A 111,247-nucleotide genomic window follows, 5' to 3' on the forward strand; every position below is an offset into this window, starting at 1 on the left:
CTTGATGAGGGCGGGGGGCGCCTGCTTCTTCGCGATGCGAAGGCCTTGTTCAACCGCACTGCGATACTCCTGGGGCAGTACTTCCCACTGGCGGGTCTTCTTGTTCCACATGCCGGTCTCGTTGCCATCCGGGGATTGGTAGAGCAGGGCGATGCGGCCGACGCGCAGGAACTCGTAGGTCTTCTCGTCCCCATCCTTGTCCAGGCTCGCCTTGTAGGCTTCGATGGTGCGGCTGAAGCCCTCCTCGATCTGGTAGGCCTCGAGGATCTTGCGGTACTTCTCGGAGATGGTGACGTCGGCCCGGTTCATGAGATCGGTCAGGGCCGCCACGCGGTCCTCACGCTCCACCTTCTGGAACGGCAGGTCCAGGGAGACGAACTGCTCGAGGGAGTCGATCATCTTGAGCATCAGGGGCACCACTTCGGTGCTGGTCTGGTCGATCTGGGCGATCTGCTTTTGCATGGAGGCGAGTTCGGCGCTCTGGGAGTCGACCATCTTGCCCACTTGCTCGTTGTAGGCGCGCAGGCTGTCCACCTGGCGCAGGGCGGCCTTGTACTGGGCCAGGGCAGACTCGGCAGACTCGGCGTAGCTGTCGATCTTCTGCTGGGAAACTTTGGATGCATTGTCGGTGGCGGCTTGAGCGTCCACAGCCTGACCGGCGGTGGCGGCACTCAGATTGAAGCTGGTCAGCAAGGCAGCCGAAATCAGGCTGCCGAGGAGCGCTTTCTTCATTGTAATTGTCCTTGTCTTCATAGGATTACCCTATCTCCGTAACTTCCTTGGGACCTTGGGCAAAGCCGGCCCGAACGGGCCGGCTTGTGGTTTGCTGGTGGATTAGAACTTCTGGCTGTAGTCGAGGTAGTAGATGCGACCGTCGATGCTGTAGAGCTCGTCGTCATAGGTGAAGCCATCGCTCTCGAGGGACGGGCCCACGTTGAACATGTTCTTCACGCCGACCTGGATCTTGCCGTTCCAGGGCGCTTCCACACCGACGTTCAGGTTCCAGGTGGTCTGGGACGCGATGTGGCCCACTTCCTCACCGGTATCGGCGATGTAGTCCTGGCTCTGGGAGTCGATGTAGTTCGCGCTCAGGTAGGTATCCATGTTCCACCATTGGGGAACGTTGATACCCACACCGGAGCTGAAGCGCATCTGGGGCAGACCGTTCTGGCCGATCTTGTCGATGACGGGACCACCGGCGTACAGACCTTCCTTGTATTTCAGGATGTAGGTACCGCCCAGGTCATAACGCACGGTGGCGTAGTTCAGGTCGTAGGTGTAATCCACCTTCAGGTCGAGGCCGGAGGTCTCGAGGGTCCCCAGGTTGACCATGGGAGCGATGGCGCTACCGATCTTGCCCTGGCTGTTGCGGGTGATGCTGCTGGAGCTGCCGCTGTTCAGTTCGTCATAGATGAGAGACTGCAGGGAGTTCAGCTGGATCACGTCCTCGATCTTGATGGTGTAGTAGTCCAGGGAGAGGTTCAGGTCATCCACCGGGCTGTAGGCCACCCCGAAGTTCCAGGTGTCCGCGGTCTCTTCCTTCAGATCCTCGTTGGAGGTACGGGTGGTGGTGTACTGGCGGTTCGGGCAGTTTGCCGCGGAGATGCCGTTGGCCTCGCAGTAGACGTAATCCTTCGCCCAGTCGGCGGACTCGGAATCAGCCGAGTAGAGATCGCTCAGGCTGGGGGCGCGGAACGAACGGGACCAGGAGGTGCGCAGCATCAGGTTGTCCAGCGGCTGGTAACGCAGGCTCGCCTTGGGGGAGAAGGCGCTGCCGAAGTCGCTGTACTTGTCGAAGCGACCGGCCACGTTCAGCTCGATCTGCTCGGTGATGGGCACCAGGGACTCGATGTAGGCGGCAGTCACGTCACGCACGCCACCGGAGGAGTTGCCTGCGGAGCCGATGATGTTGCCTGCTTCGGACTGGGCGTCGTACTTGTCGGCATAGACCCAGTCGTTGTACTCGGCACCGGCGTACCAGCTGACCGGACCGGCCGGCAGTTCACCCATGTCCCACTGGACACCGGCGTACCACTGGTAGAAGTCCATGGTGGCGCGGCGGCTGGTGTCGGCGGCCATGGAGGCCGTGCTCTGGGGGTCGAACTCACCACCGACGAACTTGCCGTCGGCGATCGCCTGCTGGGCGGCGGACTTCAGCACGTAACCGGTGCCGTTCTCCTTGTTGTCGGTCTTGGAGTACATGTAGCCGGCGTTCCACTGCATGTCGCCGACGCTTTCGGTGGCGATGGTGCCTTCGAAGCCGAGGTTCATGCTGCCGGTGGTGTCGGTGACATAGTTGTCACGGGGACCGACGTTGCTGAAGCGGTAGTAGGCGTAGGCAGCCTCACCCAGACCCTGGGTGGCGGCGGCATCCAGGCCGTTGTCGGTGAAGAACTGGGCGTTCTTCGGGTTGGCCGGGTCAATGGTGAAGGCGCCGGCGGCCGGGGCGAAGCGACCGAAACTCTCGACCCGGGAGCCGATGATCTGCGGCACGAAGTCCACGTTGTCGTTGATGTGGTAGCGACCGTTTACGTACAGGGTGTCACGGCTGCGGGAGGCCGTGGTGGCCGCGACCTGGCCGTAGTTGAAGTTACAGCCGCCCTCGAAGCCGACGAAGGGCTCCTTGCATGAGCCGTCGGCATTGGTGGCGCCGGCCAGGGGGCCGTATTTCCAGATGGGGTCGCCGTTGGCGTCAAGACCCGTGATCCCCTCCACGTTGCGGCCGTAGGGGCTGGGGGAGTCGTTGCCTTGCTTGGCAAGATAGTCCCGATCGCGACTGTAGATGACGTCCTTCTTGTCGTGCTCGTAGACCGCCATCAGGGAGCCCTTCTCGCCGGCCACCCCTGCCACGATGGAGCCGCTCTTCTCGTCGCCGCCCTCTTCGCTCGGGGAGCCAATGCGGCCCTGGAAGTCCAGCCCTTCGTAGCCCTCTTTGAGCACCACGTTGATCACGCCACCAATGGCGTCGGAACCGTAGATGGCGGAGCCGCCGTCCAGGTTGACCTCGACCCGCTCAACGGCGGCCATGGGGATGGTGTTGAGGTTGATGGAGGTGCCGCCCATGGTGGGGGAACCCGCTACCCGCTTGCCGTTCAGCAGAACCAGGGTACGCTCGGAACCCAGGCCGCGCAGGCCGACGGTGGATTGGGACTGGAAGGAGCTGCCGGAGGCAGGGGAGACGCCGCCAAAGGAGTTGTAGGAGGCTTGCTTGAGGTAATCGGCGACGGTCTGCTGACCGGATTGCTCGATTTTCGCCTTGGTCACGGAGACGACCGGGGTGGAGCCTTCCACATCGACCCGGGAGATCCGGGAGCCGGTGACCTTGATTTTTTGCAGTTTTTCTACGTTCTGGCCCTCTTCGGCCAGGACAGGGGTGGCCACAACTGCCGCGCTCGCCAAGGCAAACGCTACGGCAGCAGAGAGTCTGCTTTTCCTAAGCATCGCTAGTATCCTTCCTGATTGTTTATTGTTTGCTTCCATTACCGCCCTCGTTGGAGCGGTGCGTAAGGCTTATCAAGGTTTGGTGATGGACGTCAAATGGAGCGGCGGGGATGGGGGCTGCAGGGGGAATTAGATGGGAATATGCACTTGATGGAATATTTTTGGCGTTTTATTCCGTAAATGCCGCGTCAACTTATGTAAAGATGTTGTTAAGTTCGATTTTTACAATTTTATTGATTATTTTTGAACTTATCGATAAGTCGCTTGTCACTCCGGTACCGATATCGAAAAAACGATTTTTTGCAGTATTTTCATCTGCTTTTATGGCGAGAGCGTTTTCCGGGGAACGGAGGGTGGGGGCGGCTATCCCTCTTCTTTTATAGGTAAATGAGAAAATAACCCGACTTATCCTTAACTTGTTGATTTTGTTCTGCTTGATATGGATTAAAACACCTGTGTAATTAATTTTTTAATAATTAAAATCGAGTTGGACGGGTAGGCGTAGCAGTTTTTTATATTGAAGTTGGGTTTTTTGGAAAAAATCATCCGCGGGATATGCTGCGGGGGGACATTCCCGGTCGCAGACAGAGTTCTACTTGATTTTTGTTGCAGAGCTTTTACAGTGACCGAGCCGGATTGTCTGTCAATGCCAGTCAATTCAGTGAGTAATGCCAGGTAAGGATAGGCCCGTCACCGGATGTGACTGGCCATAAAAGAACAACAAGGACGAGGTTCCACCATGCTGTCGTATTTCCTACGTCGGATGCTTTTGATCATCCCGACGTTTCTCGGTATCACCCTGCTCGTCTTCACCATCACCCGCTTCGTGCCGGGCGGCCCGGTCGAGCGCATGCTGCTGCAGGCGCAGGTCTCGCAAAACGAGTCCGGCCGCTCCAGTGGCAGCAAGGGGGCGCAGGCACTCTCCGACGAACAGATTGAAGAGCTCAAGGCGTTCTACGGTCTCGACAAGCCCATGCTGGTCGCCTACTGGGACTGGTTGCAGAAGCTGGCGGTGCTGGATCTCGGGGAGTCGACCCGTTATTACGAGCCGGTGTGGGATCTCATCAAGGAGAGGTTGTCGGTGACCGCCTTCTTCGGGCTCGCCACCTTTCTGCTGAGTTATGCCGTCTCCATCCCGCTCGGGGTGGCCAAGGCGCTCAGGCACAACAGCCGCTTCGATTCCCTGAGCTCCATGCTCATCTACATGGCCTATGCGCTGCCCGCCTACGTGGTGGGGATCTTCCTCATCACCGTCTTTGCGTTCCATCTGGAGTGGTTGCCCATGGGGGGCTTCCCGGGGGACGAGTTTGACGGGATGGAGAGCAGCTGGGATCAGATCCGCACCGTCTTCGCCCACGCGCTGCTGCCGCTCATCGCCTACGCCATCGGGGATTTCGCCATCCTCACCATGACCATGAAGAACAGCCTGATGGAGAACCTGTCGGCGGATTATGTGCGCACCGCCGTGGCCAAGGGGTTGCCGTTTCGCAAGGCGGTGACCGATCACGCCATGCGCAACAGCCTGATCCCCATCGCGAGTCACTTAGGGTCGGTGCTCACCGTCTTCTTCGGGGGCTCCTTCCTCATCGAGACCATCTTCAACATCGACGGCATCGGCCTGCTCGGTTATGAGGCCATTGTCGAGCGGGATTACCCCACCGTCATGGGCATTCTGGCCATCACCTCCATGCTGATGCTGGTGGGCAACATTGTCTCCGACATCTGCGTTGCCCTGGTCGATCCTCGCGTGCGGTTTGGAGAGTGAGCATGAACCTGAATCCGGTAACTCTGAAAAAACTCAAGCGCTTCAAGTCGATAAAGCGCGGCTACTACTCCTTTGTCATCTTTTCGCTCCTGGTGGTCATCTCTCTGCTGGCAGAACTGCTGGTCAACAGCCGGGCCCTGGCGGTGAGTTATCAGGGGGAGCTCTATTTCCCCACCTATGGGGACGTGATCCCGGGCCAGCACTTCGGGCTCGACTACGAGTACGAGACCAACTACCGCCAGCTCAAGAGCCAATTTGCGAAGGAAGATAAGGGGGATTGGGTGTTGCTGCCCCTGGTCCCCTGGAACCCCTATGAGCAGGACTTCAAGGAGGAAGCCTATCCGCCCTATGCCCCGAGCCTGGCGGAGCGCCACTTCCTCGGCACCGACACCAGCGGTCGCGATGTATTGGCACGGCTGGTCTACGGCTTTCGCATCGCCATCGGCTTTGCCTTCATCGCGCTGGTGGCGAGCTATGTCATCGGGGTCAGCATCGGCTGCATGATGGGGTTCCTCGGCGGTCGGTTCGATCTCCTGATGCAGCGTTTCATCGAGATCTGGTCCCAGGTGCCCTTCCTCTACGTCATCATGATCCTGGTCTCCCTGGCCAAGCCGAACTTCGGCCTGTTCGTCGGTATCAACGTGCTGTTCGGCTGGATGGGGATCACCTGGTACATGCGCACCCTCACCTACAAGGAGCGGGCGCGGGACTACGTGATGGCGGCGCGGGCCCAGGGGGCGAGCACCCGGCGCATCATCTTCAACCACATTCTGCCCAATACCCTGATGATGATCGTCACCCTGGCCCCGTTTGCCGTGGTGGGCAACATCTCCACCCTGACGGCGCTGGACTACCTGGGTTTTGGCCTGGCGCCGCCGACCCCGAGCTGGGGGGAGTTGCTCTCCCAGGGGATCAACAACCTCGACGCCATCTGGATCGTGAGTTCGGTGGTGGCGGCGGTGAGCCTGGTGCTCATCATGGTCTCCTTCATCGGGGAGGCCATCCGGGAGGCGTTCGATCCGCGCAAATTTACCCGTTATCAGTGAGCGATGGTGCCTTGCCAGGGCACATCGACAGGACCCTTAATGAAGACGCCCCCAGTGCAGGGGCATGACCAGGAAGTCAAACATGAACAATAAAATCAAATGGACAGGTGCTCTCTTTCTGCTGGTGAACGGATCCTGGGTGTGGGCGGCCAGCCTGCCCGCGGATCTGACGTGGGAGACCAACGACACCGACCCCGTGTTCGCCTCTCCCAAGGCGCTGCCCGGCGGCAACCTCAATCTCTTCGTCGACAGCTTCCCGCTGACGTTTCGCACAGTGGGGCCGGATTCCAACGGCTCGTTCCGTTCCTTCATCCTCGACAACCAGATGAGGCTCATCAGCTTCCATCCCAACACGGGCAACCCCATTCCGGCCCTGGCGAATGCCTGGGCCATCGCGCCGGACAGCCAGACCGTCTATTTCAAACTCGACCCGCGCGCCAAGTGGTCCGACGGCAAGCAGGTCACCGCCGATGACTACACCTTCGGCTACGAGATGATGCGCTCCAAGGACATCAAGGGCCCCTGGTTCAACAACTACTACACCACCGAGGTGGTGGCGGTGGAGAAGATTGACGACCACACCATTCTGGTCAAGGCGGGCAGCCGCAAGGCCAAGCTCGATCTCCTCAACACCACCGAACTGTGGCCCCAGCCAAAGCACTACTACAAGATGGGCCCGAACTGGGTGAAGCAGTACAACTGGGCCGTGGTACCCACCACGGGCCCCTACGTGATGAGCGACGTAAAAAAGGGCAAGTCCGTCACCTTCAGCAAGCAGAAGGAGTGGTGGGCAAAAGACGATCGCTACAACCAGCACAGGTTCAACCTCGACACCATCAAGGTGCAGGTGATCCGCGACCACAACATCGCGTTCCGCCACTTCCTCAAGGGGGAGTTGGACACCTTCGAGATGATCCTGCCCAACTGGTGGCATGAGAAGGCGGTCACACCGGAGTACAAGCAGGGATACGTGCAGAAGGTGATGGCCATGACCGACACCAAGCAGGGGGGGCAGGGGGTTCACCTCAACGTGGCCAATCCCAAGCTGGCGGATCTCAACGTGCGGCTCGGCATCCAGCACGCCTTCAACATCGACAAGATGATAGAGACGGTGCTGCATGGAGACTATGACCGCGCTACCACCTTCGGGTCTGGCTTCGGGGCCTTCACCGACATCGCGCTGCCAGAGCGGGCCTACGACATCGCCAAGGCACGGGAGTACTTCGCCAAGGGCGGCTACGGCAAGCAGGGACCGGACGGCATCCTGCAAAACGACAAGGGAGGGCGGCTCACCCTGGCCCTCACCTACACCAGCCAGGAGCACTCCAAGCGGCTGACCGTGCTCAAGGAAGAGGCCAAGAAGGCGGGCCTGGATCTGGAGCTCAATCTGGTGGATGGCGCCACCGGCTTCAAGGTGATGCTGGAGAAGAAACACGAGGCGGCCTGGCTTGGCTGGGGGGGCGGCGGTCTCTATCCGCAATACTGGGAGTCCTTCCACTCCGACAACGCCAACAAGCCCCAGACCAACAACCTGTTCAACGTGGCTGACAAAGAGCTCGACAGCCTGATCGACGCCTACAACGTCGAGTTCGACATGGACAAGCGGGCCGCGCTTTCCCACCAGATCCAGCAGCGGATCTATGATCTCGCCATCTTCGTGCCCGGGGTTCAGCTCAACTACGTGCGAGCCAGCAGCTGGCGCTATGTGATGCTGCCGGAGGTGCCCGCCACCCGCAACACCCCGGATCTGCTCTACTGGCCCATGGATGGCTACCCCCACAGCAGTGGCGGCCTGCTCTGGATCGATCCCAAGGTGAAGGAGGAGACCCAGAAGGCCAAGGCTGACGGCAAGGCGCTGGCCCCCATCACCCTGATCGACAAGACCTATGCACATCATTGATGTGGCCCAGAAGGGAGCAGCAGTCATGCCCAACACACAGGTCACCGCCCCCGGCACCAGCGATCATGAGGGGCAGTCTCTGTCCCCCATCCTCGAGGTGCGGGATCTCGAGGTGGAGTTCGCCGTCGACGACGGCAAGATCAAGGTGCTCGACGGGGTCAGCTTCCAGGTCGCCCCGGGCAAGACCCTGGGGATAGTCGGCGAGTCCGGCTGCGGCAAGAGCGTCACCTCGCTGGCCATCATGGGGTTGCTGCCAAGGCCCCACGGTCAGGTGGTGGCGGGCTCCATCCGCTTTCAGGGGGAGGAGCTGCTCAATCTGCCGCCGGAGCAGATGTACAAGGTGCGTGGCAACCGTATCTCCATGATCTTTCAGGAGCCCATGACGGCCCTCAACCCGGTGCAGACGGTCGGCGATCAGCTGATGGAGGTGTTTCGCCTCCACCGCCCCGATTACAGCAAGGCCCAGCGCCGTGACGCCGCCATCGCCATGTTGAAGAAGGTGGGGATCCCCGAGCCTGCCCAGCGTTTCGCGGCTTATCCCCACAATCTCTCCGGCGGCATGCGCCAGCGGGTGATGATCGCCATGGCGCTGGCCTGCGAACCGGCCCTGCTCATCTGCGACGAGCCGACCACGGCGCTCGATGTGACCATCCAGGCCCAGATCCTGGATCTGATGAAGGAGCTGCAAGCCCAGACCGGCATGGCCATCATCTTCATCACTCACGATCTCGGGGTGGTGGCGGAGCTGTGCGACGAGGTGGTGGTGATGTATGCCGGGCGTGCGGTGGAGCGGGCCGATATCTATGAACTGTTTGACCACCCGCGACATCCCTATACTCATGGTCTGATGGCCTCGATCCCGCGTCTGGAAGATGTGCCAAAGAGCCTGCTCAAGACCATCAAGGGTCAGGTGCCCGCCCTGCACGAGATGCCGGCAGGGTGTCGTTTCTCCAACCGCTGCCCCCATGCCACGCCCCTTTGCGTGGAGACCATACCGGTGACCGAGCAGTTGAGCGAACACCACGGGGTGGCCTGCCACCACTGGAAGGAGGTGAGCCTATGAACGGTCTAGTGTGGGGACGGGGTGTCGCAGGGCAGCCAGGCGGCGGGAAGGCGACCAGGTCGTCTGCTGCCATGAATCGTCGGGGATGGAAGTCATGACCAGCTTGTTGTCGGTAAGCAATTTAAAGCAGCATTTCAAGATGGGTGGCGGTTTCTTGCGCAAGCAATACACCGTCTACGCGGTGGATGGCATCAGCTTTGATCTCAGGCAGGGGGAGACCCTTGGCCTGGTGGGGGAGTCGGGATGCGGCAAGTCCACCCTGGGGCGTTCGTTGCTCAAGCTGTTCGAGCCGAGCGCCGGCTCCATCACCTTCGAGGGGCGTGACATCACCCACCTCTCGCCCAAGGAGATGCGATCCCTGCGTCAGGAGATGCAGATCGTGTTCCAGGATCCCGCAGAATCCCTCAACAGCCGCCACACGGTTGGGCAGATCCTGGAGGAGCCTTTCATCATCCACGGTAAGGGCAACGCCGAACAGCGCCGGACATGGGTGCAGGAGCTGCTGGAGAAAGTCGGCTTGCCCGGCAGCGCGGTGGATCGCTACCCCCATGAGTTCTCTGGCGGCCAGCGCCAGCGCATCGGCATCGCTCGCGCCATCGCCCTCAAGCCCAAGCTGCTGGTGTGTGACGAGGCGGTGTCGGCGCTCGACGTGTCGGTGCAGTCCCAGATCGTGAACCTGCTGCTCAATCTGCAGCGGGAGATGAACCTCGCCATCATCTTCATCGCCCATGACCTGTCGGTGGTCAAGCACATCTCGGACAGGATTGCGGTGATGTATCTGGGCCGGATCGTCGAGCTGGCCGAGGCCCAGGCACTCTACCTGGCACCACGCCATCCCTATACCCAGGCCCTCATCTCCGCCATTCCGGTGCCGGATCCACGGCGGCGCAGCCAGCGCATCCTGCTGACGGGGGATGTACCGTCCCCCATCTCGCCGCCGAGTGGCTGCCACTTTCACCAGCGCTGCCCCCATGCAACGGATCTGTGCCGCACCCGCTCGCCCGCCCTTGAGGCGTGCGGCGGGCAGGGGCATCAGGTGGCCTGCCACTTCCCCTTACCCGTGCAGGAGGCGGTGCCGTTGGGAAAGGCGATATGATGCCGGCGCCCGCCACGTCGCGACCGGCATCGCTGCAAGGTGGCACCGAGAAGGCGCAATAGAGGCGGAAACGGGATAAAAAAATGGGGCCTGCGGGCCCCATCTTCATGGTTGGAGTTCAGGTTTGGCCGTGGGAATTCTGGCCCGGGCAGGACAGCGCCCCGATGGGGGTGGCTGCTGTGTGGATTGCTGAGTTGTTTTGTAGTTTTATTACGTTGCTAATTTCAACTTCCGGACAGGCGATATCAGGCGCCATAACGGAAGTAGTAATTGCGGGTTGCAGGCGCATAAGTGTCTTTCTCTTCAGCACCTTTCTTGCTGGTTGCACCCTTCAGGTGGAACAGCACTGCCAGATTCTCGAACATATGATGACCTCGTTTCTCTGTGGTTCATGGGTTGTGTGACCTTGGTCACGTTCTGATCCTAGGGGCATATGTGAGCTGGATCAACTTTTTGTGTTGTAAATTTACATAAATCATGGAAAGGGTTTTCAAATGCAGACCTGTTTATGGATACGGTTTCAAGCCAGTGCCACGCGTGGAATCGGGGATATGAGAGAGGTGGCCGAGGAGGGAGCACAAAAAAGATGCCCCGCACGGGGCGGGGCATCGGTATGGTCGTGAGCTGGCTTACTTGGCCGGGATATGTTCCAGCACGTGAACCAGCAGTTGCCAGAAACGCTCGACCGCCGGGATGTGTACCTTCTCCCCCGGTGCGTGGGCGCCACGGATGGTCGGGCCGAAGGAGACCATGTCCCAGTCCGGGTAGGCGCTCTTGAACAGACCGCACTCGAGGCCTGCATGGATCACCATGACGTTCGGCATCTCGCCAAACAGGGTCTGGTAGCTGTTGCGTACCAGCGCCATGACCGGTGAGTCAACGTTCGGTGCCCAGCCCGGGTAGGCGCCTGTGAACTCGCAGCTGGCGCCGGCCAGGGTGAACAGGGAGCGGGTCATCTGCTCGATGTTCTCGCGACCGGAATCGATGAGGGAGCGGATCAGGCACTGCACATAGACTTCCCCCTCGAGTGTCTTGATGACACCCAGGTTGGTGGAGGTCTCGGTCACGCCCGGGATGGCGTCGCTCATGCGCATCACCCCGTTCGGGCAGGCCATCAGGGCATCCAGCAGGCGGCTTTGCAGGGACTCGCTCATGAGCTGGGCCGGTTTCTCCCGGGCGGTGAGCAGCACGGTGAGGTTGGCCTCGGTGGCGGCCAGCTCGCTTTGATAGATGCCGGCGTAGCGGTCCACCAGGGCCTTGAAGTCAGCCACGCTGGCGGCGGGCACCAGCAGGCTGGCACGGGCCTCGCGGGGGATGGCGTTGCGCAGGGTGCCGCCGCTGAGATCGCCAAGGCGCACCCCCAGCGGTTCGGCGGCCTTGAGCAGACGGACCAGCAGCTTGTTGGCGTTGCCGCGGCCGCGATGGATGTCGACCCCGGAGTGGCCGCCGCGCAGGCCCTTGACCTGCAGCTCGAAACCTTCACCCTCGGTGGCAGCGACCAGCTCCAGGGGGAAGCGGATATTGGCATCGACCCCGCCGGCGCAGCCCATGTAGACCTCGCCATCCTCTTCGGAGTCGGTATTGAGCAGGATCTCGCCCTCCAGCCAGCCCGCTTCCAGACCGAAGGCGCCGGTCATGCCGGTCTCCTCGTCGGTGGTCAGCAGCACTTCCAGCGGGCCGTGCTTGATGGTCTTGTCGGCCAGCACGGCCAGGCAACCCGCCATGCCCATGCCGTTGTCGGCACCCAGGGTGGTACCACGGGCGGTGACCCATTCGCCATCGATGTAGGCATCGATGGGATCGGTGGTGAAGTCGTGCTGGGTGTCGGCGTTGGCCTGGGGCACCATGTCGATGTGGGCTTGCAGCACCACGGCCTTGCGGTTTTCCATCCCCGGCGTGGCCGGTTTCTTGATGATGATGTTGCCGACGGCATCTTGCTTGACCGCCAGGCCTTCTCCCTGGGCCCACGCCACGATCCAGGCGCTCAGCTGGGCTTCGTGCTTGGAGGGGTGGGGGATGGAGCAGATCTGCTCGAAGAATTGCCAAATCAACTTGGGAGACAGAGAACTGAGCTGTGCCACGTCGGGACTCCTTACCAGCATGGAAAATGTCGGGCCCCACTCTGCGGGCCGGGGAAGAGGATAACGATAATACAGTCAATCACGCAAAAATGTGAGCGATCAGCGCAAATGACGCTCTGCTTGTGCTGGGAAAGGGAGCATGGATGGCGAACTTCACTGCCTGCCTTATTCGTGTCAGCACAACATCAGTTATGTGATGTTGGTCACAAAAATATTGTCTTTTTGGCGCCGGGTGGTAAATTAGCCGCCGTGGCCAGCCCACTTGTCAGGATGACAATCAATGCCTCCAGGGAACCGAAGCAAAGCAAGTGCGCCTCCATGGAACCGAGTGTCAGTTCAAGGATGTGAACCCGCATTAAGGTACGTAACTTGTTAAGCAATCAGGAGTTTATGATGTCAGGCAGCAATTCAACCTATTGGTTTGCCCAATCTCTCTATACCCAGGGCTTCAACTACCCGAATCCCTACGCCACCCGCCGTTAAGGCTCGCAGGCGTCACAGGTAACAGCAGCAGGTGTGTGAGGATCCTCTCCTCCCCCTGCTATTCTTTTGCCCGAATGTCATGGAATGTGTGTCAAACGGCTAACCTGTCGGTGTCGCCGGAGCCCTCCCAAAAGGGCGACAGTGCGGGAGATGGCGGACATTTCCTGTTTTTCGCATACGTTTGCCGCTCAATTTATCCATAAAGAGTGCTATCATACCGGCCCAACAGCCGGCCCGAGATCGGGAGTCCACCCGAGATGGCCGCCAGCTACACCCCATCCCTGTTCGCATTGCATCCGTTTTTGCCGCCGAGGCGTCAGCCCCGAGGCCGAAAAAGTGCAAGCAAAATTCGGGAAACGGGGTGCCAGAATTGACCTGAACCCGTCTCTTTGCCGGGTTCTCGCCTCATAAGTGATTGCTTTATAACTCGTTGAGATCGATAGCATGCCAAAAAAGTTCTATGCTCTTTGGTGCGCTGGTTTATTGGTTATTTTATTTGATGTAAATCAACAGTTTATTGTTGTTCGCTGAGGTGATGATGGTCTCGGTGGCGGCAAAGTGGCGGCAGGGGATTTGATGATCGAGAGTGGCGGCAGAGCGTAGATCCGTTGCGCTTTCCATCAGATTTCTCGAGTCACCTCAATGAAGAAGACAGGAAGATATTGTTTTCCTGTCTTCTTACACCTCAATCCCACCACCTTTTAGATCAATACGTTATCTGCCTGGGTAGTCAAAGCATTGCTTTTGTCTATTTTGGCCTGCTCTTCTTGGGCTTTGAAATCGTTGTATGTATCTTTATCAAAGAGGGACATACTTTCGATTTCTTTGGCTGGTATCACTACTCGGAATGAGTTTATTGATAGTGTGTTTGGGCCCATTGGGATGCCTGAAAGCAAGCCGCGTTTAGAGTAATGATCGTGGTAGTTGGTTGTAAGATGCAGGGTCAACTCATCTTTATCCCTGAACCCGCTCATGATTGGGAGGAGTTCAATGTATTCAACAGACCCGTTCTCTAAGGCCGGCATGGTTAAAACACCAATGTAAACCTTACGGCTAGATAGCGTGACCACGAGTGGGAAGCGGGTGGAGGCTGCGTAAACTAGTAGACTTTCTTCTGGGCTGTGGCGGACGTTCTGGCTCAACCAGTTAGCCCTAGTTATTGGGTCATTAAAGCGGTAGCGACTGAGCATACCACAGGCACCTGCAATCGCTGTTGATACCGCGATCCAAGCAAAGGTCTTCAATACCTCATAGTTAATCAAGGCCTTTTCGACAGGCACTAGCTTCTCAATATCTTGTTTAACAAACCCTAATGTATTGGCAATCCACCTTAGTAGGCCAAAGTAGCTCATCCCAGATGTCACAAACCATCCTGCGACTAGGAATACTCCACCCCAAGATGCCACATAAAAATAAGCGTCCCATCCATTGGAACGCTTATATCTATATCGAGTTTTTGGAGACCTGCTTGCGAAGATGTACCCACAAATTAAGGCGATAGCAATGTAAATCGGGGCCATTTAATTCGCATGACTCCTTGACCTAGGCGGTTCAGTAGAGATGTCCTTGAATCCTTTGATCAGATCAACCAAATCTTGCTGAACGTCCGGGTTTTCCATGTTCATGGATACTACGCCATCTTTAGATACGATGACTTTAGTGTTGTTGGCTGCGATGACCTTAGCAAGGTTGTCAACCGGAGCCCTATCTAAGCGTAATAAATAGTATTTGATGAAATCTGACATGATCCAACCCTCCTCTGCACATTCCACAGCTTTCAGACCTAGTGGTTAGTGCTCCCTGCTGTAGGTACATACAGGGGCTCTATCGGTGTCTTTGCACCGTTCTTGTGCACAACATATAGTGGTCACTTTATAAGTATTGCACTATATGTAGTTTGATATGCGTTTTTAGAGGCACAAAACCCCACTTTTAAGCGGGGCTTGGCGAAAGTGGTTACTCACAGCGTCTGTTGATAACCTGTATATAACTTTATTTGTTATCTTGAGTATATCCCTTACCCCTAGAAATAATCAAGGCAGCCCGATGTAACTTTGAACAACCACAGATCAAAAATGAGAGGTAGATTGGTTAACTTGACTGAACCGAAAGGGCCTCAAATGGAGTTATTTTGCGTGCCTTTTCTCTATGATGCAGGATGAATGACCTTGTTACTCCGGTAGTTCTTCAAGCTTCACTTCGAGTTGGATGCGGTTGGTGTAGCCCTGGTTGGTGAGGTCGTGCACCACCTGGGTGAGCAGCCAGTCGGCCTCGTCAATCTGGGGCTTGAACCCTCTGACGGTGGTGGGTTGCTCCGGGTAGAGTTCAGGGCGCCCCATCGCCAGGGTGATCTGGAAGTCGGCCACGCCGCGTTGCAACTTCTCCCATTCAGCCCGGGCTGCCCGCATGGCATTAGCCTGGCTGGCATAGACATGCCGCAGCTCTTTGACGTTCTCGCTGCTACCGACCAGCAGTTCGTTCTCTTGCTTGTTGACCATGACACCCGGAGGCAATGGCCGTTCCGGCGATGGCTTGCTCTTCTTCTTGCGCTTCACTTCGACTCGCTTCTTTTCCGCCTCCTTGTTGTCTTGCCAGTAGGCGGTCACGCCGGTGTAGGCATCCCGGTCGGCAACCGAGAAGCGGTGTTGATCTCCATCCCGACGGGTGATGGTGATGGCCGGCAGAGGCTGACCGCTGACGGTGGTTCCCTGGCCTGCTTTGATAAACAGCAGGCGGCCATTCTTGACGGTGGCGATGCCATCGCACTGACCAGCCAGGCGGGTGAGGAAGGCGAGATCGCTCTCGTTGGCCTGGTCGATGTGGTCGATCAGCTGGCCCTTGAGTGAGTCACCCACGCAGGGAGTGAGCTGGTAGCGGGCGGCGACCTGGCTGACGATGCCGCTGACGGTGGTCTGGTGCCAACTTTGCTCACGCAGCTTGTTCATGCCGCCGCGCAGGTCGGCTGACTTGCCCCGTATGGTGAGCACATCCGGGGCCCCGCCGTGCTCCACCTCGTCGATTTTGTAGGTGCCCTTGTCGACCAAGGCCTGGCCTTGCCAGCCAATGAGGGCGCGCAGGGTAGCGCCCCGGCGTGGCATATCGAGCTGGCCGTCGCTGTCATCGAGGGTGATCTCGATGGTGTCGGCGGTGAAGCCCCGGTTATCGGTGATGGTCATCGACATCAGGCGCGGCCTGATGGCGGCCGAGATGTCTTTGCCATCGACCAGCACCTGGTAAGCCGGTACCGGGTGGCCTTGGCGCAAGGTGTCGAGCGGATTGGTCAGCCCCAAATTTTCGGCCAATCGCGTGCCGAACTGGTCGAAAGCCCCCATCAGAGAAGCCCCCCGAGCTTGTTGCCGATACTGCCGACCAGCTTGCCCAGGCCCAGGCGGCCAAAGAGGTTGCCCGCGGTGCGGCCCAGCAGGGTTTGGACAAGGGATCTGTCGTTGTCATCGACCCGCTTGAGCTTGATGGTGAACTCGATTTTACGGGCGGTGCCATCGCTGAAAAACTCGCTGCGGGTGGTGCTGATGCCCTCGATCACGAATGACCCACGCATGACGCCATCGCCCTGGATCAGGGGGAAAGCCTGACCGCTGTCAGCCATATTGTTGAGCAAGTCGAGGGAGACGGGGCCGCCGGTCACTTCGGGCAGCAGCACCCCGCTCAGGGTGGTGGTTTCATCATCTGGGCCGAGGAACTGATAGGCAGGACGAGCACCGATCCGGTTATTGCCCGGATGGCGCCATGCCCGTTCGTCTTGTTGTGAGAGGGGGGCGAGGGTCGAGCGCATAAACACGAACCAGCCCAGGGTCATCATCATGGCTGTTGCTCCTTAGTTGCGATCGCTGTAACCAGCACGCCCAAGCGTTTTGTTCGCACGCTCTTGCTCTCTGATCTTGTCTAAGGCTATCGAGGCTACTCGCGATTCATCCATCCCAGGAGCTGCGTTAACGGTGAGGTTGTAGAACGGCTGACTGTTGATGGTTGTGCTGGCTCTGGGCTTTATTTGTGGCTTTTCTACAATGCGGGGTCCAGTCCCATAGGTGTAAGCCGAGGAAAGTGCCGGGGTTCCAAAGTTGCCATTCAGATAGCCTGGAGTGTTGGCTGTTGGGATCTCGAACTTCGGGATCTTCTTGGTTTCGAGGATGCCGAGCGATTCGAGCAGCCATTCGATCCCTTTCAGGAAAGCCTTGAGCGGGGTGAGGGCCAGGTTGAAGGCTTCGCCCAGGATGCGGCCGACGAACTGGCCGGCACTGCCGAACCCTTCCAGCGTCTCTTTCGAGAACTGGAGTGGTTCGAGCAGGTCGCCAAACCAGCCCGATAGCGCTTTAACCCCGGTACCGATGCCATCAATCAGCGGGGCGAACGGCTTGAAGGCTTCAAAGACGGGGGCGAGCCCTGCCATGATGCCCTGCCATAGCCCGCTGAAAAATGCGCTGATGGGTTGCCAAAACTTGATGATGGCCACGCCCAAGATTGCGAGCCCGGCCAGTGGCGCCAAGATGGCGGTGATGGCCCCCAGCATGCCGCCAAAGGTGACGCCCAGCACCCCAAGGGTCAACTTCATGATAGCCATGGGGCCAAGCAGGGCAGCAACGGCCAGCGACAGACCGCCGAAGGCGATGGTCACTGCGGAGAGAATGCCGCCGACCTTCATCAGGGTGTTGGAGAGTTCCGGGTTTTTCTTCGCCCAGTCACCGAGGCGCTCGGACAGTTCGGCGATCCATTCTGTGATGGCCTTGATCTCGGGGGCGATAGCTTCGCCAAAGTTGACCATGGCGTTGGTAAAGGTGCCGGTGGCGGCATCCCACAGGCTGCCCAGGGTGCCAAGCTGGGCGTTGACCCGCTCTTGCAGGGCGGCTTGGTCGGCCATCTTCTTCTGGGTTGCGCGATAGCCATCCATCCCTTTGCTGATGATCAGCTCCAGCACCTGCAGGGTTTCAGCATCGTCGCCGTAGATGCCCTTCAGGACTTGCAGGCGGCGCTCGGTGTTCAATCCCTTCAGCTTGGCGAGCTGGGCAAACATGTTCTCCATCCCTGCGAATTCACCCTTGCCGTCGGTGAAATTCAGCTTCAACCCGGTGCCTTTCGTGGCCTTGGCAATCTTGCCGGTGTTCATGCTCATCTGGAAAACTTTGCGGTAGGCGTTCCCTGATGACTCGCCCGCCATGCCAGCCTGATCGGCCATGATGACCAACGGGGCCAGTACCTTGGCGGCCTCGAGCCCTGACTTGCGCAAGATTCCCATGGCCGGGGTGAGTTTGGTGAAGGCGCCCAGCATGTTGCCGCTGTCAACGCCGAGGTAGAACGAGCGCTGGATGGTATCCATCAGCCCCATCATGTCTTGCTCTGCGGTGCCGGTGGCATCCTGCAGTTTGGCCGCAAACAGCGCTGCTTGGTCGAACGGCATTTTCAGCTGCACACCGAGGTAGGCAGTCGCCTCCCCCAGGCCACCCAGGATGGATTTTGCGCTCATCCCCTGCTGGATCAGCGTGCTCATCATGTTCTGGAAGTCCGCCGTGGTGCCCGGCAGTTTGTTGCCGAGCTTGGTGGCCAGATCGCTGATGGCTTGGAACTCCTGCCGCACCTGGCCGCCCTTGCCCATCATGGAGACCTTGAGGTCTACGACCGATGTTTCAGCTCTGGCGAACTCGATCACCGGCTTGAGGGTGGTCAAGCCCATGGCAGTGCCGGTCGCCAGGGCTGTGGCGCCGTGGCCGGCAATCTGGCCGCGCAGTTCTTGGGTCTGGCGATAGCTGGCCTTGACCTGGTTGAGGCGCTTTTGCTGGTCGGCCAGTTGGCCCAGCTTGGCGCGCTGCTGGTCGAGCTGGGTATTGGCGGAAGCCAGATCGGTCTTGAGGCGGCGCTGGTGTTCGCCGAGCTGCTTGGTGTTGATGCCTGCCTCGCCCATGGCCCGTTTCAGGCTGCCGTGACGGGCGACCATTTCCCGCTCTTGTTGGGAGAGGTCGCGCACCTTCTGTTTGGCCTGCTCCATGGCGCGGGTCATGGCCTTGGTTGGTTGCTCGACCCGGGCAAGTTGCTGGGCCATCTGCTGGGCATCGCGCTGGGCTGCTGTGAGCTGGGCGCGGGTAGCGCCAATTTGGCTTCCCAGGGTGCGATAGCCGTCAATCTGGCCGCTCTGGGATTCCAGTTCCTTGATGCGCTTTTTCGTCTCGGCGAGGTCTTTGGCGGTGATGCGGCTCTGGCCGCTGACTGCTTTGAGGGGGGCGGTGATCTTGTCGACCGCCCCGAGCAGGATTTGCAGTTTGAGAGGGTTCATTGTTCTTCGGCCCCGTTGATGCGGTTGTGAGTCTCAACGAGGCGTTGGTGCCAGCCCATCAGCTCGCTGATGTCCATGGCCGCCATCTCGGACGGCGGCCAGTGGGCGATGATGGCGATCTCGGCCATCAGATCGTCTATGCAGTGAGGTAGGCCTCCTGCTGCGAGCCCATCAAAAAACCGACCACCACGACCCCGGCTTTGAGCAGGTCAGCCGGGTCCATATCGTTCACTTCCTTTTCGGTCAGGTCGGTGATGCGGGGCAGCAGTTTGATGAGGGTATCCACGTTCATCTGCACGATGTCCATGGTGTTGAGCCCGCGCAGGTGGCCCGCCTTCTTAGGGCTGCGGATGATCAGGCTGTTGAGGGTGTTCTCGCCGCGCTGGATCGGGGTGTCGAGGGTGATTTCTTTCTGTTCCATGGTGCTTGTTCCTGTTGTGGATGCGGTGAGGGCGGCACTTTCTGATGGGATAAAGGCCGCCCGTTGGGTTGTTGGGGGGGGTTAGAGGCCGATGGCTTTGCGGTGTTCGGCCATGCGGTCGACGCCGTCGGGGCCAATCTCGACCATGTTGATCAGGTCAATCTCGTGCATCACCCGGCCGTTGATGGTCTCTTTGTAGTAGGTGTTGACCATGCTGACCTTGGCCTGGGTGTTGTCGCCTGCCTTGAGGGTGCCGCGGTCGAGCTCTTTGAAGCGACCACGACAGACGATCTCGACGGCGACCACTTCGCCGGTGTCATCACGCTGGACTGATCCGGCAAAGCGCAGGCTGGTGCCGTCGGCTTTGGGCTCACCCATGCAATTCAGCAGGGGTTCGCCGTAGCCGCCGAAGGTGAACGAGACATCGAGGGCGCTGTCATCCAGCCCCATGTCGATGTTGACGGCACCCCCCATACCGCCGCCGCGATAGGCTTCAAACTTGCGGGACAGCTTGGCCGGGGTGAAATCTTCCGCTTCACCGACCCAGTTATCGCCATTGAGGAAGACGTTCAGGCGTTTGAGTTTGCGTGGCAGTGCCATGGTGGCTCCTTATGCTGCGGCTGCGACGCGGGCGCCGAAGTCGATGAGGTAGGTGTCGGTGATGCGCTGGATAAAGCCGAGGTCTTCGAGCGGCGGCACCGGGGTGTAGTTGTAATCGATGCGCAGCTTGCCGGCCTTGAGGGTGTCTTTGTCGTTGAGCTCCTCGTTGTACCAGCAGTCAAAGCCGAGCAGGTAACCGCCCGCAACCAGTTCCCGGCCCTTGGCCTTGATGCCCTCGATGATGTCTTTCACCAGGGTGGGGGTGAGCGGTTTGTCGTTGGCCCACATGTGTGCCTCGGCCATGGTGTCGGCCATGATCTGGGCGGTGCGGGTGTAGTTCTCGAAGGCGAACAGCGGGTCATCGGAACAGGTGCGGTTACCCCAGTACCGGAAACCATCGGACCGGATGAGAGCGGTGATTTCGTTGGCGTTGAGCAGGCCGACCTCGGTATCGGGGTCTTGCAGATCCCAGAACAGGGCCTTGGTCATGCCGTCGACCCCGGTCACGCCGACGTTCGACAGGGTTTTGTGCCAGCCAATCTCCTTGTCGATGAATGCCCGCATGGCGGCCGCCTTGAGGCAGGCATCGAGCTTGATACTGGCATTGGCGGCGGTGTCCCAGGCGGTCCAGTCTCCGTGGATCGGCATCAGTTCGCGGCTGGAGAAATTCTCGCGGTAGGCGAGCGCCGCCTCGACGGTGTCGGCGATGGTCGGCACATAGGCGAAGGCGCGCAGCTTCTTGGCTGCGCCAGCCAGGGCGGTGGCTACGGCTAAGGTGCAGTTGTCCGGCACGCAGAGGATGCGCGGCTTGACGCCGGTTACCGGGGCGGCCCGCTCCAGCGCCTTGATGCCGGTATAGCTGCCATCCGGCAGGATGGTCCCGATGATGTTGCTGGTCAGCTCGGCGGCGTCGGCGCCATCGGCCACGCGCACGGCGATGACGATGGTGTTGACGGTGTCATAGATGGTTTGCAGCGAGCGCTTGAGGTTGCCGGTGCTGCCCGCCTTGGCGATGGCCGCCGGCAGGTTGGCAATCAGCACGGGTTTGTTGAGGGGGAAGTAAGCGGTATCCGCATCGCTGCCGGTGCAGATGATGCCGATCACCGCCGTGGCGACGGTGCGGATGGTGCGCGTGCCCTCGTTGGCTTCCACGACGCGCACGCCGTGGTGAAATTGGTCCAGTGCCATAGGTTCTCCTGTTGTCCGGACGGAGCATTCTGTGCGTAGGTAATACCTGTGATGCGAGCAGGGTCAGGATGCAGGGGCAGGGGATGTCAGGCGAGCGGCGGCCAGTGTGTGAGGGCCGCACACACTGGCGAAGCGGTGACAAGGTGGCGGATGACGGCAGTCACGAAACACCCCGCACAGGGCGGGGTGGTGGTCGGACTCAAGGGTTATTCGGTGGCGGGATCGCCCGGTTGCTGCGGCCAGGTGATGGTATGGGGATAGCCAGCTTGCTGGTCGACCTTGGAAAGAGCGACGCGGTAGGCCTTCCAGGCGATGAGTTTCACCTGGTCATCGGCTGACGGTTCGCTGATGACATTGGGATCCAGTGCGTCGGTGAGCACGGCGATCTCCTGACTGGCTTCGCTCATCAAGGCCTGACGTTGCTGCTGCGCTTGCTGTGCCAGAACAGCATCTTCCTGCTCCAGGTCTTTCACCCAGCGCAGCAGGTCCGCATCCCACACGTCGAATGGGGATGACGGAGGGGTGAGAGTGAGGGTCAGCGGCAGTTCACCGAGCTCCTTGATAACGACAGGTTGGCGTGTGCGCTTGTCGTATGCCGTCTGACCGCGAAAATCATCGACGGACTCCCAGCCTGTCTGGCTACGAACAATGGCTTTCCCTGGTGCGGTTTGATCCGGTTCATCCAGATAGGCACCTGCAGGGAGACCCGTTCCCACGGATACCCAGACCTGCTGTTGCGACAGGTATTCACCAGTAATCGGGTTGGCGGCAAATACCGTGGCCCAACCGGAAGATGAAGCAAACCCATCTTCTCCCCATACGACGATCGGTTCGTTCATTATGCTGCCCTCACGATGTAGTTGAATGAACGGTTACGAGGGCGAGCCTCGCTACCGCCAGATTCCTCAGGGTAATTAACTGACAAGTATTCTGCCGTTCCTCCTGCCCCGCTGTGCGAATAAACTCGGGTAGCCTGATAGAGGCCAGCAACGACACCACCGCCGTTATTCGGCAAGCCTTTCATCTGGTGGTTATGAGCCCTGTTGTCGTCAACCTGCCATGTATTGACACCCCGGCCGACATCAACTCCCCTTCCTGCATCCCAGCCCCGGATAAACTCCGCCCGCATATCTGGCAAAACCAGCGCCGGGTATGCGAGCGCCAGCTTGGGGTAAGTCGCTGCACTGAACGATTGACCCTTCATCATCAGATAGCCGTCAGGTGGTGTTTCAAGCGGCCAGGGGATCGGGGCGCCCGCCGGATAGCCATTCGCCGCGATGTCTTTGGTCAGTGCGGCCATCAGCTTTTTGGCCGTCACAAACTTGCTGTCATCGGTCCCCGCGTAGACTTCGGCCTGGGTGGCGATCTGCGCCTTGCCTTTCACTGCTTCGGTCGCGTCTGGATGCTCATCCTTGAACGACAGTGCGGTCGTGCCAACGGTAATTCCCCCGCTGGTCGCCAGATACCACGCCTTTGCGCCGTTAACGGCTCCCTCTTCGACATAGACACGGGCACCGCTGCTGAGCTTGGCCCCGGTGTCGGCATCGGTAGTGCGGGTCCAGGCCTGCGCTGCGACCAGATAGATACCGTTCTGCTTGGTGTCAGCCTGGTCTTTCACTAATACCCGATCACCCACGGCCAATACCACGCCGTCGATAGTCTTGGTGGCGGTGAGTGCGATGGCGCCAGTGGTGGCCACCCGCACCGACTGCTTGTTATCCAGCTTGGCGAGTTCGGCGGCCATCTTGTCGTCGCAATACTGGCGCGTTGCCAGCACCACGGCCGGGTCAATCTTGAGCTCTACCGCGCTGGTGTCGCTGACGATCAGCACGATGCGGATCACCTGGGTACGGCCCGCGCCACTGCTGAGCAGTGGTTTGTAGGTGTCCGGGGTGTTGGCGATGGCGATCAGGGTGCCATCTTCGGAGAAGATGCCGGCTTCACGGATCCACCAGTCACCGACGTTTTCCGGAATGATCTGCTCGGCGACCAACTGCGACTGGTTGGTGGGGTCTTGAAACAGGGTGTTGATGGGGGCGCGCCGCCGCTCCCTGACCAGTGCTGTCTGGGCGGCGTTTGGCGTGACGGGCTGACCGTTGCCATCGCCGACGGCCATGTGGGTGATTTTCAGCGGCACGCCCAGCGCGAGGGCGTTTGCCATTTTGGCCTGGCCGGCATCGGTGAGGATGGCGAAGTAGATAGCGCTCAAGCAGCACCTCCTGTCTGTTGCGGTTGAATGGTCATGGTGTCGATGGTGTGGGTGATGCCGCCGTGCCACGCTTGGCCACTGACTTCAATAACGCCAGGGCTGTAGGGGTATATGGTCAACTCGTCGCCCAGGTAGCAGGCGGCGGCCATGTAGATCTGGCCGCGGGTTTCCATGCTGATGGCGAGGCCCGTCATGTGGCGGGTCATGGGCTTGGCGTCGGCGATCAGCCGTTCCAGCTCTGGATACATGGCCTCGGTGATGCCGGTATCGAGCACGCCGATGTCGAGCTTGAAGGTGCCCCGGGTGGCGGCGGGCGTCTCCTGCCACCATTCCAACACCCGGATCAGATAGCCCAGCGGTTCCACCACCCGGCGGATGGCGCCGATGGTGCCCTTGCGGCTGTGCACGAAGTAGCTGTTGGCAATGACCTGGCGCTTGGTGGCCTCTGGCCAGTTGTCATCCCAGCGGTCAACACTCCAGCTGGCAGCCAGATAGGGCAGCAGGTGAGCGGGGCACGTCCAGGGTGACCAGAGCGTGCGTAATGGGATTGGCAACTGCTGGGCTGCGGCGCCCGCCGTGGCCAGGTTGCGTTCGGTGCGGCTGGTGCTGGGTGGCAGCAGGGTGGTCATGGGGCCCGCTCCACGGTGAAGCCGGTGCAGTAGGCGGCCTGGGTGGCGCTCGGGATGATGTCAGCCCAGCCAGTCAGCTCGACCTTGCGCACGCCCTGCACGTGCAGGGCGGCATCGATGGCGGAGCGCGGCACCTCGACCCCGATGCGGCGGCGGGGATTGATAAAGGCGGCGAGCTGTTCGCGGGCAGCCTGCAGGATCACATCCACCTCGGCCCCCTGACTGTCGATGTGCAGCTTGGCGGTGATGGTGTAGTTGATGATGCCGGCGCTCTGCACGGTGAGCCGGTCGGCCACTGGGCGCCTGTCTTCCTGGCTCAGGGCTTGGGTGACTTTGGCGATCAACGCCGCATCGGCGCTGCCGTTCCCCTCGGTGCTGAGGATGGTGACCAGCGCCTCGGCGGGCGCTGGGCTGGACCCTTTGGCGTCAGCCACCTTACCGTCAGCCGAGAGGGCGAAATACTCATAGGCGCCCGTCGGGCCCGCCACGCTGAGGCCATCCCAGGCCATCAGGGCACGCAGGATCAGCGCCTCGTCATCTTCTTTTATTTCCGGTACCGGTGGTGTGGCGGTGGGGTCACCCGGCTGGATGGTGAGGCGGGTGACTTTCCAGTTGGCCACCAGGTTGTCGAGATCGCTCCCCTTGGCCCATGCCAGCATATTGGCCACCGCCGCATCGTTGATGCGCTGGCGCAGGATGAGTTCGCGATAGGCATTCTCTTGCAGCAGCTTGGTGATGGGTTCTGATTCGAGGGCCAGGGTGGCTTCGACGCTGGCTTGTTGGTCAGCCGGGTAGAGGCTGACGAAATAGGCCTTGCGCTCGGCCAGGATGGTTTCGAAATCGAGCAGCTCGATCACATCGGGCTGGGGCAGTTGGGAGAGGGTGATGGTGCTCAATTGGCGGCTCCTGTGGGAATGGCAATAGTGGCGCTCTCTGTTCCGGTACCCGGCGCGCCGCCGTCCTTGCGCTGCCAGGTGAGCTCGACGGTGAGGGCGCCATCCATGCCGCCGCCCAGCACATCGACCCGGGTGATGGTGATGCGTGGTTCCCAGTTGATGAGGGCCTGCACGGTGGCGGCCATCAGGCGCAGGCGGGTGGTCTGATGCTGTGGCTGGTCGATGAGGTAAAACAGCTCGCTGCCGTAGTCGCGGCGCATGACCCGTGACCCCACCGGGGTGATGAGGATGTCGCGCACCGACTGGATGATGTGGTCGGTGGCGCTGATGGCGCGGCCAGAGGCGGCATTCATGCCGAGCCAGTTCATGCCGGGCCCCCTGTTTGGCCGCCGCCAGTGCTGACGCCGCTGTGTTTGTGGGTGGTGACTTCGACGTTGCCTATCTTGGCCGTGGGGGCGGTGATCTTGCCGCCCGCCTCGATGGTCGAACCGACCTTGAGTGCCTGGGTGCATTCCACCAGGGGGGTGATCAGCTTGACGGTCACCGAGGCGGAAAGGGTGGCGGTCTTGATGCCGCTCGCATTGAGCGCCCCGGTGGCCGGGTTGTACTCGATGACGGCGCCATCGCTGTATTCGGTGCGGTCGAGATCCGGGTTGTCATCGCCTGCCAGCGGTTCAGGGAAGGCGTCGCAGTGGATGGGGCCGACGATGTAGGCATTGCGCAGATCGCCGCTGACCGAGAGCATCAGCACCTGTTCGCCGATGGAGAGGCGATGGCGGGTGCGATTCATCCCGGCCCGCGCAGTTGCATAGGGCCGCCAGTTGGTGATGAGGTCACCGGTTTTGACGCGACATTCCCCTGATCGCACGGCAGTGACGGTGCCGATGCGGATCAGGTTGTCGATCAGGCGTTGGAGTTCAGTCGGGGTCGGTTGCATGGGGCCATTGTTTTGGGCAATGGCCGGGAAGGCGAGGGTCGGCCAGTGTGTACGGCGCTGGCACACTGGCTGCAGTGGTTATAGTCCTTTGGTGAGGTGGGCGAGCAGGGTGGTTTCTAGCTGGTCCCGCTCTTGTTCTGTGATGCCGAGCAGTTCCCGTGCCGGGTATGAGATCTCGCGGCCCTTGATGCGGTCTTTGAGGCCATATTGGTGAATGGTGGCGAGGCGGTTGGCGGTGCCGACAAACTCGACTACTGCTTGATGTTCATTGGCGCGGGCCTTGAGCCAGGACGGGTTACTGATCTTGAAGAACATCTTGCGGCGCAGGCGTCCCCGGTTTTTTTTCAGCGTGGGCTGAGGCTTGCGCGGGGCCATAGGGCTGCCATCGGGCTGGACGTTGGCGCGGATCCGCAGGGCCTGGCTGGTGCGCAAGGTGCGGGCCATCTCGCCCGCCAACTGACGGCGGGCGGCGGGCTCCATGCTGGCCAGCAGGCCATCGGCCCAACTGGTCAGGCGGCTCAGGTCGTCGGCGGCCATGGCTGATGCTCCCCGTTGATGAAGAGTTCCCAGGTGATGCCGTCGTAAGGGTCTTCCGGCGGCTCAGGCAGGTGCTCCCATCCAATGCCCTGCTCGTTTTGCCACACCCTGACCCGCTCTGTCAGCTTGACGGTGATGATGAGATCCATCAGGTCGTTGGCGAGGTATTCCGCCTCGAAGGTGATGCCTTCCTTGCGCCGCTCGTCGTTGGTCATCAGCTCGGGCTGGTGTTGGCGCAGCCAGGCCAGCAGCGGCACCATGATCTGATCCGGGTGGCCGGCAAAGTCTTCGATGCCGATGGTGAGGGGGTATTGCCACTCGAACGAGAGCGAGCGGGCGCCGGTGCTTTCGACGTTGCCCGGGGCGATGAAGATATGCAGCTTGTCGGGGTTGGTCTTGAGGTGAGGCACGCAGCGGGTCAGCACCTCACGGATCTGTTTTGGCTTTTCCATGTTCCCTCCCGTTCTGGTGGCGTTGCTGGCAGGCGATAAGGCTGTCGACTTGGGCGGCGCAGGCGGCCCAGGCTGCCTCGGTCTGGGTCAGTTGGTCGAGCAGATCGCCGTTATTGACCGGGTTGGCTGCCGGCAGTTGGCAGGGCGCCTGGACCGGACAGGTGAGCCTGATAATCTGCGGCGCCGGTGAGGGCGGGGCGCTGGAGCAGCCTGATAACAGGATCAGGCAGAGGGCGATCAGCCCACTCCTTGAGTTCAGCATTTTCACGTTTGAGCCTCTTGATGGTATCGGCCCGGTTGGCGGCCGTGATGGTCAGATCGCCAAGCTGGCGTTGCAGCGTGGCGGCGGCGGTTGCCTGGGCGTCCAGCTCGTCGGTGATGGTATCGATCACCCCGTCTTTGAGTTTCTCCCGCTGCTCGGCCTCTTTGGCCTTGTTGCTGGCGGCCTTGAGGTCGCTTTGCAGGGTGGAGACTTTGCCCTCAGCCTTGGCGGCAGAGCGGGCCGACCAGCCCCAGCCAGCCAAGGCAACGGCTAGGGCCAGCAGCAACCAGGTGAGGGGGGAGCGCAGGAGGTTAAGCCACATCCGCCACCTCCAGCACCGGGTAGACCTTGGCAAAGTGGTCGTATGCCTTGGCCAGTTTGGTGTCGTAGTCGTTGTCTTTGTAGGCAGGGCCGTTGTAGCGGCGGGCGAAGTCGGCCCACTTTCGGCCCTGCAGGGCCTTGTGCATGGCAGGATCTTGCTGGATGAAGCGGCACAGGGCGGTGAGGTGTTCGACCTCGCTGCGCTGCATGGCAGCCTGCCAGTCGCTGGCCGAGGCAAAGCCCAGCGCCTGCCAGTGGAAGCCCATGATCTGGAACATGCCCCAGCTGGCCGACTCGATGGCGGCATCCTGGTGCAGACTGATGGCGAGCTGCAGCCGTTCCCACTCCGCCGCGCCGCCCGCATAGCCGCCGCGCTTGGGGTTGACCAGGTTGGGGTAGCTGGCGGCCATCTGGTCGGCGACGGCCTTGCCCAGGTGCTGGGTGAGCTGCTTGTAGAACACATGCCGCTCGAACAGCACCACCGGGCGCATGTCGGTGGTGAACCCCTCGCCGATGCTCTCGACCTGGGCGACGGTGGCCATGGTGGCCAGCGGCAGGCCCAGCAGGTCAGCACCAGCCTGCATGTCATCGATGCGCAACTGGTTGCCCCGCTCGCTGCCGAGCAGGGCGGCCATGGTGCGGGGGCCAGCCTGGCCGATGGCGGTGATCATGTAGTCCCGCTGAAAGGCGAGCAGGGCGCGCTCGGTGGCATCGCCAAACCAGCCATCCGGATCGAGCGGATAACCGGCTTTGGCCAGGCGACGCTGCAGGTCGGCGACAGCGGCGCCGGTATCCCCTTTTTTCAGGCTCATGGCTGAAATCTCCCGTTCAGGTGGCTGGCGGTGGTCGGTTGCTGACGACGGCGTGGCAGCAGGCGCATGACGGATCCGCGGGAACCGATCAGGGCGGTGAGTACGACAGAGGCCAGCAGGACGGCGGCGGGGTCAGGAGCGGGCAGTGCCCCGATCATGGCTCGCAGGGGCACGGAACCGGCGGCGAAGGTGAGCAGCCAGGCCAGCACGGCAGGGAGGGGGCGATAGTCGCCCCCGTTGCGGTTGAAGGTGGCGATACGCAGCGCGATGGCGGCGCAGATCATGGCGTAGAGGATGGTTAGCATGTCAGCCCCCTTTGCGGAGTTTGAGCAGGTCTTCCGGCGTTTTGCGCAGGATCCACTGCAACAGGTGGACGGCCAGCGCCGAGGCGAGCATTGCGCCGACAGCCCTGGGGACCTCGACGCTGAGTGGCAGTACGCTGGCCAGCATGGCGGCAACCAGCGGCGCCGCCAGTGCCCCCGCCACGAAGGCGGCAACGAACAGGCCCGCTTTGCGCAGGTTGCCCAGCTCGTCGGTGGTGGCGATGAACACCAGCGCCCCGGCGAATGCACCGAGCAGGACGCCGGGGTCTACGCCCGGGAAGAGGGACAGCAACGCCAAGGCGCTCAGGGTGCTGGTTGCTGCACTGGATGAAATGGGTTCTGGCATCGTGCTCTCCTGTTTTTATCGTTTGCTGCCGTAGTGGCGAGCGGTTTGGAATTCGTAGATGGTCTGGCACTCGGCGCAGCGTTCGCAGCCTCGGATCGCTTCACGGCGCGCCTGCGGGATGGTGTTTTCGCAGTCGATGCAGTAGTGCGGGCCGGTGCCACTGATGCGGGCGGCGTGGATGCGGGCAGCGAGTTGCTGCTCGCTGATGTCGGCCAGTCGTTCGAGTTCGTCGTCGAGGCGGCTCATGGTCAGTCCCATAGCTGGATCAGCGGCTGCTCGGCCTGGGTGGGGGCCGCTGGCATTGTGATGAGGGTTCCGGTCGGGAGGATGGGGCCGAGCGCGGCCAAACCGGGGTTGAGTGCGAGCACCTGCTCGGTGATGCCTGCGGTGTAGCCGTAGTGCCGGAACAGGATGAGGTCGAGGGTGTCACCCTGTTGGCTGCGCAGCTCCATCAGATGAGCGCCACGGTGATGTGGGTGGTACCGAGGATGTCGCGAATGGCAAAGCGGGCGTCGCGGTAGAGGTCGTCAGAGCTGATGATTTTGGCATCGGCCCCTTTGACGCCATCACCGGTGGCGCTGTAGTCGGTGTAACGCTCCAGCAGGTTGGCGCGGCTCATGGCATAGACGGCGCGCCGATAGCTGTGCAGGTACGCCGATTCGCCATTGATGACCTCGCCCGGTACGGCGGCCAGGGTGGTGACCCCTTCTGCCTCACGGGCGCGGCGCCAGTCAGCCAGATCCCGGTTGACGCTGGTGATGGCGTCGATCACGGCATGCTTGAGGCGGGCCGTGGTGACGGTACCATCGAGTCGGACGGTGTCACGCAGGTCAGGCAGCGAGATCGCCGGCCAGAAGGGGCTGGAGTCTATCTCCCCTTCGGCTGGCGACGTGGTGGCATTGGCAATGAATCCGGTGCTCATGGTGTTCCTTTTCCGCTTGTTGGGCGGTGGTCGGGCCGTCTGGTATGCGAAACGCATTCGTCAGGCCCGAGCCGCCCAGGGTGCGGGGTTCGCTCGGTTAGCTGGGCTCGCCGGGGGCGGGGCCTTGCTGTTCGGTGGCGCCGCTTTCGGCTGCCATTTGCTCGGCGTCTCTGGCGGCTTGTTCTGCTTCTGCCTGTTCTTCCGCTGCTTTGGCTGCCTTTGCGGCTTCTTTTTCCTTCTTGATGTCGCGCTCAAGCACTTCGAGATCTTTCTTGATGCCCACCTTGTCGTGCAGTTCGAGTGCGCGGCGGTAGTGCTGGGCGGCCTGCTCCTTGAACCCTTCGGCCAGTGCGGCGCGACCCACGGCTTTGTGCAGCTTGGCGTGCACCTGGTCGAAGATGTCGGAGTGGGTCAGCAGCTCTAGGTAAGCGCACAGCAGGCCATAACTGGGGCCCGTGCCTGCCTCTTGCAGCTTGATGCCGGTGTCGGCGACCTCTTCGGCGATCAGGGTGGCGGCGGTACGCTCGTAGCGGTCCGGGGTACTGAGGCCGTGGCGGATCACGTAGTCAGCCATGTTGAAGGCCCCTTCGAGATCGCCAGTGTCGAGGGTCCAGAGCATGACAGTGACCAGGACGTCATCTTGTCCGCCGCGATCAGTGGCCAGCAGGCCGTCAATCCACGGCTTGTAGACCGGCAGCATGGTGCGCTTGGCGTCGATCTTGCGCTCGATGCTCTGGATACCCTTGAGGGTGCGGCGATGTTCGGCCAACTGCATCAGCTGGAGTTCGTAGGCGTTGGCGCGGGCCTGGTCGAATTGGGGATTGGCCGCCCCTTGCAGGGCGGCCAGTGCTCTTTCGCGGTGGCGGCGGGCGGGAGTCATGTCACCCCCTTACTCGCCGGGGGCCGGGTTCGGCCCCATGACGATGTTTTCGACCAGGGCGGCGCAGTCGTAGTCCTCGACCACGTAAGCGTCGTTGGTGCTTTCGTAGTTGACGATGCGGTTGCGCTTGGGCTCGTCTTCGATGTAACGACGGCGGGCGCCGGTCTGCCAGTAGATGGAGAGGTTGCTGAGCTTGGTGATGAGCAGCTTGTCTTCGGGGAAGAAGGGGACGCGCACGGCCTTGAGCCCGCCGATCTGCTTCTGGCTTACCAGCACCTGACCAGCCAGTTTGTTCTGGTTGTCGCCCGCATCGTTGATGATGGGGAAGTATTTATCGGAGAGCATCTTGCGGCCACAGATGACCACCAGGTCGGTATCGTCCTGATACCAGGGTTTGATCAGCTCGTTCACAACGTCGTATACCAGGGCGTCGATGTTTTTGTAATCACCGTCGGTGGCATCGATGTAGATCTTGCCGCTGCCCTCGGTGCCCTCGCTCATGACCTGGGCCGGGGCGTCGGTGCGGATGTGTTGCAGCCAGCCGATGTTGACGTCTTGCAGCAGGGGATGGGCGTTGCGATCGGTGTCGGGTTCGGCGGTGGTGCCATGCCAGCCGATCATGATGCGGTCCAGCCCCTGACGGGTGAGGATGGCGTCACGAACACGGGTCTGGAAGTCGGGGAACTTGGCCCAGGCGTCGATCTGGCCGTAGCCGATCTGGGTGTCGAAGTTGGTCTGGGCGCATTCGTAGCTCTGGTCGTAGAGACTATGCGGGCTGTTGGGCTGGCGGTCTTTGGTGTCGGTGTTGGTGCGACCGGCGATGGTGCTGGTGATGCCGATACCGACCTTTTGGCCTTTCATCTCATCGACAGGGATGACGTTGATCATGCCGAGGAAGGCGACCGACTCCTGCATCTTGGTTTCCAGGGTCTGCTGGACGCTGGGCTGCACGTTGAACTGCACCATGGCACTGGTGATGGCGTTGAGTTTGGCCACCTGGCCGGTGAACTCGTTGAACTTCTGGCGGGTTTCGTTACGCATTGGGCATGGTCCTTAGCAGTCGGTTTGAATGGAGGTGCCATCGCCACCGGTGGCGGGCGGGCGTTGCTGGTTGAACGCTTCCTGGCCCTCCAGCTTGGCGGTGAGGTCGGCCAGCGCCTTGGCGGTGGCATCCTGTTTGCTGGTCAGCTCGGTGATCGTTTGGGCCTGCTCGGTGAACTTCTTCTGCAGGTCGGCATCGAGGCTGGTGACCTCTTTCGCGACTGTCTCGACTGCCTTGTGCACATCGCTGAAATCGGCGGTGGATTGCTTCTTGTGGGTAGAGAACAGAGCGGCGATGCGCTCGGCCAGAGAGGGGCCTTTATCGCCTTCGTCGGAGAGTTCGATCTCCGTCTCGATAGCTGAGCTGAACAAGTTGGCCGGTTTCTGTTTGCGGGATGCCAGAGGGCTTTTCTCACCTGCTCCAGCGCAGAATTGCAGGTATTCGGTGCCGAGGCTTGCCGGGCTGTCGGTGACGGCCAGGCCTACCAGATAGGCTTCACCGGTGCCGGCAAAGTCGAGGTCCAGCTCGATGGAGGTGTAAACCTTCTGGCGCGCCTTGGTCAGTTTGATCAGATCGTCGGTGGGGTCGATTTCGGCAAACAGGGCCATTTTCTTTTCACCATCGATCTCGACTTCTTCGGCGTAGACGCTGCGCACATCGCCATAAGCGCGAAATGCGCTGTCCGGATAGAGGCTGCGGAAATGTTCGAGGTTGACGCGGGCGCCGTATTTTTCGCGGTTGTAGTTTTTGGCTGCCTGGGTGAGCCATTCCGGCGCGATGGTGCGGCCGTCGGTGGTTTGGCCTGCCACCGCGACGCGCTTGAATTTTGCTTTCTTCGCCATGAGCTGGGATCCCTTTGGTGATTGGGTGGTGATGTCGCGGTTATGGTCTGGGTGACAGGCTGGATCGTGCAATCGGCGGCCAGTGTGTACGGCGCTGGCACACTGGCGCGGGGGCGTTTTGAGCGGTAGCGACTGGGTAGACTGGCGCCATGACAGCACCCTTACTCTTCCCCCATATCGAACCCAGACGGCAGGCCATGCACCTGTTCTTCCAGGGCTATCCGCTCCGCGCCATTTCTGAATTGCTGCAGACGCCGGAGGGGACAGTCTCGACATGGAAGAAGCGCGACGGCTGGGATGACATCAAACCCATTGACCGGGTCGACTTCGCCATCGAGGCGCGGATGTGCCAGCTGATCGCCAAGGAGGTGAAAACCGGCGGCGACTTCAAGGAGATTGACCTGCTGGGCAGGCAGTTGGAGCGGATCGCCCGGGTCAACAAGTACAGCAACGGAGGCAATGAGGCCGACCTCAACCCCAAGGTGGCGAACCGCAACAAGGGGCCGAAGAAGGCACCCGAGCGCAATGTGGTGGAGCCCGAACAGCAAGAGCGGCTGATCGAGCGCTTCGAGTCCACCATGTTTGGCTACCAGCGCACTTGGTACGAGGCTGGCAACCAGCACAGGATCCGCAACCTGCTCAAGTCTCGCCAGATTGGGGCGACCTACTTCTTTGCCTTCGAGGCCTTCATCGATGCCCTGGTCACCGGGCGCAACCAGATTTTCCTGTCGGCCAGCAAGGCGCAGGCTCATGTGTTCAAGCAGTACATCATCCAGTTTGCCAAGGAGGAGGGGGTGGAGCTCAAGGGCGACCCCATGGTGCTACCGAACGGAGCGCACCTCTACTTCCTCGGCACCAACGCCCGCACCGCCCAGAGCTACCACGGCAACATCTACATGGATGAGTACTTCTGGATCCATGGCTTCCTTGAGTTCCGCAAGGTGGCTTCCGGCATGGCGATGCACAAGAAGTGGCGCCAGACCTACATTTCCACCCCATCCAGCCTTTCCCATCCCGCCTATGCGTTCTGGTCCGGCGCCAACTTCAACCGTGGCAAGGCGAAGGCAGACCGGGTCGAGATTGACCTGAGCCACGCCAATCTTGCCAGCGGTAAGCTGTGCGCCGATGGTCAGTGGCGGCAGATTGTCACGGTCGAAGATGCGGTGCGCGGTGGCTGCGACCTGTTCGACCTGGATCAGCTGCGCAGCGAGTACTCCGAGGAGGAATACCTCAACCTGCTGATGTGCATCTTCATGGATGACACCTCGAGCGTGTTCCCGCTCGTCACCCTGCAGCGCTGCATGGTCGACAGCTGGGAACTGTGGGACGACTACAAGCCCTTTGCCCTGCGTCCGCTGGGTAGCCGGCCGGTGTGGATCGGCTATGACCCGGCCAAGGGTGGGCAGGGGGATAGCGCGGGTTGCGCCGTGCTGGCTCCGCCGGCGGTGCCCGGCGGCAAGTTCCGGGTGCTGGAGCGCCACCGCTGGAGCGGGATGGACTTCGACGCCCAGGCGCGAGCCATCAAGGCCATGTGCGAGCGCTACAACGTGTGCTACATCGGCATCGACACGACCGGGATCGGGGAGGGGGTCTACCAGCTGGTGAAGCAGTTCTACCCGGCGGCGACCCCTATCCAGTACAACCCGAGCGTGAAAATCCAGATGGTGATGAAGGCGCAGGATGTGATGAACAAGGGGCGGCTGGAGTTTGACAGCGGTTGGACCGACCTCGCCCAGGCGTTCATGAGCATCCGCCGCGCCGTGACCGCGGGCGGCAAGCTGCCGACCTTTGAGGCCAGCCGGTCAGAGGAAACCAGCCACGCCGATATTGCCTGGGCCACGATGCAGGCCCTGTTACATGAACCGCTGGCAGGTGCCACCGGTGCCAATACCAGCATGATGGAGATTTTCGCATGAGAAAGCGCCGCCCACAGCGCCATACCTCGCCGGTGACGGCGACCCAGAAACCCGGCGCGGCCATCGAGGCGTTCAGTTTTGGCGAGCCGGTTCCCGTCTTATCGCAACGGGAGGTGTTCGACTACCTGGAGGCCATGCACAACGGCCGCTGGTACGAGCCGCCCCTCTCCCTCAATGGGCTGTCCCGGGTCTATCGGGCTGGGGTGCATCACGCCTCGGCCATCCAGGTGAAGCGCAATATCCTGCGCTCCTGCTTCATCCCGCATCCGAAACTGAGCCTGGCCGCCTTCACCGGGTTGGCGCTGGACTATCTGATCTTCGGCAACGGCTATCTGCAGGCGGTGCAGAACCGACTCGGCGGGGTGCTGCGCTATGACCACCTGCGGGCCAAGTACACCCGGCGCGCCCTGGACTTGGACACCTATTGGTGGATTGCCCAGCCCGGCCAGGAGCAGGCGCTGCCGGCCGGGCGGGTTGGCCATGTGATGGAGAGCGACATCAACCAGGAGATCTACGGCATCCCCGACTATGTCGGCGGGCTAAACTCTACCCTGCTCAACGAGTCGGCCACCCTGTTCCGCCGCAAGTATTACGAGAATGGATCCCACGCTGGGTTCATCATGCACATCACCGACGCGGTGCAGAACGAGGGCGACATTGCGGCCCTGCGTGAGGCGCTGCGCCAGAGCAAGGGGCCCGGCAACTTCCGCAACCTCTTGCTCTACACCCCGAACGGCAGCAAGGACGGGGTGAAGCTGATCCCGGTGGCCGAGGTGGCGGCCAAGGATGATTTTCTCTCCATCAAGAACGTCAGCCGCGACGACCAGTTGGCCACCCACCGGGTACCGCCCCAGCTGATGGGAGTGATGCCGAACAGCACGGGCGGGTTCGGCGATGTGACCAAGGCCGCCCAGGTGTTCGACATCAACGAGATCGACAGCATCAAGGCCAGCCTGCTGGCGCTCAATGACTGGGCAGGGGAGGAGGTGATCCGGTTCAACCCCTACAAGCTGGCCGCCGGCATCGAGCAGGCCAGCCATGGCGACCTGCCGCGCTGACCTTTCCGATCGCATCCCGACACCCCGCCACCTGGCGGGGTTTTCTTTTGCCGGCGCATGGCATCGGTCGGCCTCCATCTGGTTCACCTGGACGATCCCCCGCCTAGGCTCGCCAGCGGCCCGCTACGCGATCGCCCTTCAAACCCACTCAGCACCGCGCCCAAATCCGGCTGGCTCTCCCTGCGTTCACCGGTGAGCCATGGCGGCCTGTTACGACCCCCTGCGCAGCGCTGGCGCGCAATCGGGACCCCGCCACGCCTGCCCGCTTTATGTGTCGATTTCCATGCAGGTGAACGGCTGGGGGAGGGGAGCGGCTCCCCGCGCCAGCACTGGCCGCGCGGAGGATAACGGATCCTTTTTGCGATCCTTCACTTTCCGTCAGATTTTTTCATTTTCCAACCAATGAAAGCAACAGGGGCTTGGTCTTAATTTTAATATGAGGCAGAAGTAATCTGACAGAACTAGTTTTTTCTAATTACTCTAAGCTCTATCATTAATTTTTTTCCTTTTTCAGTCATATGCCAAAATAGTGCAAGACCACCATCTTTTGTTCTGCCCTGCTTGATCTTAATTAAACCAAGCGCTTCAAGTTGGATTTTAAGTGTATGGAAGTTTTGCTCATTAATGCTAGAGGTAAAAACATTTCTAATGTTTAAGCTTTCCAAGATACAGTTTTTAATGAGTAAGCGCGCATTAGTGTCGCTCGGTGTGTTCATAATCGAGGGGGAAATTAAACTATAAAGCTCGCCGATTGTATTTACGCATTCCCATGAATCCTCATAGTTTTTTCCTGCCCTTCTATAATGCCCAGTAATTTTTATAGATTGATCCAATCCTGCCAAGTCTGGGATGTCGACACTAGAATAAGAGCCCAGCAGTTGATTAAGTTCCTGTATTTTTTTGTTCAGTTCATCATTTTCATTTTTTACTAAACGTAGTTCTTCCAAGACTTCAGATGAGGTGGTTGTATTTCCCCTCACCCAACCTACAGCAGGATAAGCTTTAATTGTCTTGGGTAGGTTAAGGGCAACTAGACTGGGAAGCTCTATTGCTGATTTCCAAAACTTGACAAGCCTGTTGGTGCACACCTCATTTCTAAATTTAACAAGCTTTTCATACAGCTCTGGATTTCTGTCTGTCTTGGCAACAGGTAATTGATCCGGTTCTCCATGGACAAGAGCGATGATTTTCATGCCTTTATCTTTCGCATAGTTATACTCTTTTTCTGTATAGCTAAGGCCATCATCCACGGATATGGAGCCATATCTAGCACCTAATATAAGTAGGTAGTAGTCACAGTCATCAATAATCTTCTTAATAAATTCAAACTGTTCCTCATCCATGGCTGGAAATAATTCCATTCCAGCTGGGATACAATCCATTTCCATTAGTGTTTGAATTACTTTAGCTCGTTCATCCTGTAAATCTGCATATGTTGAACTAACAAAAACCTGATAGCGTTTATTCATATGTCAAAGCTCTCCATCTTTTTTTGTAGAGTACACATACAAAAGAGACCGGTCACGCACCTCAGTGCGTGACCGGTCACAATTACCAACTTTTTGCGGTCGGCAGGCGGTGCAGGTGGGGGATCAATCTGTTCCAGTCGCGGTTGCCGTGGGTGGTGGGCTGAACATGGCGGGTCTTGTCGGCCAGGATGCGCTGGGCGGCGGCCAGGGTCATCGGGTATTCGTGGATGATGGAGTAGTAGGTGCCGGCCTCTCGGTGTTCGGCCACCTCCAGCAGGGGATAGATGCGGCGGGCGGCCCCCATCATGTAATCGGCGGCGCGCCAGAGCCAGGCGAGCGAGTGCAGTTCGTCATCGGTCAGCACGGTGAGAGGCTGCGGATGGGCGGCGGTCTCCCGGTCCAGCACATCGAGCACCCAGCGGCGGAACTCCTTGGCGAGTGCAGTACGGGAGAACATGGCGATCAGATGGGCGCCGCGCAGGGAGAAGATCCGAACTGGGATCGGCATAGGATTTCCCGGGGTCATCAATTCGGTGACCCCGGTCATGCAGGGGGAAAACTCGTCCGCGTTGCGGCGATACAGATTGCTGATCGACTTCTCGCTGGCATAGCCAAGGGCTTGGGCGATCTGGGTTGCGGTCAGCCAGGGTTGGCCGTGGTGGGGGATAACGGTGAACTGGGTGTCATGGAAGCGGATGCTGTTCATGATGCGTTCCTTTGGGTCAACAAAGTAAACGTCACCAAAAGAGGTGCAAATCTCGGTCTGGTGACGAGCTGAACAGGGTTTGCACTACCGGGACCCAAAGAGACCGGCCAGCCCGAGGGCTGCCCTGCCCAGCCCGCCATAACTGAAATTGCGGGTACAACTGGGCCGCACAAAAAAACACGCAGGCGCGTGTTGTGCGCTTTGGGTTTGGCGGGGTGCAAATCCCGGCAACGGATTTTGCCGTTGCCCGCGCAGTATCGCGCAACAGCGCGACACCAATCAACCCCAATAGTCCCCGATGCTCCCTTTTTGTCCCTTTCCGGCCCCCTGCGGCCCGCATCCGCGCTTATCAGGGAAAATCGGCACCATCACCCCTGCCCAGCAGCACAACACCGCCGGCAGGGTACCGGTTCTACGCAAGGAAGGGGACGTTAGTTTCGGCAGGAAACATACACAAAGTCAGGGAGCGCAGGACTGCTCAGGGTTGGGGAAGGCAGTATTTACGATAGAAGTTGCGGATCAAGGGGGTGACGTGTGGAGACAGGTCAAACCCGGCCAAGATGCGTGCAAAGGTTGGCTCTTCACAGATGGCGTGGGTTTGAATGTCACCAGCCGCGATTTGTTCGCCGACCGTTGCTGCACCGAAAATCTCGGCTTTGCGGTAAAAGACAAAACTAGGGTGGTGCACGAAAGGGTGATCCCCCACATCAAGCACACAAGTCCGATCATGCTCGATGTTGGGGGCGATGCTGCTGATATTGACCGCAAGAAAGCTTGCTTTGGTGTTTCTGGGGTAAAGAATGGGGTCGTTACAGACAAAAAACAGATGATTGGTTGCGCCCGATGGGATCAGCAGCGTGCCTCTTCGCACGAGTGCTATCGACATTAGCGCAACCTGCTGGTGATTTCGTCGAGCTGGCGTTGTTCGCGCAGATGCTGCGCCATGGCGCCAGCCACTTCCGGCGACTTGCCGACTGCCAAAAACAGGTCTTCTTCCTTGATGGGGTAAGCACTGCCTCTGGGGTCTTGCCACTCCGGGCAATGGTCATGGGTGTAGTCACGGATTTGGTATCGAGTCATGTGCCCAAACTCGTGCCATACCTTGGTCAGGATTTCCAAATCCACATCGCTGAGCAAGTCGAAGTCGTCCCGGTCGGACACGTTGCGACGGATTGCCACCTCGTAATTCGCTTCGCCCGAGATCCACTCATTCCAGCCGTCAGCATGCTCACCGCCACCGCGGATCAGATTCAACGTCTGTGACAGCACGGGCCCATGGGGCATGGACACCATGAGGTCTCCGCTGATGGATTCACCGAAACGGCTCATGGACTCCCGATCACTCAGGTAGAGCAGTTTCATCAGTTTGAGGTATGCCATTCGTCCGCCCCGCTTGGAAAGCAGGAAGGCGGCCATTTGTGCCACACGCTCTTCGTTAAACATGGTTTGTTCCTTCCTCACTGAGTGAGTTTTGCATGTCCTGGCCGATAACTGACCAGTCGATGCGCAGTTCATTCATACCGCAATCAAAACGGCAAAATCACTTCCACCGCTCTGTTTCCATGTTCTTTGCCACGGTAACAAAGCCCTCAGCCATTTTGGCTTTGAATGAGTCGCTAGTGATTCGCTTGCTTTTCCCAGGGCGGATTTTGGCCTGGAGTTGCTTCTCATTGAGATGGCCGCTCATAGCGTGATCCTCTTCAATGATGGGGTGGACGTCACCAAACAGATGCTCGGTGAGTAATATTCAATTTTGTATATTACGCAGTATCGCGCAACATTGCGCCACCAATCAACCCTGGTAGTCTCTGATTGCCCCTTATTTTCCCTTTCTGGGCCTTTTAGGGTCTTTCAGGTCTTCTCTGGTCCTTGCCGAGGAAAATCGGCACCATCACCCCACCTAACGAGGCGCTGATGCAGGTCATCGACAAGATCAACCAGGGGCGGCTGGGGAAGGTCTACTTCGCGGCTCGCGGTCGGGACACCCGGGAGTGGATGATGAAGCGAGAGCAGTTAAGCCCCCGCTATACCACCGCGCTCGGCGAGCTGCCGGTGGTGAAGTAAGGACATTATCTTTTGGCAAACGCGCCCTGCCGCGCCCTGGTGGCCTTCCAGACCTGCTTGGGTGTTGGGCCAGCAGGCAGCACCCGCTTTGCCTTCTTGGGTGGGGTGATGGTGTCTATCTCACCTTGGTAGAACGGGAACCAAGCATCCTCGAACCGGATGACCCGCTCCATGCGGTCGAGCAGCAGATCGCAGAGATAGCGGTCGGCTGCCGGCAGGCTGTCGAGTTCGTGGGTAATGGCGGCACGACCTGCCGATCCCGGCGGGTATTGCTGGATGATGGGCCAGAGCCGCTGGCAGAGCGGCAGCAGGCGCTCCACGTTGGCGCGGGGGATGATGTCCTGCACGTTATTCCCCCTCTGCATAAGGCGACCATGTTTCTCTTGGTTCCTCTGGCTTTGGAAATTCGTATTCGTCTGGATTGAAGGTGGGGTTAAGCCATTCGCGGGCCCCAGGGTTGGCCTTGTCGTAGTGGCAGCCTTCGGCAATCCACAGCTTTTTTCCTGTGGTTTTGCACACAATGGTGCCTGTCCAGAGCATGTAGGCTGGTTTCTTCTTCATACACACCTCCTTAGTTAAAGGCCCCTGCGTTGACGGGCCGCTGCGATTTCTGCTTCATGGCGCTTGTTGTCTGCTTTCAGCCAGTCGACGCGGGCCTGCTCCTGTTCGGTGGGCTGGTAACTGGCCCGGTCCTCTTCGTCATCCAGCAGGCGGGTGAAGATGGCGATCGCCTCTTCGGCCTGCGCCAGCGGCAGGGCGGCCAGCCATTCGGTGACGCTGCCGCCTGAGTGCATCAGCTCGTGGGCCTGCTGTTTCAGCGTATCGCTGCTGGCTGCCCGCTTGCTGGCCTGCTCGGCCTCGGCGGTCAGCTGGTCGGCCACGGCATCGCCGGCACCCGGCCAGTTGCGGCTCACAATCAGCCGATCGCCGACCAGTCGCACATATTGGCCGTCGGCGTGGATGATGCTGCCGTGCAGCAGCAGGGCGGCGTTGCTTTCATCAAGACCCATTCGGCCCAGCTCTTTAGCCAGAGCGGATCCTTTCACCCCCGATTTGGATCCTTTCGTACAGTTATTGACAGAACTCCGAGGGGGGCGGCTGCCGCCGCCTGACTGCAACTCGCTGCGCTCGCCCACTGCAGGCTCGCGCTGCTCGCCCAAACCCGACCCGTTGACCCCCTTGCGCACTATCTGCCAACCCTCGGTGCGGGTGATGGCGGTGGTCATGCCGATGTCGGTGATCACCCCCATCAGGCGCAGCACATCCTCGCCATACTTGTTGGCGGCTTCATCGAGGCGCTTGGAGAGGCGGATCAGGTGTTCTTTGCGGGGCAGGTCAATGCCGCCCATGGCGTCGATAAAGTCGCCCCAGCGGTTGTTGTCGGCGGCGGTGCGAGCGGCTTCCAGGATGCAATCCCACTCGATTACCTCGTCACCCAGGCGGCGAAGTTCGCGCCATACGCTCACAGCAGGGCCGCCTATCTGCTGAAACTGGCGTATACGCCAGCAGCTCGCCCAGGCCGCGACCGCGATGGTGGTGTGGTCGACCGGGGCCTCTGCTTCGTAATCCATCCCGACCTTGTGGCCGTCGATGTTCTTGGCGATGTACTTGGCGATGTAGCCGGTGGCGCTGCCTTGGGTTGGGTCGATCTCCTTCCAGTTCACCCGTGGGTTGATGGCCTTGACCACCGCCGGGCTGTTCACATCGAGCAGCCACTTGATGCGCGGCATCTTGTTGCGGATTTTCATCTCGGCCAGCGCATCGAGCTGGTCGCCGTTGGGCATCTTGAGCTCTGCCCGTTCGGCGGCGGTGAAGTGGTAGGCAAGCAGGGTCAGAAAGTCGCGTTGGTGCTCGGGGTTGATAAACAGCAGGCAATGCCAGTGCGGGGTGCCATCGTGGTGCGGTTCCACAACCCGAAAACCGAAGGCCATGATCCCCTCGCGGGCCAGTGCCGCCCGAAAGCGCGCCCACTGCTTGCACAGCAGGCGGTTGGTCTCGGTCGGGCAGGCGCCGTTGAACTTCTCATTCTGGTAGGTCTTCGCCTTGTCTTTGCTGCCCTGGCGCCAGGCGTGATAGCTGGAGGGGGCGGTCAGCGTCAGGAACAGGCCCAGTTTGCCCTGCTCCTGTGCCATGTCTTCAAAGCCCCGCATGCGCACCATCAGCTCATGACGGCGGATCTCGGGGTTGGCGACCGAGCCCATCACCGCATCGACCAGGTCAATCTCTTGCCCCAGCTCTTCGTTGACGGCGCTCATGCCAGCCATCCAGGCTTGCTGGGCTGCTTTACGCTGGGTGAACTCACGCACGGCGTGCGCACTGGCGTAGGGGCTGACCCCCTTGCGCACCTGTCCGGTGAGGATGGCAATCAGCTCGCAGTAGATGGCCCAGGCGCGGTTGATCTTGCGCAGCCACCACGACTCGTCGAGCAGGCGCACCAGCAAGCTGGCGGCGGCCCCTTCGAACTTGTCCACCTCGTCGGCCAGATCGTCCCGCTCGGCCTGGCTCAGAGGGCGGCCCAGCAGGCGCTCCACCTTGGTGCGCGGGTGAATGGGGAGGGGAGGGCAGAAGTGCCACGCCTTGGCCTGGGCCCCGATATCGGCCAGCAGCTCCGTGGCGGTGCGCTCATGGCCCGCCGCCGCCAGCAGTTGCTGGCAGCGACTGGCCCACTCGGCGGCAACCAGCTCGCGGCGCACATCGTTGCGAAGATCAATCACCGGTACCGGAAACCGGCTCTGTGCGGCGGCGCAGGCGTCGACCATGCGGCGCAGCCAGATGTTGGCGGTCTTGGGGTTGGCCGGGTAGCGGCGCAGGAAGGTCGCGGCCAGCGGCTTGGCAACGTGCCACTCAATGCGGGCGAGTTGTTCGGCCGCCCCGGCCATGTTGATGGCATGGTGCCCGACCAGGTAGTGCTGGGGCAGCTGTATCCCGTGCAGGTTGGTGATGGCGTCCATCATTTACACACCTCGCACTTACCGTTCACATACTCGTTGGGTTGCAGGTAGCGGCCGCAGGCTGTGCAGGTCGGTACCATGTCGAGGGTGGCGAGCCGATCAGACCAGCAGGTGGCCTCGCAGAAAAAGAGGCTGGTGAGCCGGTTGCCGCCCAGGATGACCGGGCGCACATGGCCGAACTCGCCGCAGCAACTGCAGCGCATCGAGGGGCGGTCGTTGGCCGGGACGGTCTTCACCACGGTTTCACTGGCGGCGCGGGCCAGTGGCCAGCAGGTTTCGACGCAGTAGGGGTAAGAGCGGCGACCGTGTCGGCCCGCTACCGGCAGGCAAACCGCCATCTGGCGGCACTTGGTGCATGGCTCCAGCGTGACCTGGGCGGCGGTGTTGATGCGGAATGCAGGGCGCACCCTGACGTCCTGCAGCCGGTTTACCCACTCGTCGGCCATCCATTCCAGTTTCTCAAGGCTCTGCTGGTCCAAATTCGCCAAGTCGTAGACTTGTTGCGATGCTGCTTTGCTGTTTGCAGGGCGCACGACGCCCAAAGCCGGGGCAAGCCCGGCTGGTTTATGGTGAGTCATTAGATGGCGCCTCCGTTGTATGACTGGCGCAGACGGGCGGCAGATTGGTGCTCGCAGCGGCGGGCCGCGCGCACCATGACCAGTAGGGCTTTGATATATCGATGGGGACGGCAGGGACGGCGACGGGCATCCAGTAACTCGAGTTGGTATTCCCGGCGGCGCGCCGCGTCGCTCAACATGGCATCGAGCCAGAAGTCGTGGATCATTTGATGGTCTCCCCCAATCCGTGGAGTGGCTCGCACTCGGCCCACCACTCGGCGATCTCTTTGGCCAGTGCGACTTCACCGCCACCCAGCGCCAGCCAATACACGGCGCGGATGGCGCCCAGGGCCAGCAACTCCTGGGCGATGTTGCGGTTTCGGCGGGCATCACTGCCCGAGGTGCTGAACTCCTCTTGCGCTGCCTCCCAGTGCTTGGTCAGTGGGCTGACCGGTGCCGGCGGCTGCATGTGGGCCGGGCCAGATTCGGCGCCGCCCAGCTCGTCGATCGGCGGCTCCAGTTCGAACATGTCATCAGTCACAGGGCACCCCCTTCCATGTCGCTGAAATCCGGCTCGTCGATGGCGACATAGCCTGCCTCGATACGGATGGAGATCCCCAGTTCACCGCAGCAGCAGAGCGGGGCGGTCGGCACCAGGCGCGCTTCGTTCTCGGCTATCCACTGCTTCAAGGAGGCGAGGGTCATGATGGTGTTGCTCATGCCGGATACTCCTCATCTTCGCTGTCTGCATTGGCTTCTCGGCTGGCCAATGCCAGCGCTCCATACATCGCCAGCAGCAACACCGCTGACCGAGTGACAGCCAAATCCTCTCGGCGCAGGCCAACAACCTTATTCACCTCCGCCAGTAACTGCGCGACCAGCTCTCCGGTGTCTTCGAAGGCATCCATCCGCTGGCTCAGCTCGACTGCTGACATTTCGTTCATGCGCCCAACTGCAAGCGACATGGCGACCATGCTGGTATTCACTTCACCGACAAACTCGCCAGAAAGCGCTTCGCCGAGATCGTCGAACCAATTTCCCAAACCGCAGGCCGAGTCAGTGGCTACCCCTGACAAATCCAGCACCGCCAACTCGGCACCCAGACGGGCCCGCATTGCCATGGGGTTCACATAGACCTTGCTCATGCTGCTACTCCTTCCAGAACACGGACGCGGCCAGACGGCAGCGGCTCGATGCGGGCGGCTTGGCGCTGGCCACGCAGCCAGCAGTTTTTGACGTTGATGTAGCCGTGGCGCACCAGGTAGGCGACGGCATCGGCGGGAGAGGGGGCGATGTGCTTGCTGGTGATGGCGATCATTGGGCACCCCCTTGCAGCTCATGGGCAAAAGGCGGCTGGAATATCACGGTGACGTCATGGACTGGGGCCGCCATGTCCACGCCGATGATGTGGGGCCGCTGGCCACCCTGCAGGATCTCGAGGCGCTTGGTCAGCTCGGCGTAGATGTCGAGCAGGGCCAGCTCGTCGGCCAGTTCGGCCAGGGCCTCAAGGCTCGCCTCGATGGCGAGGCTGTGACATGCCCCGAGCTGGGGGCGGTGGGTATTAATGAGGCTGTTCGCGACTTTGCGGATCGCCTGTTCTGCTGTAAGATTGTTCATGAGGTTTTCCTCGCTGATTGATTGAAAGCCCCGCTGGTGTTGGCGCACCGATAGCGGGGTTTTTTATTGGCCGCTTCCGGCCACCTTCTGCAAAACCGCTCTGCGGCTTTCCAATATGCCGGCCTGCTCGTTGAGCTCGGCCCGGCGCTTGTTCTCGTGTTCTGCCTGTTCCCGCTCGCTGCGGGTCGGCCCCTCAATGCGGCGGGTGGTGCGGTGCCACTCGCGGCGGTGCAGCACGCCGCCATCAAACTCATGCAGGGTTGCCATCAGCTCCCCCAGGGCGAGGCGGATTGCCTCTTGTTGGTCAAAGTCGAACTGGCCCAGCTCGCGCCCGGCTTGGGTGGTCGACACCCCGGCGGCGTAACAAATGACGGCGCGGGCCCGGGTCGGCAAGCGTGACCAGCGGCTGGCCGCCCCATTGCGGCCGAACTGGGCGCGCATTTCTGCCAGCGCTACCTCTGCGGCGCTGGGCTGTTGAACGAGCTCGAAAATCTGTGCGGTGTTCATGGGGTGGCCCTCCGGTTATGCCTGCAGCAGCTTGGTCAGCCAGTGCGGGCGAGGTTGATGGCACGGCTGGAAGCGCAGCGAGCCACGGCGGCCCTGGCTGTCTTCCAGATAACTGCCGTCGAAACGGGTGGTGTTGCGCATCACCGGCTCGTCACCGCTGGTGACGACGGTGGCGCGGTTGAACAGCAAAAACGGCAGCGGGATCAGCCCCGGCTGCTCGGCGCGCAGCTTCATGCGGACTCCTTGAGCGGGATGCTCTTCGACATGGTGTTGTGGTTTTTGCCCACGCCCTTGCAGGACGGCAGCACGATGGCCGGATTGGGCATGGCGGATGGGCTGATGGTGCCGACGATTTCAAACGCCGCCTTGAAGGTGTGGCCGCAGTCGACATTGCTGCAGGCGTAATAGGCGTGGCCTGTCAGCGGGCTCATTTTGGTGGAGGTGCGGGTATTCGCGTGGTAACCGCAGTGGGGGCAAATCAATCTCATGGTCTGGTCTCCTATGCGCCGATGGCGGCGCGGGCCATATCAGCAGCGCACGCAAGGCTGGGGATGGCGTGAAAGCGGTCCTCGACCTCGGTAGCCAGCAGCACAAGGTGCTCGATGCCTGCCCAGATGCCGGTGACGACGGTGTTTCGGTGTGATTTGGTGACGCGGTCACCGGCGAGGAGGGTGGTGGCCTGGGCCGTGACGCCCAGGATCTGGGCCCCTGCATTGAGCGCCTGCTGGGCGCGGGCCTCTGGGGCAACCTGGGCAGCTACCGGCAGACGAACGGCGGTCAGGCCGCAGTCAAACAGCAGGCCATCAAACAGCGTGTCGTCGCCGGTGGCGTGGTAGAGGGCGATGAGATCGTGCGCAGTCAGGTTGTGCCGCTCACACGCCGGGTTGAATTTGTTGTGCAGCACGTGGTGTGACATGCCGATGGTTTCAGCCAATTGGCTGATGTTGTGCGCCTGCTTGAACAGGTCGCAGGCCCCTGCAAAGTGGCTGTGTGAACGAGTGCGCTGGTTTGACACTTTATCCCCCTGTGCTCAATCGCTACCGTTAGGTCAAGCAGCAGCGCGCTGACGCGACTTACTGGTCGAATCCTTGGCCACACGACGACGGGAGTTCTCATGAACGAACTTGAAGTAGTGTTCCGGCTCCTTGGTCATCTCGCGCCAGCGGTGCAGATTGACCCACGGCTTGTCGCCAGCACGCAGTTTGGGAACGATGGGCAGGCGCCCGTCGCTGATCATGTCCTGGGCGGTGCGCAGTGGCAGGTCGAACTTGAGTTCGTCCCGCAGCATGGTGAGGAAGGCGTCCAGCGGAATGGCCGGCAGCATGGTGAGCGCAAGGCTCTGTTTGATGGTTTCCAACTGGCGCAGCACTTCTGCCAGTGCGTCAACTGGAGGTTGAACCGCGTCACCTATCGGTGCGGCATGCGCCCCTAAAGGCTGTTTTTCGGTGTCACGTTGCGTCATACTGCGCCCCTATGCGTTTACTTTTTACCTGTAGACAGAAATGCACTCACTATCCCGACGATTGGTGTGCATTGCTGATTTTAAGTAAGAGTATCCGCTGATGCGATATCGCGCAACCTAAAAGTGTGAATCTGTGATCAGGGGTGTAAATCTATGGAGATTCTTAACGGCACAGCCTTTGATTTGGAAGATTTTGCCAAGAGGATGAAACAACTGGTAGGTCGAGAGACTTATAGTTCATTTGGCCGGAGAGTCGGCGTGAGTGATGCGGTTGTCAGGAAATATTGTCTAGGTGAAACGATGCCCTCCATCGGGCTGGTATCTCAAATCTGCGGGCACGAACCGCGGCTGTTCCTCTGGCTCTGCCTTGGTTTGGGTGAACAACCTGAACAGGCGACAGAGCACCCCGAAGTCCCCGCCTATGCACGTGCAGCTCAGAGTGACGACGTGACTGGGATCGCAGAGTCCGGCGCTGCTTACCACCAGATGCAGGATTACACCCTGGTCGATTGCTACCAGGTGTTTGCGTCGGCCGGGTTCGGCGCCACCGTCTCCGACGAGCTGAAAACCGAGCCTATGGCGTTTCGCACTGACTGGCTCAAGAAAGAGGGGCTGGCACCGGAACGGCTGGCGGTCATCCGCGCCAAGGGCGACAGCATGGAGCCCACAATCAGCAATAACGACATCATCCTGGTGAACCTGTGCAACGGCGATGCCCTGCGCGATGGCCTCTATGTGCTGCGCATTGGCGACAGCCTGCTGGTGAAGCGGCTGCAATTCGACGTGCTCGGCGGGATCAAGGTCATCTCTGACAATCCTGGCTATGAAACCCAGGTGGTGACCAAGGACCAACGGGCCGATGTGCATATCGTCGGCCGCGTGGCATGGGCGGGTAAAAAATTCTGATATAGCAGGAGGCTAACCGTGTTTGATCTTCACTCTTCTGAGTCAATCCGGTATCAGGGCACAGAAGTGCCAGTGTTCAATATTCTCTATTTGAACAATAAAGGCGTGCTCTCTGCCAAGAGAGTCGCCGTTTACCACACCAACCCAGAGCGCAACCTGGTCTATGGCCACCAGGTGACGGTGGCGGCCGATGCCGAGCCATCTACCAGCGAATACCCGACCTTCGTGTCTCTTCGCGCTGACCGGGTGATCGATGTGTTCGATACGCCCGAAGAGGCGTTGACAGCCTTCGAGCAAGCAGAGGCCCGTTATGCTGACCGGATCCAGCAAATCAAGTCAGCACCTGACTATCATGGCCCGAAACTCCCACAAGATTACTCATTCAAGGTCTGCTTCACCGGGTTCAGCAAAGCCGATAAAGCCGGGTTAACTGAGCTGGCAGAGTCTGCTGGCATGAAGGTGGTGACGGGGGTATCTGCCTCGCTCGATTTCTTGTGCTGCGGTGACAACGCCGGATGGTCGAAGATGAAAAAGGCCAACGAGCTCGGGGTGCCATTGGTACGCGATGAGCAAATCAGGCTGCTGGTTGAGACTGGCGAGCTGCCTGAATCCTATAGCGAAATGAGCTAGAACCATGCCAGGCGGCATGGGTATCGCCTGGTACAACAACAAAAAGCAACGGTGATAAACATGTCCCTCATTGAATGCCCTGATTGCAAACATCAGATCTCTGATGCTGCGGTGAGCTGCCCACACTGTGGAAGGCCCAACACTCCCCCTGTGATAGTCCCGGAACCCGAGAGCCAACAAGCTGCGGTGCAGCGAAAGACCAGCACTCGGCTTAAGGTCGGCATCGTCCTTCTACCCATGCTGTTCGCATGGTTCACCTTGGGTAAAGGTTACAGCCAGCGGGCTCGGCTATTTTCTTTTGCCTGGTTGCTGTTCACATTGATGTTGGCTCTCAGTGGCGGTGCAGATAAGCAACCGACCACCACCGCAGAAGCCACCCCCATTGAGCAGACTGAGCCTGCAGAACAGAGTTGGGAGAATAACCCTGTAACTTCGGATGCCGACAAAGAGGTTGCAACCGAAGAACCAGAAGTGGCGGTGGAATCAAAGCCTGCAGCGACATTCGATCTGACTCCCACATTGTTCACCCAGAAGTTCAACAAGATCGCTCGAACTATTGACCCCTCATTTTCTATCGGGAAGCTGGTCATCAAAGATGGACAGGTGAATGACACTTTCACTCATATGTTCAGCAACAATATTGGGCTGGTCGGGGTGATTGATAAGAGCAGTGGCAAGGTGACGAGCTTCATGTATCTGTTCAGTGGCTCACAGGATTCCAATGAAATCGTTCAGGCCATTGTTACGCCGCTTATCGTTTCTCAGATTGTGAACCCAGAGCAGAAGAAGGAGACGATGAGCAAGCTCATTATGGGCATGATCACCGATTCAATGCAGAACCTCGATAGCGGGGAGACCGTGGAGCATGAGGTGGGTAACGTCAAATATTCATCTGGTGCTAGCAAACTCACCGGGCTGATGTTGTCTATCGAACCCAAAGTCTCGTGACCGTCCGAAAACTCGACGACGGCAAGCCTCGCCTCTGGCTTGCCGAAGTCTATCCCCAAGGCCGTGAAGGCCCCCGCAAGCGCAAGCGCTTCGCCACCAAGGGCGAGGCGCTGGCCTGGGAAAAGTGGTTGCTGGAAGAGAGCAACAGCAACCCCTGGCTCACCGCCAACAAGGTGACCGAAGACAAGCGGCGCTTGTCCGACGTCATCGACCTCTGGTTCCGTTTGCATGGGCAGACACTGGTCTCTGGCGAACAGGTCAAGCGCAAACTCGACTTGATGGCCGAGGCGATGGGCAACCCCTATGCGGTCGATCTCAACAAAGGGCATTTCGCCACGTACCGGGAAGGGCGACTCACTGGAGCCATCATCTTCCCTGGCCGCTGCCGTGATCGGGCCGCTGGGCCCAAAACGGTGAACGACGAACAGCGCTTGCTGAATGCGGTGTTTGGAGAGCTGATCCGATTGGGGGAATGGGTGAACCCCCACCCATTGACTGGCCTGCGGCAGGTCAAAACCCATGAATCGGAGATGACCTACCTCACGGCAGCGCAGATCGACATGCTGCTGGCCAGTTGCGCGACCTCCCGGGTTCCGGCGTTGACCACGGTGGTCAAACTCTGTCTGGCCACCGGGGCGCGTTGGTCTGAGGTGCAGGGGCTGACCAGCGCCCAGGTGAGCAAGTATCGGCTGACGTTCACCCAGACCAAGAGCAAGCGCAATCGCTCGGTCCCCATCTCGCCAGAGCTCTATGAACTGATCCCCAAACGCGGCATCCATGAAGGCAGGTTGTTCCCTCCCTGCTATGACGCATTTGAGTATGCCGCGCAAAAATCCGGGGTGAACCTGCCGGAGGGCCAACTTTCTCATGTGCTCAGACATACGTTTGCCAGCCATTTTATGATGAATGGTGGTAATATCCTTGTCCTACAGCGAATCCTCGGTCACAGCACCATCACCATGACCATGAGGTACGCCCATTTTGCCCCCGAACATTTGGATGACGCGGTCAGATTAAACCCTCTGATCAGCCCTCACTCATAGGTGAAAAATGGCGGCAAAGTGGCGGCAGAGCTCCGCACGGAATGCGTGATACCGCGTGATGTTGCACGCTAACCCTTTGTTTTAACTGTAAGTCGTTGAGCCAATTACTATGCCTAAGAAATTCTATGTATCGTGGGATAACCTGCAACGCGAAGCGCGCCGTCTGGCCCGTCGTCAACTGCCTGTCAGCCAGTGGAAAGGGATCATCGCCGTCAGCCGCGGTGGTCTGGTGCCTGCGGCCCTGATGGCCCGCGAACTTGGCATTCGCAATGTCGAAACCCTCTGCATCTCCAGCTATGACCACGACAACCAGCGCGAGCTAGCGGTGGTGAAGGCTGCCACCACCGCAGGTGACGGTGAAGGCTGGCTGGTGGTGGACGATCTGGTGGACACCGGCGGCACCGCCAAGGCGATCCGCGAGCTCTACCCCAGAGCCAAGTTCATCACCATCTTCGCCAAGCCCATGGGCGAACCCCTGGTGGATGACTTCGAAGTCGCCATTCCGCAGGACACCTGGATTGAACAGCCCTGGGACATGGCGCTGGAGTTCGCCAAGCCGATCTGCGACGAAGCGTAATCGCCCCACCGGTCGCGACCAGTGACTCCCCGGCATTCGGGAGCGGACTGATCCGTCGTGATGCAAGGTTGACCACATTGAGCCCCTTTTGGGGCTCAATGCGTATCTGGTGTGGCTGCTCGATGTGAAAAGTGGTTAAGATGGGACATTGTTTGAGACAGAAGAGCCACCATTTTGGAACCAAACGACGATACCAATCTGACGGAAAAGCTGTTTACCCGGGTCAAAAAGGTATTGGAAACTTCCGAAGTCTCCAACTCGAGCCCCGTCGACGAGCAAGACAGCGCACTGTCTGACAGCTTCATCGATGGCGCCCTGTCGCCCCGCTGGTATCGCCTGCTGCGCAGACCGACCTGGGCCTGGCAGGGGGCCGATCCCGTCGAGGTGGAGCAGACCCTGGCGCACATCGCCATGGGGCAGGGGGAGCGCAGTCACGAACGCTATCTGGACACCATCAAGGGCTATGTGCCCGGCAACTGGGTCTATGAGTGGAGTCAGCTCGCCGGCCGTTATTTCAATACGGGGCGGACGCTGCTTGGGGAAGGGGATCGCGCCGCGGCGCTGAAGAGCCTGCTCAAGGCAGTGCGCTACTACTCCATCGCAAGCTACCCCCACCTCAAGCACGACGAGCTGGCGGATCAGGCCCAGTTACTCGGCAACATGGCCTATCGCGAGGCAGGACGCCTGTTCAAGGTGCCCCTCAAGGAGTTGCAGGTCCCGTTTCGGGGCAAGACCATCCAGGGCTACCTGCATCTGCCCACCACCGAGAAACCTGTGCCCCTGGTCATCGTCAGCGGTGGCATCGATTCGCTTCAGGTGGACTTCCTCAACTTCTATTTCAAGTGTCTCGAGCCCCATGGCATCGGGATGCTCTCCCTGGACATGCCGGGCACCGGCTATGCCGAGCACTGGCCCCTGGTGCAGGACACCAGCCGCCTGCACCAGGCGGTGCTGGGCTACCTCTCGGAGGTGGCCTGGGTCGATCACCAGCGCATCGCCATGGTGGGGTTCCGCCTCGCCGGCAATGTGGCGGCCCGTCTCGCCTTCGTCGAGCCGTTCAAGCTTAGGACCGTGGTCTGCATCGGTGCCGGCATCAACCAGGTGTTCACCAATCAGGAGATGTTCGCCCGCTGCCCGCGCATGATGCGCGACGGGCTGGCGAACCGGCTGGGGGCGGACGCGGCCCAGTGGGATCTGCTGCGCACCAAGTGTCAGGTCTTCTCCCTCAAGACCCAGGGATTGCTGGGGAGTCGCACTTCCGTGCCGATATTGAGTATCGGGCACAAGAAAGATTTTATTTGTCCCGAGCAGGATGTCCGGGCATTGGCCGCTGCGAGTCGCAACGGCAAGGCGGTGGTGTTTGACAAGCAGCCACTGCTCGAGGTCTATGACGAGGCACTGAAAGAGACGGTAGATTGGCTCAAAAAGCACTTATGTACATGATATAAAACTAAAAATGTAACATCACCATGTGATGGTATGGCTTGTTCAACAGGGAGGTTAGCATGTCAGAAAGAGTGACTTACAAGCGATTGCTGCGGCAGTTCGCGGCCATTGGCCCCTATTTGCGTGAAGACCTGTGCGAGGAGGGCCGCTACCGCTTTGACTGCCTGTCCGTCTGTGTCAGCGCCAAGCCTGCTCCGGACAAGCGGGAGTTCTGGGGCTGGTGGCTGGTGCTGGAGCAGGCGGATCACAGCTTCAGCTACCACTATCAGACGGGGTTCTACAACGCGGACGGGGAGTGGATCGACAAGGCGCTGCCCAAGAAGCATCAGGCGGAAGTGGAACGCACCCTGCAACATTTCTACAAGCTCATTAGCGGCAAGCTGACCCAGCTGGAGTGCACCCTATCCCCCGCGAAGCAGGTGACTGCCGAACTGAGCGTGACGGCAGCCTGATCCCCAAGCCCCGCATCTTCCCGGTGCGGGGTACCCCGATGCTTTGTCACCGAGCCCGCAACTGCCTGGCGAGGCTTAATTGCCTTGCAGGGCAGGGGGGCCGTGGGTATAAAGGGATTCCTTACTTTTCTAACCCTTCGTTCCCATGGAAAACAGAACCATAGTCGTCAAACTGGGCACCAGCGTGCTCACCGGGGGATCTGCCCGCCTCAACCGTGCCCACATGGTCGAGCTGGTCAGACAATGTGCCGCCTTGCATCGACACGGGCACCGTGTCGTACTGGTCACGTCGGGGGCCATCGCCGCCGGTCGTGAGCATCTGGGCCACCCTCCGCTGGCGCCTACCCTGCCGAACAAACAGATGCTGGCGGCGGTGGGTCAGACCCAGCTCATCCGGGTATGGCAGGACCTGTTCAACCTCTACGGGCTGCACATCGGCCAGATGCTGCTGACCCGCGCCGACCTGGAAGACAGGGAGCGCTACCTCAATGCCCGCGACACCCTGCGCACTCTGCTCGATCACCGCATCATCCCCGTCATCAACGAGAACGACGCCGTGGCCACCGCCGAGATCAAGGTGGGGGACAACGACAACCTCTCCGCCCGTGCCGCCATCCTGGCGGATGCTGACTTGCTGATCCTGCTCACGGATCAGAAGGGGCTCTTCACCGCCGACCCGCGCACCAACCCGGATGCCCAGCTCATCGAAGAGGTGCAGACCATAGACGACACCCTGCGCTCCCTTGCCGGTGACAGCGTGAGCGGCCTTGGCACCGGTGGCATGGCCACCAAGTTGCAGGCGGCCGACGTGGCGCGCCGGGCCGGGGTGGACGTGGTGATCGCCACCGGCCAGATCCCGGAAGTGATCGGCCGACTCGCCGCCGGGGAGCGGGTGGGGACCCTGTTCCCGGCCCTGGCATCCCCCCTGGAAGGGCGCAAGAGCTGGATCCTGGCAGGGCCCCCTCCCCACGGTGAAGTGCAGGTGGATCAGGGGGCCGTGGCCGCCATGCAGGAGAAGGGCTCCAGCCTGCTGCCCAAGGGCATCGTCGCGGTGAAAGGAGATTTCGTGCGTGGCGACGTGGTGCGTATCCTGGATCCCAAGGGGAGCGAGCTGGCTCGCGGTATCTGCCGTTACGACCATCTGGAGCTGGATCGGCTGCGGGGGGTCCACTCGGATCAGATTGAACAGGTATTGGGTTACGGCTATGGGGCCGTGGCCATCCACCGTGATGACATGGTGCTGCTCTGAACAGGGCGGCACCGCATGAACAAAAGGGAACTGTGATGAGTCTGGAGAAAATGGGGCAGGCGGCCCGTGAAGCCGCCTATCAACTGGCCACCGTCAGCACGGCACAGAAGAACCGGGCGCTGGCGGCCATCGCCGATGAACTGGAAGCACGCAGTGCCCAGATCCTGGCGGCCAACGAGAAAGACATCGCCGCCGGGCGCGAGGCGGGGCTCACGGAAGCCATGCTGGATCGCCTGCTGCTCAACCCGGCGCGCCTTGCCGGCATAGTGGCGGATGTGCGCAAGGTGATCACCCTAGACGATCCGGTCGGGGCCGAAATCGACAGCCGGGTGCTGGAGAATGGCCTGCGCCTCTCCCGTCGCCGGGTGCCCATCGGTGTCATCGGCGTCATCTACGAGGCGCGCCCCAATGTCACCATCGACATCGCCAGCCTCTGCCTCAAGACCGGCAACGCCAGCATTCTGCGCGGCGGTCGCGAGACCTTCCACTCCAACCTGGAGTTGGTGCGGGTGATCCAGCATGCCCTGGCGGCGTCCGGTCTGCCCGAGGCGGCGGTGCAGTACATCGACAACCCGGACAGGGCGCTGGTGGCCGAGTTGCTGCGCCTTGACCGTTACGTGGACATGATCATCCCTCGCGGCGGCGCGGGTCTTCACAAGATGTGTAAGGAGAACAGTTCCATCCCCGTCATCATCGGCGGGTTCGGTATCAGCCACATCTTCGTGGACGAGAGCGCCGATCTGGCGCGTTCCCTGGCGGTCATCGAGAACGCCAAGGTCCAGCGCCCCTCCGCCTGCAATGCCCTCGATACCCTGCTGGTACACGAGAAGCTGGCGGCCACCTTGCTGCCGCAACTGGTGGCTCTGATGAACGAGCGCAAGGTGACCCTGGTGGGAGCGCCCAATGCCATGGCGCTGCTGGCTGGCAGCGACAACCTGTGCGACGCGGGGCCGGAAGATTTCGACACCGAGTGGCTGGGGTTGACCCTGGGGGTCAAGGTGGTGGCGGACGTCAACGAGGCGCTCGCCCATATGCGCGAGCACAACGCCGGCCACTCCGATGCCATCCTGACCAACTCCCTCGCCAATGCCGAGCGTTTCGTCAACGGGGCCGGTTCGGCGGCGGTCTATGTCAACGCCTCCACCCGCTTCACCGACGGCGGCCAGTTTGGCCTCGGGGCCGAGGTGGCGGTCTCGACCCAGATGCTTCACGCCCGTGGCCCCATGGGGCTGACCGAACTCACCAGCTACAAGTGGGTGGGGCAGGCGGATTATCTCAGCCGTGCCTGATCCAGGCACGCTCAGCAAGCAGGACAATGCCGACTCAGGTCGGCATTTTTGTGCTTTTTTATTGCTCGCAATCAATGGCTTGCATATAACTATCCAGCAGGATGCGGTGTCACCCGGGGCATCAGGCCAGCGACAGCAAGGGGAGCAACTTCAAGGATGAAGGGATGGGATAGGAGTGCGTGGTGGGGCAGCCTCTGGCTGAGCCTGCCACTGCTGCTGGGGGCGCTCTGTTTCAGCGGCGCCAGCCACGCCAGCTGGGACCAGGATCTCTATCGTCAGCTCGGCCTGGCCGGCAAGCTCGACAGCCGCGTGTTTCGCAAGGCCCTGGACGGTTACCAGAGCGTGCGCCACAAGCGAAAACCCATTCTCACCATCATCGACTACAGCAAGCCCTCGACCATGCGCCGGCTGTTCGTCATCGACGTCAAGCGCCACAAGCTGCTCTACCACACCTGGGTCAGCCACGGCCGCAATTCGGGGGAGCTGGCCGCCCGCCAGTTCTCGAATCAGATGAATTCCCGGCAAAGTTCCCTCGGGGTCTACCGCACCGCCGAGACCTATCAGGGCAAGCATGGTTACTCCCTGCGTCTCGACGGCCTCAGTCCCGGCAAGAACAGCAATGCCCGCAAGCGCGCCATCGTGGTGCACGGGGCGGATTATGCCAGCCCCAGGCATCTGCAGAAGTTTGACAAGCTGGGGCGCAGCTGGGGATGCCCGGCCCTGCCAAGGGAGCAGTCCAGGGCGATCATCGACACCATCAAGGGAGGGAGCGTCATCTATGCCCATGGCTGAGACCCTGCCGGCGAGTCTGCTGCGATGAGCATCTCATGGCAATAAACAGCAAAAAGGCCAGCATATGCTGGCCTTGGCGCATCAGGCGGGGATTATTTGCGGACCACCAGCACAGGGCAGGGGGCGTGGCGCACCACGGATTCCGCCACGCTGCCCACCAGCAGGTGGGTGATGCCGGAGCGGCCATGGCTGCCCATGACCACGAGATCCACCTTGTCTTCCTTCGCCTGGAGGACGATTTCATCGGCGGCGCGGCCAAAACGAACCTCGAACTTGGCCGTAATGGGCAGGCAGGCGACCAGTTCCTTGAGCTGACTCTTGGCCTGGCGCTCCATCTCGTGGGTGATCTCGATGGCCGTCATGTGCAGGATCTTGTAGCTGTCGAAGCCGTGCAGCTGATCCACCACGTGGACCAGTTTGAGCTCGGCCTGGTGGGTGTTGGCCATGAAGACGGCGTAGTCGAGTACCGCTCTGGACATCTCGGAGAAATCGACGGGGCAGAGCAGGGATTTGATGGTTGGCATGAGAATCTCCCCTCAAGTTGGGCTACTAATGAATCTTGTTTGCCATGATACGCTGTGGGGCGACAATAACCCTCGACCCGCTCGCAAAATGGGGAAAATGTCGGCCGGGACTCTGTTTTTCTATGCTATCTGTATGCCTGAACGGGCCGTCCGGCGGTGAGCATCTGCCGAGTGCCATATCACTGAGGATATTCATGGTTCGTCTTTTTCTGTTCTGTTGCCTGCTGATCACCTCGTTCGTGCGGGCAGACACCATACACGTCTATTGCGACGACTGGCCCGGCTTCTGTCACCGGGACGGCAAGGGGGTCTATCTGGATGTGGTTCGAGCCATCTATGAACCCCTGGGGCACGAGGTGAAGCTTCACATGGTGCCTTACAAACGGGCACTGGCGGTGGTGTCGAAAAAGGAGGGGGGCATGGCGATGGGGGTCTATCGGGGAGAGGTGCCCGGGGTCCATCAGCCCGACTACCCCGACTCGGCGGACTACGTGAGCGTGGTGATGCAAAAGCGCTGGCTGCCGCACTGGGCAGGGGAGCACAGCCTCAAGGAGCAGGAGGTGCTCTGGCTGAGGGGGTGGGCCTTTGACAAGTTCATCCCGGAGCCGATGCGCTGGTTCGAGATAGACAGCCACGAGATGGCGCTGCAACTGCTGATCAAGGGGCGTTACCGCTACTACCTGACCGACGGCGCCCTCTACCCCGAAGGCTCCCTTCCCCCCGAGCTGGTACAGGTATTCCTGCGCTGGATCCCGACCTACCCCATCTTCGCCGATACCCCGAAGGGCAGGCAGTTGCACGGGCTCTGGGATCCCGGCATGCGTACCCTGATAAGGCAGGGCAAGCTGGCGGAGATCTATCGGCAGAACAAGCTCTACGACTACTACCAGGACTTTCTCAGGGAGCAGGTGGTGCGGGCGAACAAGCCACTGCCCTAGCTGTCGGGCCTGATGCCGTCATCGGGCCCCGCTTGTTCTGCCTCAGCCTTTGGCGCTGAGCGTCTTGGCCAACCGGTCATAGAGGATGACGTTGACCGAGGCGGCCAGGTTCATGCAACCCTGAGTCGGCACATAGATGACCTCCTTCACCGCCGCGAAGCGGGAGGGTTCCAGGGTGCCATCCTCCGGGCCGAAGATGTAGAAGGCTCTTTCGGGGTGCACGTAATCCGGCAGGGGCGTGGCCCCCTCGATCAAATCCACCAGCACTGGGGTGCAGCCCTCGGGCACGAAGTCCAGCAGCTCCTCGACCCCGAGCAGGGGGATCTTCTCCACCATCTGCTTGGTGTCGGTGACAAAACGGCGTGCCAGCTCGAAGCGCTGCCCCGTGTAGTAGACCTCGTCCGCCCCGTAGCAGCCGGCGGCCCGCATCACGGCGCCCACGTTCTCCGGGGATTTGGGATTGACCAACCCGATGGCGCAATAGTCCCCTCTCTCCCGGGCATCTGCCCGGTGCTGCCCGGCAGCGCCTTCATCTGACACTTTCATCTCTCTCTCCTGTGTGGCGGCGCATTATACCCCCGGTGGGCCCCTTGCCCAGCGTGCGGGGCGGATTCCCGCAAGGCGGGCCCAACAAGGGGGCGGCTGCACCGTGGCGGCGCAGCCCGACACCCTGATGCGCAATGGCGGCGCCCCTTGCATCCTGGCGCGGGGTTTGCAGTCACTTCCCCATACAAGACGATGAGGCATCCGGACAAAGGCGTCCGTCCCCGCAGGGGGGCGGACGCTTTTTTTATGGGCCCCTCGTCAGACACATGACAAGGAGCAAGGGAATGAAGACCACCTGTGCCTATTGCGGAGTGGGGTGCGGCATCCGGCTGAGCCGGGAGGGCGACAACTGGCAGTTGCAGGGGGATGAGCAGCATCCGGCCAATGGCGGCGCCCTGTGCGTCAAGGGAGCCAGCCTGCTGGAGAGCCTGGCCTTTCCCGATCGCCTGCTCTATCCGCGCTGGATGGGGCAGCGCATCGGCTGGGAGGAGGCCCTGGACACCCTGGCGGAGCGTTTTGCCGCCATCCTGGCCGAGTCCGGGCCGGATGCCATCGGCATCTATCTGTCGGGCCAGCTGACCACCGAGGATTACTACGTCGCCAACAAGCTGATGAAGGGGTACCTGGGCAGTGCCAACGTGGACACAAACTCCCGGCTCTGCATGTCGTCGGCGGTGGTGGCCCACCAGCGCGCCTTCGGGGAGGATCTGGTGCCCGCCTGCTACGAGGATCTCGAGCTCGCCGATCTGGTGGTGCTCACCGGTGCCAACACCGCCTGGACCCATCCCGTGCTGTTTCGCCGCCTGCAGCAGGCCAGGGCGCGGCGCCCCGAGCTCAGGCTGGTGGTGCTGGATCCCCGCCGCACCATGACGGTGGAGCAGGGGGATCTGCATCTGGCACTCAAACCCGGCAGCGACGTGACGCTCTGGAACGGCCTGTGCCGCTACCTGCTCGATGTAGATGGCTGGGACAAGGCCTATGTGGCGCAGCACGTGAGCGGCTTCGAGGCGTTGGCGGGGGCGCTGGACGATCCGGCCTGGCAACTGGACGAGGTGGCCCGCAGCTGCGGCCTCTCCCGCAGCGATCTGCTCGGTTTCTACCAGCTCTTTGCCCGCACCCCCAAGACCGTCACCCTGTTCTGCCAGGGGATCAACCAGTCCAACCAGGGGGTAGACAAGGCCAACGCCATCATCAACGCCCACCTGATGTGCGGTCGCATCGGCAAGCCGGGGGCGGCTCCCTTCTCCATGACGGGGCAACCCAACGCCATGGGAGGACGTGAGGTGGGGGGGCTTGCAACCCAGCTCGCCGCCCACATGGGCTTTGGCGAGGCCGAGTGCGATCGGGTACAGCGCTTCTGGGGAAGCCCGACCATGGTGCGCGGGCCGGGGCACAAGGCCGTCGAGCTGTTCGAGGCGGTGCACCGGGGGGAGATCCGCGCGCTCTGGGTGCTCGGCACCAACCCGGCCGTCTCCCTGCCGGACGGCAACCGGGTGCGCGAGGCCCTGAGCCGCTGCGAGCTGCTGGTGGTCTCCGAGGTGACCGCCAACACCGACACGGCGCGCCTCGCCCACCTGCTGTTGCCTGCCGCCGCCTGGGGGGAGAAGAGCGGCACCGTCACCAACTCCGAGCGCACCATCAGCCGCCAGCGCGCCTTCCTGCCCCTGCCGGGGGAGGCCAGGCCAGACTGGTGGGCCCTGACCCGGCTCGCCCGCCGGCTCGGCTTTGGCGAGGGGTTCGCCTATGAGCACGAGCACGAGATCTTCTGCGAGCATGCCGCCCTCTCCGGGTTTGAGAACGACGGATCCCGCCAGTTCGACATCTCCGGGCTGGCGGGTCTCACCCGTGCCGAATTCGAGGCGTTGGAACCCTTGAGCTGGCCCGTCAACGCCGACTGGCCCCGTGGGCGGGATCGCCTGTTCGAGGATGGGCGCTTTGCCACCCCGGATGGCCGGGCCCGCCTTCTGCCCCTGGCCCAGCGCTTCCCCGAGCAGCCAGAAACGCCCCCGCTTGCAGGGGCTGTCTCCCTGCTCCTCAACAGTGGCCGCCTGCGGGATCAGTGGCACACCATGACCCGCACCGGCCACGTGCCCCGGTTGCAGGAGGCCGAGCCCTGGCCCAGGGTGCGAATGGGGGCCGCCAGCCTGCTGGCGCTTGGCGTGAAGGAGGGGGATCTGGTGCGCCTTTGCAACGGGCTCGGTGAGGCGCTGCTGCTGGTGGGGCTGGATGAGGGGCTCAGGGAGGGGGAGGCCTTTCTGCCCATGCACTGGACCGACAGCCAGTGCAGCCAGGGGGCGGTCAACCGCCTCATCGCCCCCGTGGTGGATCCCCTCTCGGGCCAGCCCATGTTCAAACAGGGGCGTGTGCAGGCCAGGGCGCAGCCCACCCGCTGGCAAGGGATCTGGTGTGGCCGTGGTGAGTGGCGCGAGCCGGTGGACTGGTGGGCCAGGCGTCCCCTGCCCGAGGGGAACTGCACCCTGCTGGCCTCCTGGTCAGAGAGCACAGAGAGCCTGTGGCAACGGCTGGGGGCCGAGGGGCACTGGCTCAGGCTGCCCATGAAGGAGGGGTGGCTGGCCGTGGCCCTGGCCGGAGATCGTATCGAGGGGATCCTGCTGGTGGGGGTGCGGCGCCCGGACATCAAGGTCGACCTGCTGGCCAGTCTGCTCGGCACGCCGCTCCAGGCGGGGGCCCTGAGCCAGACCCTGAGCCAGGCCCTGGCCGGGGAGAGCCGGCTGGTCTGCTCCTGCCTGCGGGTATCGGAGCAGCGCATCGTCGATGCCATCACCCGGCAGGGGGTGAGCGAGCTGGCGGGGCTGCAGGCCCTGCTCGGCTGTGGCAGCAACTGCGGCACCTGTCTGCCCGAAATCGACAAGCTGTTGATCAAACATGTTTTCCTGGCATCCGCTTAGTGCGGTGCCAGGACACAAGGAGCCTGAGATGAGCCAAATCAGTCTGGTGGGAGCGGGCCCCGGGCCCCTCGAATTGTTGACCCTGCGCGCCCTGCACCGTCTGGAGGCGGCAGAGGTCGTGGTCTATGACCGCTTGGTGGGGAGCGAGATCCTGGCCCGCATTCCCCACGGGGCGGCCCGCTTCGACGTGGGCAAGCGCTGCGGTGAGCCGAGCCCGACCCAGGAGGAGATCAACGCCCTGCTGCTGGCCCTGGCCCGCACGGGCAAGCGGGTGGTGCGCCTCAAGGGAGGGGATCCCCTGGTGTTCGGGCGCGGCGGCGAGGAGGCGCTGCACCTGGCCCGGCACGGCATCGAGGCCGAGCTGGTGCCGGGGATCACGGCGGCCCTGGGGTGCGCCGCCAGCAGCTTCATTCCCCTGACCCACAGGGGGCTGGCCCGCTCCCTGACCCTGGTGACGGGACACCTGATGGACGAGCGCGACTATCAGGGTTGGCACGGGCTGACCCGGGCGGGCCACACCCTGGTGTTCTACATGGGGCTGGAGCGGGCGGCCCGCATTCGGGAAGGGATGTTGAGGGCGGGGGCCCCGGGCGCGCTGCCGGTGGCCCTGGTGGTGGCTGGCTGCAGCCCCCGCCAACAGGTGCACGAGGCCACGCTCGATGGCCTGGAGCAGGCCGCCCGTGCCCTGCTGGGCCAGAGCCCGGTGCTGATCATCATGGGGGAGGTGGTGCGGCTGCGCGCCGAGCTGCAGGGACTGCTGACGGAGGCCCTGGAACGGGTCGCCTGAGGGGCGATTCTCCCTCTACCCCCACTACCTCCTGATAGATAAAAAGGAGGTAGATTCAAAGAGTTGGCCTTCATGTTGCGGCATTTTCGCCAGACAGAACGCGATCGTTGCCGGCAAGGAGCGCCATGACCACTTTTTCCACCCGGGGCCAGGACGGCCCCGCTTCCCGGCTGTTGATCCACGCCGATGACCCGGGCCAGGCGAACCGCCTGGCCCTGCTGGTCAGTCACTACGGCCATCAGACCGGGATCCTCGATACCCGCCAGTTGCTGACGCCGACGCAGAGGGGGGATGCCCTGCTCGTCAGTTGCCGCCAGTTCAGCGCCGAGGTACGTCTTGGCCTCTCCCTTTGGCCCGACATGCCGCGGCTCTTGTTCTGCGAGCGGCTGGGGGGCGATACCCAGCTCGCCCTGTTGCAGCAGGGGGTGTTGCTGGTGCCCCACCCTTGCGGCGAGCGTGAGCCGGTGGAGCAGTGGCTGCGCCTGGCCCGCAGTCAGCTCGCCATGGTGCAGGCCCTGATGCAGACCGAGAGCGAGCTGCGCCAGAAGCTGGAGGATAGGCGGCTCATCGAGCAGGCCAAGGGACGCCTGATGCGCCATCAGGGGCTGGACGAGGACGAGGCCTATCGCCTGATGCGCAGCACCGCCATGAGCCGTCACCTGAGCCTGGGGGAGCTGGCGCGGCAACTGCTGCAGGCTTTGCCCGCCTGAGCGCTCCCGTGGCCAACCGTTTTGGTGCAACTGCGCCTAATTGAGGCAAATTTGAGGGAGGATCAGGGCACCACAGGCCGCAAAGGGCCGCCTGATGCACCCTGGACGAGCTGGCACGGAAAGTGAATAACAAAAACACGATAGCAATGAAGTAACGATGCGCAGTGAGGGGCCGGTCAGGCCACTCACCCGCAACAGGGCAAAGAAGCCCCGCTGATCCCGGATCGGCGGGGCTTTTTTTTGGTCGCGACGCACCTTGGGTCGCAGCGCTGCAACGAGGTGGCACTGCGATTCCAGGCAGCCTGGCGCCATGGCCCTGACCCGGAACCGAGGGAGGAGATGCAATGAACGGACGACAAGGATGTGCGGGGCTGCTGCTGGCGGCGCTGTCGCTGCCGGCGCTGGCGCTGGGGGCACCGGAGCAGGAGGAGCTGAGGCTCGGCTTCATCAAGCTGACCGACATGGCGCCGCTGGCGGTGGCCTACGAGCGTGGCTATTTCGAGGATGAGGGACTCTACGTCACCCTCGAAGCCCAGGCGAACTGGAAGATCCTGCTGGATAGGGTGATAGACGGCGAGCTGGACGGTGCCCAGATGCTGGCGGGCCAGCCCCTGGCGGCCCACATCGGTATCGGCACCCAGGCCGAGCTGGTGACGGCCTTTGCCATGGATCTCAACGGCAACGCCATCACGGTGGCCAACAGCGTCTGGGCTGCCATGGCGCCCCAGTTGCCCAGGCCGCAGACGGGCCAGGTGCCGCCCCCGGTGAGCGCCGCCGCCCTCAAGCCCGTGGTGGCGGAGTATCGCCAGGGGGGCAAGCCCTTCAACATGGGGATGGTCTTCCCCGTCTCCCCCCACAACTACGAGCTGAGGTACTGGCTGGCGGCAGGTGGCCTGCACCCCGGTTTCTATGCACCCAAGCTTGGGGACAACTCGGGCCAGCGCCAGGCGGACGTGCTGCTGTCGGTGACGCCGCCCCCCCAGATGCCCGCCACCCTGGAGGCGGGCACCATCGCCGGCTACAGCGTGGGGGAGCCCTGGAACCAGCAGGCGGTCGCCAGGGGCATAGGGGTGCCCGTCATCACGGATAACGAGATCTGGCGCAACAACCCGGAGAAGGTGTTCGGTGTCACCCGGCAGTGGGCCGAACGTCACCCCAACACCCATGTGCGGCTGGTGAAGGCGCTGCTGCGGGCGGCCTGGTGGCTGGATGCAGACGACAACGGCAACCGGCGCGCGGCGGCCAAGCTGCTGGCCAAACCCGAGTACGTGGGGGCGGACGAGCAGGTGATCGCCAGCTCCATGACGGGCACCTTCGAGTATGCCAGGGGAGACAAGCGCCAGGTGCCGGATTTCAACGTCTTCTTCCGCCATCACGCCACCTATCCCTACTACTCCGACGCCATCTGGTATCTGACCCAGATGCGGCGCTGGGGCCAGATCCCCGAAGCCAGACCGGACGCCTGGTTCGAGCAGGTGGCCAAGGCCGTCTATCAACCGGATGTCTATCGCCAGGCCGCCGAGGCCCTCATCGCCGAGGGCAAGCTCAAGGCCAGTGACTTCCCCGACTTTGCCAGCGAGCAGGGCTATCGCGGCCCCCAGGATGGCTTCATCGACGGCCTCATCTATGACGGCCGCCACCCCAACGCCTACCTGCAACAGTTCGCCATCGGCCTCAAGGGCGATGAGCGGGTGCAATGAGCAAGGAGATCCCGATGAAACGACACGCATGGCCCCTCATCCATTTAAAAGCCATCAACTGGAAAATCATGGTGCAGCCCCTGCTCGGCGTGCTGCTCTTCCTCGGCCTCTGGCAGTGGGGGGCGAGCCAGGTGCAGACCAGTCTGGGCACCCTGCCGGGGCCGCTCGCCACTGCCAGCCAGCTCTGGTCCCTCGGGCAGGAGCATCTGCAGGAGCGGGAGAAGGCGGCGGCCTTCCTCGAACGCCAGCAGGTGCGCAACGCCGAGCGACTGGCGGCGGATCCGGCGGCTGAGGTGAAGCTGCGTCCCTACACAGGACGCCCCACCTTCTTCGATCAGATAGCCACCAGCCTGCTCACCGTGCTGTGCGGCTTCGCGCTGGCGACTCTGATCGCCATTCCGTGCGGGGTGCTGCTCGGCATGAATCAGGGGCTCTATCGCGCCGCCAACCCGGTGATCCAGCTGCTCAAGCCGGTCTCCCCCCTGGCCTGGCTGCCCCTCATCACGCTAGTGGTGAGCGCTCTGTATGCAAACCCCGCCCCCTGGCTTGCCAAGTCCTTCCTCACCTCGGCCCTGACGGTGACCCTCTGCTCCCTCTGGCCGACCCTGATCAACACGGCGGTGGGGGTGGCGGGGCTGGATGGGGATCTGCACAACGTCAGCCGAGTGCTGCGCCTCTCCTTTGTGACCCATGTGCGGCGCATCGTGCTGCCCGGGGCCCTGCCCATGATCTTCACCGGGCTGCGGCTCTCCCTGGGGGTGGCCTGGATGGTGCTGATCGCGGCGGAGATGCTGGCCCAGAACCCGGGGCTCGGCAAGTTCGTGTGGGACGAGTTCCAGAGCGGCGGCTCTGCGTCTCTGGCCCGCATCATGGTGGCGGTGATCACCATAGGCCTCATCGGCTGCGCCCTGGACAGGGGCATGCTGGCCCTGCAGCAGTGGTTGTCCTGGGACAAGCGCCAGGTGCTGCGTTAATCACATTTCTATTCAGGCAGGAGAAGAGCCAATGAAGAGTTATCTGGAGATAAGCGACGTCGGCATCTCGTTCGAGACGGAGCAGGGCAGCTTCGAGGCCTTGAGCCGGGTCAACTTGCGCATCGAGAAGGGGGAGTTCGTCTCCCTCATCGGTCACTCGGGCTGCGGCAAGAGCACCGTCCTCAACCTGGTGGCCGGGCTGCTGGAGCCGACCCTGGGTGGCATCATTCTCGATGGCCGCGAGGTGGCGGGGCCGGGGCCCGAGCGGGCCATGGTGTTCCAGAACCACGCCCTGCTGCCCTGGCTCAGCGTCCAGCAGAACGTGGCGCTGGCGGTGGCCCAGGTGGAGTCTGACAAGCGGGCGGTGGCGGAGCGGGTGGACTACTACCTCTCCCTGGTGCAGATGGATCACGCCAGCCAGAAGATGCCCCACGAGCTGTCGGGGGGGATGAAGCAGCGGGTCGGCATTGCCCGCGCCCTCTCGCTCTCCCCCAAGGTGCTGCTGATGGACGAGCCGTTCGGCGCCCTCGATGCCCTGACCCGGGCCCATCTGCAGGATGCTCTGATGGCGATCCAGGCGGAGCTTGGCAACACCGTCATCATGATCACCCACGACGTGGACGAGGCGGTGCTGCTCTCCGATCGCATCGTCATGATGACCAATGGCCCCAGCGCCACCGTCGGGGAGATCCTGACCGTCGACCTGCCAAGGCCCAGAGACAGGGTCGCCCTGGCGGACGATCCCCACTACCACAAGCTGCGTCAGCAGGTGCTGCGCTTCCTCTACGAGAAGCAACGCAAGGTGACCCCCCTCAAGGCAGCCGGGCAGGTGCGCAGCAAGCTGCGCGCCTGAGCCCGCCGGATTCAAGGAAGAGAGACATGACAGACAAAGAGCAACAGTGGGTGGCAGAGGACGGCATGGGCCTGCTCGGTCGCCAGAACAGTGGTTCCGCCGACACGGCCGACAAGCAACGGCTGCTGGTGGTGGGTAACGGCATGGTGGGCCATCACTTCGTCGAACAGCTGGTGGCGGCGGGCGGCCTCGAGCGGTTTGAGGTGACGGTGTTTGGCGCCGAGCCTGACCCCGCCTACGACAGGGTGCATCTGTCCGAGGTATTCGGCGGCAAGGCGCCCCAGGCCCTGCGCATGGCGGATCCCGCCTGGTATGAGGAGAGCGGCATTGCGCTGCGACTGGGGGCCGAGGTGGAGGTGCTCGACCGGGCGGCCCGCACCCTGACGCTGGCCAACGGCGAGCAGTTCCCTTACGACCGTCTGGTGCTGGCGACCGGCTCGGTCCCCTTCGTGCCCCCCATCCCCGGTCATCAGCGAGAGGGGTGCTTCGTCTACCGTACCCTGGGAGATCTCGCCGCCATTCGCGATGCCTGCGCCCAGGCCCGCAGCGGCGTGGTCATCGGTGGCGGCCTGCTGGGGCTGGAGGCGGCCAACGCCCTGCGCTTGCTCGGCCTCAAGACCCAGGTGGTGGAGTTCGCCCCCAGGCTGATGCCGGTGCAGCTCGACGAGAGCGGCGGCGCCGTGCTGCGGGACAAGATCCAGGCCCTCGGGGTCGAGGTGCTGGTGGAGAAAGCCACCGAGTGCATCGAGCAGGGGGAGCAGGCCCGTCATCGCCTGCGTTTCAAGGACGGTTCCCACATTGAGACCGACGTGCTGCTGTTCTCGGCGGGGATCCGCCCCGCCGACACCCTGGCCCGGCAATCCGGGCTGGAGGTCGGGGAGCGCGGCGGCATCTGCATCGACGACGGCTGCCACAGTTCGGATCCCGCCATCCTCGCCATCGGCGAGTGCGCGCTCTGGCAGGGGCGCATCTTCGGCCTGGTGGCTCCCGGCTACCAGATGGCCCGGGCCGCAGTGGCCAGTCTGTGCGGCGGCGAGACCCGCTTTATCGGGGCCGACATGTCCACCAAGCTCAAGCTGATGGGGGTGGACGTGGGCTCCATCGGCGATGCCCACGCCAACACCGCCGGCGCCCAGGAGTTGCTGCTGCTGGACAGGGTCAACGGCATCTACAAGAAGCTGGTGACCGACGGCGAGGGCAATCGCCTGCTCGGCGCCATCCTGGTGGGGGACGGGGCCGATTATGAGCGGCTGCTGCAGTACTACCAGAACGGGGTGGCGCTGCCCCAGCCGCCGCTCTCCCTGCTGGTGGGGGAGGCAGGGGCCGCTCCCGCGCCCCTGGTGCTGCCGGACAGCGCCATCCTCTGCTCCTGCCACAACGTCAGCAAGGGGGACGTGGTAGCCGCCGTTCGGGCGGGCAATCACGAGCTGTCGGCGGTGAAGAGCTGCACCAAGGCCGGCACGGGTTGCGGCGGTTGCAGCAACCTGCTCAAGCAGGTAGTGGATCAGACCCTGGCAGACCTTGGCGTCGAGGCGGACAAGGGGTTGTGCGAGCACTTCGCCTACGGCCGTCAGGAGCTCTATCACCTGGCCCGGGTGGGCGAGCTGAAGAGCTTCGAGGCGCTGCGGGACAAGCACGGCCAGGGGTTGGGGTGCGACATCTGCAAGCCGACGGTGGCCTCCATCCTGGCGTCCCTCTGGAACGAGCACGTGCTGGAGAAGCCCCACCGCGCGTTGCAGGATACCAACGACGCCTTCCTTGCGAACCTGCAAAAGGACGGCACCTATTCGGTGGTGCCGCGCATCCCGGGGGGGGAGATCACCCCGGAGGGGCTCATCACCATCGGCGAAGTGGCGCGCAAGTACGGCCTCTACACCAAGATCACCGGCGGCCAGCGCATCGATCTCTTCGGCGCCCGGGTCGACCAGCTGCCCGCCATCTGGGGTGAGCTGGTGGCGGCGGGCTTCGAGACCGGTCAGGCCTACGGCAAGTCGGTGCGCACCGTGAAGTCCTGCGTGGGCTCCACCTGGTGTCGTTACGGGGTACAGGACTCCATGACCCTGACCCAGACCCTGGAGCACCGCTACAAGGGACTGCGGGCGCCACACAAGCTGAAGTTTGCGGTCTCCGGCTGCACCCGGGAGTGCGCCGAGGCCCAGAGCAAGGACATCGGCGTCATCGCCACCGAGCGGGGCTGGAACCTCTATGTGTGTGGTAACGGCGGCATGCGGCCGCGCCACGCCGACCTCTTTGCCACGGATCTCGACGAGCAGACCCTGATCCGCTACATCGACCGGCTGCTGATGTTCTACGTGCGCACCGGGGACAGACTGCAACGTACCTCGGTCTGGATGGAGAACATGGAAGGGGGGCTCGACTACCTAAAGTCGGTGATCATCGAGGACAGGCTCGGCATCGGTGCCGAGCTGGAGGCCATGATGGAGGGGATAGTCGGCACCTGGCAGTGCGAGTGGAAGAGCACATTGGCGGATCCGGACAAGCTCAAGCTGTTCGAGGCCTTCGTCAACCGGCCCGAGGACGAGACGCCGCCGCGCCGTGAGGAGCGGGGGCAATGGGTGCCGGATATCGCTATCAAGGAGGTGGTATGAGCGACATAAAAGAAGAGACCTTACAGTCAGAACTTGGAGCCTGGCATAGGGTATGCGAGCTGGCGGCGCTGCCGGAGCAGGCCGGGCGCAGCGCCTGGCTGGAGGGGCGGGTGCTGGCGCTGTTTCGCCTCGGGGAGCATGTCTATGCCCTGGACGGGGTGGATCCCCTGGCCGGCGTGGCGGTGCTGGGGCGTGGTCTGGTGGGGGATGCCGGTGGGGAGCCCGTGGTCGCCTCGCCCCTTTACAAGCAGCGCTACGCCCTGATGGACGGTCGCTGTCTGGACGATCCTGCCCTGAGCGTCGCCTGCTGGCCGGTGCGACTGGAGGGGAGCGAGGTCTGGGTACAGCTGGGGTGAGTGGCTCCATCTGAAACCGTTTTTCTATCACCGGGCTTGCCCGGTGATTTTTTGTGCGCGACCCGACATTTCTTGCACGAGAGGATGGCGGGAAAACGTTTTTCGGAAATAATGGACAAACGTTTGCAACTGGATGTTTGTCTATGACGGAACGTGAACAAGAGATCCTCGCCCTGCTGCGCCAGGATCCCATGATTGCCCAGCAGGAACTGGCGGACAGGCTCGGCATCAGCCGCTCCGCGCTGGCGAGCCACATCTCCAGCCTGATGCGCCAGGGCTATGTGCAGGGGCGCGGCTATGTGCTGCGCGAAGGCCCCTACGCCGTGGTGATAGGCGGCGCCAACATGGATATCTGCGGCTGCAGCCACGACAACCTGCGCATCGGGGATTCCAACCCGGGCCGGGTACGCACCTCCGCCGGTGGGGTAGGGCGCAACATCGCCGAGAACCTGGCGCGCCTTGGTACCGACACCCGGCTGTTGACTGCGGTGGGCAACGATCAATACGGCCACCACCTGCTGGAGGTGAGCCAGCGCGCCGGGGTCGACGTGCGCCAGGTACTGGTACTGGAGGGTCAATCGACCTCCTGCTACCTCAGCCTGCACGATGGCAGCGGCGAGATGAGCTGCGCCGTCAACGACATGGGGATCATCGAGCAGCTCACCCCGGCCCGGCTTGCCCCCTTGAGCGGCTTCCTCGGCGCGGCCCGGCTCTGGGTGCTGGACACCAACCTCGCCACCCACACCCTGGACTGGCTGTTCGAGCGCCAGGGGGAGCACATCATCTTCGTGGACACCGTCTCTGTGGCCAAGGTGGAGAAGATCCGCCCCTGGCTGCACCGCATCCACACCCTGAAACCGAACCGCACGGAAGCCGAGCAACTGTGTGGCTTCACCATCGCCGGGCCCGACACCTGGCCCATGGCGGCGGCCTGGTTCCACCGCGCTGGGGTGCAGCGGCTCTTCCTGAGCCTCGGCGATCAGGGGATCTTCTACAGCGACGGGGCGTGCCAGGGCCATCTGCCCGTGCTCGGCAGCCCGGTCGTCAACGTGACCGGCGGCGGCGATGCCTTCATGGCAGGGCTGGCCCACGCCTGGTTGCAGGAGCAGGACATCGTCGAGACGACCCGGTTCGCCCTCGGCTGCGCCGCCCTCACCGTCAATTGTTCCGATACCGTCTTTTCCGGCCTATCCAAGGCCGCCGTTGAACGCATGCTGGAGGAGTACCCATGTTGAACGCTTACCTCGATATCCAACCGGTCGTCGCCGAAGCTCTTGCCGCCGGCAAACCCGTCGTTGCCCTGGAGTCCACCATCATCTCCCACGGCATGCCCTATCCGCAGAACGTGGAGACGGCGCGCCAGGTGGAGCAGGTGGTGCGGGACAACGGCGCCGTGCCGGCCACCATCGCCATCATCGACGGCCGCCTCAAGGTGGGCCTGGATGCGGGGGCCCTGGAGGCGCTGGGCAAGGCCGGCCACGCCGCCATCAAGTGCAGCCGCCGTGACATCCCCTTCGTGCTGGCGAACAAGGGGATGGGGGCCACCACGGTGGCCTCCACCATGATAGTGGCCGCCATGGCCGGGATCCGGGTGTTTGCCACCGGCGGCATCGGCGGCGTGCATCGCGGCGCCCAGGAGACCTTCGACATCTCGGCTGACCTGCAGGAATTTGCCCAGACCCCGGTGGCCGTGGTCTGCGCCGGTGCCAAGTCGATCCTCGACATCGGCCTGACCCTGGAGTACCTGGAGACCCAGGGGGTGCCGGTCATCGGCTACCAGACCGAGGAGCTGCCCGCCTTCTATACCCGGGAGAGCGGCTTCAAGGTGGATTACCGCCTCGACACCCCGGCGGCCATCGCCGAGGCGCTGCGCCTGAAGTGGGAGCTGGGGCTGGCGGGAGGTGCCGTGGTGGCGAACCCCATCCCGGCCCAGTTTGCGATGCCGAAGGCGGACATCGACGCGGCCATCAAGCAGGCGCTGCGGGAAGCGGACGAGCAGGGGGTCAAGGGCAAGGAATCCACCCCCTTCCTGCTGGCCCGGGTGTGCGAGCTGACCGGCGGCAACTCCCTGGCGGCCAACATCCAGCTGGTACTGAACAACGCCGCCCTGGGGGCAAAGATTGCCGCCAGCCTGTAGGTATTGTGATAAATGCAAAAGAGGGCCGACAGGCCCTCTTTTCATTGTCAGATCGGCTGCCCGATTACTGCAGTACCAGTCGCCCGTTGAGGGGCTGCACGGGGCGGTTGTTGGGGTGGTGCATCAACGCCTTGAAGGCATCGATCTGGGCCTGACTGACCTGCACCGGCTCCTTCATCACCAGCCAGCGCACCCCTTCCGAGCAGGGCGGGGTGGTCAGTGACCCGCTGAAGCGGTAGTAGTCCCGCTTGGCGGGCAGCAGTGCCTCTGCCGAGACCCCTTCCTTGAGCTCGTGACTCTCCCCCGCCTTGGCTGGCAGCGCCTGCCAGGCCTGGCTCAGGGCGGCATTGGCCCGGCCCGGTTCGAACATCACGGCGACCACCGCCAGCTCCCCCTTGGCGTTGGCGTGGACCAGGTGACCCTCCAGGGGGTAGGACCTGCCTTCGATGAGGTTTTCGCTGGGGGCGTGGAAGTGGAACTGCTTGAGCTCGAAGCGCATGCCGTCGAGCTCAAGGGTGCTGCCGGGGGCATAGTTGACCTGCACCGTGTGGCCGTTGTTGACCAGCGTCTTGCCACCCGCCTGATAGTGGAACTGCAGGGGGGCCAGATCGGCCTTCACCAGACCCGAGAGGTTGACCGGCGACTGGTTGCTGCCGGCACACTGGCCATATTCCGGGGTCAGGCTGGCCCATTTCGCCGGGCCGGCCTCGCCGCTGTATTCCCAGTGTGTGGTGGCGGCAAAGGCGGCAGGGCAGAGCAGCAGGGCGCCAGCCAGCAGGGACTTTTTCATCATGCATCCTTATCCTGATTGAAAAGCACGGCCATTCCTGGCCTTCCGGCAGGAAGGCCTCGTCAATGGCATCGTTGGAAACGCAGGGTACGCGGTGCCAGACTGGATTAATTGTTATGAAAGGTCTGTCGTCATCGTTATTTGAAGCGTGGCATGAGGCGGCGCCATGATGTATTCCGGCAACGGGGCCCGCTTATTCATGAAGGAGAAATCCTGCGGGCATTTTCGCCATGAACGGCCCCCTTTCATGGTGCCCCAAATAGCTGACGGGCTGATTCTAGAGGGCTTTTCATGGCTCCGTTTGATCTCGAGCAAACAAGCGCGGACTAATTATCGGGCTTGAGGATCCCTTATTTCGTTGGGATTTTTTCGATATTCCCTGACCCGGCCAGGGGCGTGCGTGGTGGGAGCCGGGCGCTGTGCTGACAGAGTGCCTCGGTGTTGACCCCTTATCCCTCTGATAGTGCTGGAGAAATTCCCCCCTCAGCACAGTGACGGCGGGATGACAATCCCCCGGTTGGCGGCGTCTTGTTTGCGGTTTTGCCGTCCTCTTCACATTTCCGGATTGCTCGCTATTTGTGCGATTTCCTTACTCATCCGACCTGGTGTCAAATCACTCCGCCTAACACAAGGAGTGGCATAATAATGAATAATATCAATAAATTAGTTCTGGCTATCGGATTCACTCTCACCACCTTCCCGAGCCTGGCGGCGGGATTCCAGTGCGGGGAGCACGTCACCCTGGGGGTACCCGGTCAATCCAGTCAGCTGTTGTGCCGGGAGGGCTATGCCGCCGGGTACAACTACGACACCAAGGTCTCTGACTGGGTCTCTTACCGGATGACTGCCGCCAGCGCCCAGGGCCAGGTGCCGCGCAAGGATGCCTTCGCCGAGGACAAGGAGGTGCCGGTGCAGTTTCGCGCCACCCTGTCGGACTACAAGGGCTCGGGCTATGACCGCGGCCACCAGGCACCGGCGGCGGACATGCGCTCCACCGCCAACACCATGAAGCAGAGCTTCCTGCTCACCAACATGACCCCGCAACTGCCGGCGCTCAACCAGGGGGCCTGGCGCATCCTGGAGGAGAAGACCCGGCAGTGGGCCATCACCTACAAGAGCGTGCAGGTGATCACCGGCCCCATCTTCACCCACTCCGATGGCGCCATCGGCAACGGCGTGACCGTGCCCCACGCCTACTACCGGGTGGTGATGGATCTGGCGGGCAAGCGGGCCATCGCCTTCATCCTGCCGCAAGAGAACGTCTCGGCCAGTCGGCTGGCGGACTATGTGGTGACGGTGGATGAGGTGGGGGAGCAGACCGGACTCGACTTCTTCACCGAGCTGCCGGATGGGCAGGAAGAGGCCATGGAGTCGCGGCTGTCGGCCATGTGGGGCGGTTAGCGCGTCCGGCAGGGGTAACGGGGGCCCAGGCCCCCGTTACCCACACGGCCTCCGGCCATTGCCATGGCCCCTGGTACAGGGCCAGTACAGCTTGGGTCTGGCATCGGGCCCTTATCATGACTCCTTTTTTCAGGAGGCATCATGTCAGCGCTGTTTTCCCTTTACTCCTTGTCCACTCTTGCCCGCGCGTTGCGCATCTGCGTACCCATGGCGTTGCTGGGGGCTGCTGTTCCCCCCGCCATGGCCGACGAGGATATCCGCTTGGGGCAGACCATTCTGCTCGGGGTCGGCGATCATCCCGCCATCATTCCCATGCTCGCCTGCCGGCCGACCAAATCCATCATGGTCAAGGCAGGGCGGGAGTTGACCCTGGAGCGGGTCAAGGTGTTCTACGGCAACGATCGCAGCAAGACCCTCTATTTCGACAAGGTGTTGAGAGAGGATCAGGAGTCGGGGTGGCAATCCCTCGGCAGCCGACTCTGCATCAAGCGCATCGAGGTGTACGGCAATTCGGAAGGGAGCAGGGCGGGGGTCAAGGTGTACGGGCGCAAATGAGCAAAGGGCGGGGGAAATCCCCGCCCAGTGCTTATTTCTTCGGGCGGAACGGTTTGATGATGGCCTCGTCGCACTCGAGATAGGGCCCTTCCATCAGGTCGATGCAGTAGGGAATGGCGGGGAAGACTGCATCCAGGCACTCGCGGATCGATTTGGGCTTGCCCGGCAGGTTGACGATGAGCGAGCTGCCGCGCAGGCCGGCGGTCTGGCGCGACAGGATGGCGGTCGGCACGAACTTGAGGGACTCGGCCCGCATCAGCTCGCCAAAGCCCGGCATCATGCGATCGCACACCGCCTCGGTGGCCTCCGGGGTCACATCCCGCCTGGCCGGCCCGGTGCCCCCCGTGGTAACGACAAGGCAGCACTGCTCATCGTCCACCAGCCGAACCAGGGTCGCCTCAATCTGATCCTGCTCGTCGGGGATCACCTGATAGACAGGCTCCCATTCCGAGGTCAGGTAGGCGTTCAGGGTGTCGATGATGGCCTTGCCGGAGAGATCTTCGTAGATGCCTGCACTGGCGCGATCGCTGACGGTGACGATACCGATTCTTGCCTTGCTCATGGTCTGCCCTTGGTTGCCGCAATAAAGTGGTAAATAAAATAACATAATCAGTGAGATATGTTAAACCGCAGGATGAGGCAAGGGGAGGGCGTCGAGCCAGGGAGAGAGTCGAATGAAAAACAATTTTGAGAAAAGTCCGTTAATAAGGCATAAGGCCGAGAAAAATGGCGCTGAAATTTTATAAAAAAACTGACGCAGGCCGGATTCGGTTAATTTCATGAATCATAAGGAATAAATGATTTTTTCCGCCAACAATGCGCAATTCGTGCCAAAAACCGGACTCCTGTGGCTCGGCGGTGAATGACCCAAAATCGCCACCATCCTATATAACCTTCCCTAGGGACAGTGAAATAGTGATGTGCCCGGCGTCGTTCCATTCCATGGGCGAGGTCCGGCTAGGAGGGTATATGGAGCTGCCTGATTTCGATACCCTGAAGTACTGGGCGCTGGCCGAGCCGGAGCGACTCGACGCGCTGCTGCACCAGCAGATAGAGACCCTGATCGCCCAGGTGGGGCCAGAGCGGCAACGTCGGCTGCGAGGTCTGCAATTTCGCATCGACTGCCAGCGCCGCCTGGCCAGAAACAACCTCGACAGCTGCATCCGGATAGCCAACATGATGCATGACTCCGTCTACGCCATGCGCCAGCACATTCTGGATCTGCAGAATGAATCTTGTCAGGAAATGGCAGAGCCCCCGCTGCCGGATAATGTGATAGCGTTCTCCAGTTATCTGAAACGGAAATAATTCACGGCCCTGTTCAAGATATAAAAAAACAGGGTTTTTATTAATTTTTTTCACCCCTTCTCAAACAAGTTGTTAAGCAAGTTGGGTGAATTGTTTTTTATTTGCTGCAAATATTCCCCGGGCGGCTGAATAATAGTGACCAGTGCCCGCAGTCCGATAGAGATGGATGAAGGTGTATTTATTTTGGGGTAATATCCAGACACATTTCATCTTGCTATGACTCAAAGGGATCATGAGAAGCATCACACCAGGAAGGGTGCTGTCGCGAGAGCAGCAGACGGAGATCACCCGGATCATCGTCAAGGCGGGCCAGATGCTGGCCCAGTTTGGGGCGGAGAGCCGCATCATCGAGCAGACCACGGTCCGGCTCGGCATGGCGCTCGGGCTGGAGAGCGTCGAGATGGCCATCTCTTCCAGCGCCATCGTCCTCACCAGCCTCTACCAGGGCAGTTGCGTCACCACCACCCGCCGGGTGCGGGAGCACGGCATCAACATGCAGGTGGTGTGCGAGATCCAGCGCATCTGCATCATGACGGAAAAGTCGCTTATCGGCGCGCGCGAGGTACGTCAGCGCCTCGAGGCCATCACGCCGTTCCACTATCACCCCTGGCTGGTGGTGCCCATGGTGGGGCTCTCCTGCGGTGCCTTCTGCCTGCTGTTTGGCGGTGACTGGCCCATCTTCCTGGTGACCTGCTGCTCGGCCTCGGTCGCCATGCGGGTGCGCCAGCTCATTGCCCGCCATCACCACAGCCCCCTCATCAACTTTGCCGCCACCGGGTTTATCGCCACCCTGCTCGCTTCCAGCGCCACCTTCTTCGGCTGGGGCGAACAACCCTATCTCGCCATGGCCGCCAGCGTGTTGCTGCTGGTGCCGGGGTTCCCGCTCATCAATGCGGTCTCCGACATGGTGAAGGGTTACTTCAACATGGGGCTGGCCCGCTGGGGCACGGCGACACTGCTGACCATCAGCGCAGCCATAGGGATCATTCTCGCCATGTCGGTGACCGGTATCTGGGGGTGGAAAGTATGATGGAACTGCTCTGGCTGCTGGCCAAGGATGCCTTCTGGTCGGCCATTCCGGCGGTGGGCTTTGCCATGCTGTTCAACGTGCCGCCACGGATGCTCAAATATTGCGCCATGGGGGGCGCGTTGGCCCACAGCCTGCGTACCCTGCTCATCCACTACGGCATGCCCATCGAGTGGGCCACCCTGGCAGCGGCGACCACGGTCGGCTTTGTCTGTGTCTACTGGTCGCGCCGCCTGCTGGCACCGCGCCCTGTGTTCAGCGTTGCCTCCATCATCCCCATGATCCCGGGCAGCTATGCGTTCAAGACCATGATCGCCATCGTGGAGCTCAATATCTCCGGGGTGACCATGGAGCTGCTTCAGAGCGCGGTGGAGAACGGCCTCAAGGCGCTGTTTATCGTGGGGGCCCTGAGTTTCGGTTTGGCGATCCCCTCTCTGGTCGTGTACCGTAACCGCCCCATTATCTGACGACGGTGCGAGAGGTTGACCCCATGATGATTTCCATGATTGCCGCCATGGCCCACGATCGGGTGATAGGGCTGGACAACCAGATGCCTTGGCACCTGCCGGCGGATCTGGCCCACTTCAAGCGGGTCACTCTGGGCAAGCCGGTGCTGATGGGGCGCAAGACCTTTGAATCCATCGGACGACCGCTGCCCGGCCGTCGCAATCTGGTGATCAGCCGCAACCCCGACTACCGGGCCGACGGCGTGGAGGTTATCGACTCGGTGGAGGCCGCACTGGCCCTGCTGGCGGATAGTGACGTCGCGGAGCTGATGGTGATCGGGGGCGGTCATCTCTACGGCCAGCTGCTGCCACGGGCCGACAGGCTCTATCTGACCCGTATCGATCTGGCGGTGGAAGGGGATACCCGCTTCCCGGCCTTCGATGAGAACGACTGGTCGTGCATCGAGCGCGAGTTACATCAGCCTGACGAGAAGAACCCCCATCCCTACTGTTTCGAGACCTGGCAGCGGCGCTGAGCCCTCTGATGCCATGAAGAGCCCCTTGCGACAGCCGGGGGCTTTTTTGTGCCCTGTTACTGCAAAGAGAAGGGGGCTGAACCGGCATGGCTGAAGGTGCCTGAAGCAATATCCGGAATGCGTGACATTAAAATGATTAGTTATGTAATGAATAGGCCATTAATCGCTTCGATGGGGGCCATCCTCCCCACCCTCTCTTTTCGCCTGCTGCTAACGCCTTTTAATCATTAATGAAATGTGCTGAAAGTGCATCGATACTGTGGCGGCCCTGTCTGTTATAGGCGTTTTTATCGTGATTTAATGGATTTTTATGAATAAAAATAACCAATAAAAATCAATGAGTTAAATTTAACCTTTCCAGATTGGCTTCAATTGGTTCTTTTGTTTGGGTGTGAAATTACTTAGTGTTAAAAGTAGTTGGCTCACGTTCGACGGTTTGCCAGGCAAGGCGTCGGCCAAGAAAAAAGGACAATATGACAGTCAAACTCGAGGTCAAATCCCTCTACAAAATCTTCGGCGATCAGCCGGATAAAGCGTTCAAATTGCTGGCGAAAGGGCATGATCGCGCCAGTATCCTGAAAAAGACCGGACAGACCCTGGGGGTCCAGGATGTCAATCTGTCCATCAACGAAGGGGAGATCTTCGTGGTGATGGGCCTCTCCGGTTCGGGCAAGTCCACCTTGGTGCGTCTCTTCAACCGGCTGATCGAGCCGACCCGCGGCCAGGTGCTGATCGATGGCGAGGACATCGCCGCCATCTCGGAGCGCGAGCTGCGCCGGGTGCGCCGCAAGAAGATCAGCATGGTATTCCAGTCTTTCGCCCTGATGCCGCACCTGAGTGTGCTGGAAAATACCGCCTTCGGGCTGGAGCTGGCCGGTGTACCGCTGGCGGAGCGCCAGCAGAGCGCCCGTCAGGCGCTCCATCAGGTGGGGCTGGGACAGTGGATAGAGGCTTATCCGGATGCCCTCTCCGGCGGCATGAAGCAGCGGGTCGGGCTGGCCCGGGCCCTTGCCAATGACCCCGACATCCTGCTGATGGACGAAGCTTTCTCCGCGCTGGATCCCCTGATCCGCACCGAGATGCAGGATGAGCTGCTCAAGCTGCAGGCCAGCCAGCAGCGCACCATCGTCTTCATCTCCCACGATCTGGACGAGGCGATGCGCATCGGCGATCGCATCGCCATCATGCAGGATGGCCAGCTGGTGCAGGTGGGCACCCCGGACGAGATCCTGAACCAGCCCGCCAACGACTATGTGCGCGCCTTCTTTCGCGGTGTGGATCTGGCCCATGTGTTCAGCGCCCGCGATGTGGCCAGCCGCAAGCAGGTGCCCCTCATCAAGAAACACACCACCGACGGGCCGGGCAACGCCCTGCGCCAGCTCAAGGAGCTTGAGCGGGAGTTCGGGTACGTGGTGGATCGCAGCCGCCGCTTCCTCGGGGTCGTCTCGGTGGAGTCGCTCGGTCAGGCGGTCAGGGCCAAAGGCAGCCTGGAGCAGGCGCTGCTGGGGGACATTCAGCCCATTCTGGCGGACACCGCCCTCAATGAACTGATCAGCCAGGTGGCGGCCGCCCCCTGTCAGGTGCCCGTGGTCGAGGAGGATGGCACTTACCTCGGCCTCATCTCCAAGGCCAATCTGCTCAATACCCTGGACAGGAGTACCCCGGCATGAAGCTGATGAATCCCCATTTCTTGCTGAGCGGGCTGCTGGCCCTGGTGCTGCTGGCGAGCCCTTCCCTGCGGGCCGATGAGGTGGCGGCAGACCCCTGGAGCGCGCCTGCGTCCACCGAGGTGTCCGATCCCTGGGGCAGTACCGACACCCAGGCCACCGACTGGCAGAACCAGATCGAAGCCGCCGACACCACAACCGCCATCGACTGGCTGGATCCTTTCCAGCAGGCGCTGGTGCCGCTGGATACCTGGGTGGAAGGGGGCATCGGTTGGCTGGTGGAGAACCTGCGGCCGCTGTTCCAGCTGATCCGCGCACCGGTGGAGCTGACCCTGAACGCCATGACCCATCTGCTGCAGACGGTGCCCTCCACCCTGATGATGGGGCTCCTGGCCCTGCTTGCCTGGCAACTGGTGAACGGCCGCATGGCGCTCGGCACGCTCGTATCTCTTGTGGGGATCGGGCTCATCGGGGCCTGGTCCGATGCCATGGTGACCCTGTCCCTGGTGCTGACCTCGCTGTTCTTCTGCGTGCTGCTGGGGTTGCCCACCGGCATCCTGCTGGCCCGCAGCGAGCGGCTCTCCACCTGGACCCGGCCGCTGCTGGATGCCATGCAGACCACCCCGGCGTTCGTCTACCTCATCCCCATCGTGATGCTGTTTGGCATCGGCAACGTGCCCGGGGTGGTGGTGACCGTCATCTTCGCCCTGCCGCCGATGATCCGGCTCACCATGCTGGGTATTCGCCAGGTGCCCACGGATCTGGTGGAGGCGGCCCACTCGTTCGGTGCCAGCCCCTCCCAGTTGCTGTTCAAGGTACAGCTGCCGCTCGCCATGCCCACCATCATGGCCGGGGTCAACCAGACCCTGATGCTGGCGCTCTCCATGGTGGTGATCGCCTCCATGATCGCGGTGGGGGGTCTCGGCCAGATGGTGCTGCGCGGCATCGGCCGGCTCGACATGGGGCTCGCCTCCATCGGCGGCCTCGGCATCGTGCTGCTGGCCATCGTGCTCGACCGCCTCACCCAGGCGATGGGGCAACCGGATCGCACCCGTACCGGCCGCTGGTATCAGCATGGCCCCGCCGCCCTGCTGCTGCGCCTGGCCGGTCGTGACAAGAAAATCGATTACAAAGGAGTAAACGCATGAGACAGACCACCAAAGGATTGACCCTGGGCACATTGCTGCTGAGTGCCCAACTGCTGAGTCCGCTCGCCATGGCCAGCGCCGAGTTGCCGGGGGAGGGGGTTCGCGTTCAGCCCCTGCAGAGCTCCTTGCCGGAAGAGGCCTTCCAGAGCCTGCTGGTGAGCAAGCTGATGGCGCGTCTGGGTTACGATGTCCAGCCCGCCCAGGAGGTGGACTACAACGTGGCTTATGCCTCGGTGGCCCAGGGAGACGGCACCTTCCTCGCGTTCAACTGGGTGCCGCTGCAGGACAACAAGTACGAGCAGGCGGGGGGCGACAAGGTGTTCTTCCGTGAGGGCACCTATGTGGCCGGTGCCGCCCAGGGGTACCTCATCGACAAGAAGACCGCGACCCAATACGGCATCACCAACCTGGGCCAGCTCAAGGATCCCGAGGTGGCGGCGCTGTTTGACGGGGATGGCGACGGCAAGGCCGACCTCATCGGTTGCAACCCCGGCTGGGGCTGCGAGGGGGCGATCAACCATCACCTCGACGCCTTTGGTCTGACCCCCACGGTGGCCCACAAGCAGGGCAACTACGCGGCGCTGATCTCCGATACCCTGGCTCGCTACCAGGCCGGCAAGCCGGTGCTCTATTACACCTGGACCCCCTACTGGCTCAGCAGCGAACTGGTGCCGGGCAAGGATGTGGTGTGGCTGGAAGTCCCCGCCGACGCCCCGGATGCGGCCAAGACCCGTTTGCCGAACGGCAAGAACTACGGCTTTGCGGTGAACACCATGCACATCGTTGCCAACAAGCGGTTTGCCGAGGCCAATCCGGCCGCCGCCAAGCTCTTCTCCATCGTCAAGCTGCCGCTCAATGACATCAACGTGCAGAACGGCCTGATGAACAAGGGGCAGAACAAGCCGGCGGACGTGGAACGTCATGCCGATGCCTGGCTCAAGGGCCACGAGGCGCTGGTGAACGACTGGCTGAATCAGGCGCGCGCCGCCGCCATGTAATGAGGGGTGGAACGTCGCCCTTTTGCGCAAAGAAAAACGCCCGGCAGTTGCCGGGCGTTTTTTTGTGGGCGAGGCGCAGCACATGGCCGGACCGGGGGATCAGATGCCGGAGCCGTCGCTCTCGCCACCTTCCTCATGCAGGCCACACTCGCGCTTGAGGCCGAAGAAGCGGGTCTGCTCCTCGCTCATGCCGGGCTCCCACTTGGCGGTGGTGTGCACGTCGCCGACCGAGAGGTAACCCTGCTCCCACAAGGGGTGGTAGGGGAGGTCGAACTCCTTGAAGTAGTAGAAGACGTCCTTGTTGCTCCAGTCGATCACCGGCAGGAACTTGAAGCGACCGCGCTGGATGGCCAGCACCGGCAGCTTGCCCCGGCTGCCGGACTGCTCACGGCGCAGGCCCGAGAACCAGGTGCGGGCACCCAGCTCGTTCAGGGCGCGGTCCATGGGCTCCACCTTGTTGAGCTGGTTGTAGCGGGTGATCCCCTCCACCCCCTGCTCCCACAGGAGGCCGAAGCGGGCCTCCTGCCAGGCCGGGCTGAGTTCGGCCCGGTAGATCTTGAGGTTGAGCGCGAGACGCTCGGTCAGCTCGTCGATGAAACGGTAGGTCTCGGGGAAGAGATAACCGGTGTCGGTCAGCACCACGGGCACGTCGGCCCGCTCGCGGCTCACCAGATGCAGCATGAGCGCCGCCTGGATACCGAAACTCGACGACAGCACATGCTCCCCCGGCAGGTTGGCCAGGGCCCAGCGCACCCGCTCGGGGGCGCTCATGGCGTCCAGCGCCCGGTTGAGGGGGGCCAGCACCTCGACCTGCTCCTCCCGGCCCAGGGCCAGGAGGGCGTCGAGGTCGAGCCGGCCGTCGGCGGTGCGCGCCAGCCGGGCTGTATCAGTCTGTTCAGGCTGCATAGAAGTCCCTCGCGGAGTCGATAACCGGGGCGATGATGCCGGCGCGAATGACAAAATCGCCGAAGCACTCGTCCGGGTTGCGTTCGCTCGCCCAGCGGCCGATCAGGGCGTCCAGTTCGGCCAGGATCTGCGGCTCGGTGATGTTCTCCAGATACAGGCGCGGGATGCGGGTCCCCTCGAGGTTGCCCCCCAGGTGCAGGTTGTAGCGACCCGGCGCCTTGCCCACCAGACCCACTTCCGCCAGCATGGCGCGGCCGCAGCCGTTGGGGCAGCCGGTGACCCGGAAGATGATGGCGTCATCCGCCAGGCCGTGCTTGGCCAGCAGCCCCTCGATGTCGGTGACGAAGGCAGGCAGCATGCGCTCGGCCTCGGCCATTGCCAGGGGGCAGGTGGGCAGGGCCACACAGGCCATGGACTGCTTGCGCTGCTCGCTCACGCCGTCATCCAGCAGACCGTACTGGCGTGCCAGGGCTTCGATGCGTGCCTTCTCGCCGGCAGGCACGCCCGCGATGATGAGGTTCTGGTTGGCGGTGAGGCGGAAGTCCCCCTGATGCACCTTGGCGATCTCCAGCATGCCGGTCTTGAGGGGCTTGCCCGGGAAGTCCAGCAGGCGGCCGTTCTCGATAAACAGGGTCAGGTGGTGCTTGCCGTCGATCCCCTCCACCCAGCCGAAGCGATCGCCACGACTGGTGAATTCATAGGGGTGAACCGGCCCGAACTGGATGCCGGCGCGGTTCTCCACCTCGGCCTTGAAGGCCTCGACCCCCACCCGTTCAAGGGTGTACTTGGTCTTGGCGTTCTTGCGGTTGACCCGGTTGCCCCAGTCGCGCTGGGTGCTGACCACGGCGGCCGCCACCTCCAGCACGTGGGAGAGCGGAATGAAGCCAAAGTCGCTCGCCTTGCGCGGGTAGGTGGTGGTGTCGCCGTGGGTCATGGCGAGACCGCCCCCCACCAGCACGTTGAAGCCCACCAGCTTGCCGTGATCGGCAATGGCCACGAAGTTGAGATCGTTGGCGTGGATGTCCACATCGTTGTGGGGCGGGATGACCACGGTCGTCTTGAATTTGCGCGGCAGGTAGTTGGAGCCCAGGATCGGCTCCTCGTCACCCCCCAGCTTCTCGCCATCCAGCCAGATCTCCACGTAGGCGCGGGTCTTGGGCAGCAAGTGTTCGGAGATCTTCTTGGCCCACTCGTAGGCCTCCTGGTGCAACTCGGACTCCACCGGGTTGCTGGTGCAGAGCACGTTGCGGTTTACGTCCCCCGCGGTAGCGATGGAGTCGATACCGGTGCTGTTGAGGGTCTGGTGCATCAGCTTGATGTCGCGCTTCAGTACCCCGTGGAACTGGAAGGTCTGGCGGGTGGTCAGGCGGATGCTGCCGTACATGCTGTGTTCTTCGGCGAACTTGTCGATCACCTGCCACTGGGCCGGGGTGATGATGCCGCCGGGCAGGCGGGCGCGCAGCATGACGTTGTGCAGGGGCTCCAGCTTCTGGGCGGCGCGCTCCGGGCGGATGTCGCGGTCATCCTGCTGATACATGCCGTGGAAGCGGATCAGCTGGAAGTTGTCGCCGTTGAAGCCGCCGGTGAGCGGGTCCTGCAGATCTTCGGCGATGGTGCCGCGCAGGAAGTTGCTCTCGCGCTTGAGGCGTTCGTTGTCAGCCAGCGGCCCTTCGACCGGTCCCGGAATAAGTTGTTTGCTCATCAATAGACATCCCTTTGATAACGTTTGGCACGACGCAATTCGCTCAGATACTCTTCTGCTTCCTCACGGCTCTTGTGGCCGTGTTCCGCAATCACTTCCAGCAGGGCTTCCTGCACATCCTTCGCCATGTGGTTGGCGTCGCCACACACATAGAAGTGAGCGCCTGCTTCCAGCCACTGGTAGAGCTCAAGCCCTGCCTCGCGCAGGCGGTCCTGCACATAAATCTTGTTGGACTGATCCCGGCTGAAGGCCAGGGAGATCTTGGACAGCAGGCCCGATTTCACATAACGCTGCCACTCCACCTGATAGAGGAAGTCCTGGGTGAAGTGGGGGTTGCCGAAGAAGAGCCAGTTCTTGCCCTCTGCCCCCTGTGCTTCCCGCTCCTGCAGGAAGGCGCGGAACGGGGCAATGCCGGTGCCCGGGCCCACCATGATGACGGGGATGTCGGGATTGGCGGGCAGGCGGAAGTTGTCGTTGTGCTCCACGAACACCCGGACCTCGGCATCTTCCGGCAGACGGTCCGCCAGATAGGAGGAGGCGCCACCGCTTCGCACTGTGCCATCTTCTTGGCGGTAGCGCACCACACCGACGGTCAGGTGCACCTCTTCTTCCACCTCGCTCTGGGCGGAGGCGATGGAGTAGAGGCGGGGGGTGAGGGGGCGCAGCAGTGCGATCAGTTGATCGGCACTCAAGGAAGCCGGGAAGCGTTTCAGTACGTCCACCACCTGGGCGCTGGCCACCAGGGCGTTGACCTGGGCCTTGTCACCGGCCAGATCCTTCAGCGCCGCGTTGTCCGTGATCTCGGCGAGGCCAGTGATCAGGCCCCCGTGCAACCGGGTCAGCTCGTAGTGACGGGTCAGCGCCTCGCGCAGGCTGCCATGGGGGGTGGCCTCGTCACCGGTCAGACCGGTCAGGGCCAGCACTTCCCCCACGAGATCGGCGTCGTTGTCAAACCAGATGCCGAGCGCATCCCCCGGTTGATAGGTGATGCCGGACTCTTCCAGGTTGATCTCGATGTGACGGATGTCCTTGGTGGAGTCGCGGCCGGTGATCTTCTGGTTCACCGAGAGTCTGGCGGGGAAGGGGTTCTCCTTGTTGTACTGGCTGTGGCCGACGGCGGCCTGCACCGAGCCCGCCACGCTGGCGGTCGCGGCGCCGGCAGAGAGGGTGGCGGCGACCGCCGCAACGGCCTGCTCGCCCCAGGCCTTGGCGGCATCCTGATAATCCACATCGAGGCTAGCTAGCTCATGGATGCGCTCGGCCCCTGCCTTGGCGAGGAAGCCATCGAAATCCTTGCCGGTCTGGCAGAAGAACTCATAGGAGCTGTCACCCAGCCCCAGCACGGCAAACTTGAGGCCCTCGAGTTTGCCAATCTTGCCTTTTTTAAGCTGCTCGAACAGATCGACGGCGCTCTCGGGGGGCTCCCCCTCCCCGTAAGTGCTCACTACCACCAGCAGGTGGCTCTCTTTCTTGAGCTGCTTGGGTTTGTAGTCCGCCATGGAGGTGAGGGTCACCGGCAGGCCGCGGGCCTCGGCCTGGGCCTTGATGGCGCTGGCCACGCCCTTGGCATTCCCGGTCTGGGAGCCGTAGAGAATGGTCAGGCTGCCGCCGGGTGCCGCGACTTCTGCGCCTGCGCTCGCCACGGGCTGGACGCCCGCTTGGGAGAGGCCGTAGAGATAACCGCTGACCCAGGCCAGTTGCTGGGTATTGAGGGTGGTGAGAACTTGGTTGAGCTGGCGCTGCTGTTCGTCAGAGAGCGGGCTCAGGATGGGGGCTGTCAATGGCATCACACATGTCTTCCATGGTCTGATTTTTGGTCAGGGTAAGGGGTGTAATGAATAACAACAAAGAATAAAAATATCTTCTTTATGCGATTTATGAATTTATAAAGCCAAAATCCATCTCAGCCCCGGGGCGCCCGTGATATAAAAATGGCCTTGCCGAGCCCCCTGTCCCGGTGATCTCTCATGCCCCAAGGAGCAACCATGTCCCGTCTCTATCATGTCAACGCCTTCAGCCATCACCCCTTCGCAGGCAACCCCGCCGTGGTGGTGCTGGGGGAAGCGCGGTCCGACGCCGAGCTGCAGGCCATGGCGGCGGAGTTCAACCTCTCTGAGAGCGCCTTTCTGACCCAACTGGGAGAGGGGCATTACGGGTTGCGCTGGTTCACCCCGCAAGTGGAGGTGGATTTGTGCGGCCATGGCACCCTGGCGGCGGCCCATGTGCTGTGGCGGACGGGGGCGGTGGCCGAAGATCAGCCTATCCGCTTCGCGACCCGCAGCGGCGAGCTGGTGGCCAGGCGCGAAGAGAGCTGGATCTGGCTCGATTTTCCGCGCATTGCCCTGGCGCCGCTCATTCTGGATCCGGCTTATGGGGCAGCCCTCGGCTGCCAGCCGCTGCAAACCCTGGCGGTCGGGGCCAAGTTCCTGCTTGAGCTCGCCAGTGAGGAGGCGGTCCGCGCGCTTACCCCCGATTTTCACGCCCTGCGGGCGCTGCCGGGCCGGGGGATCATGGTGACGGCGCCATCGAGCCGGAAGGAGGACGACTTCGTCTCCCGCTACTTCGCCCCCTGGGTAGGAGTGGACGAGGATCCGGTGACCGGCTCCAACCACTGCGCCCTGGTGCCCTTCTGGGCCGAGCGGCTCGGCAAACGGCAATTGCGGGCCCGCCAGGTCTCGGCCCGAGGCGGGGATCTCAGGCTGGAACTGCAGGAGGAGCGGGTGCTGATGGCGGGCCGGGCACTGACCCTGTGGCAGGGGGAGTGGCTGCTGCCACCGGCCTGATAAGCGGCAAGTTGGTGGCGTATGGTGGCGTATTGAAGGTTCGCACCGGTTGTGTCCGTCATAAAAAAACGCCCCGCAATTGCGGGGCGTTTTGATTGCCATGGACGGCAGCGTTTTGCTGCGGCCCTGTTTCTGCGGCGCTTACTTTTGTGGACGCAAGGCCGGGAACAGAATGACGTCGCGGATGGTGTGGCTGTTGGTGAACAGCATCACCAGACGGTCGATACCGATGCCCTGACCGGCAGTCGGCGGCAGACCGTGTTCCAGTGCGGTCACGAAGTCGGCGTCGTAGAACATGGCTTCGTCATCGCCTGCGGCTTTCTGGTCAACCTGGGCCTGGAAGCGCTCGGCCTGATCTTCCGCATCGTTCAGCTCGGAGAAGCCGTTGGCCAGCTCGCGGCCGCCGATGAAGAATTCGAAGCGGTCGGTGACGTCCGGGTTCTGGTCGTTGCGGCGGGCCAGCGGGGAGACGGCGGCCGGGTACTCGGTGATGAAGGTCGGTTGCAGCAGCATGTGTTCCACGGTCTCTTCGAAGATCGCGGTGATCACGTGGCCCAGCTCCCAGCTCTTCATCAGCTCGATCTTCAGACCCTTGGCGACGGCGGTGGCCTTCTCAAGAGTGGCCAGATCGTCACGGGTCACACCCGGGTTGTACTTCAGGATGGAGTCCACCATGGAGAGGCGCTGGAACGGCTGACCGAAATCGATGGTCAGGCCCTCTTCGCCCTCTTTGGCGTAACGGATCTTGGTGTCGCCCAGGATGTCCTGTGCCAGGGTGCGCAGCATCTCTTCGGTGAGATCCATCAGATCGATGTAATCGGCGTAGGCCATATAGAACTCGAGCATGGTGAACTCGGGGTTATGGCGAACGGAGATGCCTTCGTTGCGGAAGTTGCGGTTGATCTCGTAGACACGCTCGAAACCACCGACCACCAGACGCTTCAGATAGAGTTCCGGAGCGATACGCAGGTACATGTCGATGTCCAGCGCATTGTGGTGGGTGATGAAGGGACGTGCGGAGGCGCCACCCGGGATGACTTGCATCATGGGGGTTTCCACTTCCATGAAGCGCTTGTCATTCAGGAACTTGCGAATGCCGGCCACCACCTTGGTGCGGGTCACGAAGGTCTTGCGGGACTCTTCGTTGGCGATCAGGTCCAGGTAACGCTGGCGGCAGCGGGCTTCCTGGTCGGTCAGACCCTTGTGCTTCTCGGGCAGCGGGCGCAGGGCCTTGGTCAGCAGGCGGATGGTGGAGACGTGTACGGAGAGCTCACCGGCGTTGGTGCGGAACAGGGTGCCCTCGACACCGACGATGTCACCCAGATCCCACTTCTTGAACTGCTCGTTGTAGAAGCCTTCCGGCAGATCGTCACGGGTCACGTAGATCTGGATCTTGCCAGCCATGTCCTGCAGGGTCGCGAAAGACGCCTTGCCCATGATCCGGCGGGTCATGATGCGACCGGCAATCTTCACCTGTTTACCCAGGGCGACCAGCTCGTCATTGCTCTTGTCGCCGAATTCGGCATGCAGATCGCCGGAGAGGCTGTCACGACGGAAGTCGTTGGGGAAGGGGTTGCCCTGGGCGCGCAAGGCGGCCAGCTTGGAGCGACGCTCAAGCATCTCGTTGTTCAGTTCGAGAGTCTGGTCGACTTCCGGGGTGGTGGTTTGTTCAGACATGGTGATTCCTGCTGCTCTGTTTACAGGCCTGATTTCAGGCTGGCTTCGATAAACTTGTCCAAGTCGCCGTCGAGTACCGATTGGGTATTGCGGGTTTCGACGCCGGTGCGCAGATCCTTGATACGGGAATCATCCAGTACGTAGGAGCGGATCTGGCTGCCCCAGCCGATGTCGGACTTGGTCTCTTCGAGGGCTTGCTTCTCAGCGTTCTGCTTTTGAATTTCCAGCTCGTAGAGCTTGGCCTTCAACTGCTTCATACACTGATCTTTGTTCTTGTGCTGGGAACGGTCGTTCTGGCACTGCACCACCACGCCGGTCGGCACATGGGTGATACGCACCGCGGACTCGGTCCGGTTGACGTGCTGACCACCGGCACCGGAGGCGCGGTAGACGTCGATGCGAAGATCAGCCGGGTTGATCTCGATCTCGATGTCATCATCGATCTCGGGGTAGACGAACACGGAGCAGAACGAGGTGTGGCGACGGCCGCCGGAATCGAACGGCGACTTGCGTACCAGGCGGTGCACGCCGGTCTCGGTGCGCAGCCAGCCAAAGGCATACTCGCCGGTGAACTTGATGGTGGCGGACTTGATGCCGGCCACGTCGCCCTCGGAGCATTCGATGAGCTCGGGCTTGTAGCCGTGGGCATCGCCCCAGCGCAGGTACATGCGCAGCACCATGTTGGCCCAGTCCTGGGCCTCGGTGCCACCGGAACCGGACTGGATGTCGATGTAGCAGTCGGAACCGTCGTGCTGACCGGAGAACATGCGACGGAACTCGAGATCCACCAGCTTGGCCTCCAGCTCGTCCGCTTCGACCACGGCTTCGTTGAAGGTCTCTTCGTCTTCGCCTTCGACGGCCAGGCTGACCAGCATCTCGACGTCATCGACGCCCTGGGTCAGGGTATCGATGGTGCTGACGACGTTCTCCAGGGAGACGCGCTCCTTGCCCAGCGCCTGTGCGCGCTCGGGTTCGTTCCAGACATCCGGCTGTTCCAGCTCGGCATTGACCTCTTCTAGACGCTCTTTCTTGGCGTCATAGTCAAAGGTACCCCCTAAGCAGCTCGGTCCTCTCAGACAGCTCCTTAAGCTTGTTTAATACAGGATTGACTTCAAACATCGTGAAAACTCTCGGGGTCGATGTGATTTAAAAACGGGATATTCTAGCCAATTGCAGAAGGAATAAACAGGGTTGGCTGGCCCCGCTCTTTTTCCTGCTCCAATTTTCCGCAGCATTTTTAAAATTTCCGCGTAAAATATCGTCACTCACGCCATTCTCCGCTTCAGTTTTGCGCAGATTGGCCGCTAACAACACACAGTGCCACGCACTCCCGATTGATCCTGTTCCCGACCCCCACAAGAAGAAAACACGATGAAAAACCTATCACTCAAGCAGAAGATACTGTTGTCTGTGGTCATCGCCTTGTCACTGGTGATCCTGCTGCTCTCCTGGCAGAGCTACACCAGCCAGAAGTCCATGCTGCTGCAAGGCAGTCAGGAACAGGTGCAGCGCCTTGGCAGCCAGCAGGCCGCCAGCGTCAGCGACTGGCTTGCCGCCCGTCGTGACGTCATCCAGGCCCTTGGCAACAAGGCCGGTGCCGAGCCCCTCAACGCCCTGCAACAGGCCCAGGTGTCCGGCCGTTTCCAGCTCACCTATTTCGGTGAGGGCAGCGGCAAGATGAACGACTCCGACCCCTCCATCAACCGCGACGGTTACGATCCCCGCTCCCGTGGCTGGTATCAGGAAGCCATGGCCAAGGGCGGCATGATCGTCACCAAACCCTACCTTGACGTGGCCTACAACATTCTGGTGGTGACCCTGGCCCAGCCTGCCCAGGGCGGCGTGGTGGGGGGGGATCTCTCCATCGCCTCCCTGGTGGATGACATCACCAAGATGAAGCTGCCAGCGGACGGCTTCGCCATCCTGATGCACAAGGATGGCACCGTCATCGCCTACAAGGATGCGGCCAAGGCGATGAAGCCGGCCAGCGAGATCGACAACGATCTGACCAATGCCCTGATCGATCAGAGCAAGGCGAGCAACAGCCTGGTGCCTGCTTTCTTCGACAACGAGGGGCGTGACAAGCTGCTGTGGGCGACGGACATTCCGGACACCGACTGGGAGCTGGTGCTGGTACTGGACAAGAGCACCCTGGAGGCGCCGCTCTCCTCCCTGCTGATGACCCAGCTCGGCCTGGCCCTGCTGGTGCTGGTGGGCAGCATCCTCGCCATCTCCTGGCTGGTCAGCCTGCTGCTCGGCCCCCTCACCAAGGTGTCCCAGGCCCTGGCCCGCATCGCCGACGGTAACGGCGATCTGACCCAGCGCATCAAGATCGACGCCAATGACGAAGTGGGCCAGCTCGCCGGCAGCTTCAACCGCTTCGTGGGCAGCCAGCATCAGCTCATCGCCAACATCCGTCAGCTTGCCAACGAGCTGAACGCCGATGCCGAACGCAGTCTGGTGACCAACCAGGCCGCGGTGGAAGAGCTGCAACGCCAGCAACAGGAGGTGACCATGGTCGCCACCGCCGTCACCGAGATGGCGAGTGCCACCATGGAGATCGCCGGTAACGCCGAGAACACCGCTGCGGCCGCCCAGCAATCCGCCCAGAGCAGTGAACAGGGCAAGATCCTGGTGAACCAGACTCGCCAGTCCATCAACAACCTGGCCGAGGAAGTGGGGCAGGCGACCGGCGTCATCGGCGAGCTGAGCCGTCACGCTCAGGCCATCTCCGGCATCCTCTCCACCATCCAGGGCATCGCCGAGCAGACCAACCTGCTGGCGCTGAACGCGGCCATTGAAGCGGCCCGTGCCGGCGAACAGGGTCGCGGTTTCGCCGTGGTGGCGGACGAGGTGCGGGTGCTGTCGCGCCGTACCCAGGATTCTACCCAGGAGATCCAGTCCACCATCGAAACCCTGCAACAGACCACGGCCCGCGCGGTGAGCCTGATGCAGACCAGCCAGGGGCTGGCGGACAACAGCGTGAAGGATGCCGACGCCGCCGCTGCGGCCCTGGAGGAGATCACCCAGGCCGTCAGCCTCATCTCCGACATGGCGGGCCAGATCGCCACCGCCGCCGAGGAGCAGACCCAGGTGACCGGTGAAATCACCCAGAACACCACTGCCATCAAGGATGTGAGCGACGAGATCACCGCTTCCGCCATGCGCGACCTGGATCAGGCGCACAACCTCAAGGGGCGTGCCACCAACCTGAACCAGCAGGTGTCGACCTTTATTTTGTAAGGAAGGTCAGGCCGCAGTCCTACCGTGGCGTCAGTAAAAAGCCCCGCACCTTGGTGCGGGGCTTTTTGTTGCCTGCCGTCGGCCCCTTGGTGGGGCTCGGCGGCACCGTCGTGGCAGCGTAACCCGTGGTGCCCAAGCGTCCAGGGGCCAGCAAGCAAAGAGCCCACCGCAAGGTGGGCTCTGTCATACGGGGCCTGCGTCCGGGATCACAGGAAGGGCAGGGCCAGGAACAGCTTGATCACCACGGCGTTGATGATGTCGATGAAGAAGGCACCGACCATGGGCACCACCAGGAAGGCCAGGTGGGAGGGGCCAAAGCGCTGGGTGATGGCCTGCATGTTGGCAATGGCAGTGGGGGTGGCGCCGAGGCCGAAGCCGCAGTGACCCGCCGCCAGCACGGCCGCATCATAGTTGCGCCCCATGACCCGGAAGGTGACGAAGATGGCGTAGAGCGCCATGGCTACCGTCTGCACGGCCAGCAGGATGAAGATGGGCAGGGCCAGGCTTGCCAGCTCCCACAACCTGAGGCTCATCAGCGCCATGGCGAGGAAGAGCGACAGGCTGACGTTGCCGAGCAGGGAGACCTCACGGTCGCTCACTTCGTGCCAGTTGAGCAGGGTGAGCAGGTTGCGCAGCAGCACGCCGACGAACAGCACGCAGACGAAGATCGGCAACTCGAAGACGCCGCCCTTGAGGTAGAGGGCCAGCATTTCGCCCCCTTTCAGGCTGATGGCGATGAGTGCCAGGGTCTCGATCAGGCTGAAGGTGGTGAGCGGGCGCTCCATGTCCGGCATCTCGAAGCCCTGGGGGGCGCCGTCACGGTTGTGCTCCTCACCGGGCACCTGCACCTTCTTCACCAGATAACGGGCCACCGGGCCGCCGATGAGGCCCCCCAGCACCAGGCCGAAGGTGGCACAGGCAATCGCCAGCTCGGCGGCGGATTGCACGCCGTACTTCTCGGTGAAGATGGAGCCCCAGGCCGCCCCGGTGCCGTGGCCGCCGGAGAGGGTGATGGAGCCGGCCAGCAGCCCCATGTGGGGATCCAGCCCCAGCAGGGTGGCCAGACCCACCCCCAGGCTGTTTTGCACCAGCAGCAGGCCGGTGACCACCAGCAGGAAGGTGGCCACCGCCTTGCCGCCGCGCTTGAGGCTGCCCAGATCGGCGGAGAGGCCGATGGAGGCGAAGAAGGTCAGCATCAGGGCCGTCTGCAGGCTGGTATCAAATTGCAGTTCGATCTGCAGGGTGGAACGCAGCACCAGCAGCACCAGGGCAACCACCAGGCCACCGGCCACGGGTTTGGGGATGTTGAAAGTGCGCAGGGGTCCTATCTTGTTGACCAGCAGGCGGCCAAGCAGCAGCACCAGGGTCGCGGCGACCAGGGTGGCGTAGGCATCAAGTTGTAGCATTCAGTGCTCCCATGTTGATCGGCTGTGTCTTTGGCGAGAAAGACTCACGGATCCAGCCGGGATGAAACAGAGTGGCGAACGCGCCAGTGACAGAGGGGCCGCAGCCCCGTCCCTCTGCAAAAGAGGGGGTCGACACGAGCCCGTGTTCGTCGGGCGTCCAGATGAGATTTGTGAAAAACCCGCCGGATACTAGCAAAAAACACCAAGTACATCCACATATGTCACATTAATGATTAAAACATGGTGTTAACATGGCATTTAAAACTGCCTCGCCGAGTGTGCTCCGGATCGCAACAATGCTGCTGCGGCTGTCATTTGCAGCGGCACTCTTTATAATTCGCCCGGTTCCGCCCCCACGGGAGGACACAGACCCTCAAGAGGTCTGCTGATGACCGATATTGAGCCCGCCCGCACCATCTGAAGGACGGGGGCTGTATCGGTTGAGCCCTGTTTGATTTGCCGGTTTCCAGTCCAGAGAGAGGAGAGGGTGTGAAGAAGTCCATCTACATTGCCTACACAGGCGGCACCATAGGGATGCAGCGTTCCGACCACGGTTATGTACCGATGGCGGGCTTCATGGAGGACTGTCTGGCACGGATGCCCGAGTTCCATCGACCGGAAATGCCCGATTACCATATCCACGAATATGCCCCCCTCATCGACTCTTCCGACATGACGCCGGCAGACTGGCAGCGCATCGCCGAGGATATCAAGGGCAACTACGACAAGTACGACGGTTTCGTCATTCTGCACGGCACCGACACCATGTCGTTCACCGCGTCTGCGCTCTCCTTCATGCTCGAAGATCTGCACAAGCCGGTCATCATCACCGGCTCCCAGATCCCCCTGGCCGAGCTGCGCTCGGACGGTCAGCAGAACCTGCTCAACGCCCTCTATATCGCGGCCAACTACCCGATCCACGAGGTGACGCTCTTCTTCAACAACCAGCTCTATCGCGGCAACCGCAGCAAGAAGGTGCATGCCGACGGCTTCCACGCCTTCGACTCGCCCAACTACCCGCCCCTGCTCAATGCCGGTATCGCCATCTCCCTGGAGGCAGGTGAGCTGGGCGTGCCGTGCGATCGCCCCCTGGTGCTGCACGACATCACCCCCCAGCCCATCGGGGTGGTGACCCTCTACCCGGGGATATCGGCGGAGGTGATAGCGAACATCCTGCAACAGCCGGTGCGTGCGCTGATCCTGCTCTCCTTCGGGGTGGGCAATGCGCCCCAGAACCCGGCCATGCTGGCGCTGCTCTCCGAGGCATCTGCCCGGGGCGTCATCATCGTCAACCTGAGCCAGTGCCTGCACGGCAAGGTCAACATGGGGGGCTATGCCACCGGCAACGCCCTCTCCCGTGCGGGAGTCATCTCGGGCTTTGACATGACCGCCGAGGCGGCGCTCACCAAGCTGCACTTCCTGCTGAGCCAGGATCTGCCGGCGCCACGCATACGCGAGCTGATGCAGCAGTCCCTGCGCGGGGAGTTGACCCCCTGACTTTCCCTCTCACCCTAACCCTCTCACAGCGGGAGAGGGGATAGATCGAGGTGGCGAGGTTTGCCATGAAGATCGCCGGCAGGTGGCCCGCTGACTGCTCGCAGGTGCGTGCCAGCTCCCTTCTCCCCTGGTGGGAGAAGGGCCGGGGATGAGGGGGATGAGTCATCCTGCATAGAGAGGAAAAAAAGAGGGGAGCCATAATGGCTCCCCTCTTTCGTTTCGTTACCGCGATAGGTGACGTGCGGCCTGCCTCAGTGGCTAAGGTCGACCCGCACTATCTCTTCCTCATCGCGATATTGGCGCTTGAGCTCGCTCTTGCTCTTCATCACGATCTCGCCGTCACGGCCGATGTTCATGTGCTCGGGGTTCTCAAGGTGCATCGCCTGCCAGGCCATCACGGCCTGCAGGGAGGTGGCCTTCTGCTCCTCGGTGAGGGGCTTGCCATCCGGCCATTTGCCGAGCTCGACCGCAGTCTTGAGTCGCTCGTACACCTCTTTGGGCATCTGCGCTATCGCTTGTTGAAACGTCACTTGCTGAGACGACATCCGGCCTCTCCTTGAAAATTGAGCCATGAACACGGGTTCAGGCGGGCAGATCCTGTCGGACTATACCGGTAGATCCTGACGGACTACGCCAGCCATCTGCTCCATCACCCGGACTACCTGACAACTGTACCCGAACTCGTTGTCATACCACACGTAGAGCACGCAGTGATCCCCCTCGGCGATGGTGGCCTGGGAGTCGACGATGCCCGCAAAACGGGAGCCCACCATGTCGGAGGAGACCAGCTCGGTGCTGGCACTGAAGTCGATCTGGCGATGCAGGGCTGAGCTCAGTGCCATCTGCTGCAGATAGGCGTTGAGGCTCTCCCGATCGGTGGTCTGCTCCAGCGACAGGTTGATGATGGCAAGCGACACGTTGGGGGTGGGCACCCGGATGGCGTTGCCGGTCAACTTGCCCTTGAGCTCCGGCAGCGCCTTGGCCACCGCCTTGGCGGCGCCGGTGCTGGTCATCACCATGTTGAGGGCTGCGCTGCGACCGCGGCGCTCGCCTTTGTGATAGTTGTCGATGAGGTTCTGATCGTTGGTATAGGAGTGGACCGTCTCCACGTGGCCGTGGCGGATGCCGTACTTGTCCTGCATCACCTTGAGCACCGGGGTGATGGCGTTGGTGGTGCAAGAGGCGGCGGAGACTATCTTGTCATCCGGGCCTATCACCTCGTGGTTGACCCCGAACACCACGTTCTTCATCTCCCCCTTGCCGGGGGCGGTCAGCAGTACCCGGGCGGCGCCGCGGGCCTTGAGGTGCTCGGACAGGCCCGCCTCGTCACGCCAGACGCCGGTGTTGTCAACGATCAGCGCATTGTCGATGCCGTAGGCGGTGTAGTCGATGTCGGCCGGGCTGTTGGCGTAGATCACCTGGATGAAGGTGCCATTGGCGATGATGGCGCTGCGTTCCACATCCACCTCGATGGAGCCGTTGAAGGGGCCGTGCACCGAATCGCGGCGCAGCAGGCTGGCACGCTTCTCCAGATCCCCGTCGCGACCGCCGCGCACCACGATGGCGCGCAGGCGCAGGGAGTTGGCGGCGCCGGTGCGCTCGATGAGCAGACGGGCCAGCAGGCGGCCGATGCGACCGAAGCCGTAGAGCACCACGTCGGTAGGGGCGGGCACGGCACTGCGGTTCAGGGCCGGTGCCAGCTTGGCGCGCAGATAGTCCTCGATGCCGGCTTCATCCTGGTGATCCTGCCAGTAGCCCACGGCCAGTTTGCCGAGATCGACTTCGGCGGCGGTCGGGTTCAGGGCCAGGATGGCTTGCAGCAGGGGAAAGCTCTGTTGGATAGGGAGGGGGGCTCCCTGGTGGCGGCGAACGACCCGGTGGGCCTTGAGGATATCGATGGTGGAGGCGTTTTGCAGGGGGCGTCCGTAGAGGGTGATCTCTATCCCTTGCTGTCGGTAGAGGCGACCTATCAAGGGTTGCATGGCTTCGGCGAGCTCCTGGCTCTCCTGCCACGCCTGCAAGTAGTGCTCGTGGGTCATTAACCAGATCCTTTTATTTCACGTTGTTGAAGCAAGTTGCCTGGGCAAATTGAAATTCGTCGAAGGCAGATCAGTGTAGGGCTGATGGTTTCGTTATATTATTCTGCAATCGCGGCCTTATACGGCGCGCGCATTGTAATGGATATGTAGCCTGTTTGCTAGTTGGCGGTGGCCGGTGCGGGTTGCGATTGTTATCAACCAGATGTGAACCATGACCCTATTCTCACAGCGTCCGTTACTGCTTTCCCTCGCTTGTTGCCTGACGTTGACGGCCTGCGACGACGACAGGATCCACAACATTTGCTCCCAATATCCCGCCCTGTGCGCGGACCTGGTGGACGATGGCTGGTGTCGCTATGAGCGCAGCGATGTCATTCGCGGTCGTTACTATCTCCAGGAAGAGGGGACGGACAGGCGCAAGTACGATCTGATGCGCGGCCTGGAGCGTTATCTGCAATGCGCCGAGCACTCCACCAACATCGAGTACAAGCGGGCCAGGGAGCAGAAGAGCCCCAGAGTGGAAGGGATGCTGGCCGCCGGCCGTCAACTGGAGCAACTGGATGCACAGACCCGGGGCTCCCGGGATCCCTACCTGCTGCTCTGGCACTGGACCAACAACACCAGCCCCGAGGCCCGCGCCAGCTTCCTCGCGCAGGAGGGGACGCCGAGCCTCGAGGAGCCCGAGCTGCAACTGGCGCTCGGCGGCATTTATGCCAAGAGCGAGCCCGAGAAGGCCATCAGGCTGATGCACCATACGCTCTCTCTCTATCGGGAGGGGGACAAGGTCAACAGCCGGATCCTCACCGCCCTCAGCACCCTCTACATGGGGCAGAAGCGATTTGATCAGGCCTATCTGTGGGGCAAGGTGAGCGAGTCATTCCAGGAGAGCCCCGAGGTCTCCGCCACCCGGCTCGGCATTTACCATGCCATCGGCAAGGAGGAGCAGGAGACGCTGGACGACCAGGCGGCCACCATCGTCGATGCACTCAGGCAGGGGAGCTACCGCACACCATGAATCCGACCCTGTCAGAAGCCCGGGAATGGGCCCATCCCTTCGATATCCGTCTCGTGCACGGCCAGATCCGCGGCGAGGACAGGGTGCTTGAACGGGCCACGGTGAGGGCCGTGGTGATGCGTGGTGATCGACTGCTGCTGGTGCACTCCAGCGTCAACGGGGATCTCATGTTCCCCGGTGGCGGCATCGAGCACGGGGAGGCGCACGATGCGGCCCTGGCCCGGGAGCTGCGGGAAGAGTGTGGCGCCGAGTTGGTGGCCGTGGGCCCCCTGCTGGGAGAGACCCGGGAGTATCGTGCCGCGCGCGAGCCGGATTACGATGCCTACTGCATCCGATCGTCCTATTACCTCTGCCGGGTCGGGGAGCACTGGAGTGCGCCGCGCCCCCAGCCCTACGAAATCCGCCTCGGCTTCACGCCGGGCTGGTTCCCCCTGGCCGAGGCACTGCAAACCAACAAGACCCAGCTGGCGGGTCCCTGTCCCCAGTGGACGGCGCGAGAGACCCGGGTGCTGGCAGAGTTGCACCGCTGGCAAGCGTCCGGCTTGCTGACCTGACAAGGCCGCTTGCCCCATAAAAAAACCGCCTGTCGGCGGTTTTTTTATGGCTGTCCCCGGCGTCAGGGGAGACAGACCGGGCAGAAGGCGTAGGTGCCCTGGGGATCGTTGAAGCGGGTCAGCGGGTCCAGAGTGCGGTTCATCTCCAGCAGCGCCTTGCCAAGCCCGGCGGGCAGCCAGCTTTGCAGGTGCGGGGCCAGCGCCTGGGCGCTGCTGTCAAACAGCTCGCGCAGGAACTTGTCCCTGGCCGACTCTTCCGGTGCGATGGGGGTGACCTGCCAACTTTTGAGGTTGGCGAGATCGGCGGCCGCCTTGAGGGCGTCATCCAGATTGCCGAACTCGTCCACCAGCCCCAGTGCCTTGGCATCCTGCCCGGTCCAGACCCGGCCTTCGGCGGCTTTTTCCGCCTCTTCCGGGCTAAGGCCCCGGCCCTTGCCCACCAGGCCGACAAAGCGCTGATAGGTGTCTTCCACGCTCAGTTGAATGGCTTCACCCACGTGATCCGGCAGGGCACGGGTCAGCCCGACCCCCACGAAGTCGGTGGTGCCGACGCCGTCGGTGTGTACCCCGTACTGGGAGAGCGCCTTGTCGATGGTGGCGAACATGCCGAACACCCCGATGGAACCGGTGAGGGTGGTGGGGGAGGCGAAGATCTTGTCTGCATCGGCGGAGATCCAGTAGCCACCGGAGGCGGCGTAGCTGCCCATGGAGATGACCACCGGCTTGCCCGCCTGTTTCAGGGCCAGCAATTCGGCGCGGATCTGCTCGGCGGCGAAGGCGCTGCCGCCCGGGCTGTCCACTCGCAGCACCACGGCTTTCACCTGATCGTCACGGCGGGCCTCGGCCAGCAGATCGGCAAGGCTGTCGCCGCCGATGGTGCCGGCAGGCTGGACGCCATCCATGATGGCGCCGCTGGCGGTGATGAGGCCAACCTCATCCTTGCCGCTCTGGGGGTACTGTTCCGGGATGGCGGCCAGATACTCTTTCAGGCCCACGCCCTTCCAGCCGTGATCATCGGCCTCGCCCACTTCCTTGATCACCGCCTGGGTCATTTCGTCGCGGGTGGCGAGCTGATCCACCAGACCGTTGTCGAGGGCGTAGCTGGCCGCATTGCCGCCGGCCTTGCGCAGCAGTTCGAGGAAGTGATCCTTGTTCGGTGCCACGGCATCAGGCTCGATCTCCCGCTGCTCCGCCACGTCGGCCACATAGGATTGCCACAGCTGATCCAGCCAGCGCTGGTTCGCCTCCTTGCTCTCGGGGGACATCTCGTCCCGGGTGTAGGGCTCGACGAAGGACTTGTAGGTGCCGACCTTGAAGACGTGCGGGGTGATGTTGAGCTTCTCCAGTGCCGACTTGAAGTAGGTCTGGTAGACACCCAGCCCCTCGATCAGCACGGCACCACTCTGGTTGAGTAGCACGTGGTCTGCGTGGGCGGCGAGCAGATAGGCCCCCTGGCTGTAGTAGTCCGCCATGGCGATGACCGGCTTGCCGCTCTCCTTGAAGGCGTCGATGGCGGCCGTCACCTCCTGCAGTTTGGAGAGGCTGGCCCCTTGCAGACCCTGGGGCTTGATCACCAGCGCCTTGATGCGATCGTCATTCCCCGCGCTCTTGATGGCCCACAGCAGATCGGAGAGGACGATTTCGCTTGGCTGCTCGTCCCCCTTGTCCATTTGCCTGAGCAGTTGCACCGTGGGATCGGTCTGGGTGCGCTGTTCTACCAGCACACCGGAGAGATTGAGGGTGAGCGCCCCCTCGATGGGGGTGCTTGGGGTCTCGCTCTGGCTGACGCTGAAGACAATGACCAGCACGACGAGAAGAAACAGCAGGTTGACCAGCATCAAGCGGGTAAAGTTGAGCAGGCGCCAGAGGCTGCGAAAGAGCCATCCCAGACCTTTGAAAATAGACATAGCTGCGTTGTCGCCCTGTTAATGGGTTGAGAGCAGCCATTATTAACCAGTTGCGCAGCCAATTGCCATTTCCCCTTGAGTCGACTGCCTCCCCGCCACTTCGGAACACAGCTGTTCGCTGAAAAAATGTCCAAACATTTGTTTGAAAAAGAGTTTTCGATTCTTTACTCTAGCTCCAGTTTGATAACAAAAAATTAACTGAAAGGCCCGATGAGCCGGCCCCACCTCCACCCACCCCCTTCTTTTTACTGCCCGTCACCCGAGGCAGCCAGGAAGGCTGGAGCATGACCCCGTGCACATCGACCTCGACAAGGAGTGCATCATGAGCCGTTATCCCACGCTGCTGACCCCCCTCGATCTGGGTTTTACCCAGTTGCGCAACCGCGTACTGATGGGGTCCATGCACACCGGCCTCGAGGAGGAAAAGGGGGGCTTTGACAAGCTGGCCGCCTTCTATGGTGAGCGGGCCCGTGGCGGGGTCGGTCTCATCGTGACCGGCGGTATCGCCCCCAATTTGCGGGGGCGGCTGGTGCCCCACGGCTCCCAGCTGAGCTTTCCCTGGCAGGTAGCCAAACATCGCAAGGTGACCGAGGCAGTGCACCAGGAAGGGGGCAAGATAGCGCTGCAGATCCTTCATGCGGGCCGCTACGCCTACCATCCGTTCAGCCTGGCGCCGAGCGCCCTCAAGGCTCCCATCTCCCCGTTCAAGCCGCGGGCCATGAGCGAGCGGCAGATCCGCGGCACCATTCGCGACTTCGCCGCCACTGCGGCGCTGGCCAAGGCGGCCGGTTATGACGGGGTCGAGGTGATGGGCTCGGAAGGCTATCTCATCAACCAGTTCATCTGCGAGCGCACCAACAAGCGCACCGATAGCTGGGGCGGCAGCAGTGAAAACCGCATGCGCTTCCCGGTGGAGATTGTCCGCGCCATGCGGGAGCGGGTGGGCACGGATTTCATCATCATCTTCCGCCTCTCCATGCTGGATCTGGTGGAGCAGGGCTCCTCCCTTGAGGAAGTGATCGCCCTTGGCCGGGCACTGGAGCAGGTGGGGGTCACCCTCATCAACACCGGTATCGGCTGGCACGAGGCGCGCATTCCCACCATCGCCACCAGCGTGCCGCGCGGTGCCTTCAGCTGGGTGACCGCCGAGCTGAAAAAGCACCTCAAGGTGCCCCTCATCACCACCAACCGCATCAACACCCCCGAGGTGGCAGAGCGCATCCTGGCGGGGGGGGAGGCGGACATGGTCTCCATGGCGCGCCCCTTCCTGGCAGACCCCGAATTCGTCATCAAGGCGGCTGAAGACAGGGCGGACGAGATCAACACCTGCATCGCCTGCAACCAGGCCTGCCTCGACCACGTGTTCAAGCAAAAGCGTGCCTCCTGCCTGGTCAATCCCCGCGCCTGTTTCGAGACCGAGTTGACGTTTGGCCGGGTGCCCCAGCCCAAGAAGCTGGCGGTGGTGGGGGCGGGTCCTGCCGGGCTGGCGTTTGCCTGCTACGCCGCCGAGCGGGGCCATCAGGTGAGCCTGTTCGATCAGGCGAGCGAAATCGGCGGCCAGTTCAACTTTGCCAAGCAGATCCCGGGCAAGGAGGAGTTTCACGAGACCCTGCGCTACTTCGCCAAACGGCTGGAGAAGTGCGGCGTCGAGCTCTATCTTGGCCAGCGCCAGAGTGCCGAGAGCCTGCTGGGCGGCGGTTTTGACGAGGTGATCCTCGCCACCGGCATCCGCCCGCGCACTCCCAACATTCCGGGTATCGAGCATGCCAAGGTGATGAGCTACCTCGATGTCTTGCGTGATCACAAGCCGGTGGGCGAGAAGGTGGCGGTGATCGGCGCCGGCGGCATCGGCTTTGACGTGGCCGAATACCTGGTGGAGAAGAGAGGAGCGCCGGATGCTGAAAGCCATCGCGATCACTGGCTCAAGGAGTGGGGTATCGACAAGCAACTGGGTGAGCGCGGCGGCCTGACTACCCCCGAGATCGATGCCCCCGAGCGCCAGATCTGGTTGCTCCAGCGCAAGGAGAGCAAGGTGGGCGACGGCCTTGGCAAGACCACCGGCTGGATCCATCGCACCGTGCTCAAGAATCGCAAGGTGCAGATGCTCTCCGGCGTCCAGTACCTGCGTATCGACGATGCCGGGCTTCACATCCAGGTGGGCGACCAACAGCAGTGCCTGCCGGTGGATCAGGTGATCATCTGTGCCGGACAGGAACCCCTCAAGGAGTTGCAGGCTGGTCTGCAGGCTGCTGGCAAGCCGGTGCACATCATCGGCGGTGCCGACGTGGCCGCCGAGCTGGATGCCAAACGCGCCATCCGTCAAGGGGCGGAGCTGGCTGCCGTCATCTAGCCGCCCGACCCTTTCGTATCCTGACAAACCCCTGAACCCCAGGGGTTTTCTTCATCCGGTGCTGTGCTAAGGTAGCGCCATCATCGCCTTTGACAAGGAACTGCCCCATGGATGCCCTCCATCTGTTACTCAATCGCCACTCCTGTGGTCGTCTGGCCGAACCTGCCCCGAGTGGCGAAGTGCTCGACAATATCCTCAAGGCCGGGCTGCGGGCGCCGGATCACGGCACTCTGACACCCTGGCAGTTCATCCTGTTCGAAGGGGAGGGGCGTGAGCGCCTGGGGACATTGCTGGCCGATGCCGCCCATGCCCGTGGCGAGGATGCGGACAGTGTCGAGAAGTGCCGCGCCGCGCCACTGCGTGCTCCCCTGGTGATCGCGGTGGCGACCCGTTATCAGGCGCACCCCAAGGTACCGAAACTGGAGCAGGAGCTCTCTGCCGGTTGCGCCCTGATGGCGATGCAGATGGCGGCCCAGGCCCAGGGCTTCAACGGCATCTGGCGTTCCGGCTGGTTCATCTTCGACGAGCAGATCCATGGTGCACTGGGGCTGGCACCGGAGGATCAACTGGTGGGCTTCCTCTACCTTGGCACCCCCATGCTGGAGGCCCGCAAGCTGCGCGAGTTGCCCATCCAGGACTTCGTGCGCAGCTTCTGAAGCGCATAACGCCAAAAGCCCTGATTATTCAGGGCTTTTTTGTTTTCTGACAAAGCCGTCAGGCTGTACTGATAAATGCGCACTTGCCAAGAGGGGAGAAGGGGGTTGACCGGACATTTTTTGAATTGTGAGAGATTCTTCTCACTCCTGGTTTATTACGCTATGTAAAACGTTTGCGCCACGTTATTATCCCACTGCCAGTTTAGAAGGTGACCCCTTCTAATTTTCTGCGATGAGAGTCGCAATTCCGTAGCACCTTTTTAGAGCCCAACGTCTTGATGACATTGGGCTTCATTTTTTGCGGGATCGGCACGTCAGCGTTCTTTCTCCTCCGCCTCTTCTCTACCTCACCCGGCCTCTTTGTGGCGATCTTTTGCACAGTCATTGATGTGGTCTCGATTGGAATCAGGATCAGGGTCAAATATCCTGCATTTGCAGGTGAAATCCGGCCCGGGATCCGCCAGCATCGGCAGAGACAAGAGAGCCAGAGGCTTCCCTTTGACGTCGACTGCCCGCACCTTTGCCATCCGGAGGCCATATGTGGTTCAACCGCAAGCTTGAAAAAGAGAATCAACAGCTCAGGGAGACGATGCTTCTCAAAGAGCAGCAGCACCAGAGCGAACTGGCCGAATTGCGCGCCACCATCGGTGAATACGAGCACATGCAGCGCACCAGCCGGGAGCGTGGCGATCTCTTCAATCAGGTTATCACCTGCCAGAACCAGGGAGGTGAGATGCTGCAGAGCGTGCGGGAAGCGCTGGCTGGCAGTGCCGAGCACCTGATGGCTGAAAAGGGAGCGCTTTGCGAGCTGGATCAGCTCTTTGCCCAGACCCGGGGCGCCATCACTCGTCTCTCCGAGCGCGCCCATGCCATCACGGATGAGGCGGCTCGCAGCCTCGCAGCCGTCCATCAGCTCGATGCCAGCACATCCGCCATCAACCAGTTCGTGACCGCCATCCAGGGCATTTCGGATCAGACCAACCTGCTGGCACTCAATGCGGCCATCGAGGCGGCCAGGGCCGGTGAAGCTGGTCGAGGATTCGCCGTGGTCGCCGATGAGGTGCGTCAGTTGGCGAGCAAGGCTCATGAAGCCAGCAGCCAGATAGAGGTGCTGGTCAGACAGATAGTGGCCCAGGCGCAGGAGATCAAGTCCATCATCGATGACAACCAGGCCAGTGCCGCCGAGGTGGCGACCTCTTCCTCCCAGATCGATGTGGTGGTGACCCAGGTGCTGGCACAATCAGGCCGGATGCAGCAGGTGATCCACAGTGCTGCCTCCACCTCCTTCCTCAATACCACCAAGCTGGATCACGCCGTCTGGAAAAACACCATCTATCGGCTCATCGATCAGCAGCATTTTCACGAGCCGGTGAGCGACCACGCTCAGTGCAGGCTGGGCAAATGGTATTTCGAGGGGCAGGGTGCGGAGCTCTTCGCCCACAAGCCGGGCTTTCGTGAACTGGACGGGCCCCACAAACGGGTCCACGAGAGCGGCAAGGCCGCCCTGCACGCGCGCGAGCAGGGGGATATCAAAAGCATGGTCGAGCAGCTCAAGACCATGGAAAACGCCAGCATGCAGGTGGTGCACTGCATCGACCGCTTGCTGGAAAGCGCCTGAGCGAGCCTCGGGCCTTCCGCTCAACCTTTGACTGGCAGCAGCCGTGCCGGGTTGCCTGCCACCCTGGCACCGGCAGGTACATCTCTTGTCACGACCGAGCCCGCACCCACGACGGCTTCCCGCCCTATGGTGACGCCGGGCAGCAGGATGGCGCCGCCGCCTATCCAGACCCTGTCTTCGATGGTGACCGGCAGCGCCGTCTCAACCCCCTGAATGCGCTCATCGGCATCCAGCGCATGGGCGCCGGTGTAGATCTGCACGTTCGGCCCAATCATCACCTCGGCGCCGATGCGAATGGGGGCATTGTCCAGCAGGGTGGCCCCCATGTTGATGTAGCTGCCCTTGCCAAGGTGGATGTGGTGGCCATAGGTGCAGTAGAAGGGTGGGCAGATGAAGGCACCCTGTGCCAGCTGTTCATCCTCCTCGTCGCTGCGATTGAAGCGGCGGTACAGGCGGGCCGTCTCCCGGCGCAACAGATCCAGCTCTGGCGCCATGCAGTTGTAAGGCTGGCTGGCGATCATCTTCTCGTATTCGGTCATGACTGGGCCTCGATGGGGTGGAGGAAGAGAGGATAAGCCATCGGGAGGCAGAGAAGCGTGAGGCTCTCCCCAGAGTGGGCAGAAGGAGAACGGCGTCCGGAAACGACAAGGGCACCCTGCTGGGGTGCCCTTGTCGTTCAACGACCTAAGTGTTGCCGCTGTGGCCTGTTGCTTGTCAGCCGAGTGTGCGGCCGATGGGTTGGCAACTGCCGTGGCTTGTTGTTTATCAGCCGAGTGTGCGGCCGATGGGTTGGCAACTGCCGTGGCTTGTTGCTTATCAGCCGAGTGTGCGGCTGATGGGTTGGCAACTGCCGTGGCTTGTTGCTTATCAGCCGAGTGTGCGGCCGATGGGTTGGCAACTGCCGTGGCTTGTTGTTTATCAGCCGAGTGTGCGGCTGATGGGTTGGCAACTGCCGTGGCTTGTTGTTTATCAGCCGAGTGTGCGGCTGATGGGTTGGCAACTGCCGTGGCTTGTTGTTTATCAGCCCAGTTTGCGGCCGGAGAGGCGGCACCACTCCTCTTTCACGGCGGTCGGGTCCATCTCGAACCACTGGCCATAGATGGTCTCCAGCTCTGGCACCTGGCTTTCCAGCACGCCGGAGAGGGCCATCAGGCTGCCCGCCTTGCCGTGACCGGCGATAAGAGGCGCCAGCTCCCGCAGCGGGCCGGCCAGGATGTTGGCGACCACCACGTCCGCTTCGACGTCTTGCGGCTGATCCGCCGGCAGGTAGAGTTCAATCTGGTCGGCTACGCCATTTCGCTCGGCGTTGTCACGGCTGGCCTGGATGGCCTGCGGATCGATATCGATGCCGATGACCCGGGCGGCCCCCAGTTTCAGGGCGGCGATGCCGAGGATGCCGGAGCCGCAACCAAAGTCCACCACGGTTTTGCCGGCCAGATCCAGCCCGTCCAGCCACTGCAGGCAGAGCGCCGTGGTGGGGTGGGTACCGGTGCCGAAGGCCAGGCCCGGGTCCAGCATGACGTTGACCGCATCGGGGTTCGGCACGTCGCGCCAGCTCGGGCAGATCCAGAGCCGCTCGCCGAACTGCATGGGGTGGAAGTGATCCATCCACTCGCGCACCCAGTCCTTGTCTTCCAGCTGTTCGACCTTGTAGCCCACGTCTTCGCCGAAGATCTGCTGGAAGAAGGCGATGGTGGGAGCCGGATCGGTTTCGGCATCGAACAGTCCCATTACTTCGGTCTCGCCCCAGAGCGGGGTTTCACCGGGCATGGGCTCATAGACGGGCACATCCTTGGCATCCATAAAGGTCACCGCCTGGGCCCCACGCCCCAGCAGCATGTTGCTCACCTTGTCTGCGGTCTTGGCAGTGGCGTTGATTCGAATTTGTATCCAGGGCATGGCGTCGGCTCTTCATAAATGTTAAACCGCGGGATTCTATCATCATGGGTCCGTGCTGTCGTGGTTTGACCATGGCCTCATGGGGAAGGGAGGTAACTCTGCCAAGTTGGCACGGTTAATGTATTCCTTCATGGGTGACGGGAAGCAACTTGTTCCCGCTGAATGCTTTGCTCTATGAAGTTCCGTCATCTTTTTTCAGCCACCTTCGGGTGGCTTTTTTTATGCCGGTGCGCTGAAAAGCGGTTAATTGGGAGGGAAAAGCAGAGATTGGCACGCTATCTGCAAAGTTACAGATGTCCTGCATAAGGATATGTGTGTGATTGTTACCCCAACGTTCAGGTTTTTAGGGCCATCCCGACGGGATGGCCTCTTTTTTATGGTTTTTTCGGGGGAGATGCCCCGTCAGGGACAAAGGTTACCTGCGGGGCTGTGCACTCTTGGGGCTTGTCACTGGTGATTTCACCCCATGATGGTGCATTTATTTACCTACAAGGGAATAGTCAGGACGACGATACCCGCTCTGGCGGCGTCTCAGCGATGGAAACCGCTCATGTCGATCACCAGCTTGCCCACCATGCGACCCGCTTCCAGCTCGGCATGAGCCCGGGCCAGGGTGAGGGGTGTCAGTTCGGGCACCACCTTGCTGAGGGTGGTCTTGAGCACCCCTTCATCGATCAGGGCCGCGACCCGGCCGAGCAGGTTGTGCTGCTCGATCATGTCCGGGGTCTGGAACAGGGAGCGGGTAAACATGAACTCCTGGCTGAAGGTGACGCTCTTGGGTTTGAGCAGACCCAGATCCCAGGGTTCACTGGACTCGGCGATGGTGCAGATGTGGCCAAATGGACGGATGAGGCTGGCCATGGTGTTCCAGTGCTGCTCGGTGGCGTTGGTGCAGAAGATGGCATCCACCTCGCTGATGCCGAGTGCCTTGAGCTCCGCCTGCAGATGGTGATGGCTCACCACCTGGTGGGCCCCCATGTCCAGGCACCATTCCCGGGTTTCGGGGCGCGATGCGGTGGCGATCACCTCCATGCCGGTGAGCTGGCGGGCCAGCTGGATGGCGATGGAGCCGACCCCGCCGGCGCCGCCGATGATGAGCAGTCGTCCGCGGCTCTCGCGGCTGAGGCTCATGCGCTCGAACAGGGTCTCCCAGGCGGTGATGGCGGTGAGCGGCAGGGCGGCGGCTTCCAGATCGGTCAGGGTGACTGGGGCGATGGCGGCAATGCGCTCGTCCACCAGTTGCAGGGAGCTGTTGCTGCCCGGGCGGCTGATGTCGCCGGCATACCAGACCCTGTCACCGGCCTTGAACAGGGTGACGTCGCTACCGACGGCGATCACCTCGCCCACGGCGTCCCAGCCCAGCACGCGAGGGTTGCTTTCGACCTTGTCCTTGGGGGCACGTACCTTGGTGTCGACCGGATTGATGGAGGTGGCGTTGACCCGTACCAGCAGATCCCGCGGGCCCGGTGTCGGATCGGGCAGATCGCTCTCGATGAAGCAGTGGGGGTGGTTGCTTGGCAGATAGTGAGTCAGGGCGATGGCTTTCATGGCTTTTCCTTTCAAATAGCAGTGTTCGGGATTGCCACTCACTCTAGTCTGGATGATTATCAAGATTAAGATGGGTAATTGGTAAAGACTGTTTGAATATATGAACAATGTCGAACTGGAGTTGATGGGGCTGTTCGCCACCGTGGTGGAGCAGGGGAGCTTCACCGGGGCGGCCGAGGTGCTCGGCATGCCCAAGTCCTCGGTGAGCCAGAAGATCTCGCGCCTCGAATCCCGGCTCGGGGTGAGGTTGCTGCAACGCACCACCCGCAGGCTCAGCCTGACGCCCCAGGGGGAGGTCTATGTGGCCCATTGTCAGGAGCTGCTGGCACTGGCGCGCAGCGCCAATCTGGCGATGGCGCGGTTGCGCGCGGCTCCTGGAGGGCGGGTGCGGATCACTGCTCCCGAAGCCACGGGAACCTTGCTGCTTGGCCGGATACTGGCCGAATTTCGCGCCCTCTACCCCGAGGTGGTGCTGGAGCTGACCCTTTGCGATGAACAGCTGGATCTGGTGGGGGAAGGTTACGATCTGGCGCTGCGGGCGGCGCCGCTGAAAGATTCCAGCCTCATCTGCCGGCGCATCGGCCAGGTGGCGCGCCATCTGGTGGCATCTCCCGGTTACCTGGCGGCCAACGGGACGCCGCTCCAGCTCTCAGAGCTGGCCGGACACGCCTGCCTGGTACATGGCTCCTTGCCGGTGTGGCCATTGCAGGAAGGGGGCTGGCGCCCTCGCGGGGCCTGCCAGAGCAATAGCCTGCTGGCGCTGCGGGAGCTGGCACTCCATGACGGGGGGATTGCCCTGCTGCCGGCCCATGTCTGCGGCGACGATCTGGCGGCGGGGCGACTGCTCAAGGTGCTGCCGGATCTCCTGGTCCCGGTGAACCCCTTCTATCTCATCTACCCGAGCCGGGAACACCTGGCCCCCGCCCTTCGCAGCCTGATGGACTTCGTGGCCGAACGTCTTCCCTTCGCCTGATCACTGGTGCTGGCCAAGGGGAGCCTGAGCCGGTTCGAGACCGAGCGGGACCGACTGGCGTTCCGCCAGCATGCGGATCTGCCCTTCGATGAGGCCGGCATGGGGGCCGAGCACCAGCACCAGCTGATGTTCGTTGAGCACGACCCAGGAGAGGCAGCCCAGTCTGGCCAGGCAGGATTGATCCACCAGGGCCATGTCGCGAACCCGCAGGCTGAGGCGGGTCAGGCAGACGCTCATGGCCTGCAGGTTGTCCATGCCCCCCAGCATCTTGAGGTACTGGATAGCCAGCATCTGGGGATCGGTGGGGGCCACGGTCGCGAGCCGGGAGAGATCCTCGGCGATGGGCTTGCCCGGCAGACTGAGGGGGGCGTGTTCCAGCAGCCGGGAGAAGAGCAGGGCATAGACGACGAAGAAGAGGATGCCCAGGGGGATGAGCCAGAAGCTGTGCAGACCGGCGTGGTAGCTCAGCACCAGATCCAGCAATCCGGCAGAAAAGTAGCTGCCCACCTGGATGTCGAGCCCGCTGCAGATGGCCAGCGACAGCCCGGTCAGCAGGGCATGGGCCAGAAATAGCCAGGGAGCGGTGAAGGCAAACAGGAACTCGATGGGCTCCGTGATGCCCACCAGTGCCGAGGTGAGCGCCAGGGTGAGCAGCAGCCCTCCCTGGGGCAGTTGCTGCATCCGCTGGCGATGGATCCAGATGGCAAAACAGGCACCGGGCAGGCCGAACATTATGACCGGATAGAGCCCGGCCACATAGCCTTCATGCAGTGGCTGGGCGGTCGAGAGGGCTTGCAGGTTGCTCTCCCCGAGCCCGATGAGGCTGCCCAGCACCTGGTGCAGACCGAGGGGGATCAGCAGCCGGTTCAGCACGCCGTAGCAGAAGGCGCCAAATGGCGTGGTGAGCAGATCGGAGGCGAGCAGGGTGAGCCCCTGTTCCAGCAGCGGCCAGAGGATGGAGAGGGGGATCACCAGCAGCAGGCAGGCCAGCGCCGAGAGCAACATGCCCGGCAGATCTTCCTGCAGGGGGCGCAACCAGCCCGGCAGCCGCAGAGCGCGGGCCCGGGAGCAGACCATGGCGGTGACGAGCCCGGCCAGCAGGCCGCAGATCATGTCCGCATGCAGCCCGGGCACCAGGGTGCCCAGCGCCGAGCTCAGCAGCAGGAAGTTGACCGCACCGGCGAGCGCCTGAGCTCCTTGCCCCTGGCGACTCAACCCGAAGGCGATGGCCACCGCATAGATGAGCGGCATCTGGCTGAACAGGGCGCGACCGGCGAGGGAGAGCACGGCGAGATCCAGCACGTCCGGCTGGCCGAGCCGGTGGAGTAGGGCGGCCAGGGGCAGGATGGAGACGGGCAGCAACAGGGCATAGCCGAGGCGCTGCAAGGACTGGGTCAGGATCTTTCTGGCGTTCTGGACTGGCATGGGGGCACGGTATTTGTGACGTGGCGCACATTTTACCCGTGAGCCCCCATTTGGGAATAGGCGAGCCTTCCTTTATTGATCCTTTTCTTAATTTTGATCAAACAATCGACGGACACGCTGATCCGGGGCAGGAGTGAGCAGGCTGACAAGAACAAAGGCCGCCAGGCCAAGGGCCAGGCTCGGGACGATGGCGTGCAGGCCGGCCACCTTGATCCCCCACTGGCTCAAGGTGCCGTAACAGAGGATGCCGCAGACCATGCTGGCCAGGGCTCCCGGGCCGTTGGCCCTGGACCAGTAGAGACCGAGCACCAGGGGCCAGAGGAAGACCGCCTGCAGGCCGCCGAAGGCGAGCAGGTTGAGCCAGATGATCATCTCGGGGGGCTGGAGCGCCGCCAGCAGCACCAGGGTACCGAGGATCAGGGTGCAGAGCAGGGAGAGGCGCGGCACCCGGACCTCCAGCTTCTCCTGCCTGGGGTTGAGGTAATTGAGGTAGAGATCTTTCACCAGGGTGGCGGAGGCCTGGATCAGCTGGGAGTCGATGGTGGACATGATGGCCGCCATGGGGGCGGCCAGGAAGACCCCGGCCAGCCAGGGGGGGAGCACCTCCATCATCAGGGAGGGCATGATCTTGTCCGGGCTGTCCATGCCGGGCAGGATGGCGCGGCCCAGCGCCCCGGCCAGGTGCATGCCGAACATCAGCAGGGCGCAGACGAT

116 protein-coding genes (2 of these 116 running past the window's edge) are annotated in these 111,247 nt (G+C 61.9%); 47 read left to right on the forward strand and 69 right to left on the reverse strand.

What is annotated here, in order from left to right; all coding sequences use genetic code 11:
- Together C2U37_RS12005 and C2U37_RS12010 are read right to left on the reverse strand one after the other, a co-directional pair.
- Positions 1-732 carry the 5' portion of a DUF3450 domain-containing protein gene (locus C2U37_RS12005; RefSeq protein WP_010675473.1) on the reverse strand. The gene continues 33 nt to the left of window position 1, outside the view, so the window shows 732 of its 765 coding nt (coding positions 1-732); the start codon lies at positions 730-732; the stop codon falls past the left edge of the window.
- 102 nt (positions 733-834) lie between these two features.
- Positions 835-3,441 (reverse strand): TonB-dependent receptor plug domain-containing protein, encoded by a 2,607-nt coding sequence (locus C2U37_RS12010; protein WP_104452352.1) that lies wholly within the window; start codon positions 3,439-3,441, stop codon positions 835-837.
- 739 nt (positions 3,442-4,180) lie between these two features.
- Between C2U37_RS12010 and C2U37_RS12015 the strand changes: the two genes are divergently transcribed.
- The 5 genes from C2U37_RS12015 to C2U37_RS12035 all read left to right on the forward strand — a co-directional run bounded on the left by C2U37_RS12015 (position 4,181) and on the right by C2U37_RS12035 (position 10,311).
- Complete coding sequence (locus C2U37_RS12015) at positions 4,181-5,206, forward strand: ABC transporter permease subunit (RefSeq protein ID WP_104452353.1); 1,026 nt, start codon at positions 4,181-4,183, stop codon at positions 5,204-5,206.
- Between the two features lie 2 nt (positions 5,207-5,208).
- Positions 5,209-6,252, forward strand: coding sequence for an ABC transporter permease (locus C2U37_RS12020; RefSeq protein WP_164882952.1), 1,044 nt, complete (start codon positions 5,209-5,211; stop codon positions 6,250-6,252).
- A gap of 82 nt (positions 6,253-6,334) precedes the next feature.
- Positions 6,335-8,152 carry an extracellular solute-binding protein gene (locus C2U37_RS12025; RefSeq protein ID WP_104452354.1) on the forward strand — a complete coding sequence of 606 codons (1,818 nt, stop codon included), beginning with the start codon at positions 6,335-6,337 and terminating at the stop codon, positions 8,150-8,152.
- Between the two features lie 25 nt (positions 8,153-8,177).
- A complete protein-coding gene (locus C2U37_RS12030; protein WP_104453232.1) occupies positions 8,178-9,215 on the forward strand; it encodes an ABC transporter ATP-binding protein in 1,038 nt (345 codons plus the stop codon).
- A gap of 94 nt (positions 9,216-9,309) precedes the next feature.
- The gene (locus C2U37_RS12035) at positions 9,310-10,311 is read left to right on the forward strand and encodes an ABC transporter ATP-binding protein (protein ID WP_041212969.1); all 1,002 of its coding nucleotides are present in this window, start codon (positions 9,310-9,312) and stop codon (positions 10,309-10,311) included.
- 629 nt (positions 10,312-10,940) lie between these two features.
- Here the strand turns inward: C2U37_RS12035 and C2U37_RS12045 are convergent.
- From C2U37_RS12045 to C2U37_RS12185, 29 genes are all read right to left on the reverse strand, one after another.
- Positions 10,941-12,392, reverse strand: a complete 1,452-nt coding sequence (locus tag C2U37_RS12045) for an aminoacyl-histidine dipeptidase (protein WP_042883298.1) — start codon at positions 12,390-12,392, stop codon at positions 10,941-10,943.
- A 1,184-nt stretch (positions 12,393-13,576) separates the two neighbouring features.
- On the reverse strand, positions 13,577-14,395 hold the full coding sequence (locus tag C2U37_RS12055; RefSeq protein WP_139737712.1) for a hypothetical protein: 819 nt from the start codon (positions 14,393-14,395) through the stop codon (positions 13,577-13,579).
- Positions 14,396-14,620, reverse strand: coding sequence for a hypothetical protein (locus C2U37_RS12060; protein WP_104452356.1), 225 nt, complete (start codon positions 14,618-14,620; stop codon positions 14,396-14,398).
- Between the two features lie 426 nt (positions 14,621-15,046).
- Positions 15,047-16,207, reverse strand: a complete 1,161-nt coding sequence (locus C2U37_RS12065; protein WP_104452357.1) for a phage late control D family protein — start codon at positions 16,205-16,207, stop codon at positions 15,047-15,049.
- Entirely contained in the window at positions 16,207-16,698 is a 492-nt protein-coding gene (locus tag C2U37_RS12070) for a phage tail protein (protein WP_104452358.1), read from the reverse strand. The genes C2U37_RS12065 and C2U37_RS12070 overlap by 1 nt, the downstream gene beginning before the upstream one ends.
- 12 nt (positions 16,699-16,710) lie before the next feature.
- Positions 16,711-19,158 carry a phage tail tape measure protein gene (locus tag C2U37_RS12075; protein WP_104452359.1) on the reverse strand — a complete coding sequence of 816 codons (2,448 nt, stop codon included), beginning with the start codon at positions 19,156-19,158 and terminating at the stop codon, positions 16,711-16,713.
- Positions 19,155-19,286: a GpE family phage tail protein gene (locus C2U37_RS12080; RefSeq protein ID WP_081045270.1), complete on the reverse strand. Its 132-nt coding sequence runs from the start codon at positions 19,284-19,286 to the stop codon at positions 19,155-19,157. Before C2U37_RS12080 ends, C2U37_RS12075 begins: the two co-directional genes overlap by 4 nt.
- Positions 19,287-19,294: 8 nt before the next feature.
- On the reverse strand, positions 19,295-19,579 hold the full coding sequence (locus tag C2U37_RS12085) for a phage tail assembly protein (RefSeq protein WP_104452360.1): 285 nt from the start codon (positions 19,577-19,579) through the stop codon (positions 19,295-19,297).
- An 81-nt stretch (positions 19,580-19,660) separates the two neighbouring features.
- Positions 19,661-20,179 carry a phage major tail tube protein gene (locus C2U37_RS12090; protein WP_104452361.1) on the reverse strand — a complete coding sequence of 173 codons (519 nt, stop codon included), beginning with the start codon at positions 20,177-20,179 and terminating at the stop codon, positions 19,661-19,663.
- Between the two features lie 9 nt (positions 20,180-20,188).
- On the reverse strand, positions 20,189-21,367 hold the full coding sequence (locus tag C2U37_RS12095) for a phage tail sheath protein (protein WP_104452362.1): 1,179 nt from the start codon (positions 21,365-21,367) through the stop codon (positions 20,189-20,191).
- A 206-nt stretch (positions 21,368-21,573) separates the two neighbouring features.
- On the reverse strand, positions 21,574-22,206 hold the full coding sequence (locus C2U37_RS12100; RefSeq protein WP_199770529.1) for a tail fiber assembly protein: 633 nt from the start codon (positions 22,204-22,206) through the stop codon (positions 21,574-21,576).
- Complete coding sequence (locus tag C2U37_RS25045; RefSeq protein WP_104452364.1) at positions 22,206-23,576, reverse strand: phage tail-collar fiber domain-containing protein; 1,371 nt, start codon at positions 23,574-23,576, stop codon at positions 22,206-22,208. Before C2U37_RS25045 ends, C2U37_RS12100 begins: the two co-directional genes overlap by 1 nt.
- Positions 23,573-24,205: a phage tail protein I gene (locus tag C2U37_RS12110; RefSeq protein WP_104452365.1), complete on the reverse strand. Its 633-nt coding sequence runs from the start codon at positions 24,203-24,205 to the stop codon at positions 23,573-23,575. Before C2U37_RS12110 ends, C2U37_RS25045 begins: the two co-directional genes overlap by 4 nt.
- Positions 24,202-25,101: a baseplate J/gp47 family protein gene (locus tag C2U37_RS12115; protein ID WP_104452366.1), complete on the reverse strand. Its 900-nt coding sequence runs from the start codon at positions 25,099-25,101 to the stop codon at positions 24,202-24,204. Before C2U37_RS12115 ends, C2U37_RS12110 begins: the two co-directional genes overlap by 4 nt.
- Positions 25,098-25,469, reverse strand: a complete 372-nt coding sequence (locus tag C2U37_RS12120; RefSeq protein ID WP_104452367.1) for a GPW/gp25 family protein — start codon at positions 25,467-25,469, stop codon at positions 25,098-25,100. Before C2U37_RS12120 ends, C2U37_RS12115 begins: the two co-directional genes overlap by 4 nt.
- Entirely contained in the window at positions 25,466-26,038 is a 573-nt protein-coding gene (locus C2U37_RS12125) for a phage baseplate assembly protein V (protein WP_104453233.1), read from the reverse strand. The genes C2U37_RS12120 and C2U37_RS12125 overlap by 4 nt, the downstream gene beginning before the upstream one ends.
- A gap of 78 nt (positions 26,039-26,116) precedes the next feature.
- Entirely contained in the window at positions 26,117-26,575 is a 459-nt protein-coding gene (locus tag C2U37_RS12130; RefSeq protein ID WP_104452368.1) for a phage virion morphogenesis protein, read from the reverse strand.
- Positions 26,557-27,027, reverse strand: a complete 471-nt coding sequence (locus C2U37_RS12135; protein WP_104452369.1) for a phage tail protein — start codon at positions 27,025-27,027, stop codon at positions 26,557-26,559. Before C2U37_RS12135 ends, C2U37_RS12130 begins: the two co-directional genes overlap by 19 nt.
- Entirely contained in the window at positions 27,002-27,253 is a 252-nt protein-coding gene (gene lysC / locus C2U37_RS25050) for an Rz1-like lysis system protein LysC (RefSeq protein WP_233768479.1), read from the reverse strand. The genes C2U37_RS12135 and lysC overlap by 26 nt, the downstream gene beginning before the upstream one ends.
- The gene (gene lysB, locus C2U37_RS12140; protein ID WP_104452370.1) at positions 27,138-27,611 is read right to left on the reverse strand and encodes an Rz-like lysis system protein LysB; all 474 of its coding nucleotides are present in this window, start codon (positions 27,609-27,611) and stop codon (positions 27,138-27,140) included. Before lysB ends, lysC begins: the two co-directional genes overlap by 116 nt.
- Positions 27,601-28,422, reverse strand: a complete 822-nt coding sequence (locus tag C2U37_RS12145; RefSeq protein ID WP_104452371.1) for an N-acetylmuramidase domain-containing protein — start codon at positions 28,420-28,422, stop codon at positions 27,601-27,603. Before C2U37_RS12145 ends, lysB begins: the two co-directional genes overlap by 11 nt.
- Positions 28,419-28,727, reverse strand: a complete 309-nt coding sequence (locus tag C2U37_RS12150) for a phage holin family protein (protein WP_041214914.1) — start codon at positions 28,725-28,727, stop codon at positions 28,419-28,421. Before C2U37_RS12150 ends, C2U37_RS12145 begins: the two co-directional genes overlap by 4 nt.
- A gap of 1 nt (position 28,728) precedes the next feature.
- Positions 28,729-29,091: a putative holin gene (locus C2U37_RS12155; protein ID WP_104452372.1), complete on the reverse strand. Its 363-nt coding sequence runs from the start codon at positions 29,089-29,091 to the stop codon at positions 28,729-28,731.
- A gap of 15 nt (positions 29,092-29,106) precedes the next feature.
- Positions 29,107-29,337: a TraR/DksA C4-type zinc finger protein gene (locus tag C2U37_RS12160; protein WP_182310783.1), complete on the reverse strand. Its 231-nt coding sequence runs from the start codon at positions 29,335-29,337 to the stop codon at positions 29,107-29,109.
- Between the two features lie 2 nt (positions 29,338-29,339).
- The gene (locus C2U37_RS12165; RefSeq protein ID WP_025327452.1) at positions 29,340-29,543 is read right to left on the reverse strand and encodes a tail protein X; all 204 of its coding nucleotides are present in this window, start codon (positions 29,541-29,543) and stop codon (positions 29,340-29,342) included.
- Positions 29,543-30,013, reverse strand: a complete 471-nt coding sequence (locus C2U37_RS12170) for a head completion/stabilization protein (RefSeq protein WP_104452374.1) — start codon at positions 30,011-30,013, stop codon at positions 29,543-29,545. The genes C2U37_RS12165 and C2U37_RS12170 overlap by 1 nt, the downstream gene beginning before the upstream one ends.
- A 97-nt stretch (positions 30,014-30,110) precedes the next feature.
- On the reverse strand, positions 30,111-30,893 hold the full coding sequence (gpM, locus tag C2U37_RS12175; protein WP_104452375.1) for a phage terminase small subunit: 783 nt from the start codon (positions 30,891-30,893) through the stop codon (positions 30,111-30,113).
- Positions 30,894-30,902: 9 nt separating this feature from the next.
- Complete coding sequence (locus C2U37_RS12180) at positions 30,903-31,934, reverse strand: phage major capsid protein, P2 family (protein ID WP_104452376.1); 1,032 nt, start codon at positions 31,932-31,934, stop codon at positions 30,903-30,905.
- A 12-nt stretch (positions 31,935-31,946) separates the two neighbouring features.
- Entirely contained in the window at positions 31,947-32,777 is an 831-nt protein-coding gene (locus C2U37_RS12185; protein WP_104452377.1) for a GPO family capsid scaffolding protein, read from the reverse strand.
- A 149-nt stretch (positions 32,778-32,926) separates the two neighbouring features.
- On the opposite strand from C2U37_RS12185, the gene C2U37_RS12190 reads away from it, so the two are divergent.
- Together C2U37_RS12190 and C2U37_RS12195 are read left to right on the forward strand one after the other, a co-directional pair.
- On the forward strand, positions 32,927-34,693 hold the full coding sequence (locus C2U37_RS12190; protein ID WP_104452378.1) for a terminase ATPase subunit family protein: 1,767 nt from the start codon (positions 32,927-32,929) through the stop codon (positions 34,691-34,693).
- Positions 34,690-35,751, forward strand: a complete 1,062-nt coding sequence (locus C2U37_RS12195) for a phage portal protein (protein WP_104452379.1) — start codon at positions 34,690-34,692, stop codon at positions 35,749-35,751. The genes C2U37_RS12190 and C2U37_RS12195 overlap by 4 nt, the downstream gene beginning before the upstream one ends.
- 461 nt (positions 35,752-36,212) lie before the next feature.
- On the opposite strand, the gene C2U37_RS12200 is transcribed toward C2U37_RS12195, so the two are convergent.
- The 5 genes from C2U37_RS12200 to C2U37_RS24630 all read right to left on the reverse strand — a co-directional run bounded on the left by C2U37_RS12200 (position 36,213) and on the right by C2U37_RS24630 (position 39,613).
- Positions 36,213-37,220 carry a DUF4062 domain-containing protein gene (locus C2U37_RS12200; protein ID WP_104452380.1) on the reverse strand — a complete coding sequence of 336 codons (1,008 nt, stop codon included), beginning with the start codon at positions 37,218-37,220 and terminating at the stop codon, positions 36,213-36,215.
- A gap of 82 nt (positions 37,221-37,302) precedes the next feature.
- Complete coding sequence (locus C2U37_RS12205; protein ID WP_104452381.1) at positions 37,303-37,926, reverse strand: P22AR C-terminal domain-containing protein; 624 nt, start codon at positions 37,924-37,926, stop codon at positions 37,303-37,305.
- A 478-nt stretch (positions 37,927-38,404) separates the two neighbouring features.
- The gene (locus C2U37_RS12210; protein WP_104452382.1) at positions 38,405-38,812 is read right to left on the reverse strand and encodes a hypothetical protein; all 408 of its coding nucleotides are present in this window, start codon (positions 38,810-38,812) and stop codon (positions 38,405-38,407) included.
- Positions 38,812-39,369, reverse strand: a complete 558-nt coding sequence (locus tag C2U37_RS12215) for a Panacea domain-containing protein (protein ID WP_104452383.1) — start codon at positions 39,367-39,369, stop codon at positions 38,812-38,814. The genes C2U37_RS12210 and C2U37_RS12215 overlap by 1 nt, the downstream gene beginning before the upstream one ends.
- Before the next feature lie 97 nt (positions 39,370-39,466).
- Positions 39,467-39,613: a hypothetical protein gene (locus tag C2U37_RS24630; protein WP_158656248.1), complete on the reverse strand. Its 147-nt coding sequence runs from the start codon at positions 39,611-39,613 to the stop codon at positions 39,467-39,469.
- 182 nt (positions 39,614-39,795) lie between these two features.
- On the opposite strand from C2U37_RS24630, the gene C2U37_RS12220 reads away from it, so the two are divergent.
- Positions 39,796-39,990, forward strand: coding sequence for a DUF4113 domain-containing protein (locus C2U37_RS12220; protein ID WP_233768383.1), 195 nt, complete (start codon positions 39,796-39,798; stop codon positions 39,988-39,990).
- A 5-nt stretch (positions 39,991-39,995) separates the two neighbouring features.
- On the opposite strand, the gene C2U37_RS12225 is transcribed toward C2U37_RS12220, so the two are convergent.
- The 15 genes from C2U37_RS12225 to C2U37_RS12290 all read right to left on the reverse strand — a co-directional run bounded on the left by C2U37_RS12225 (position 39,996) and on the right by C2U37_RS12290 (position 46,979).
- Positions 39,996-40,337 (reverse strand): hypothetical protein, encoded by a 342-nt coding sequence (locus tag C2U37_RS12225; protein ID WP_104452384.1) that lies wholly within the window; start codon positions 40,335-40,337, stop codon positions 39,996-39,998.
- 1 nt (position 40,338) lies between these two features.
- Positions 40,339-40,551 (reverse strand): hypothetical protein, encoded by a 213-nt coding sequence (locus C2U37_RS12230; protein WP_005308768.1) that lies wholly within the window; start codon positions 40,549-40,551, stop codon positions 40,339-40,341.
- 14 nt (positions 40,552-40,565) lie between these two features.
- Positions 40,566-42,944 (reverse strand): replication endonuclease, encoded by a 2,379-nt coding sequence (locus tag C2U37_RS12235; RefSeq protein ID WP_104452385.1) that lies wholly within the window; start codon positions 42,942-42,944, stop codon positions 40,566-40,568.
- Positions 42,941-43,429, reverse strand: a complete 489-nt coding sequence (locus C2U37_RS12240; RefSeq protein ID WP_233768384.1) for a hypothetical protein — start codon at positions 43,427-43,429, stop codon at positions 42,941-42,943. The genes C2U37_RS12235 and C2U37_RS12240 overlap by 4 nt, the downstream gene beginning before the upstream one ends.
- Before the next feature lie 89 nt (positions 43,430-43,518).
- Positions 43,519-43,725 (reverse strand): hypothetical protein, encoded by a 207-nt coding sequence (locus C2U37_RS12245; protein ID WP_104452386.1) that lies wholly within the window; start codon positions 43,723-43,725, stop codon positions 43,519-43,521.
- Positions 43,722-44,039, reverse strand: coding sequence for a hypothetical protein (locus C2U37_RS12250; protein WP_104452387.1), 318 nt, complete (start codon positions 44,037-44,039; stop codon positions 43,722-43,724). Before C2U37_RS12250 ends, C2U37_RS12245 begins: the two co-directional genes overlap by 4 nt.
- Positions 44,036-44,218: a hypothetical protein gene (locus C2U37_RS12255; protein WP_104452388.1), complete on the reverse strand. Its 183-nt coding sequence runs from the start codon at positions 44,216-44,218 to the stop codon at positions 44,036-44,038. The genes C2U37_RS12250 and C2U37_RS12255 overlap by 4 nt, the downstream gene beginning before the upstream one ends.
- Complete coding sequence (locus C2U37_RS12260; protein ID WP_104452389.1) at positions 44,215-44,643, reverse strand: hypothetical protein; 429 nt, start codon at positions 44,641-44,643, stop codon at positions 44,215-44,217. The genes C2U37_RS12255 and C2U37_RS12260 overlap by 4 nt, the downstream gene beginning before the upstream one ends.
- A complete protein-coding gene (locus C2U37_RS24865; protein WP_199770440.1) occupies positions 44,640-44,816 on the reverse strand; it encodes a hypothetical protein in 177 nt (58 codons plus the stop codon). Before C2U37_RS24865 ends, C2U37_RS12260 begins: the two co-directional genes overlap by 4 nt.
- Positions 44,813-45,115: a hypothetical protein gene (locus C2U37_RS12265; RefSeq protein ID WP_104452390.1), complete on the reverse strand. Its 303-nt coding sequence runs from the start codon at positions 45,113-45,115 to the stop codon at positions 44,813-44,815. Before C2U37_RS12265 ends, C2U37_RS24865 begins: the two co-directional genes overlap by 4 nt.
- Before the next feature lie 63 nt (positions 45,116-45,178).
- Positions 45,179-45,622 carry a hypothetical protein gene (locus tag C2U37_RS12270; RefSeq protein WP_104452391.1) on the reverse strand — a complete coding sequence of 148 codons (444 nt, stop codon included), beginning with the start codon at positions 45,620-45,622 and terminating at the stop codon, positions 45,179-45,181.
- Positions 45,623-45,637: 15 nt separating this feature from the next.
- A complete protein-coding gene (locus C2U37_RS12275) occupies positions 45,638-45,856 on the reverse strand; it encodes a hypothetical protein (RefSeq protein ID WP_104452392.1) in 219 nt (72 codons plus the stop codon).
- Positions 45,853-46,110, reverse strand: a complete 258-nt coding sequence (locus C2U37_RS12280) for an ogr/Delta-like zinc finger family protein (RefSeq protein ID WP_104452393.1) — start codon at positions 46,108-46,110, stop codon at positions 45,853-45,855. The genes C2U37_RS12275 and C2U37_RS12280 overlap by 4 nt, the downstream gene beginning before the upstream one ends.
- Positions 46,111-46,121: 11 nt before the next feature.
- Complete coding sequence (locus C2U37_RS12285) at positions 46,122-46,637, reverse strand: phage regulatory CII family protein (RefSeq protein ID WP_104452394.1); 516 nt, start codon at positions 46,635-46,637, stop codon at positions 46,122-46,124.
- 33 nt (positions 46,638-46,670) lie between these two features.
- Entirely contained in the window at positions 46,671-46,979 is a 309-nt protein-coding gene (locus C2U37_RS12290) for a hypothetical protein (protein WP_158656249.1), read from the reverse strand.
- 258 nt (positions 46,980-47,237) lie between these two features.
- Between C2U37_RS12290 and C2U37_RS25055 the strand changes: the two genes are divergently transcribed.
- The 10 genes from C2U37_RS25055 (at position 47,238) to C2U37_RS12340 (ending at position 56,416) form a co-directional block, all read left to right on the forward strand.
- Complete coding sequence (locus C2U37_RS25055) at positions 47,238-47,990, forward strand: S24 family peptidase (protein ID WP_233768385.1); 753 nt, start codon at positions 47,238-47,240, stop codon at positions 47,988-47,990.
- Between the two features lie 18 nt (positions 47,991-48,008).
- Entirely contained in the window at positions 48,009-48,620 is a 612-nt protein-coding gene (locus C2U37_RS12300; RefSeq protein WP_104452396.1) for a BRCT domain-containing protein, read from the forward strand.
- 60 nt (positions 48,621-48,680) lie between these two features.
- Complete coding sequence (locus C2U37_RS24870) at positions 48,681-49,568, forward strand: zinc ribbon domain-containing protein (RefSeq protein ID WP_199770441.1); 888 nt, start codon at positions 48,681-48,683, stop codon at positions 49,566-49,568.
- Positions 49,565-50,611 carry a phage integrase gene (locus tag C2U37_RS12310; RefSeq protein ID WP_104452397.1) on the forward strand — a complete coding sequence of 349 codons (1,047 nt, stop codon included), beginning with the start codon at positions 49,565-49,567 and terminating at the stop codon, positions 50,609-50,611. Before C2U37_RS24870 ends, C2U37_RS12310 begins: the two co-directional genes overlap by 4 nt.
- 109 nt (positions 50,612-50,720) lie before the next feature.
- A complete protein-coding gene (gene gpt / locus C2U37_RS12315; protein ID WP_010675463.1) occupies positions 50,721-51,188 on the forward strand; it encodes a xanthine phosphoribosyltransferase in 468 nt (155 codons plus the stop codon).
- 174 nt (positions 51,189-51,362) lie between these two features.
- Complete coding sequence (gene frsA, locus C2U37_RS12320) at positions 51,363-52,631, forward strand: esterase FrsA (RefSeq protein ID WP_104452398.1); 1,269 nt, start codon at positions 51,363-51,365, stop codon at positions 52,629-52,631.
- A 62-nt stretch (positions 52,632-52,693) separates the two neighbouring features.
- Positions 52,694-53,086: a sigma factor-binding protein Crl gene (gene crl, locus C2U37_RS12325; protein WP_039040346.1), complete on the forward strand. Its 393-nt coding sequence runs from the start codon at positions 52,694-52,696 to the stop codon at positions 53,084-53,086.
- 145 nt (positions 53,087-53,231) lie between these two features.
- Positions 53,232-54,335 carry a glutamate 5-kinase gene (gene proB, locus C2U37_RS12330; RefSeq protein ID WP_010675460.1) on the forward strand — a complete coding sequence of 368 codons (1,104 nt, stop codon included), beginning with the start codon at positions 53,232-53,234 and terminating at the stop codon, positions 54,333-54,335.
- A gap of 35 nt (positions 54,336-54,370) precedes the next feature.
- Complete coding sequence (locus C2U37_RS12335) at positions 54,371-55,624, forward strand: glutamate-5-semialdehyde dehydrogenase (RefSeq protein ID WP_104452399.1); 1,254 nt, start codon at positions 54,371-54,373, stop codon at positions 55,622-55,624.
- A gap of 156 nt (positions 55,625-55,780) precedes the next feature.
- Positions 55,781-56,416 (forward strand): murein L,D-transpeptidase catalytic domain family protein, encoded by a 636-nt coding sequence (locus C2U37_RS12340; RefSeq protein WP_104452400.1) that lies wholly within the window; start codon positions 55,781-55,783, stop codon positions 56,414-56,416.
- Between the two features lie 92 nt (positions 56,417-56,508).
- Here the strand turns inward: C2U37_RS12340 and C2U37_RS12345 are convergent, their stop codons facing one another.
- Positions 56,509-56,940 carry a universal stress protein gene (locus tag C2U37_RS12345; RefSeq protein ID WP_104452401.1) on the reverse strand — a complete coding sequence of 144 codons (432 nt, stop codon included), beginning with the start codon at positions 56,938-56,940 and terminating at the stop codon, positions 56,509-56,511.
- Between the two features lie 194 nt (positions 56,941-57,134).
- Between C2U37_RS12345 and C2U37_RS12350 the strand changes: the two genes are divergently transcribed.
- Positions 57,135-57,878: a hypothetical protein gene (locus C2U37_RS12350; RefSeq protein WP_104452402.1), complete on the forward strand. Its 744-nt coding sequence runs from the start codon at positions 57,135-57,137 to the stop codon at positions 57,876-57,878.
- A 42-nt stretch (positions 57,879-57,920) separates the two neighbouring features.
- Here C2U37_RS12350 and C2U37_RS12355 read toward each other — a convergent pair whose 3' ends face one another.
- Entirely contained in the window at positions 57,921-58,424 is a 504-nt protein-coding gene (locus C2U37_RS12355; protein ID WP_104452403.1) for an RNA methyltransferase, read from the reverse strand.
- Positions 58,425-58,708: 284 nt separating this feature from the next.
- Between C2U37_RS12355 and C2U37_RS12360 the strand changes: the two genes are divergently transcribed.
- From C2U37_RS12360 to C2U37_RS12405, 10 genes are all read left to right on the forward strand, one after another.
- On the forward strand, positions 58,709-61,333 hold the full coding sequence (locus tag C2U37_RS12360; protein ID WP_104452404.1) for a nitrate reductase: 2,625 nt from the start codon (positions 58,709-58,711) through the stop codon (positions 61,331-61,333).
- A 28-nt stretch (positions 61,334-61,361) separates the two neighbouring features.
- Complete coding sequence (gene cobA, locus C2U37_RS12365) at positions 61,362-62,120, forward strand: uroporphyrinogen-III C-methyltransferase (RefSeq protein ID WP_104452405.1); 759 nt, start codon at positions 61,362-61,364, stop codon at positions 62,118-62,120.
- A gap of 125 nt (positions 62,121-62,245) precedes the next feature.
- Positions 62,246-62,830, forward strand: a complete 585-nt coding sequence (locus tag C2U37_RS12370; RefSeq protein ID WP_104452406.1) for an ANTAR domain-containing response regulator — start codon at positions 62,246-62,248, stop codon at positions 62,828-62,830.
- 344 nt (positions 62,831-63,174) lie between these two features.
- A complete protein-coding gene (locus C2U37_RS12375) occupies positions 63,175-64,530 on the forward strand; it encodes a CmpA/NrtA family ABC transporter substrate-binding protein (protein WP_233768386.1) in 1,356 nt (451 codons plus the stop codon).
- Between the two features lie 14 nt (positions 64,531-64,544).
- Positions 64,545-65,504, forward strand: coding sequence for an ABC transporter permease (locus C2U37_RS12380; RefSeq protein ID WP_104452407.1), 960 nt, complete (start codon positions 64,545-64,547; stop codon positions 65,502-65,504).
- A 31-nt stretch (positions 65,505-65,535) separates the two neighbouring features.
- Positions 65,536-66,357 (forward strand): ABC transporter ATP-binding protein, encoded by an 822-nt coding sequence (locus tag C2U37_RS12385; RefSeq protein WP_010675449.1) that lies wholly within the window; start codon positions 65,536-65,538, stop codon positions 66,355-66,357.
- Between the two features lie 26 nt (positions 66,358-66,383).
- Positions 66,384-68,966 carry a nitrite reductase large subunit NirB gene (gene nirB / locus C2U37_RS12390; protein WP_104452408.1) on the forward strand — a complete coding sequence of 861 codons (2,583 nt, stop codon included), beginning with the start codon at positions 66,384-66,386 and terminating at the stop codon, positions 68,964-68,966.
- Positions 68,963-69,322 (forward strand): nitrite reductase small subunit NirD, encoded by a 360-nt coding sequence (nirD, locus tag C2U37_RS12395; RefSeq protein ID WP_104452409.1) that lies wholly within the window; start codon positions 68,963-68,965, stop codon positions 69,320-69,322. The genes nirB and nirD overlap by 4 nt, the downstream gene beginning before the upstream one ends.
- A gap of 143 nt (positions 69,323-69,465) precedes the next feature.
- On the forward strand, positions 69,466-70,557 hold the full coding sequence (locus tag C2U37_RS12400; RefSeq protein ID WP_103858113.1) for a PfkB family carbohydrate kinase: 1,092 nt from the start codon (positions 69,466-69,468) through the stop codon (positions 70,555-70,557).
- A complete protein-coding gene (locus tag C2U37_RS12405; protein WP_103858114.1) occupies positions 70,551-71,459 on the forward strand; it encodes a pseudouridine-5'-phosphate glycosidase in 909 nt (302 codons plus the stop codon). Before C2U37_RS12400 ends, C2U37_RS12405 begins: the two co-directional genes overlap by 7 nt.
- 64 nt (positions 71,460-71,523) lie before the next feature.
- Here C2U37_RS12405 and C2U37_RS12410 read toward each other — a convergent pair whose 3' ends face one another.
- The gene (locus tag C2U37_RS12410; RefSeq protein ID WP_104452410.1) at positions 71,524-72,249 is read right to left on the reverse strand and encodes a carbonic anhydrase; all 726 of its coding nucleotides are present in this window, start codon (positions 72,247-72,249) and stop codon (positions 71,524-71,526) included.
- 645 nt (positions 72,250-72,894) lie between these two features.
- Between C2U37_RS12410 and C2U37_RS12415 the strand changes: the two genes are divergently transcribed.
- Positions 72,895-73,650 (forward strand): DNA/RNA non-specific endonuclease, encoded by a 756-nt coding sequence (locus tag C2U37_RS12415; RefSeq protein WP_104452411.1) that lies wholly within the window; start codon positions 72,895-72,897, stop codon positions 73,648-73,650.
- Positions 73,651-73,857: 207 nt separating this feature from the next.
- Positions 73,858-74,205 carry a DUF2541 family protein gene (locus C2U37_RS12420; RefSeq protein WP_029314779.1) on the forward strand — a complete coding sequence of 116 codons (348 nt, stop codon included), beginning with the start codon at positions 73,858-73,860 and terminating at the stop codon, positions 74,203-74,205.
- A 31-nt stretch (positions 74,206-74,236) separates the two neighbouring features.
- On the opposite strand, the gene mog is transcribed toward C2U37_RS12420, so the two are convergent.
- Positions 74,237-74,767: a molybdopterin adenylyltransferase gene (gene mog, locus C2U37_RS12425; RefSeq protein WP_041212474.1), complete on the reverse strand. Its 531-nt coding sequence runs from the start codon at positions 74,765-74,767 to the stop codon at positions 74,237-74,239.
- A gap of 407 nt (positions 74,768-75,174) precedes the next feature.
- On the opposite strand from mog, the gene C2U37_RS12430 reads away from it, so the two are divergent.
- The 7 genes from C2U37_RS12430 (at position 75,175) to proX (ending at position 81,335) form a co-directional block, all read left to right on the forward strand.
- Positions 75,175-75,513 carry a DUF3135 domain-containing protein gene (locus tag C2U37_RS12430; RefSeq protein ID WP_010675440.1) on the forward strand — a complete coding sequence of 113 codons (339 nt, stop codon included), beginning with the start codon at positions 75,175-75,177 and terminating at the stop codon, positions 75,511-75,513.
- A gap of 232 nt (positions 75,514-75,745) precedes the next feature.
- On the forward strand, positions 75,746-76,543 hold the full coding sequence (locus tag C2U37_RS12435) for a threonine/serine ThrE exporter family protein (RefSeq protein ID WP_050498274.1): 798 nt from the start codon (positions 75,746-75,748) through the stop codon (positions 76,541-76,543).
- Positions 76,540-77,007, forward strand: a complete 468-nt coding sequence (locus C2U37_RS12440; RefSeq protein WP_010675437.1) for a threonine/serine exporter family protein — start codon at positions 76,540-76,542, stop codon at positions 77,005-77,007. Before C2U37_RS12435 ends, C2U37_RS12440 begins: the two co-directional genes overlap by 4 nt.
- Before the next feature lie 23 nt (positions 77,008-77,030).
- Entirely contained in the window at positions 77,031-77,522 is a 492-nt protein-coding gene (gene folA, locus C2U37_RS12445; protein ID WP_104452412.1) for a type 3 dihydrofolate reductase, read from the forward strand.
- A 473-nt stretch (positions 77,523-77,995) separates the two neighbouring features.
- Positions 77,996-79,192 carry a glycine betaine/L-proline ABC transporter ATP-binding protein ProV gene (proV, locus tag C2U37_RS12450; protein ID WP_104452413.1) on the forward strand — a complete coding sequence of 399 codons (1,197 nt, stop codon included), beginning with the start codon at positions 77,996-77,998 and terminating at the stop codon, positions 79,190-79,192.
- Positions 79,189-80,337 carry a glycine betaine/L-proline ABC transporter permease ProW gene (proW, locus tag C2U37_RS12455; RefSeq protein ID WP_042014434.1) on the forward strand — a complete coding sequence of 383 codons (1,149 nt, stop codon included), beginning with the start codon at positions 79,189-79,191 and terminating at the stop codon, positions 80,335-80,337. Before proV ends, proW begins: the two co-directional genes overlap by 4 nt.
- Positions 80,334-81,335, forward strand: a complete 1,002-nt coding sequence (proX, locus tag C2U37_RS12460; RefSeq protein ID WP_104452414.1) for a glycine betaine/L-proline ABC transporter substrate-binding protein ProX — start codon at positions 80,334-80,336, stop codon at positions 81,333-81,335. Before proW ends, proX begins: the two co-directional genes overlap by 4 nt.
- A gap of 99 nt (positions 81,336-81,434) precedes the next feature.
- Here proX and C2U37_RS12465 read toward each other — a convergent pair whose 3' ends face one another.
- From C2U37_RS12465 to C2U37_RS12475, 3 genes are read right to left on the reverse strand one after another with little or no spacing between them, the layout of a single operon-like run.
- A complete protein-coding gene (locus tag C2U37_RS12465) occupies positions 81,435-82,241 on the reverse strand; it encodes a phosphoadenylyl-sulfate reductase (RefSeq protein WP_104452415.1) in 807 nt (268 codons plus the stop codon).
- A complete protein-coding gene (cysI, locus tag C2U37_RS12470) occupies positions 82,231-83,943 on the reverse strand; it encodes an assimilatory sulfite reductase (NADPH) hemoprotein subunit (protein WP_104452416.1) in 1,713 nt (570 codons plus the stop codon). The genes C2U37_RS12465 and cysI overlap by 11 nt, the downstream gene beginning before the upstream one ends.
- Positions 83,943-85,730, reverse strand: coding sequence for an assimilatory sulfite reductase (NADPH) flavoprotein subunit (locus tag C2U37_RS12475; RefSeq protein WP_104452417.1), 1,788 nt, complete (start codon positions 85,728-85,730; stop codon positions 83,943-83,945). The genes cysI and C2U37_RS12475 overlap by 1 nt, the downstream gene beginning before the upstream one ends.
- Before the next feature lie 198 nt (positions 85,731-85,928).
- Between C2U37_RS12475 and C2U37_RS12480 the strand changes: the two genes are divergently transcribed.
- Positions 85,929-86,726: a PhzF family phenazine biosynthesis protein gene (locus C2U37_RS12480; RefSeq protein WP_104452418.1), complete on the forward strand. Its 798-nt coding sequence runs from the start codon at positions 85,929-85,931 to the stop codon at positions 86,724-86,726.
- A gap of 141 nt (positions 86,727-86,867) precedes the next feature.
- On the opposite strand, the gene lysS is transcribed toward C2U37_RS12480, so the two are convergent.
- Positions 86,868-88,403, reverse strand: a complete 1,536-nt coding sequence (gene lysS, locus C2U37_RS12485) for a lysine--tRNA ligase (protein WP_041215694.1) — start codon at positions 88,401-88,403, stop codon at positions 86,868-86,870.
- Positions 88,404-88,423: 20 nt separating this feature from the next.
- Positions 88,424-89,522 (reverse strand): peptide chain release factor 2 gene (gene prfB / locus C2U37_RS12490; RefSeq protein WP_102948437.1). Its coding sequence is split into 2 segments (ribosomal slippage): positions 88,424-89,446 and positions 89,448-89,522, totalling 1,098 coding nucleotides; the frame shifts between segments, so codons are not numbered across the junction.
- A gap of 252 nt (positions 89,523-89,774) precedes the next feature.
- On the opposite strand from prfB, the gene C2U37_RS12495 reads away from it, so the two are divergent.
- Complete coding sequence (locus C2U37_RS12495; RefSeq protein ID WP_039040322.1) at positions 89,775-91,646, forward strand: methyl-accepting chemotaxis protein; 1,872 nt, start codon at positions 89,775-89,777, stop codon at positions 91,644-91,646.
- A 206-nt stretch (positions 91,647-91,852) separates the two neighbouring features.
- On the opposite strand, the gene gltS is transcribed toward C2U37_RS12495, so the two are convergent.
- Positions 91,853-93,052: a sodium/glutamate symporter gene (gene gltS, locus C2U37_RS12500; protein ID WP_041212483.1), complete on the reverse strand. Its 1,200-nt coding sequence runs from the start codon at positions 93,050-93,052 to the stop codon at positions 91,853-91,855.
- Between the two features lie 489 nt (positions 93,053-93,541).
- Between gltS and ansA the strand changes: the two genes are divergently transcribed.
- Complete coding sequence (gene ansA / locus C2U37_RS12505) at positions 93,542-94,549, forward strand: asparaginase (RefSeq protein WP_010675424.1); 1,008 nt, start codon at positions 93,542-93,544, stop codon at positions 94,547-94,549.
- A gap of 251 nt (positions 94,550-94,800) precedes the next feature.
- Here ansA and C2U37_RS12510 read toward each other — a convergent pair whose 3' ends face one another.
- Both C2U37_RS12510 and C2U37_RS12515 read right to left on the reverse strand, forming a co-directional pair.
- A complete protein-coding gene (locus C2U37_RS12510; RefSeq protein WP_010675423.1) occupies positions 94,801-95,094 on the reverse strand; it encodes a YeaC family protein in 294 nt (97 codons plus the stop codon).
- A 60-nt stretch (positions 95,095-95,154) separates the two neighbouring features.
- A complete protein-coding gene (locus tag C2U37_RS12515; RefSeq protein ID WP_104452419.1) occupies positions 95,155-96,588 on the reverse strand; it encodes a glyceraldehyde-3-phosphate dehydrogenase in 1,434 nt (477 codons plus the stop codon).
- A 211-nt stretch (positions 96,589-96,799) separates the two neighbouring features.
- On the opposite strand from C2U37_RS12515, the gene C2U37_RS12520 reads away from it, so the two are divergent.
- Together C2U37_RS12520 and C2U37_RS12525 are read left to right on the forward strand one after the other, a co-directional pair.
- Entirely contained in the window at positions 96,800-97,603 is an 804-nt protein-coding gene (locus C2U37_RS12520; protein WP_104452420.1) for a DUF2989 domain-containing protein, read from the forward strand.
- Positions 97,600-98,157, forward strand: coding sequence for an NUDIX domain-containing protein (locus C2U37_RS12525; RefSeq protein ID WP_104452421.1), 558 nt, complete (start codon positions 97,600-97,602; stop codon positions 98,155-98,157). The genes C2U37_RS12520 and C2U37_RS12525 overlap by 4 nt, the downstream gene beginning before the upstream one ends.
- A gap of 62 nt (positions 98,158-98,219) precedes the next feature.
- Here C2U37_RS12525 and sppA read toward each other — a convergent pair whose 3' ends face one another.
- Complete coding sequence (gene sppA / locus C2U37_RS12530) at positions 98,220-100,064, reverse strand: signal peptide peptidase SppA (RefSeq protein ID WP_045525758.1); 1,845 nt, start codon at positions 100,062-100,064, stop codon at positions 98,220-98,222.
- 322 nt (positions 100,065-100,386) lie between these two features.
- On the opposite strand from sppA, the gene C2U37_RS12535 reads away from it, so the two are divergent.
- From C2U37_RS12535 to C2U37_RS25255, 3 genes are all read left to right on the forward strand, one after another.
- Complete coding sequence (locus C2U37_RS12535; RefSeq protein ID WP_104453236.1) at positions 100,387-102,414, forward strand: NADPH-dependent 2,4-dienoyl-CoA reductase; 2,028 nt, start codon at positions 100,387-100,389, stop codon at positions 102,412-102,414.
- Positions 102,415-102,521: 107 nt separating this feature from the next.
- Positions 102,522-103,070 (forward strand): NAD(P)H nitroreductase, encoded by a 549-nt coding sequence (locus tag C2U37_RS12540; protein WP_010675416.1) that lies wholly within the window; start codon positions 102,522-102,524, stop codon positions 103,068-103,070.
- Between the two features lie 538 nt (positions 103,071-103,608).
- Positions 103,609-104,688: a methyl-accepting chemotaxis protein gene (locus C2U37_RS25255; protein WP_104452423.1), complete on the forward strand. Its 1,080-nt coding sequence runs from the start codon at positions 103,609-103,611 to the stop codon at positions 104,686-104,688.
- 20 nt (positions 104,689-104,708) lie between these two features.
- Here C2U37_RS25255 and C2U37_RS12555 read toward each other — a convergent pair whose 3' ends face one another.
- The 3 genes from C2U37_RS12555 to C2U37_RS12565 all read right to left on the reverse strand — a co-directional run bounded on the left by C2U37_RS12555 (position 104,709) and on the right by C2U37_RS12565 (position 108,135).
- Positions 104,709-105,227: a sugar O-acetyltransferase gene (locus C2U37_RS12555; protein WP_104452424.1), complete on the reverse strand. Its 519-nt coding sequence runs from the start codon at positions 105,225-105,227 to the stop codon at positions 104,709-104,711.
- A gap of 481 nt (positions 105,228-105,708) precedes the next feature.
- Entirely contained in the window at positions 105,709-106,587 is an 879-nt protein-coding gene (gene prmA / locus C2U37_RS12560; RefSeq protein WP_104452425.1) for a 50S ribosomal protein L11 methyltransferase, read from the reverse strand.
- A gap of 531 nt (positions 106,588-107,118) precedes the next feature.
- Positions 107,119-108,135 (reverse strand): zinc-binding alcohol dehydrogenase family protein, encoded by a 1,017-nt coding sequence (locus C2U37_RS12565; RefSeq protein ID WP_104452426.1) that lies wholly within the window; start codon positions 108,133-108,135, stop codon positions 107,119-107,121.
- Positions 108,136-108,235: 100 nt separating this feature from the next.
- Between C2U37_RS12565 and C2U37_RS12570 the strand changes: the two genes are divergently transcribed.
- The gene (locus tag C2U37_RS12570) at positions 108,236-109,108 is read left to right on the forward strand and encodes a LysR family transcriptional regulator (protein WP_042014452.1); all 873 of its coding nucleotides are present in this window, start codon (positions 108,236-108,238) and stop codon (positions 109,106-109,108) included.
- Here C2U37_RS12570 and C2U37_RS12575 read toward each other — a convergent pair whose 3' ends face one another.
- Positions 109,109-110,533, reverse strand: a complete 1,425-nt coding sequence (locus C2U37_RS12575) for a PTS transporter subunit EIIC (protein ID WP_104452427.1) — start codon at positions 110,531-110,533, stop codon at positions 109,109-109,111. It abuts the gene before it with no gap.
- Between the two features lie 87 nt (positions 110,534-110,620).
- A protein-coding gene (gene panF, locus C2U37_RS12580) for a sodium/pantothenate symporter (protein ID WP_042014456.1) crosses the window boundary here: on the reverse strand, positions 110,621-111,247 show its 3' end. Its footprint extends 831 nt past the window's final position; only the last 627 of its 1,458 coding nucleotides appear in the window; its start codon lies off the right edge, out of view — the gene reads right to left on this strand; the stop codon is at positions 110,621-110,623.

The organism is Aeromonas sp. ASNIH1 (genome assembly GCF_002934285.1).
In the GTDB taxonomy this organism is placed as follows: Bacteria; Pseudomonadota; Gammaproteobacteria; order Enterobacterales; family Aeromonadaceae; genus Aeromonas; species Aeromonas caviae.

Bases quoted from the DNA above. Each gene is read 5' to 3' on its own strand.
- C2U37_RS12010 (WP_104452352.1), bottom strand. From the start codon at position 3,441: ATGCTTAGGAAAAGCAGACTCTCTGCTGCCGTAGCGTTTGCCTTGGCG.
- C2U37_RS12015 (WP_104452353.1), top strand. From the start codon at position 4,181: ATGCTGTCGTATTTCCTACGTCGGATGCTTTTGATCATCCCGACGTTT.
- C2U37_RS12020 (WP_164882952.1), top strand. From the start codon at position 5,209: ATGAACCTGAATCCGGTAACTCTGAAAAAACTCAAGCGCTTCAAGTCG.
- C2U37_RS12025 (WP_104452354.1), top strand. From the start codon at position 6,335: ATGAACAATAAAATCAAATGGACAGGTGCTCTCTTTCTGCTGGTGAAC.
- C2U37_RS12030 (WP_104453232.1), top strand. From the start codon at position 8,178: ATGCCCAACACACAGGTCACCGCCCCCGGCACCAGCGATCATGAGGGG.
- C2U37_RS12035 (WP_041212969.1), top strand. From the start codon at position 9,310: ATGACCAGCTTGTTGTCGGTAAGCAATTTAAAGCAGCATTTCAAGATG.
- C2U37_RS12055 (WP_139737712.1), bottom strand. From the start codon at position 14,395: ATGGCCCCGATTTACATTGCTATCGCCTTAATTTGTGGGTACATCTTC.
- C2U37_RS12060 (WP_104452356.1), bottom strand. From the start codon at position 14,620: ATGTCAGATTTCATCAAATACTATTTATTACGCTTAGATAGGGCTCCG.
- C2U37_RS12065 (WP_104452357.1), bottom strand. From the start codon at position 16,207: ATGGGGGCTTTCGACCAGTTCGGCACGCGATTGGCCGAAAATTTGGGG.
- C2U37_RS12070 (WP_104452358.1), bottom strand. From the start codon at position 16,698: ATGATGATGACCCTGGGCTGGTTCGTGTTTATGCGCTCGACCCTCGCC.
- C2U37_RS12075 (WP_104452359.1), bottom strand. From the start codon at position 19,158: ATGAACCCTCTCAAACTGCAAATCCTGCTCGGGGCGGTCGACAAGATC.
- C2U37_RS12080 (WP_081045270.1), bottom strand. From the start codon at position 19,286: ATGGCCGAGATCGCCATCATCGCCCACTGGCCGCCGTCCGAGATGGCG.
- C2U37_RS12085 (WP_104452360.1), bottom strand. From the start codon at position 19,579: ATGGAACAGAAAGAAATCACCCTCGACACCCCGATCCAGCGCGGCGAG.
- C2U37_RS12090 (WP_104452361.1), bottom strand. From the start codon at position 20,179: ATGGCACTGCCACGCAAACTCAAACGCCTGAACGTCTTCCTCAATGGC.
- C2U37_RS12095 (WP_104452362.1), bottom strand. From the start codon at position 21,367: ATGGCACTGGACCAATTTCACCACGGCGTGCGCGTCGTGGAAGCCAAC.
- C2U37_RS12100 (WP_199770529.1), bottom strand. From the start codon at position 22,206: ATGAACGAACCGATCGTCGTATGGGGAGAAGATGGGTTTGCTTCATCT.
- C2U37_RS12110 (WP_104452365.1), bottom strand. From the start codon at position 24,205: ATGACCACCCTGCTGCCACCCAGCACCAGCCGCACCGAACGCAACCTG.
- C2U37_RS12120 (WP_104452367.1), bottom strand. From the start codon at position 25,469: ATGAACTGGCTCGGCATGAATGCCGCCTCTGGCCGCGCCATCAGCGCC.
- C2U37_RS12125 (WP_104453233.1), bottom strand. From the start codon at position 26,038: ATGCAACCGACCCCGACTGAACTCCAACGCCTGATCGACAACCTGATC.
- C2U37_RS12130 (WP_104452368.1), bottom strand. From the start codon at position 26,575: ATGGCCGCCGACGACCTGAGCCGCCTGACCAGTTGGGCCGATGGCCTG.
- C2U37_RS12135 (WP_104452369.1), bottom strand. From the start codon at position 27,027: ATGGAAAAGCCAAAACAGATCCGTGAGGTGCTGACCCGCTGCGTGCCT.
- lysB (WP_104452370.1), bottom strand. From the start codon at position 27,611: ATGTGGCTTAACCTCCTGCGCTCCCCCCTCACCTGGTTGCTGCTGGCC.
- C2U37_RS12145 (WP_104452371.1), bottom strand. From the start codon at position 28,422: ATGAGCCTGAAAAAAGGGGATACCGGCGCCGCTGTCGCCGACCTGCAG.
- C2U37_RS12150 (WP_041214914.1), bottom strand. From the start codon at position 28,727: ATGCTAACCATCCTCTACGCCATGATCTGCGCCGCCATCGCGCTGCGT.
- C2U37_RS12155 (WP_104452372.1), bottom strand. From the start codon at position 29,091: ATGCCAGAACCCATTTCATCCAGTGCAGCAACCAGCACCCTGAGCGCC.
- C2U37_RS12160 (WP_182310783.1), bottom strand. From the start codon at position 29,337: ATGAGCCGCCTCGACGACGAACTCGAACGACTGGCCGACATCAGCGAG.
- C2U37_RS12165 (WP_025327452.1), bottom strand. From the start codon at position 29,543: ATGGAGCTGCGCAGCCAACAGGGTGACACCCTCGACCTCATCCTGTTC.
- C2U37_RS12170 (WP_104452374.1), bottom strand. From the start codon at position 30,013: ATGAGCACCGGATTCATTGCCAATGCCACCACGTCGCCAGCCGAAGGG.
- gpM (WP_104452375.1), bottom strand. From the start codon at position 30,893: ATGACTCCCGCCCGCCGCCACCGCGAAAGAGCACTGGCCGCCCTGCAA.
- C2U37_RS12180 (WP_104452376.1), bottom strand. From the start codon at position 31,934: ATGCGTAACGAAACCCGCCAGAAGTTCAACGAGTTCACCGGCCAGGTG.
- C2U37_RS12185 (WP_104452377.1), bottom strand. From the start codon at position 32,777: ATGGCGAAGAAAGCAAAATTCAAGCGCGTCGCGGTGGCAGGCCAAACC.
- C2U37_RS12190 (WP_104452378.1), top strand. From the start codon at position 32,927: ATGACAGCACCCTTACTCTTCCCCCATATCGAACCCAGACGGCAGGCC.
- C2U37_RS12195 (WP_104452379.1), top strand. From the start codon at position 34,690: ATGAGAAAGCGCCGCCCACAGCGCCATACCTCGCCGGTGACGGCGACC.
- C2U37_RS12200 (WP_104452380.1), bottom strand. From the start codon at position 37,220: ATGAATAAACGCTATCAGGTTTTTGTTAGTTCAACATATGCAGATTTA.
- C2U37_RS12205 (WP_104452381.1), bottom strand. From the start codon at position 37,926: ATGAACAGCATCCGCTTCCATGACACCCAGTTCACCGTTATCCCCCAC.
- C2U37_RS12210 (WP_104452382.1), bottom strand. From the start codon at position 38,812: ATGTCGATAGCACTCGTGCGAAGAGGCACGCTGCTGATCCCATCGGGC.
- C2U37_RS12215 (WP_104452383.1), bottom strand. From the start codon at position 39,369: ATGTTTAACGAAGAGCGTGTGGCACAAATGGCCGCCTTCCTGCTTTCC.
- C2U37_RS24630 (WP_158656248.1), bottom strand. From the start codon at position 39,613: ATGAGCGGCCATCTCAATGAGAAGCAACTCCAGGCCAAAATCCGCCCT.
- C2U37_RS12230 (WP_005308768.1), bottom strand. From the start codon at position 40,551: ATGAAGAAGAAACCAGCCTACATGCTCTGGACAGGCACCATTGTGTGC.
- C2U37_RS12235 (WP_104452385.1), bottom strand. From the start codon at position 42,944: ATGATGGACGCCATCACCAACCTGCACGGGATACAGCTGCCCCAGCAC.
- C2U37_RS12245 (WP_104452386.1), bottom strand. From the start codon at position 43,725: ATGATCCACGACTTCTGGCTCGATGCCATGTTGAGCGACGCGGCGCGC.
- C2U37_RS12255 (WP_104452388.1), bottom strand. From the start codon at position 44,218: ATGAGCAACACCATCATGACCCTCGCCTCCTTGAAGCAGTGGATAGCC.
- C2U37_RS12260 (WP_104452389.1), bottom strand. From the start codon at position 44,643: ATGAGCAAGGTCTATGTGAACCCCATGGCAATGCGGGCCCGTCTGGGT.
- C2U37_RS24865 (WP_199770440.1), bottom strand. From the start codon at position 44,816: ATGATCGCCATCACCAGCAAGCACATCGCCCCCTCTCCCGCCGATGCC.
- C2U37_RS12265 (WP_104452390.1), bottom strand. From the start codon at position 45,115: ATGAACAATCTTACAGCAGAACAGGCGATCCGCAAAGTCGCGAACAGC.
- C2U37_RS12270 (WP_104452391.1), bottom strand. From the start codon at position 45,622: ATGAACACCGCACAGATTTTCGAGCTCGTTCAACAGCCCAGCGCCGCA.
- C2U37_RS12275 (WP_104452392.1), bottom strand. From the start codon at position 45,856: ATGAAGCTGCGCGCCGAGCAGCCGGGGCTGATCCCGCTGCCGTTTTTG.
- C2U37_RS12280 (WP_104452393.1), bottom strand. From the start codon at position 46,110: ATGAGATTGATTTGCCCCCACTGCGGTTACCACGCGAATACCCGCACC.
- C2U37_RS25055 (WP_233768385.1), top strand. From the start codon at position 47,238: ATGGAGATTCTTAACGGCACAGCCTTTGATTTGGAAGATTTTGCCAAG.
- C2U37_RS24870 (WP_199770441.1), top strand. From the start codon at position 48,681: ATGTCCCTCATTGAATGCCCTGATTGCAAACATCAGATCTCTGATGCT.
- gpt (WP_010675463.1), top strand. From the start codon at position 50,721: ATGCCTAAGAAATTCTATGTATCGTGGGATAACCTGCAACGCGAAGCG.
- crl (WP_039040346.1), top strand. From the start codon at position 52,694: ATGTCAGAAAGAGTGACTTACAAGCGATTGCTGCGGCAGTTCGCGGCC.
- proB (WP_010675460.1), top strand. From the start codon at position 53,232: ATGGAAAACAGAACCATAGTCGTCAAACTGGGCACCAGCGTGCTCACC.
- C2U37_RS12335 (WP_104452399.1), top strand. From the start codon at position 54,371: ATGAGTCTGGAGAAAATGGGGCAGGCGGCCCGTGAAGCCGCCTATCAA.
- C2U37_RS12340 (WP_104452400.1), top strand. From the start codon at position 55,781: ATGAAGGGATGGGATAGGAGTGCGTGGTGGGGCAGCCTCTGGCTGAGC.
- C2U37_RS12345 (WP_104452401.1), bottom strand. From the start codon at position 56,940: ATGCCAACCATCAAATCCCTGCTCTGCCCCGTCGATTTCTCCGAGATG.
- C2U37_RS12350 (WP_104452402.1), top strand. From the start codon at position 57,135: ATGGTTCGTCTTTTTCTGTTCTGTTGCCTGCTGATCACCTCGTTCGTG.
- C2U37_RS12355 (WP_104452403.1), bottom strand. From the start codon at position 58,424: ATGAAAGTGTCAGATGAAGGCGCTGCCGGGCAGCACCGGGCAGATGCC.
- C2U37_RS12360 (WP_104452404.1), top strand. From the start codon at position 58,709: ATGAAGACCACCTGTGCCTATTGCGGAGTGGGGTGCGGCATCCGGCTG.
- cobA (WP_104452405.1), top strand. From the start codon at position 61,362: ATGAGCCAAATCAGTCTGGTGGGAGCGGGCCCCGGGCCCCTCGAATTG.
- C2U37_RS12370 (WP_104452406.1), top strand. From the start codon at position 62,246: ATGACCACTTTTTCCACCCGGGGCCAGGACGGCCCCGCTTCCCGGCTG.
- C2U37_RS12375 (WP_233768386.1), top strand. From the start codon at position 63,175: ATGAACGGACGACAAGGATGTGCGGGGCTGCTGCTGGCGGCGCTGTCG.
- C2U37_RS12380 (WP_104452407.1), top strand. From the start codon at position 64,545: ATGAAACGACACGCATGGCCCCTCATCCATTTAAAAGCCATCAACTGG.
- C2U37_RS12385 (WP_010675449.1), top strand. From the start codon at position 65,536: ATGAAGAGTTATCTGGAGATAAGCGACGTCGGCATCTCGTTCGAGACG.
- nirB (WP_104452408.1), top strand. From the start codon at position 66,384: ATGACAGACAAAGAGCAACAGTGGGTGGCAGAGGACGGCATGGGCCTG.
- nirD (WP_104452409.1), top strand. From the start codon at position 68,963: ATGAGCGACATAAAAGAAGAGACCTTACAGTCAGAACTTGGAGCCTGG.
- C2U37_RS12400 (WP_103858113.1), top strand. From the start codon at position 69,466: ATGACGGAACGTGAACAAGAGATCCTCGCCCTGCTGCGCCAGGATCCC.
- C2U37_RS12405 (WP_103858114.1), top strand. From the start codon at position 70,551: ATGTTGAACGCTTACCTCGATATCCAACCGGTCGTCGCCGAAGCTCTT.
- C2U37_RS12410 (WP_104452410.1), bottom strand. From the start codon at position 72,249: ATGAAAAAGTCCCTGCTGGCTGGCGCCCTGCTGCTCTGCCCTGCCGCC.
- C2U37_RS12415 (WP_104452411.1), top strand. From the start codon at position 72,895: ATGAATAATATCAATAAATTAGTTCTGGCTATCGGATTCACTCTCACC.
- C2U37_RS12420 (WP_029314779.1), top strand. From the start codon at position 73,858: ATGGCGTTGCTGGGGGCTGCTGTTCCCCCCGCCATGGCCGACGAGGAT.
- mog (WP_041212474.1), bottom strand. From the start codon at position 74,767: ATGAGCAAGGCAAGAATCGGTATCGTCACCGTCAGCGATCGCGCCAGT.
- C2U37_RS12430 (WP_010675440.1), top strand. From the start codon at position 75,175: ATGGAGCTGCCTGATTTCGATACCCTGAAGTACTGGGCGCTGGCCGAG.
- C2U37_RS12435 (WP_050498274.1), top strand. From the start codon at position 75,746: ATGAGAAGCATCACACCAGGAAGGGTGCTGTCGCGAGAGCAGCAGACG.
- C2U37_RS12440 (WP_010675437.1), top strand. From the start codon at position 76,540: ATGATGGAACTGCTCTGGCTGCTGGCCAAGGATGCCTTCTGGTCGGCC.
- folA (WP_104452412.1), top strand. From the start codon at position 77,031: ATGATGATTTCCATGATTGCCGCCATGGCCCACGATCGGGTGATAGGG.
- proV (WP_104452413.1), top strand. From the start codon at position 77,996: ATGACAGTCAAACTCGAGGTCAAATCCCTCTACAAAATCTTCGGCGAT.
- proW (WP_042014434.1), top strand. From the start codon at position 79,189: ATGAAGCTGATGAATCCCCATTTCTTGCTGAGCGGGCTGCTGGCCCTG.
- proX (WP_104452414.1), top strand. From the start codon at position 80,334: ATGAGACAGACCACCAAAGGATTGACCCTGGGCACATTGCTGCTGAGT.
- C2U37_RS12465 (WP_104452415.1), bottom strand. From the start codon at position 82,241: ATGCAGCCTGAACAGACTGATACAGCCCGGCTGGCGCGCACCGCCGAC.
- cysI (WP_104452416.1), bottom strand. From the start codon at position 83,943: ATGAGCAAACAACTTATTCCGGGACCGGTCGAAGGGCCGCTGGCTGAC.
- C2U37_RS12475 (WP_104452417.1), bottom strand. From the start codon at position 85,730: ATGCCATTGACAGCCCCCATCCTGAGCCCGCTCTCTGACGAACAGCAG.
- C2U37_RS12480 (WP_104452418.1), top strand. From the start codon at position 85,929: ATGTCCCGTCTCTATCATGTCAACGCCTTCAGCCATCACCCCTTCGCA.
- lysS (WP_041215694.1), bottom strand. From the start codon at position 88,403: ATGTCTGAACAAACCACCACCCCGGAAGTCGACCAGACTCTCGAACTG.
- C2U37_RS12495 (WP_039040322.1), top strand. From the start codon at position 89,775: ATGAAAAACCTATCACTCAAGCAGAAGATACTGTTGTCTGTGGTCATC.
- gltS (WP_041212483.1), bottom strand. From the start codon at position 93,052: ATGCTACAACTTGATGCCTACGCCACCCTGGTCGCCGCGACCCTGGTG.
- C2U37_RS12510 (WP_010675423.1), bottom strand. From the start codon at position 95,094: ATGTCGTCTCAGCAAGTGACGTTTCAACAAGCGATAGCGCAGATGCCC.
- C2U37_RS12515 (WP_104452419.1), bottom strand. From the start codon at position 96,588: ATGACCCACGAGCACTACTTGCAGGCGTGGCAGGAGAGCCAGGAGCTC.
- C2U37_RS12520 (WP_104452420.1), top strand. From the start codon at position 96,800: ATGACCCTATTCTCACAGCGTCCGTTACTGCTTTCCCTCGCTTGTTGC.
- C2U37_RS12525 (WP_104452421.1), top strand. From the start codon at position 97,600: ATGAATCCGACCCTGTCAGAAGCCCGGGAATGGGCCCATCCCTTCGAT.
- sppA (WP_045525758.1), bottom strand. From the start codon at position 100,064: ATGTCTATTTTCAAAGGTCTGGGATGGCTCTTTCGCAGCCTCTGGCGC.
- C2U37_RS12535 (WP_104453236.1), top strand. From the start codon at position 100,387: ATGAGCCGTTATCCCACGCTGCTGACCCCCCTCGATCTGGGTTTTACC.
- C2U37_RS12540 (WP_010675416.1), top strand. From the start codon at position 102,522: ATGGATGCCCTCCATCTGTTACTCAATCGCCACTCCTGTGGTCGTCTG.
- C2U37_RS25255 (WP_104452423.1), top strand. From the start codon at position 103,609: ATGTGGTTCAACCGCAAGCTTGAAAAAGAGAATCAACAGCTCAGGGAG.
- C2U37_RS12555 (WP_104452424.1), bottom strand. From the start codon at position 105,227: ATGACCGAATACGAGAAGATGATCGCCAGCCAGCCTTACAACTGCATG.
- prmA (WP_104452425.1), bottom strand. From the start codon at position 106,587: ATGCCCTGGATACAAATTCGAATCAACGCCACTGCCAAGACCGCAGAC.
- C2U37_RS12565 (WP_104452426.1), bottom strand. From the start codon at position 108,135: ATGAAAGCCATCGCCCTGACTCACTATCTGCCAAGCAACCACCCCCAC.
- C2U37_RS12570 (WP_042014452.1), top strand. From the start codon at position 108,236: ATGAACAATGTCGAACTGGAGTTGATGGGGCTGTTCGCCACCGTGGTG.
- C2U37_RS12575 (WP_104452427.1), bottom strand. From the start codon at position 110,533: ATGCCAGTCCAGAACGCCAGAAAGATCCTGACCCAGTCCTTGCAGCGC.